This is a genomic window from Variovorax paradoxus (assembly GCF_030815855.1).
GTDB classification, from domain to species: Bacteria; Pseudomonadota; Gammaproteobacteria; order Burkholderiales; family Burkholderiaceae_C; genus Variovorax; species Variovorax paradoxus_M.
In genome coordinates this window covers 4712304-4825083 of sequence record NZ_JAUSXG010000001.1, presented here as the reverse complement: position 1 = coordinate 4825083, position 112780 = coordinate 4712304, and the positions used below count along the sequence as shown (strand labels likewise).

General features: G+C 67.6%; 100 protein-coding genes and 4 tRNA genes (2 of these 104 only partly in view). 74 read left to right on the top strand and 30 right to left on the bottom strand.

Annotated features, from left to right (window positions below; all coding sequences use genetic code 11):
* A protein-coding gene (locus QFZ42_RS23010; protein WP_307704292.1) for an MFS transporter crosses the window boundary here: on the top strand, nucleotides 1-612 show its 3' portion. 576 nt of this gene lie to the left of the window's left edge; 612 of the gene's 1188 nt are visible here — the last part of the coding sequence; the start codon falls outside the window, past its left edge; it ends in the stop codon at nucleotides 610-612.
* Here the strand turns inward: QFZ42_RS23010 and QFZ42_RS23005 are convergent.
* From QFZ42_RS23005 to QFZ42_RS22990, 4 genes are read right to left on the bottom strand one after another with little or no spacing between them, the layout of a single operon-like run.
* Nucleotides 602-910, bottom strand: coding sequence for a GNAT family N-acetyltransferase (locus QFZ42_RS23005; protein WP_307703184.1), 309 nt, complete (start codon nucleotides 908-910; stop codon nucleotides 602-604). The two genes, QFZ42_RS23010 and QFZ42_RS23005, sit on opposite strands and share 11 nt — an antisense overlap.
* Entirely contained in the window at nucleotides 907-1401 is a 495-nt protein-coding gene (locus QFZ42_RS23000; RefSeq protein WP_307703183.1) for a nuclear transport factor 2 family protein, read from the bottom strand. The genes QFZ42_RS23005 and QFZ42_RS23000 overlap by 4 nt, the downstream gene beginning before the upstream one ends.
* 35 nt (nucleotides 1402-1436) lie before the next feature.
* Nucleotides 1437-1967 carry a CinA family protein gene (locus QFZ42_RS22995; protein ID WP_373423364.1) on the bottom strand — a complete coding sequence of 177 codons (531 nt, stop codon included), beginning with the start codon at nucleotides 1965-1967 and terminating at the stop codon, nucleotides 1437-1439.
* Complete coding sequence (locus QFZ42_RS22990) at nucleotides 1961-2545, bottom strand: phosphatidylglycerophosphatase A family protein (RefSeq protein ID WP_307703181.1); 585 nt, start codon at nucleotides 2543-2545, stop codon at nucleotides 1961-1963. The genes QFZ42_RS22995 and QFZ42_RS22990 overlap by 7 nt, the downstream gene beginning before the upstream one ends.
* 133 nt (nucleotides 2546-2678) lie before the next feature.
* On the opposite strand from QFZ42_RS22990, the gene QFZ42_RS22985 reads away from it, so the two are divergent.
* Complete coding sequence (locus QFZ42_RS22985; protein WP_307703180.1) at nucleotides 2679-4145, top strand: MFS transporter; 1467 nt, start codon at nucleotides 2679-2681, stop codon at nucleotides 4143-4145.
* Between the two features lie 72 nt (nucleotides 4146-4217).
* On the opposite strand, the gene QFZ42_RS22980 is transcribed toward QFZ42_RS22985, so the two are convergent.
* Both QFZ42_RS22980 and QFZ42_RS22975 read right to left on the bottom strand, forming a co-directional pair.
* Complete coding sequence (locus QFZ42_RS22980) at nucleotides 4218-5921, bottom strand: FAD-dependent oxidoreductase (protein WP_307703179.1); 1704 nt, start codon at nucleotides 5919-5921, stop codon at nucleotides 4218-4220.
* A 20-nt stretch (nucleotides 5922-5941) separates the two neighbouring features.
* Nucleotides 5942-6961 carry a Bug family tripartite tricarboxylate transporter substrate binding protein gene (locus tag QFZ42_RS22975; protein WP_307703178.1) on the bottom strand — a complete coding sequence of 340 codons (1020 nt, stop codon included), beginning with the start codon at nucleotides 6959-6961 and terminating at the stop codon, nucleotides 5942-5944.
* Nucleotides 6962-7061: 100 nt separating this feature from the next.
* Between QFZ42_RS22975 and QFZ42_RS22970 the strand changes: the two genes are divergently transcribed.
* Nucleotides 7062-7958 (top strand): LysR family transcriptional regulator, encoded by an 897-nt coding sequence (locus QFZ42_RS22970; RefSeq protein ID WP_307703177.1) that lies wholly within the window; start codon nucleotides 7062-7064, stop codon nucleotides 7956-7958.
* 76 nt (nucleotides 7959-8034) lie between these two features.
* Nucleotides 8035-8745, top strand: a complete 711-nt coding sequence (locus QFZ42_RS22965) for a DUF3053 domain-containing protein (RefSeq protein WP_307703176.1) — start codon at nucleotides 8035-8037, stop codon at nucleotides 8743-8745.
* Here the strand turns inward: QFZ42_RS22965 and thiL are convergent, their stop codons facing one another.
* The gene (gene thiL, locus QFZ42_RS22960; RefSeq protein ID WP_307703175.1) at nucleotides 8746-9705 is read right to left on the bottom strand and encodes a thiamine-phosphate kinase; all 960 of its coding nucleotides are present in this window, start codon (nucleotides 9703-9705) and stop codon (nucleotides 8746-8748) included. It abuts the gene before it with no gap.
* Between the two features lie 89 nt (nucleotides 9706-9794).
* On the opposite strand from thiL, the gene QFZ42_RS22955 reads away from it, so the two are divergent.
* On the top strand, nucleotides 9795-10031 hold the full coding sequence (locus QFZ42_RS22955) for a hypothetical protein (RefSeq protein ID WP_307703174.1): 237 nt from the start codon (nucleotides 9795-9797) through the stop codon (nucleotides 10029-10031).
* A 102-nt stretch (nucleotides 10032-10133) separates the two neighbouring features.
* On the opposite strand, the gene QFZ42_RS22950 is transcribed toward QFZ42_RS22955, so the two are convergent.
* Nucleotides 10134-10760 carry an isochorismatase family protein gene (locus QFZ42_RS22950; protein WP_307703173.1) on the bottom strand — a complete coding sequence of 209 codons (627 nt, stop codon included), beginning with the start codon at nucleotides 10758-10760 and terminating at the stop codon, nucleotides 10134-10136.
* 105 nt (nucleotides 10761-10865) lie between these two features.
* Between QFZ42_RS22950 and QFZ42_RS22945 the strand changes: the two genes are divergently transcribed.
* Nucleotides 10866-11843, top strand: a complete 978-nt coding sequence (locus QFZ42_RS22945) for a helix-turn-helix domain-containing protein (RefSeq protein ID WP_307703172.1) — start codon at nucleotides 10866-10868, stop codon at nucleotides 11841-11843.
* A 16-nt stretch (nucleotides 11844-11859) separates the two neighbouring features.
* Here the strand turns inward: QFZ42_RS22945 and QFZ42_RS22940 are convergent, their stop codons facing one another.
* The 4 genes from QFZ42_RS22940 to apaG form a co-directional block, all read right to left on the bottom strand.
* The gene (locus tag QFZ42_RS22940; protein WP_307703171.1) at nucleotides 11860-13095 is read right to left on the bottom strand and encodes a YbdK family carboxylate-amine ligase; all 1236 of its coding nucleotides are present in this window, start codon (nucleotides 13093-13095) and stop codon (nucleotides 11860-11862) included.
* Nucleotides 13092-14363: a cation:proton antiporter gene (locus QFZ42_RS22935; RefSeq protein ID WP_307703170.1), complete on the bottom strand. Its 1272-nt coding sequence runs from the start codon at nucleotides 14361-14363 to the stop codon at nucleotides 13092-13094. Before QFZ42_RS22935 ends, QFZ42_RS22940 begins: the two co-directional genes overlap by 4 nt.
* Nucleotides 14360-16342, bottom strand: a complete 1983-nt coding sequence (locus QFZ42_RS22930) for a site-specific recombinase (RefSeq protein WP_307703169.1) — start codon at nucleotides 16340-16342, stop codon at nucleotides 14360-14362. The genes QFZ42_RS22935 and QFZ42_RS22930 overlap by 4 nt, the downstream gene beginning before the upstream one ends.
* 128 nt (nucleotides 16343-16470) lie before the next feature.
* A complete protein-coding gene (apaG, locus tag QFZ42_RS22925) occupies nucleotides 16471-16866 on the bottom strand; it encodes a Co2+/Mg2+ efflux protein ApaG (protein ID WP_307703168.1) in 396 nt (131 codons plus the stop codon).
* A gap of 71 nt (nucleotides 16867-16937) precedes the next feature.
* On the opposite strand from apaG, the gene rpe reads away from it, so the two are divergent.
* Nucleotides 16938-17636: a ribulose-phosphate 3-epimerase gene (gene rpe / locus QFZ42_RS22920; protein WP_307703167.1), complete on the top strand. Its 699-nt coding sequence runs from the start codon at nucleotides 16938-16940 to the stop codon at nucleotides 17634-17636.
* 6 nt (nucleotides 17637-17642) lie between these two features.
* Here the strand turns inward: rpe and QFZ42_RS22915 are convergent, their stop codons facing one another.
* The gene (locus tag QFZ42_RS22915) at nucleotides 17643-17915 is read right to left on the bottom strand and encodes a hypothetical protein (protein ID WP_307703166.1); all 273 of its coding nucleotides are present in this window, start codon (nucleotides 17913-17915) and stop codon (nucleotides 17643-17645) included.
* Between the two features lie 212 nt (nucleotides 17916-18127).
* Between QFZ42_RS22915 and QFZ42_RS22910 the strand changes: the two genes are divergently transcribed.
* The 3 genes from QFZ42_RS22910 to ligD all read left to right on the top strand — a co-directional run bounded on the left by QFZ42_RS22910 (nucleotide 18128) and on the right by ligD (nucleotide 21286).
* Nucleotides 18128-19153: a succinylglutamate desuccinylase/aspartoacylase domain-containing protein gene (locus QFZ42_RS22910; RefSeq protein WP_307703165.1), complete on the top strand. Its 1026-nt coding sequence runs from the start codon at nucleotides 18128-18130 to the stop codon at nucleotides 19151-19153.
* Nucleotides 19154-19355: 202 nt separating this feature from the next.
* Nucleotides 19356-20384 (top strand): non-homologous end joining protein Ku, encoded by a 1029-nt coding sequence (gene ku / locus QFZ42_RS22905; RefSeq protein WP_307703164.1) that lies wholly within the window; start codon nucleotides 19356-19358, stop codon nucleotides 20382-20384.
* Nucleotides 20381-21286 (top strand): non-homologous end-joining DNA ligase, encoded by a 906-nt coding sequence (gene ligD, locus QFZ42_RS22900; protein WP_373423363.1) that lies wholly within the window; start codon nucleotides 20381-20383, stop codon nucleotides 21284-21286. Before ku ends, ligD begins: the two co-directional genes overlap by 4 nt.
* A 31-nt stretch (nucleotides 21287-21317) precedes the next feature.
* On the opposite strand, the gene QFZ42_RS22895 is transcribed toward ligD, so the two are convergent.
* Nucleotides 21318-22136, bottom strand: a complete 819-nt coding sequence (locus QFZ42_RS22895; protein ID WP_307703163.1) for a transglutaminase-like domain-containing protein — start codon at nucleotides 22134-22136, stop codon at nucleotides 21318-21320.
* A gap of 329 nt (nucleotides 22137-22465) precedes the next feature.
* On the opposite strand from QFZ42_RS22895, the gene QFZ42_RS22890 reads away from it, so the two are divergent.
* Nucleotides 22466-22633 (top strand): hypothetical protein, encoded by a 168-nt coding sequence (locus QFZ42_RS22890; RefSeq protein ID WP_307703162.1) that lies wholly within the window; start codon nucleotides 22466-22468, stop codon nucleotides 22631-22633.
* Entirely contained in the window at nucleotides 22630-24816 is a 2187-nt protein-coding gene (gene katE, locus QFZ42_RS22885) for a catalase HPII (protein WP_307703161.1), read from the top strand. The genes QFZ42_RS22890 and katE overlap by 4 nt, the downstream gene beginning before the upstream one ends.
* Before the next feature lie 54 nt (nucleotides 24817-24870).
* Here the strand turns inward: katE and QFZ42_RS28355 are convergent, their stop codons facing one another.
* Nucleotides 24871-26079: a hypothetical protein gene (locus QFZ42_RS28355; RefSeq protein WP_444875730.1), complete on the bottom strand. Its 1209-nt coding sequence runs from the start codon at nucleotides 26077-26079 to the stop codon at nucleotides 24871-24873.
* On the opposite strand from QFZ42_RS28355, the gene QFZ42_RS22875 reads away from it, so the two are divergent.
* From QFZ42_RS22875 to QFZ42_RS22865, 3 genes are all read left to right on the top strand, one after another.
* A complete protein-coding gene (locus QFZ42_RS22875; protein ID WP_307703160.1) occupies nucleotides 26042-27106 on the top strand; it encodes a CHAT domain-containing protein in 1065 nt (354 codons plus the stop codon). The genes QFZ42_RS28355 and QFZ42_RS22875 overlap by 38 nt on opposite strands.
* Before the next feature lie 94 nt (nucleotides 27107-27200).
* Nucleotides 27201-28862 (top strand): ShlB/FhaC/HecB family hemolysin secretion/activation protein, encoded by a 1662-nt coding sequence (locus tag QFZ42_RS22870; RefSeq protein ID WP_307703159.1) that lies wholly within the window; start codon nucleotides 27201-27203, stop codon nucleotides 28860-28862.
* Between the two features lies 1 nt (nucleotide 28863).
* A complete protein-coding gene (locus QFZ42_RS22865) occupies nucleotides 28864-32652 on the top strand; it encodes a beta strand repeat-containing protein (RefSeq protein ID WP_307703158.1) in 3789 nt (1262 codons plus the stop codon).
* On the opposite strand, the gene QFZ42_RS22860 is transcribed toward QFZ42_RS22865, so the two are convergent.
* The 4 genes from QFZ42_RS22860 to QFZ42_RS22845 form a co-directional block, all read right to left on the bottom strand.
* Complete coding sequence (locus tag QFZ42_RS22860; protein ID WP_307703157.1) at nucleotides 32649-33458, bottom strand: hypothetical protein; 810 nt, start codon at nucleotides 33456-33458, stop codon at nucleotides 32649-32651. The genes QFZ42_RS22865 and QFZ42_RS22860 overlap by 4 nt on opposite strands.
* 30 nt (nucleotides 33459-33488) lie before the next feature.
* Nucleotides 33489-35486: an ATP-binding response regulator gene (locus tag QFZ42_RS22855; RefSeq protein WP_307703156.1), complete on the bottom strand. Its 1998-nt coding sequence runs from the start codon at nucleotides 35484-35486 to the stop codon at nucleotides 33489-33491.
* Nucleotides 35483-36532, bottom strand: coding sequence for an ABC transporter substrate-binding protein (locus tag QFZ42_RS22850; RefSeq protein ID WP_307703155.1), 1050 nt, complete (start codon nucleotides 36530-36532; stop codon nucleotides 35483-35485). Before QFZ42_RS22850 ends, QFZ42_RS22855 begins: the two co-directional genes overlap by 4 nt.
* A gap of 181 nt (nucleotides 36533-36713) precedes the next feature.
* The gene (locus QFZ42_RS22845) at nucleotides 36714-38603 is read right to left on the bottom strand and encodes an ATP-binding response regulator (protein WP_307703154.1); all 1890 of its coding nucleotides are present in this window, start codon (nucleotides 38601-38603) and stop codon (nucleotides 36714-36716) included.
* A gap of 257 nt (nucleotides 38604-38860) precedes the next feature.
* Here QFZ42_RS22845 and phnD (QFZ42_RS22840) point away from each other — a divergent pair, with 257 nt between their 5' ends.
* From phnD (QFZ42_RS22840) to QFZ42_RS22685, 32 genes are all read left to right on the top strand, one after another.
* Nucleotides 38861-39865 (top strand): phosphate/phosphite/phosphonate ABC transporter substrate-binding protein, encoded by a 1005-nt coding sequence (phnD, locus tag QFZ42_RS22840; RefSeq protein WP_373423362.1) that lies wholly within the window; start codon nucleotides 38861-38863, stop codon nucleotides 39863-39865.
* 1 nt (nucleotide 39866) lies between these two features.
* Complete coding sequence (gene phnD / locus QFZ42_RS22835; protein ID WP_307703153.1) at nucleotides 39867-40928, top strand: phosphate/phosphite/phosphonate ABC transporter substrate-binding protein; 1062 nt, start codon at nucleotides 39867-39869, stop codon at nucleotides 40926-40928.
* A gap of 141 nt (nucleotides 40929-41069) precedes the next feature.
* Complete coding sequence (gene tssK, locus QFZ42_RS22830) at nucleotides 41070-42401, top strand: type VI secretion system baseplate subunit TssK (RefSeq protein WP_307703152.1); 1332 nt, start codon at nucleotides 41070-41072, stop codon at nucleotides 42399-42401.
* Nucleotides 42402-42433: 32 nt separating this feature from the next.
* Nucleotides 42434-43762: a DotU family type VI secretion system protein gene (locus QFZ42_RS22825; protein ID WP_307703151.1), complete on the top strand. Its 1329-nt coding sequence runs from the start codon at nucleotides 42434-42436 to the stop codon at nucleotides 43760-43762.
* Nucleotides 43759-47358 carry a type VI secretion system membrane subunit TssM gene (gene tssM, locus QFZ42_RS22820; RefSeq protein WP_307703150.1) on the top strand — a complete coding sequence of 1200 codons (3600 nt, stop codon included), beginning with the start codon at nucleotides 43759-43761 and terminating at the stop codon, nucleotides 47356-47358. Before QFZ42_RS22825 ends, tssM begins: the two co-directional genes overlap by 4 nt.
* Nucleotides 47355-48005 (top strand): type VI secretion system-associated protein TagF, encoded by a 651-nt coding sequence (gene tagF, locus QFZ42_RS22815; RefSeq protein WP_307703149.1) that lies wholly within the window; start codon nucleotides 47355-47357, stop codon nucleotides 48003-48005. Before tssM ends, tagF begins: the two co-directional genes overlap by 4 nt.
* A 644-nt stretch (nucleotides 48006-48649) precedes the next feature.
* On the top strand, nucleotides 48650-50545 hold the full coding sequence (locus QFZ42_RS22810) for a serine/threonine-protein kinase (protein ID WP_307703148.1): 1896 nt from the start codon (nucleotides 48650-48652) through the stop codon (nucleotides 50543-50545).
* A gap of 54 nt (nucleotides 50546-50599) precedes the next feature.
* A complete protein-coding gene (gene mltA, locus QFZ42_RS22805) occupies nucleotides 50600-52192 on the top strand; it encodes a murein transglycosylase A (RefSeq protein ID WP_307703147.1) in 1593 nt (530 codons plus the stop codon).
* A gap of 31 nt (nucleotides 52193-52223) precedes the next feature.
* Entirely contained in the window at nucleotides 52224-52973 is a 750-nt protein-coding gene (locus tag QFZ42_RS22800) for a hypothetical protein (protein ID WP_307703146.1), read from the top strand.
* A 28-nt stretch (nucleotides 52974-53001) separates the two neighbouring features.
* A complete protein-coding gene (locus QFZ42_RS22795) occupies nucleotides 53002-54138 on the top strand; it encodes a hypothetical protein (protein WP_307703145.1) in 1137 nt (378 codons plus the stop codon).
* A 143-nt stretch (nucleotides 54139-54281) separates the two neighbouring features.
* Nucleotides 54282-56288, top strand: a complete 2007-nt coding sequence (locus tag QFZ42_RS22790) for a caspase family protein (protein WP_307703144.1) — start codon at nucleotides 54282-54284, stop codon at nucleotides 56286-56288.
* Between the two features lie 68 nt (nucleotides 56289-56356).
* On the top strand, nucleotides 56357-56923 hold the full coding sequence (locus QFZ42_RS22785) for a type VI secretion system tube protein Hcp (protein ID WP_307703143.1): 567 nt from the start codon (nucleotides 56357-56359) through the stop codon (nucleotides 56921-56923).
* 25 nt (nucleotides 56924-56948) lie between these two features.
* A complete protein-coding gene (locus QFZ42_RS22780) occupies nucleotides 56949-57794 on the top strand; it encodes a type VI secretion system accessory protein TagJ (protein ID WP_307703142.1) in 846 nt (281 codons plus the stop codon).
* Entirely contained in the window at nucleotides 57787-58302 is a 516-nt protein-coding gene (gene tssE, locus QFZ42_RS22775; protein ID WP_307703141.1) for a type VI secretion system baseplate subunit TssE, read from the top strand. Before QFZ42_RS22780 ends, tssE begins: the two co-directional genes overlap by 8 nt.
* Nucleotides 58303-58312: 10 nt before the next feature.
* Nucleotides 58313-60205, top strand: a complete 1893-nt coding sequence (gene tssF / locus QFZ42_RS22770) for a type VI secretion system baseplate subunit TssF (protein ID WP_307703140.1) — start codon at nucleotides 58313-58315, stop codon at nucleotides 60203-60205.
* Nucleotides 60202-61281 carry a type VI secretion system baseplate subunit TssG gene (gene tssG, locus QFZ42_RS22765; protein ID WP_307703139.1) on the top strand — a complete coding sequence of 360 codons (1080 nt, stop codon included), beginning with the start codon at nucleotides 60202-60204 and terminating at the stop codon, nucleotides 61279-61281. The genes tssF and tssG overlap by 4 nt, the downstream gene beginning before the upstream one ends.
* A 39-nt stretch (nucleotides 61282-61320) precedes the next feature.
* Nucleotides 61321-64050 (top strand): type VI secretion system ATPase TssH, encoded by a 2730-nt coding sequence (gene tssH / locus QFZ42_RS22760; RefSeq protein ID WP_307703138.1) that lies wholly within the window; start codon nucleotides 61321-61323, stop codon nucleotides 64048-64050.
* A 43-nt stretch (nucleotides 64051-64093) separates the two neighbouring features.
* Nucleotides 64094-66955 carry a type VI secretion system Vgr family protein gene (locus tag QFZ42_RS22755; RefSeq protein ID WP_307703137.1) on the top strand — a complete coding sequence of 954 codons (2862 nt, stop codon included), beginning with the start codon at nucleotides 64094-64096 and terminating at the stop codon, nucleotides 66953-66955.
* 44 nt (nucleotides 66956-66999) lie between these two features.
* The gene (locus QFZ42_RS22750) at nucleotides 67000-69648 is read left to right on the top strand and encodes a DUF2169 family type VI secretion system accessory protein (protein ID WP_307703136.1); all 2649 of its coding nucleotides are present in this window, start codon (nucleotides 67000-67002) and stop codon (nucleotides 69646-69648) included.
* The gene (locus QFZ42_RS22745; protein WP_307703135.1) at nucleotides 69645-70697 is read left to right on the top strand and encodes a pentapeptide repeat-containing protein; all 1053 of its coding nucleotides are present in this window, start codon (nucleotides 69645-69647) and stop codon (nucleotides 70695-70697) included. The genes QFZ42_RS22750 and QFZ42_RS22745 overlap by 4 nt, the downstream gene beginning before the upstream one ends.
* A 38-nt stretch (nucleotides 70698-70735) precedes the next feature.
* Nucleotides 70736-71395, top strand: a complete 660-nt coding sequence (locus tag QFZ42_RS22740; RefSeq protein ID WP_307703134.1) for a DUF3540 domain-containing protein — start codon at nucleotides 70736-70738, stop codon at nucleotides 71393-71395.
* A gap of 8 nt (nucleotides 71396-71403) precedes the next feature.
* Nucleotides 71404-71799 carry a DUF4150 domain-containing protein gene (locus QFZ42_RS22735; protein ID WP_307703133.1) on the top strand — a complete coding sequence of 132 codons (396 nt, stop codon included), beginning with the start codon at nucleotides 71404-71406 and terminating at the stop codon, nucleotides 71797-71799.
* 66 nt (nucleotides 71800-71865) lie between these two features.
* Nucleotides 71866-74211 carry a type VI secretion system Vgr family protein gene (locus tag QFZ42_RS22730; protein ID WP_307703132.1) on the top strand — a complete coding sequence of 782 codons (2346 nt, stop codon included), beginning with the start codon at nucleotides 71866-71868 and terminating at the stop codon, nucleotides 74209-74211.
* A gap of 3 nt (nucleotides 74212-74214) precedes the next feature.
* Complete coding sequence (locus QFZ42_RS22725; protein WP_307703131.1) at nucleotides 74215-74706, top strand: DUF6484 domain-containing protein; 492 nt, start codon at nucleotides 74215-74217, stop codon at nucleotides 74704-74706.
* Between the two features lie 13 nt (nucleotides 74707-74719).
* The gene (locus tag QFZ42_RS22720; protein ID WP_307703130.1) at nucleotides 74720-75772 is read left to right on the top strand and encodes a DUF2169 family type VI secretion system accessory protein; all 1053 of its coding nucleotides are present in this window, start codon (nucleotides 74720-74722) and stop codon (nucleotides 75770-75772) included.
* A gap of 2 nt (nucleotides 75773-75774) precedes the next feature.
* Entirely contained in the window at nucleotides 75775-76842 is a 1068-nt protein-coding gene (locus QFZ42_RS22715; RefSeq protein WP_307703129.1) for a hypothetical protein, read from the top strand.
* 3 nt (nucleotides 76843-76845) lie between these two features.
* The gene (locus QFZ42_RS22710; protein ID WP_307703128.1) at nucleotides 76846-77748 is read left to right on the top strand and encodes a DUF4150 domain-containing protein; all 903 of its coding nucleotides are present in this window, start codon (nucleotides 76846-76848) and stop codon (nucleotides 77746-77748) included.
* Nucleotides 77749-77759: 11 nt separating this feature from the next.
* Nucleotides 77760-78674 (top strand): type VI immunity family protein, encoded by a 915-nt coding sequence (locus QFZ42_RS22705; RefSeq protein WP_307703127.1) that lies wholly within the window; start codon nucleotides 77760-77762, stop codon nucleotides 78672-78674.
* Entirely contained in the window at nucleotides 78646-79356 is a 711-nt protein-coding gene (locus QFZ42_RS22700; protein ID WP_307703126.1) for a hypothetical protein, read from the top strand. The genes QFZ42_RS22705 and QFZ42_RS22700 overlap by 29 nt, the downstream gene beginning before the upstream one ends.
* A gap of 11 nt (nucleotides 79357-79367) precedes the next feature.
* On the top strand, nucleotides 79368-80621 hold the full coding sequence (locus tag QFZ42_RS22695) for a TIGR02270 family protein (RefSeq protein WP_307703125.1): 1254 nt from the start codon (nucleotides 79368-79370) through the stop codon (nucleotides 80619-80621).
* Nucleotides 80622-80753: 132 nt separating this feature from the next.
* Nucleotides 80754-82442: a type VI secretion system-associated FHA domain protein TagH gene (tagH, locus tag QFZ42_RS22690; protein WP_307703124.1), complete on the top strand. Its 1689-nt coding sequence runs from the start codon at nucleotides 80754-80756 to the stop codon at nucleotides 82440-82442.
* 52 nt (nucleotides 82443-82494) lie between these two features.
* Nucleotides 82495-83289, top strand: coding sequence for a PP2C family protein-serine/threonine phosphatase (locus QFZ42_RS22685; protein ID WP_307703123.1), 795 nt, complete (start codon nucleotides 82495-82497; stop codon nucleotides 83287-83289).
* Nucleotides 83290-83382: 93 nt separating this feature from the next.
* Here the strand turns inward: QFZ42_RS22685 and QFZ42_RS22680 are convergent, their stop codons facing one another.
* The 5 genes from QFZ42_RS22680 to tssA form a co-directional block, all read right to left on the bottom strand.
* Complete coding sequence (locus QFZ42_RS22680) at nucleotides 83383-83922, bottom strand: peptidoglycan-binding domain-containing protein (protein WP_307703122.1); 540 nt, start codon at nucleotides 83920-83922, stop codon at nucleotides 83383-83385.
* 81 nt (nucleotides 83923-84003) lie between these two features.
* The gene (locus QFZ42_RS22675; RefSeq protein WP_307703121.1) at nucleotides 84004-84483 is read right to left on the bottom strand and encodes an Hcp family type VI secretion system effector; all 480 of its coding nucleotides are present in this window, start codon (nucleotides 84481-84483) and stop codon (nucleotides 84004-84006) included.
* 152 nt (nucleotides 84484-84635) lie between these two features.
* Nucleotides 84636-86132, bottom strand: coding sequence for a type VI secretion system contractile sheath large subunit (tssC, locus tag QFZ42_RS22670; RefSeq protein ID WP_307703120.1), 1497 nt, complete (start codon nucleotides 86130-86132; stop codon nucleotides 84636-84638).
* Between the two features lie 40 nt (nucleotides 86133-86172).
* The gene (gene tssB, locus QFZ42_RS22665) at nucleotides 86173-86685 is read right to left on the bottom strand and encodes a type VI secretion system contractile sheath small subunit (protein ID WP_307703119.1); all 513 of its coding nucleotides are present in this window, start codon (nucleotides 86683-86685) and stop codon (nucleotides 86173-86175) included.
* Nucleotides 86686-86745: 60 nt separating this feature from the next.
* Nucleotides 86746-87783: a type VI secretion system protein TssA gene (gene tssA, locus QFZ42_RS22660; RefSeq protein WP_307703118.1), complete on the bottom strand. Its 1038-nt coding sequence runs from the start codon at nucleotides 87781-87783 to the stop codon at nucleotides 86746-86748.
* A gap of 71 nt (nucleotides 87784-87854) precedes the next feature.
* On the opposite strand from tssA, the gene tssJ reads away from it, so the two are divergent.
* Nucleotides 87855-88367, top strand: coding sequence for a type VI secretion system lipoprotein TssJ (tssJ, locus tag QFZ42_RS22655; RefSeq protein WP_307703117.1), 513 nt, complete (start codon nucleotides 87855-87857; stop codon nucleotides 88365-88367).
* Nucleotides 88368-88372: 5 nt separating this feature from the next.
* Here tssJ and QFZ42_RS22650 read toward each other — a convergent pair whose 3' ends face one another.
* Nucleotides 88373-89491, bottom strand: a complete 1119-nt coding sequence (locus QFZ42_RS22650; RefSeq protein WP_307703116.1) for a type VI secretion system protein — start codon at nucleotides 89489-89491, stop codon at nucleotides 88373-88375.
* Nucleotides 89492-89521: 30 nt separating this feature from the next.
* The gene (locus tag QFZ42_RS22645) at nucleotides 89522-90862 is read right to left on the bottom strand and encodes a DotU family type IV/VI secretion system protein (protein WP_307703115.1); all 1341 of its coding nucleotides are present in this window, start codon (nucleotides 90860-90862) and stop codon (nucleotides 89522-89524) included.
* A 247-nt stretch (nucleotides 90863-91109) separates the two neighbouring features.
* Here QFZ42_RS22645 and QFZ42_RS22640 point away from each other — a divergent pair, with 247 nt between their 5' ends.
* A complete protein-coding gene (locus QFZ42_RS22640; RefSeq protein WP_307703114.1) occupies nucleotides 91110-91790 on the top strand; it encodes a response regulator in 681 nt (226 codons plus the stop codon).
* A gap of 48 nt (nucleotides 91791-91838) precedes the next feature.
* Here the strand turns inward: QFZ42_RS22640 and QFZ42_RS22635 are convergent, their stop codons facing one another.
* Complete coding sequence (locus tag QFZ42_RS22635; RefSeq protein WP_307703113.1) at nucleotides 91839-92276, bottom strand: beta/gamma crystallin domain-containing protein; 438 nt, start codon at nucleotides 92274-92276, stop codon at nucleotides 91839-91841.
* A gap of 268 nt (nucleotides 92277-92544) precedes the next feature.
* On the opposite strand from QFZ42_RS22635, the gene QFZ42_RS22630 reads away from it, so the two are divergent.
* Together QFZ42_RS22630 and QFZ42_RS22625 are read left to right on the top strand one after the other, a co-directional pair.
* The gene (locus QFZ42_RS22630; protein WP_307703112.1) at nucleotides 92545-92946 is read left to right on the top strand and encodes a hypothetical protein; all 402 of its coding nucleotides are present in this window, start codon (nucleotides 92545-92547) and stop codon (nucleotides 92944-92946) included.
* 31 nt (nucleotides 92947-92977) lie between these two features.
* Nucleotides 92978-93430, top strand: coding sequence for a hypothetical protein (locus QFZ42_RS22625; protein ID WP_307703111.1), 453 nt, complete (start codon nucleotides 92978-92980; stop codon nucleotides 93428-93430).
* Nucleotides 93431-93440: 10 nt separating this feature from the next.
* Here the strand turns inward: QFZ42_RS22625 and QFZ42_RS22620 are convergent, their stop codons facing one another.
* Together QFZ42_RS22620 and QFZ42_RS22615 are read right to left on the bottom strand one after the other, a co-directional pair.
* Entirely contained in the window at nucleotides 93441-93668 is a 228-nt protein-coding gene (locus tag QFZ42_RS22620) for a hypothetical protein (RefSeq protein WP_307703110.1), read from the bottom strand.
* Nucleotides 93669-93686: 18 nt separating this feature from the next.
* Entirely contained in the window at nucleotides 93687-94046 is a 360-nt protein-coding gene (locus QFZ42_RS22615) for a translation initiation factor IF-2 (protein ID WP_307703109.1), read from the bottom strand.
* 214 nt (nucleotides 94047-94260) lie between these two features.
* Between QFZ42_RS22615 and QFZ42_RS22610 the strand changes: the two genes are divergently transcribed.
* The 3 genes from QFZ42_RS22610 (at nucleotide 94261) to gph (ending at nucleotide 96016) form a co-directional block, all read left to right on the top strand.
* On the top strand, nucleotides 94261-94539 hold the full coding sequence (locus QFZ42_RS22610; protein WP_307703108.1) for a hypothetical protein: 279 nt from the start codon (nucleotides 94261-94263) through the stop codon (nucleotides 94537-94539).
* A gap of 179 nt (nucleotides 94540-94718) precedes the next feature.
* Nucleotides 94719-95201 carry a ferritin-like domain-containing protein gene (locus QFZ42_RS22605; protein WP_307703107.1) on the top strand — a complete coding sequence of 161 codons (483 nt, stop codon included), beginning with the start codon at nucleotides 94719-94721 and terminating at the stop codon, nucleotides 95199-95201.
* An 83-nt stretch (nucleotides 95202-95284) separates the two neighbouring features.
* Nucleotides 95285-96016, top strand: coding sequence for a phosphoglycolate phosphatase (gene gph / locus QFZ42_RS22600; protein ID WP_307703106.1), 732 nt, complete (start codon nucleotides 95285-95287; stop codon nucleotides 96014-96016).
* An 18-nt stretch (nucleotides 96017-96034) separates the two neighbouring features.
* On the opposite strand, the gene QFZ42_RS22595 is transcribed toward gph, so the two are convergent.
* A complete protein-coding gene (locus QFZ42_RS22595; protein WP_307703105.1) occupies nucleotides 96035-96631 on the bottom strand; it encodes a chalcone isomerase family protein in 597 nt (198 codons plus the stop codon).
* Between the two features lie 324 nt (nucleotides 96632-96955).
* On the opposite strand from QFZ42_RS22595, the gene trpE reads away from it, so the two are divergent.
* The 20 genes from trpE to rpoB form a co-directional block, all read left to right on the top strand.
* Nucleotides 96956-98458 carry an anthranilate synthase component I gene (trpE, locus tag QFZ42_RS22590; RefSeq protein ID WP_307703104.1) on the top strand — a complete coding sequence of 501 codons (1503 nt, stop codon included), beginning with the start codon at nucleotides 96956-96958 and terminating at the stop codon, nucleotides 98456-98458.
* A 61-nt stretch (nucleotides 98459-98519) separates the two neighbouring features.
* The gene (locus QFZ42_RS22585; RefSeq protein ID WP_307703103.1) at nucleotides 98520-98909 is read left to right on the top strand and encodes a GxxExxY protein; all 390 of its coding nucleotides are present in this window, start codon (nucleotides 98520-98522) and stop codon (nucleotides 98907-98909) included.
* Nucleotides 98906-99490: an anthranilate synthase component II gene (locus QFZ42_RS22580; protein ID WP_307703102.1), complete on the top strand. Its 585-nt coding sequence runs from the start codon at nucleotides 98906-98908 to the stop codon at nucleotides 99488-99490. Before QFZ42_RS22585 ends, QFZ42_RS22580 begins: the two co-directional genes overlap by 4 nt.
* A 4-nt stretch (nucleotides 99491-99494) precedes the next feature.
* Nucleotides 99495-100553: a low-specificity L-threonine aldolase gene (gene ltaE / locus QFZ42_RS22575; protein ID WP_307703101.1), complete on the top strand. Its 1059-nt coding sequence runs from the start codon at nucleotides 99495-99497 to the stop codon at nucleotides 100551-100553.
* A 15-nt stretch (nucleotides 100554-100568) separates the two neighbouring features.
* On the top strand, nucleotides 100569-101228 hold the full coding sequence (locus QFZ42_RS22570; protein WP_307703100.1) for a LysE family translocator: 660 nt from the start codon (nucleotides 100569-100571) through the stop codon (nucleotides 101226-101228).
* Nucleotides 101229-101248: 20 nt separating this feature from the next.
* Entirely contained in the window at nucleotides 101249-102271 is a 1023-nt protein-coding gene (trpD, locus tag QFZ42_RS22565) for an anthranilate phosphoribosyltransferase (protein WP_307703099.1), read from the top strand.
* A gap of 26 nt (nucleotides 102272-102297) precedes the next feature.
* Complete coding sequence (gene trpC, locus QFZ42_RS22560) at nucleotides 102298-103098, top strand: indole-3-glycerol phosphate synthase TrpC (RefSeq protein WP_307703098.1); 801 nt, start codon at nucleotides 102298-102300, stop codon at nucleotides 103096-103098.
* The gene (locus tag QFZ42_RS22555; RefSeq protein ID WP_307703097.1) at nucleotides 103095-103802 is read left to right on the top strand and encodes a uracil-DNA glycosylase; all 708 of its coding nucleotides are present in this window, start codon (nucleotides 103095-103097) and stop codon (nucleotides 103800-103802) included. The genes trpC and QFZ42_RS22555 overlap by 4 nt, the downstream gene beginning before the upstream one ends.
* Before the next feature lie 104 nt (nucleotides 103803-103906).
* Nucleotides 103907-103992 (top strand) — tRNA-Tyr (locus tag QFZ42_RS22550).
* Between the two features lie 64 nt (nucleotides 103993-104056).
* Nucleotides 104057-104130: transfer RNA gene (locus QFZ42_RS22545), tRNA-Gly, on the top strand.
* Between the two features lie 41 nt (nucleotides 104131-104171).
* Nucleotides 104172-104246, top strand: a tRNA-Thr gene (locus tag QFZ42_RS22540).
* A gap of 74 nt (nucleotides 104247-104320) precedes the next feature.
* On the top strand, nucleotides 104321-105514 hold the full coding sequence (tuf, locus tag QFZ42_RS22535; protein WP_013539103.1) for an elongation factor Tu: 1194 nt from the start codon (nucleotides 104321-104323) through the stop codon (nucleotides 105512-105514).
* 21 nt (nucleotides 105515-105535) lie between these two features.
* Nucleotides 105536-105611: transfer RNA gene (locus tag QFZ42_RS22530), tRNA-Trp, on the top strand.
* A 134-nt stretch (nucleotides 105612-105745) separates the two neighbouring features.
* Complete coding sequence (gene secE / locus QFZ42_RS22525) at nucleotides 105746-106129, top strand: preprotein translocase subunit SecE (RefSeq protein WP_307703096.1); 384 nt, start codon at nucleotides 105746-105748, stop codon at nucleotides 106127-106129.
* Nucleotides 106130-106741, top strand: a complete 612-nt coding sequence (nusG, locus tag QFZ42_RS22520; RefSeq protein ID WP_307703095.1) for a transcription termination/antitermination protein NusG — start codon at nucleotides 106130-106132, stop codon at nucleotides 106739-106741.
* A 134-nt stretch (nucleotides 106742-106875) separates the two neighbouring features.
* Nucleotides 106876-107307, top strand: coding sequence for a 50S ribosomal protein L11 (gene rplK, locus QFZ42_RS22515; RefSeq protein WP_055801191.1), 432 nt, complete (start codon nucleotides 106876-106878; stop codon nucleotides 107305-107307).
* Nucleotides 107308-108006: a 50S ribosomal protein L1 gene (gene rplA, locus QFZ42_RS22510; protein WP_307703094.1), complete on the top strand. Its 699-nt coding sequence runs from the start codon at nucleotides 107308-107310 to the stop codon at nucleotides 108004-108006. It abuts the gene before it with no gap.
* 246 nt (nucleotides 108007-108252) lie between these two features.
* The gene (gene rplJ, locus QFZ42_RS22505; protein ID WP_307703093.1) at nucleotides 108253-108786 is read left to right on the top strand and encodes a 50S ribosomal protein L10; all 534 of its coding nucleotides are present in this window, start codon (nucleotides 108253-108255) and stop codon (nucleotides 108784-108786) included.
* Between the two features lie 43 nt (nucleotides 108787-108829).
* Nucleotides 108830-109207 carry a 50S ribosomal protein L7/L12 gene (rplL, locus tag QFZ42_RS22500; protein ID WP_093126724.1) on the top strand — a complete coding sequence of 126 codons (378 nt, stop codon included), beginning with the start codon at nucleotides 108830-108832 and terminating at the stop codon, nucleotides 109205-109207.
* Between the two features lie 296 nt (nucleotides 109208-109503).
* A protein-coding gene (gene rpoB / locus QFZ42_RS22495; RefSeq protein WP_307703092.1) for a DNA-directed RNA polymerase subunit beta crosses the window boundary here: on the top strand, nucleotides 109504-112780 show its 5' portion. 848 nt of this gene lie beyond the right edge of the window; only the first 3277 of its 4125 coding nucleotides appear in the window; the start codon lies at nucleotides 109504-109506; the stop codon falls past the right edge of the window.

Sequence of the window (112780 nt, the reverse complement as noted above, 5' to 3'; positions counted from 1 at the left end):
ATCCGCCAGTTCGGCGCGCTGCTCGCCATGCCGCACACGCTCGGCATCGTCGTGCTTGGCGCGGTGACGTATGCCGCTTTCATTTCGCTGCGCGGGCTCTGGCTCGGGCCACTCATGATGGAACGCCACGGCTATTCACTGGTGCAGAGCGGCAATGTCGCGCTGGCGGTGTCGGTGATCTCGCTGTTCGGTGCGCCGCTGTTCGGCCGCCTCGACCGCGACGGCGCCGCGCGGCGCCGCTGGATCGTGATCTGCGCGCTGGGCTATGCCGGCCTGTTCGCGCTCATCGCCTTCACGCACTCGGCCTGGCTGGACATCGGCGGCATGGTGCTGATCGGCATGCTCTCGGGCTTCATCGTCTGGCAATACGCCGACGTGCGCGTGGCCTACCCGGTCACGCTCACGGGCCGCGCCATGGCGGTCTTCACCATGGCGATGTTCCTCGGCGTCGCGCTCATGCAGTGGGGCACCGGCGTCGCGGCATCGGTGGCCGCGGCGCATGGCGGCGATCCGCTCACCGCTGTGCTGGGTACCATCGCCGCGCTGCTGGTGCTGGGCGTCGCGGCCTTCGCGTGGTTGCCCGCGCCGAAGGCCGGCACCCTCAGATCTTGAACGCGCGCTGAATATCGGGCCGGACCAGGTCCGCGTATTCGCGGTGCTTGCGGATGTAGCCCGCAATGAACTGGCACACCGGGATCACGTGCAGCCCGCGGGCGCGCGCATCGTCGAGCACGTGCCTGGCGAGCGCCGAGCCGATGCCCTTGCCTTCGTTTTCGGGCAGCACCTCGGTGTGCGTGAACATGATCGCGTCGGTCAGCAGGTTGTATTCGGCAAAGCCGGCCAGCCGTCCGTCCGTCGCCGCTTCATAGCGGTGCTGCGCTTCGTTGTTGGTGAGGTTGATGTCGCTCATGGTTGGCGGGCAAGAAAGTTGGCGAGATTGGTGGCGGCGGTTTTGCGCACCTTGTTGCGCAGTATCGGTGTCCAGCCGAGCAGCAGGCCCGGCGTACCGAGCGCCTGGCGTGCCCAGGTCCAGAAGGAGAAGCTGTCGCGGTGCGTCTTGATCAGGCCCTCGGGCGTGAAGGCGAAGCGCGCCTCGACGCTGTTGTCCACGATGCGGCCGGTGGCGCTGAAGCGGTAGTGCGCATCCCAATGCGCCTGGCCGGCGGTGGCGTCGGCCTGCACGTCGCTGCAGGCGAGCTTCCAGACGTCGGCGCCCTTGCCGCGCGTGGCGGTGCAGAGCATCTTCCACATGCCGCCCACCTCGCGCTGCCCGCGCAGGGAGAAGACCTCGTCGTCGAAGACCGCATCGGGCGCATAGCAGGCCGCCATGGTGTCGGCGTCGAGCCGGGCGAAGGCGTCGTAGAAGCGCTGGATGGTTTCGGTGTTGGTGTTTTTGTTCATTCGTTTTCCTGGCGGGGAGTATGCGGCGGCCGACGTCAGGCTTGCAGCAAATGCGCCAGTGTCTGCAGCGCGTAGTGCACTGTCGCCGCGCGCACCGCGGCGCGGTCGCCGTCGAAGCGCCGACGCTCGGTGCGGATCTGTCCGTCGATTGACCAGCCGAACCAGACAGTGCCGACCGGCTTCTCGGGGCTACCGCCCGTGGGGCCGGCCACGCCGGTCACTGCCACGGCGACGCGGGCCGCCGAGTGCGCGATGGCCCCCGCGGCCATGGCGCGCGCCACGGCCTCGCTGACCGCGCCGTGGGTTTCGATCAGCGCCGCGTCGACACCCAGCAGTTCGGTCTTGGCCGCGTTCGAGTAGGTGACGAAGCCGCGCTCGAACCAGGCACTCGAGCCGGCCAGTTCGGTGCACGCGCCGGCAATGAGCCCGCCGGTGCAGCTTTCGGCCGTGGCGAGCATCCAGCCTTTTTTCAGCAGCAGTCCGGCCGTGGCCGCGACAAGGCCGGACGTGCCCGGGTCCGCAAGAAGGTTCGACGATGGGATCGAAGGTTCCATGAGGTTCACCATGCGCGCCACAGCGCAATGACCAGCAGCGTGCAGAACGCCGCCACGAGGTCGTCGAGGATGATGCCGAAGCCTGCGCGCCACCAACGAACCTCGGCGGCATCGCGTGGCTTGAACAGCGCGTCCGCCCAGCCCACCGGCCCCGGCTTGGCGGCATCGAAGAAGCGGAACAGCCCGAATGCCACCGCCTGTGCGAGCAGGCCGGCCGGCGTGACCAGCCAGAGCACGATCCAGAAGGCGACCACTTCGTCCCACACGATGCTCCCCGGGTCGGCCACGCCCATGTGGCGCGCCGTCACGCTGCAGGCCCACCAGCCGATGGGCAGCGAGGCCAGGATCACCCAGCCGATGGTGGCGGGCGTGAACCACAGCTGCATGACCGCAAAGGCAGCCCAGGCCCAGAGCGTGCCGACCGTGCCGGGCGCCACGCGCGGCAGCCCCGAACCGAAGCCCAGGGCAATGAAATGCGCCGGGTGCGACAGCAGGAAGGCCTTGGTGGGCCGGCGCGGCGCGCCCTGCGGAGCAGGGCCGGCGGACGATGAAGAAGGAGAAGAAGAAGGAGGCGGAGGAACGGCTTGCATCAGGCAGCAGTGTCGCGCATCCGCGGCCATGCCGATGCCCCTATTTATCAAAGTGTTGTCTTGTTTAATTCACGAGTGCGGCCTAGGATCCGGCCTTGCTTCGACATTTCCTGCTTCCTCCGGACACCTACCCATGCCTGCCGCACCTACCTCCACCGCCGATTCCGGTTCGCCAATTTCCAACCCATCCACTGCGGCCTGGAGCGATCTGTTCCGCGGCCGCAACGGCTGGCGCGCGCTGGCGCTGACCGGGGGCGTCGCGCTCCACGCGGTCAATGTGCACATCGTGACCACCGTGCTGCCCTCGGTGGTGAATGAAATCGGCGGGCTCGGCTGGTACGCGTGGAGCACCACGTTGTTCGTGGTGGGGTCGATCGTCGGCGCCACGCTCTCGGTGCGTTCGCTCGCCGGGCTGGGGCCGCGCGGTGCATGCCTGGCGGCGCTGGCGGCATTCACCGCGGGCTCGATCGCGTGCGCCTTGGCACCGGCCATGCCCTGGCTGCTCGCGGGCCGCACGGTGCAGGGGGTGGGCGGCGGCCTGCTCGCGGCGCTGAGCTATGCGCTGATCCAGCGGGTGTTCGCGCCGCGGCTGTGGCCGCGTGGGGTGGCCATGGTGTCGGGCATGTGGGGCGTGGCCACGCTCTGCGGGCCGGCGGTGGGCGGCCTGTTCGCGCAGGCGGGGCATTGGCGCTGGGCCTTCTGGTCGCTGCTGCCGCTGGCGGCGCTGCAGGCGCTGCTGGTGGCCGTGCAGCTGCGGCCCGCCGCCGGCGTGCGGCATGTGCGCCCTGCCAGCATGCCGCGCATTCCCGCGGCGCAGATCGGCCTCTTGGCGGCCTCGGTGCTGATGATCGCGGCGAGCGAATTCGGGCCCACGCTGGCCTGGCAGGCGGTGGGCGTCGCGCTGGGGCTGGGGCTCGGCGTGGCGGCCACCCGGATCGACGGACGCGCCGCGGTGCGGTTGCTGCCGACCGGCGCCTACACGGTGAGCGCGCCGATGGGCGCCATCTATGCCGGCGTGGTGCTGATGATGATCGGCACCACCACCGAAATCTTCGTGCCGTACTTCCTGCAGCTGCTGCACGGCCATTCGCCGTTGTCGGCAGGCTACCTCACGGCGGCCATGGCCGGCGGCTGGAGCGCGGGTTCGCTGCTGTCGTCCGGGCGCAGCGGCGCGGGCGCCGACCGCATGCTGCGCGCCGGGCCGGTGGCCTGCACGCTGGGGCTGGTGGCGCTGGCCGTGCTGTTGCCGGGGCATGGCGGGTTTGCCGCCGGCGTCGAAACGCCGCTGGTCGCCATCGCGCTGGGAGCGGTCGGCCTGGGCGTGGGGATCGGCTGGCCGCACCTCGTCACGCGCGTGATGTCGCTCGCGCCTCCGGGGCAAGAAGGGCTGGCGTCGGCCTCGATCACGACCGTGCAGCTCTACGGCCTGGCCGTGGGCGCGGCAGTGGCGGGGCTGGTCGCCAACGCAGCCGGGCTCGCTGCACCTGGCGGCGCGGCCGGCGCGCGCTCTGCCGCCGCCTGGCTGTTCGCGAGCTTTGCGCTCGCGCCGGCATTGGCGGCATGGCTGATCGCCCGCTTCGCGGCCGCGCGGCATCGGTGAAATCGGTGAAGAAGGCGGGCACGATGCGCCCGAGCCCGGTTCGGGCCATCGCGCCGCTCCCCTGCGCCACCCCTACGCCATCACGCCTTCCCATCTCAGCAGCCGCCTGCGGCCCTGCAGATGCCGCCGCTCGCCGCGCAGCTGCGCCACCAGCTCGTACGCATCGGGCGGCACATAGGCGCCGCGCCAGGCCACGTGCTGGTCGGCGCGGCACAGCACCAGGCGGTGCATGTACGCGGGCGGGACTTCCGCCGCGTCGATGTCGACCACGGCGAGCGGCATGTCGTAGGCGCGCGCCGCGCGCTCGAGCGCCGAGACATCCGCGCTGCGGTCGAAGCGCAGCAGCGTGTAGCCCGGTCCGAAAGCGTCGTAGAGCGAACGGCCGTCGGTCAGCCAGAAATGCGGCGCGCGGCAGCCCGGGACGGTCGAAGGCGTGAAGCCGCCCATCGAATAGGCCGGCGGCGTGTGCTCGCCATCGGCAACGATGATCGGCGAGCCGGTATAGAAGTAGCCGAAGTTCAGGCCCGCGCAGCAGAACTGCTGCACGTTGAGGTCGTAGGCCTCGCGTCCGATCTCCGCGCGCAGCGCATCACCCTCGGGGCCGGGCGCCTCGAGGTCCTGCGGCACGGCGCGTCGCGCGCGGATCATCTTCTGCGCATGGTCCATCGCGAAGTTCGACACCTGCTCGGTGATCGGCAGGCGCTCGGCTTCGTACGCATCGAGAATGCCGTCGTCGCCCCATCCCTGCACGCAGGCCGCGAGCAGCCACGAGAGATTGAGCGCATCGGCAATGCCCGCGTTCATGCCGTATCCCGCATAGGGCACCCACAGGTGCGCCGCGTCGCCCGCGAGGAACACGCGGCCTTCGCGAAAGCGGTTGGCCACGAGGCGGCGCCCCACCCAGTCTTCCTTGCTGATGATCTCGTAAGAAAAATCGGGACCGACGCCGAGGATTTCACGCAATGACCGGTCGCGGTCGACAGAATCGAACTCGGGCTCTTCGGCGTTGAGGTGGTTGTGCACCAGCCAGGTTTCCTGCCCGTCGATGGCAAACATCGTGCCGCAGCGGCGCGGGTTCATCGCGTAGTACGACCACGCGGGCTTGCCCGGGATCAGCGCGCGCAGTTCTGGCGCGCGAATGAAGGTCGACTGCACGCGCTGGATCACGGCCGTGCCCTCGAGCGTTGCGCCGATCTGCTTGCGCACCATGGAGCTGCCGCCGTCGCAGCCGACCATGTAGCGGCAGCGGATGTGGCGCGTCGCGTGGCTGTCGAGATCGGTGGCGGTAGCGGACACGCCGTCGCAGTCCTGCGTGAACGCGGTGACCTGGCTTCGGTTGAGCAACTGCACGCCGGGAAGCGCCGCCGTGTGCCTGAGCAGAATCGGCTCCAGGTAGATCTGGTTGATGCGGTGCGGCGGCTCGGGCGTGGGCCACCACGCGTCGGGCCCCTCGGTTTCGGTGTAGCGGTCGCGCCGGCACGGAATCGGAATGCGCGCGAGCTCCATGCCCGTTGCGCTGGTGCGGAACACCACGTCGTTGGGATGGTCGGCGGGCAGCCCCGCGTCGCGCAGCTTCTCTGCCACGCCGAGACGGCGGAACTGCTCCATGGTGCGCGAGGACACGTGGTTGCACTTCACGCTCGGCGGCTCGGCGAAGCGGCGGGTTTCGCAAAGGATCACCGAGACGCCGTGCGAGGCCAGGTCCATCGCCAGCGTGAGGCCCACCGGGCCGGCACCGACGATCAGCACGTCGGCGGCAAGGGTCTTGTCTGTCATGGCTTCTCGAAACTTTTTTTTCAGTCGAGCTTGATGCGGGCGTCCTGGATCACCTGGGCCCACTTCTTCGTTTCGCTGCGGATGTAGGCATCGAAGCCCTCCGGCGTGCCCGGCGCGGGTTCCACGCCGAGGTTGCGCATCGCCGTCAGGTTCTGCTCGTCCGCCAATGCGGCGTTGATCTCGGCGTTGAGCCGTGCCACCACGGCCGCCGGCGTGCCCGCGGGCGCCACCACGCCGAACCACCCGGTCGAGTCGTAGCCGGGCAGCCCGGCCTCGGCCACCGTGGGCACGTCGGGCAGCGTGGCAAGCCGCTGCGGGCTGGTCACCGCGAAGGCGACCAGCTTGCCGGCCTTGATCTGCTGCAGCGACGAAGGCAGGTCGACCACCGCGAGCGGGACCTGGCCCGCCAATGCGTCGAGCGCCGCCGGCCCCGAGCCGCGGTAGGGCACTTCCACCAGCTTGATGCCGGCCATCTGCGAGAACAGCGCCGCCGAGAGGTGCATGGCCGTGCCGTTGCCGCCATGGCCGATGGAGAGTGAACCCGGCTTTGCCTTGGCAAGTGCAATCAGTTCGCGCTGCGTCTTTGCGGCCACAGAAGGGTGGCCGACGATCACGAACGGAATGGCCGCGAGCATGCCCACCGGCTTGAAGTCTTTCAGCGGATCGAAGGGCATCTGCGGATACAGGCTGGTGTTGGCCGACAGCGCGCCAGCTGCGCCCACGCCCAGCGTGTAGCCGTCGCCGGGCGCCTTCGCCACCAGCGAAAGGCCCACGTTGCCGCCGGCCCCGGGCCGGTTGTCCACCACCACCTGCTGGCCGAGCTTCTCGTTCATTCGCGGCACCAGCATGCGCACCACGCCGTCGGCGCTGCCGCCGGGCGGAAAGGTCACCACCATGCGGATCGGTTTGTTCGGGAAGTCGGCGGCCCGGGCCTGCGTTTGTGCGTGGGCGGTGCCGGCCAGAAGTGCGCAAGCCGCGGTCAGCAGCAGCGCCAGCAGCCGGCGAAATGCGATCGCCCGGTGGGCCATCGTTGCAGTCATCGAATCGCTCCTTGAATATGGTTTTTGTTTGATGCGAATTGGACGATGCCAGCATTTATCCGTAAATCAAGGAATTCCGAATCAAATATCATGTTTTCTAATGAATGCGAACTTCAGTCCTACGCTCCGCCAACTGCGTGCATTTCTCGCGGTGTACCAACTGCGCCAGCTCAGTGCGGCCGCGCAAAGGCTGTTCGTGACGCAGTCGGCGGTGAGCATGCTGATCCGTCAGTTGGAAGAGGGACTGGGCACGCGTTTGTTCGACCGCACCACGCGCTCGCTCAAGCCCACCGCCGCGGCGGAAGAAATGCTCGCCACGGTCGAGCGCGTGCTGCGCGATGTCGATTCGCTCTCGGCCGACTTCCGTGAACTGGCGACGCTCGAGCGCGGCCGCGTGACGCTGGCCATCACGCCGACGCTCGCCTCGCTGCTGCTGCCCGATGCCATGCGCGTGTTCGCCGAGCAGCACCCCAAGGTGCGCGTGCTGGTGAACGACTGCGCGCCGGACCAGTTCATTTCGCGCATCCTCGGCGAACACGTGGACTTCGGCATCGGCACGCCCGAGCGTCCCGGCGCCGAGGTCGAGACGCAGCGCCTGATGCGCGACCATCTCGCGCTGGTATGCCGCGCCGACCATCCGCTGGCCAAGGCCCGCGTGGTCCGCTGGACCGATCTCGGGCGCCACCCCGTCATCACCATTCGGCCGGGCTACGGCGTGCGGCCGCTCATCGACGGCACCGCGGCCGAGGCCGGTGTGGTGCTCGACGTGGTCAACGAGGTGTCGTTCCTTTCAACGGCGCTGTGGATGACCGCCGCCGGCATGGGCCCGTCGATCATGCCCTCGGCCTTCGCGCGAGCCGCGAACGATCCGTCGCTGGTGATCAAGCTGCTCAGCGCGCCGCGCGTGGCGCGCGACATCTCGGTGGTCACCAAGCGCGGGCATTCGCTGTCGGCGGCGGCGCGCAGCTTCATCGACGTGCTGAAGAAATCGCTGTAGGCCTTTTGCATGCCCCGCCAGCTGGTTGGGCCATCGTATGCTTGGCGGCCCATTCAAGCGCGAAAGCCTGTTCATCATGAAGAAAAACCTGGTTCGTTTCAACGCGTTGTGCCTGTGCCTCGCATTCGGTGTCCTGCTCGCGGCCTGCGGCAACAAGGAGGCCGAGCAGCGCACCGCGTTCATCGGCTTCCTGCAGACCCGCGTGCTCGACAAGCCGGGCCTGCGCGTGCCCACGCCCACGGCCGACGAGAAAGCCTCGTTCGGCGACTATGCGCAGCACTATGCGGTGATTGCCGACTTCAACGAGGGTATGAACAAGTCCGTCAGCCAGCCGATGGGCCAGGTGATGGCCAAGGGCGCGCTGCGCTCCATTGCCGACCTCGCATCGCGGCGCGACGACCTCAAGGCCGCGAAAGAGGGCCTTGGCGGTTTGCGCACCGCGCTCGACCAGGAGCTGGCCAAGGCCGACGCGGCGCATGCCAAGCTCAAGCAGCCCGACGACCTGAAGCAGGTCTACGACAAGGCCTATGAAAAGACCGTGTCGGCACCGGCGGCCACCTTCAAGGAGGTGTTCCCCGCGCTCGACACGGTGTTCGTCGGCGCGCTCGCGGTGGGCGACTACATCGAGCAGAACAAGTCGAAGATCCAGGTCTCGGGCTCGACCGTGACCGTGACCGACCCGGCGGTGCAGGCGCAGCTCAACAAGATGCTGCAGGACCTCAACGGCCATTCGCAGGCCATCAATGCCGCCCAGGCAAAGATGCAGACAATGATCCGCGGATCCTGATCAGACGAAGTGGTCGAACGAGCCGAATTGCTGCGCAACCGGTGAGCCGCTCGCGTCCACGATGCGCAGGCCCGCTTCGGCATCGATGCGGCCGATGCGCGTCACGCGCGTGGCACTCACCTTGCCGGCTTGCTCGACCGCGGCGCGCGCTGAGGGCGCCGCGGTAAAAACCAGTTCGTAGTCGTCGCCGCCCGAGAGCGCGCAGGTGCGCAGCGTTTCGGTGCCCAGGCCGGGCGTGCCCGCCGCGGCCACCACGCTTGTCGCCGCGTCCACGTCGAGCGTGGCACCCACCCGGCTCGATGCCAGGATGTGGCCCAGGTCGCCGACGAGGCCGTCGCTCACATCCACGGCCGCCGAGGCGGTGCCGCGCAGCGCCTGGCCCAGCGCCATGCGCGGCGTGGGTTGCTCCATGCGCAGCCGTGCCTGCTCGAACACATCGGCGGGCAATGCGAGCGTGCCGCGAAACACCTCGAGCGCCAGCCGTGCGTCGCCCAGCGTGCCGCTGACCCAGACGTCGTCGCCGGGGCGTGCGCCCGAGCGCAGCAGCGCCGCGCCGGCCGGCACTTCGCCGAACACGGTGATGCAGATGTTGAGCGGGCCGCGCGTGGTGTCGCCGCCCACGAGCTCGCAGCCGTGTTCGTCGGCCAGCGCGAAGAGGCCGCGCGAAAAGCCTTCGAGCCACGGCTCGTCGACGCCGGGCAGCGCGAGCGCGAGCGTGAAGGCCAGCGGCCTGGCGCCGCATGCGGCGAGATCGCTGAGGTTCACCGCCAGCGCCTTGTGGCCGAGCCGCGCCGCATCGACCGTCGAGAGAAAGTGCCGGCCTTCGACCAGCATGTCGGACGACACGGCGAGCTGCATGCCCGGTGCGGGCGCGAGCAAGGCGCAGTCGTCGCCCACGCCGAGCGGAGAGCGCCTGGCGGGGCGTTTGAAGTAGCGTGCGATCAGGTCGAATTCACCCATGGGGCGAGCATAAGCGCTGCGGCATCAAAAGGCGGCTTGCCCGAGCTCGCGTGCTCCGGCTAGAGTCGAGCAAAAGAGGGGGGTCATTCATGTCTCTGACGTTCGGCTCATTCGTGCTGCTTTCCGGTCTCGCACTCGCGTTTGCAGCGCAAGTCGGCATCGCTCTGCACGCTTTCACGGGAAACCCGGTCAAAGGGCTTCTTTGTTTGTTCGTGCCGCTCTATATCTACGTTTATGCAAGACGGCACAAGGTGGGCGTCTGGATGATGCGGTTTTGGTATCTGGGCATTGCGATCTTCCTGGTCGGCGCCACGCTCGTCTCGTGAACGGGTCGAGCCACCAAACCTGTGATCAATGGGAGACAGTCCGCTCATCAGCAGGAGTCGACGTGGTTTGTCTCGGTCACCGTGCGCATCGCACGGCGGTGCTCACCCCCGCGCGCGGCGGTTCGACATCAGCACGTTGTCCTTCTCGATCGCCTGGCCGGCCTGCAGGGCGGCAATCCATGCGTCGGTGCTCGTCACGGCTGCGAAATTGCTGTGGAACACGACGCTGAAGACGCGGTGGATTTCCTCGGCGCTGACATGGCCGGCCGCGTTCGAATACGGCAGCGCCCCGGTCGCGTCCGAAAGAAATTCCACGTTCAGCCCGCGGTGCATGGCCTCGAACACGGTCGACGCATCGCAGTTCTGGGTCATGTAGCCGGCCACGCTCAGCGTATCGATCTCATGGCGCGCGAGCCAGTCGGCGAAGTCGGTGCCGGTGAAGACGCTGGGAAACGCCTTGGTGATCAGGTGGTCGCGCGGACGCTTGGCAATTTCGGGATGCAGCTCGCCGTTGTGCGTGTCGGCCTGGAACACCGGCGCTCCCTTGGGCGCGTGATGGCGAACCACCACCACGGGCGTGCCGGCCGCGCGGGCTGCGTCCATGGCCTTGGCGATGTTCGGCAGCGATTGTTCGACGGGCGGATATTCGATCGGCAGGCCGCCGCCTTCGAAATACTCGTTCTGCACGTCGATCACGACGAGGGCGCGGCGCGGTGCGGGGTTGCTCATGATTTGTTGGCTCCGTGGATGCAAGTGGTTTCGATGGCCTGATTCTTCTCGTTCTCGATCTCGGGAGAAAGTGGCCCGAAAGCCATTCATCGATAAAATCGGGCCATGGCCAGAAAACCCGCGGAAACCATTGCAGTCGTCGCCTTCGACGGCATCAGTCCCTTTCACCTGTCGGTGCCGTGCATGGTCTTCGGCGAAGACCGCACGGAGGCTGGCGATTCGCGTTTTCGCTTGCTGGTGTGCGGCGTCGAACCGGGCCCGCTGCAAACCAATGCCGGCTTCACGCTGACCGTGCCGCATGGCCTCGAAGCCATCCGCCGGGCGCAGATCGTGGTCGTTCCCTCATGGCGCGACGACAGGCGGCCCGCGCCGCCCGTGCTGATCCGCGCGTTGCAGGCGGCCCATCGGCGCGGCGCCATCGTGGTCGGGCTGTGCCTGGGCGCGTTCGTGCTGGCCGAAGCGGGCCTGCTCGACGGCCGGCCCGCCACCACGCACTGGAACCTGGCCGAAGCCTTCGCTCGGCAATATCCGAAAGTGACGCTGAAGCCCGAGGTGCTGTATGTCGACGGCGGCGACGTGCTCACCTCCGCCGGCACGGCCGCGGGCATCGACTGCTGCCTGCATCTGCTGCGGGTGCGCTACGGCGCCGAAGCGGCGAACCGGGCGGCGCGGCGCATGGTCGTTGCGCCGCACCGCGAAGGCGGGCAGGCGCAATACATCGAGCGGCCGGTGCCGGCAGCCGCCGAGAGCGACCGCCTCGCGCCGCTGCTCGAATGGCTGGGCCGCCACCTGCACAGTCCGCACGAGCTGGACAGCCTGGCCCAACGCGCGCTGATGAGCCGGCGCACCTTCACGCGGCGCTTTCGCGAAGCCACGGGCACCACGGTCGGCCAATGGCTGCAGAACCAGCGCCTGGCGCTCGCCCAGCGGCTGCTGGAGACCACGGGCCGGCCGGTCGAGCGGGTGGCCACCGACGCGGGCTTCGGCTCGGCGGTATCGCTGCGCAAGCACTTCGTCGCGGCGTTCAAGACCTCGCCCACGGCCTACCGCAGGCAGTTTTCGCAGAAGGCCGTGGCCGCCTGAGCGGCCGCGGAAGGGCTCAGGCCGCGCCGCGGAAGCGCAACGCCGCCTGCCGCACCACCTCGGCCAGCAGGCGCTCCTTGCCCTGCTTCTCGCGCAGCCAGCGCGCGTCGTTGCGGTTGGCCTCCACGCTGGTGCGCAGCTCGCCGAGCGCCTGCGTGGCGTTGAGCGCCTCGCTGTGCCATTCGAGTTGCGTCATCGTCATGAGGATGTGGTCGCGCAGCGGCATGTGCTGGCCGCTGGCCGGGTCCACGTACACCGCGTCGAGGCCGAAGCGGCAGGCCTGGAAGCGGTTGTAGGTGTAGACGAGGTAGTCGTCTTCGGTAGGCTCGAAGGGCTGCTCCTGCAGGAACCATGCGGCAAGCGACTGCACGTAGCCCGCGAGGGCCGCCGCGCGCTCCACCGTGAGCGGCGTGTCGAACACGCGGATCTCGATGGTGCCGAACTCGGGCTTGGGCCGGATGTCCCAGTAGAAGTCTTTCATGCTGCGCACGACGCCGGTGCGGGTCATGCGCTCGAAATACGCCTCGAACTCCTTCCAGCTCAAGGTGAAAGGCGCGCGGCCCGAGAGCGGAAACGCGAACACCGAGTTGAGCCGTGCCGAGTCGAACTGCGTGTCCTGCCCCTGCACGAACGGCGACGAGGCCGACAGCGCGATGAAGTGCGGGATGTAGCGCGACATGCGGTGCAGCATCAGCAAGGCCGCATCGGCATCGGGGCAGCCGATGTGCACGTGCTGGCCGAAGATGGTGAACTGCTTGCTCAGGTAGCCGTACAGCTCCGACAGTTCGCGAAAGCGCGGCTTGTCGTAGATGCGCCGCTCGTGCCATTGCTGGAACGCATGCGTGCCGCCGCCGACCACCGCGATGTTGAGCTTGTCGGCATTCTTGATCAGCGCCTCGCGAATCGGCGAGAGCTGCGTGATCACGTCCTGCGCTGAGTGGCAGATGTCGGTCGATATCTCGATCATGCTCGAGGTCATCTCGGGCACCACGCTGCCGGGCAGCGGGGTTTGCGCCATCAGCCGCAGCATGTCCTCGGCATAGGGCGCCAGGTCGTAGTCGTGCGTGTTGACGAGCTGCAGCTCCAGCTCCACGCCGAGCGACAGCGCTTCGGAGCGGTTGAAGGGCTCGAGCTTGACCACGCGGCTCGCGGGGTCGGCGGGAAGCGCCGCGGAGCGGAAGTCGTCGCTGTCCGTTGTGTTCGGAACCAGGGGGGTGCTGGCGCTGTCGGGAAAGCCCATGGACGCGGTCATCGCTGCGTGTCCTCCGTGGTGCTGAAAGCCTGGGGCGCCCACGGCACCGAGCTTTCGCCCACCGCGTGAATGGCCACGGTGGCGAGCACGGCACCCATCACCTCCATCAGGAGAATCGAGGGCAGGGCCACCTGCGTGATCATGGTGCCGAGCAGCGGCGACGCGGTGGTGAAATTCGATGCGATCAACAGCGCGATCGCCGACAGCGGCGACATCGCGCAGCCGACCCAGAAGGCCTGCTTCCAGCTGGCGCCGCTGCCCGGATTGGCAATGGCCACGCCGGCAATCTTGGCGAACAGGCGAACCACGATCACGGCCAGCACCACGCTGGCGACCGGCAGGGTCCAGTCGGCCTGCGCCGCCACGATGGACACCAGAACGAACATCAGCATGGTGAGCAGCGACGCCGCCGTGCCGAGCTGCCGCTGCCAGGCCCAGGGTTTCGGGTTGAGGGTCTTGAGCAGCACCCCGCCGATCAGCGCGGCCAGCGGCGCGGAGCCGCCGACGTGGGCCGTGAGCGCGGCGCCGGCCGCGATCAGCGCGAGCAGCAGGATCGAGGTGCTCTCGCTGGTCGGGCTCATGAACCGCAGGGCGGTGCGCAGCGCCAGTGCGAGGATGGCGCCGATCACGAACGAGAGACCGAGCACCACCGCCACCGGATAGAGCTTCTGCAGCAGCGTTTGCGGCGCCCGCTCGATCAGGCCGGCCTGCGCATAGCCGAGCGCCAGCGCATAGAAGGTGTTGAGCGTGGCCAGCGTCATGGCGCGCTCGGTCACCGGGCCCGAGGCGCGCGTGTCCATGATCACGCGGCTCAGCACCGCCGGGGAGGCGACGATGGCCATCAGCGCGATGGGGTTGGCCACCGGGTCGGGCAGCCCCAGCAGCTGCAGCACCCAGAGCACGCCGAAGTAGGTGAGCGTGGCTTCGAGCAGGCTTTGCACCAGCACCATCGGGTTGTGGCGGAACCAGCGCAGCGGCAGCCGGCCGCCGGCTTCGAACAGCACCACGGCAGCGCCCAGCTCCAGCAGGAACAGGCTGATGCCGCGCAGCGGCCAGATCGCGCCTTCGAAGCCGGCAAAGCCGACCACCGCGCCGACGATCGAATAGCCGACCACCTTGGGCAGGCCCAGATAGCGTTGCACCAGGTGGCCGGAGGCCGCCGACGCGGCCAGCAGGAGCGACCACATCACCGTGGGCAGGCCGGCCGAAGGGCGCAGCCACTCGGACCAGAAGCCCAGCAGATCGTTGATGAGACTCGTCAAATTCATGCAGGTAGAAAAAAGCTGATGGGCCGGCTGCGCCAGCGCGCCCAGATGGCGCTGCGGATGCGTGCGCGGTCGTCCAGGCTGACGCTGTGCGCGCGCAGCGCCAGACGGAATGCGAAATAAAAGCTCACGCTCACATTGAGGGCGCCGATCACCGGGATGGCCGCCACCGCCCACCACAGCGCCGGCTGCTGGAGCACCGGCATGCCCGTGGAAGCTGCGGCCGCCGCAATCTGCCCGGCCGACAGTGTCACGTGGCGCACGTCCAGGCCGAGCCCGAAGAAACCCGCAAATGCGGGCAACAGGCCAAGCATGAGTCCGAGCGAAATGTTGGAAGCGAAGCCCGAGATGTGTGTGCGCATGAAGGTGGCCCAGCGGCGGGCGCGGGCGGCGCCCAGAAAAGCGCCGATGCGAGGGTTGTAACGCATGGCGGAGTCCAGCCGATGCAGGACAAAGGCGTTTTCTGTCCAGCCCGCCACGATGCTGGCCGCGAACAGCAGCACGCCGGTCAGCGCGGCGTAGAGCGCGGTGGGGCCCACGAGTGAGAGCGATTGCAGTGTGGCCGCGGCATGCGCTGCGTCGAGCAACGGGCGGCCGAGGGCGAGCTGAACCAGAAGCGCGAGCCCCAGCATCGCGGGCACCACCACCCCCACGTTGCCCAGCACGGCCGCCACCTGCGAACGCACCAGATTGGCCACCTCGTCGACGAAATCGGCCACCGCGGCATCGGTCTTGATGTCGCCGAGGCGCGCCGCCATGGCGGGCGCCGTCATCGCCGGCTGCTTGGTGGCGAGCGTCAGGTGCAGCAGCTGGATCGCCACGAAGCTGGCGGCATACATCAGGCCCGACCAGAAGCCGCTCCAGAAGGCCGAGAGGCCGATGGCGTAGATGCTGAACTTGAGCAGCACCGTGAGCGAGGTGAGCGCGCCGCCGCCCGCGGCCTTGCGCACCATCTGAAGGTAGCTCGCGCGGTCGCGCGTGATGTAGTGCTCGCCGGTTTCGGCGCTGCGCTCGGTCACCCGGGCCGCGAGCATCGACGAGTTCGACGCAATCAGCGCGCGGATGCTGTTGCGCTCGCCGCCCGCCAGAACCAGCCGGCCGACCAGCCGCGCCACGTTCGGCGCGGGCGCGGCCGGCATCAGGCAATCGAGCAGTTCACGGATGCGCAGCACGCGCTCGCGCAGCTGGCGCAACCGGAACACCAGGCCGACCGATATGCCGTTGTCTTCCAGGTGCGTGTAGACCGACGAGGCGCTGGCGCGGCAGGCGTCGAGCCGGTCGCGAAAGGCCACGAAGGCGGCTTGCAGCGCCGCATCGCCTTCTTCGCCCGCAGGCTGTTCGAACATCTGCTCGCGCAGTTCGTCCAGGTCGGCCATGAGGGCGTGAAAAGGCCGGGCCTCGTGGTGCTCCACGCTGGTGCGCAGGCGAAGCTCGGGCGAGAAGCCGGCCGCCACCACTTGGCTGCTGCAGTAGGTGACCGCGTCCATCACGGTGTGGCGCCAGCGCGGGGCCCCGTCGTCGTCCAAGGCCGCGTCGGCCAGCAGGTGGCCGATGCGCGCAAGCTGCGGTTCATCGAGCAGTGCGATCCAGCCCGCGTCGAACACGCCGGGCAGCACCATGCGAAAGAGGTCCGAAGCATCGGTGGTCTCGGGCGTGCCGGGCAGGATTTTCCGGCGCAGGCGCTCGGAGAATTCGCTCAGGAATGCGGTGCGCGGCGCAAAGCCGTAGTCCGCCAGCAGCGTGGTCAGGTCGACCGTCTGCGTGAAAGCGCGCCACCACGCGCGCAGGCGCTCACGCAGCTCAGGCCGCGCCTCGATGGCGTCGAGCAGCAGCGCCACGCGCCCCACCGAAGCCTGCGGCGACGCGCGATCGCCGCGCAGCCAGTCGAAAACGTCGATCAGCCAGATGTGGCGATGCGCCACGTCCGCGGTCGGATCGAGCCGGGCCAGCAGGCCCTGCAGGTCAAGCGATGCAGCAGCCATAAAAAGGATAAGAGGAAGGAAGGAATCAAATGCCGGAGACGCCGCGGATCGGCTTTGCCGGGCCTCTGGTGTTGCCCCCGGTAGGGGGTTGGCGAAGCGACACGAAGTGCGCGAAGACTGGGGGCGAGCTAATGAAGTACGCGCGAAACGGGGGCCCCGCCGATGTCCGCCTCCAGCACGAACATCGGAATCGGCGCTTCGAAGCGCTCGCCGTCCTCGGTCACCATGAAATAGCTGCCGTGCATGGTGCCGCTCGGCGCATGCAGGCGGCAGCCGCTGGTGTAGCGGAACGATTCACCCGGTGCCAGGAGCGGCTGCTGGCCGATCACGCCGAGGCCCTTGACCTCCTGGGCATGGCCCGAGGCGTCGTTGATGAGCCAGTGGCGGGCAATCAGCTGCGCGCTGGTTTCGCCCACGTTGGTCACGGTCACGGTGTAGGCGAAGGTATAGATCTTGTCCTTCGGCGAGGACTGGTCCGCCAGGTAGCGGGGCTCGACGTGGACATTGATGGGGCTGTGTGACATGCGCGCGATGGTAACTGGAGCCCTCTTTTGCACTGCTTTCCGGGTTTTGCGCCGGCTGCGACAATCGGCGCATGAGCACGCCGTTCCGCATCGCCCCCTCCATTCTTTCCGCCGATTTCGCCCATCTGGGCGACGAATTGGCCAAGGTCATCGCCGCCGGCGCCGACTGGATCCATTTCGACGTGATGGACAACCACTACGTGCCGAACCTGACCTTCGGCCCGATGATCTGCAAGGCCCTGAAGCCCTACGCCAAGACGGCGGACGGCGAGCCGGTGCCGGTCGACGTGCACCTGATGATCCAGCCGGTCGACGCGCTGGCCGCCTCTTTCGCGGAAGCGGGCGCCGACTACATCAGCTTTCACCCGGACGCATCGCCGCATGTGAACCGCAGCATCCAGGCCATCAAGGCTGCGGGGTGCAAGGCGGGGCTGGTGTTCAACCCCGGGCTCGGCCTGGAGGCGCTCGACTGGGCCATCGACGACATCGACCTGATCCTGATCATGTCCGTGAACCCCGGCTTCGGCGGGCAGAGCTTCATCGACTCGGCGCTGCGCAAGATCGAACTCGCGCGCAAGCGCATCGAGCAGAGCGGCCGCGACATCCGCCTGGAGGTGGACGGCGGCATCAAGGCCGACAACATCGCGCGCGTGGCCTCCGCGGGCGCCGACACCTTCGTGGCCGGCAGCGCGATTTTCAACGCCAAGGACTACGGGGCGGTGATCTCGTCGATGCGCGAGCAGCTCGCGGGCGTGGGCGCCGCCAAGTAGTCCCGCTCAGCGCTTGACCTGGTCGTTGTAGACGCGGTCGGCCTCCGGCCCGCGGTCGGTGTCGACCACCCCGCGCTCGATGTCGTCATGGCCCTTTCGGCCCACTTCGGAGGGTTGCCCGCGCGGCCTTTGCTGGCTGTCGGAAGACTCGTCGCGCTCGTGCGGCAGGCGCGGCGCCGAGTCGCCGCCCTGCTCGATCTTGGTGTCGCCGCCGCCGGCGTCCCGCACCGGGTCGTCCGGAGCGCCCGAATCCTTCGGGCCGGGCTTGCTGCTGCTCATGGCACTGTTCCTTCGCGGTATCTGCCTGTGGGTGATTCGGCTCCTAGCTTGCGCGGTGCCCGGGGCACGGCCGGTAGGACAGGCGAGGCACGCCCTGTAGGCACGCCGCGCCGGGGCGTATGAGCGGCATGCCTTCGCCCGCGCTCGGTGCGCTGCTATGAAACGAGTAGCGTCTTTGCGGACAGGGGAAGGCCTCCGCAATAATCGCCCGGATGTCTTCCGATCCTTTGTCTTCCGATCCTTTCGCACCCGCCGCCACCGACAGCCTGCGCATCCACACCTTCGCCTCGCTGAATCCGGGGCCCCGGCTGCTCGTGATGGGCGGAATCCATGGCGACGAAACCTGCGGCACCGTGGGCATCGAGCGCGTGCTGGCCGAGCTCGACGGCGGCACGCTCCGGTTGCTGCGCGGGCAGCTCAGCCTGGTGCCCATTGCCAATCCGCTCGCGCGTCGGCGCCTGCAGCGCGAGGGCGAGCGCAACCTCAACCGCCTGTTCAAGCCGAGCGAGGCGCCCGCGGACTACGAAGGCCGGGTCACCAACGTGCTGTGCCCGCTCATCGAGCGGCACGATGTGCTGCTCGACCTGCATTCCTTCCAGAGCGAGGGCGAAGCCTTCGCAATGATCGGCCCGCGCGACAACACCGGCCCGTTGGAGCCCTTCGCCCGCGCCCGCGAGGAAGGGCTGCTGGCCTTGCACCTGGGCACGTCCGTCGTGGTGGAAGGCTGGCTCGACATCTATGCCGCCGGGCTCGCGCAGCGTTCGTCGCCAGGCGCCGCGGTCGACGAGAGCGCGTTGGACTTCGGCCGCGGCACCAACGAATACATCCGCAATTGCGGCGGCTACGGCGTCACGCTCGAATGCGGCCAGCACCAGGATCCGCAGGCGCCCGAGGTGGCGTGGCGCGCCATTCGGCGCGCGCTTGCGCTGCTCGGCATGGCGGCGCTGCCGCAAGGCATGCCGGCCGCGCCGCCCAGCCCGCCCCAGCTGCTGCGCCTGGCGGGCGTGACGGACCGGCTGCATGAAGAAGACAGCTTCGTGCGCGACTGGGCCACCTTCGATGCGGTGCAGCGCGGCGAGCCCATCGGCATGCGCCACGACGGCACGCTGGTCAGCGCGCCCGACGACGGATTCATCGTCTTTCCCAATGCGCTGGCGCTGCCCGGCGCCGAGTGGTTCTACTTCGCGCGTCCGAGCGAGCGCGTGCTCGGGCCCGTGGCGAACGCACCATCGGCCTGAAGCATTGGCTCCTTCCCCCTTTGGGGGAAGGCTGGGATGGGGGCGCGCAGAGCGTTCAGTGGACACGCCGCCTGCCCCCACCCCTGCCCTCCCCCAGAGGGGAGGAAAAAACGCCGGCCCGAGCCTTACGGCAGGCGCCGCAGCACTCCTACATCGGCGGGCGGCATGAGGCGCAAAGTCTCGAGCCTGAAGGAGTGTGTCCATGGCAGTCTCTAAAAAAGCACCCGCGCCGCGCGTCCTGTGGAAGGGCGCGATCAGCTTCGGCCTCGTCCACATCCCGGTGGCGCTCTACTCGGCCACCACCAGCCAGGGCATCGACTTCGACTGGCTCGACAAGCGCTCGATGGACCCGGTGGGCTACAAGCGCATCAACAAGAAGACCGGCAAGGAGATCGCGCGCGAGAACATCGTCAAGGGCATCGAGTACGAAGACGGCGAGTACGTGGTGCTGAGCGACAAGGAAATTGCCGACGCGTACCCCAAGACCACGCAGACCATCGAGATCGAGAGCTTCGTGCCCGCCAACGGCATTCCGTTCGTCTATCTCGAGCGGCCCTATTACGTGGCGCCCATCAATCGCGGCGCCAAGGTGTATGCGCTGCTGCGCGAAACGCTGCAGCGCAGCGGGCGCATTGGCGTGGCGCGCGTGGTGATCCAGACCAAGCAGCACCTGGCCGCGCTGGTGCCGGTCGGGCCCGCGCTGGTGCTGAACCTGCTGCGCTGGGGCGCCGACATCCGGCCCTGGACCGAGCTGCCGCTGCCCTCCGAGGATGCCAAGAAGGCGGGCCTGCACGAACGCGAGATCAAGATGGCTGAACAGCTGGTGGAAGACATGAGCGCCGAGTGGGACCCGGACGCGTTCAAGGACGAATTCAAGGACGAGATCCTGCGGCTCGTCGACCGCAAGGTGGCTGCGGGCCAGACCGAGACCGTGACGCAGCCCGAGCCCGAAGAGGGCCAGGCCGCCGAAAGCCGCGGCGCGAAGATCATCGACCTGACCGAGCTGCTGCAGCGCAGCCTGCGCAAGGGTGGCGGCAAGACGGCTGCACCCGCGAAGTCCAGCGACTCGGCGGAAGAAGACGGCGAAGACGAGGATGAGCCCGCCGGGGCGTCCGCCAAGAGCAAGGCCAAACCGAAGGCCAAGGCGCACGCCAAGACCACCGCAAAAAGCAGCGCCGCGCGCAAGCGCACCGCGGCCAAGAGCGCCCCTGCGCGGCGCCGCGCGGCATGAACGGCCGAACGGGGGTTCCGAAGGCACCGCGCATCACCCATGCGGAGCGCCTGATCGATGCCGCCAGCGGCGTCACCAAGGGCGATCTCGCGGCCTACTACGCCACCGTGGCGCCGCTGATCCTGCCGCACCTCAAGGGCCGGCCCGTGGCGCTGGTGCGCGCGCCGGAAGGCGTGGGCGGCGAGCTGTTCTTCCAGAAGCACGCGCAGCACAGCGACATCGCCGGCATCAAGCTGCTCGACCCGGCCCTGGACCCGGGGCACGATCCGCTGCTGCAGATCGACACCGCCCAGGCGCTGGTTGGCGCAGCGCAGTACAACACCATCGAGCTGCACACCTGGAACGCCACCTCGCGCGCCATCGGCAAGCCCGACCGCATGACCTTCGACCTCGACCCCGGCGAGGGCGTCGATTGGCAGCAGATCCAGGAAGCGGCGCTGCTGGTGCATGTGCTGCTCGACGAACTCGGCCTGCCGTCGTTCCTGAAGACCAGCGGCGGCAAGGGCCTGCACGTGGTGGTGCCGCTTCGGCGCCAGCTCGGCTGGGACGAGGTGCGGGGCTTTTCGCGGGCCATCGTCGACCACCTCGCGCGCATCGTTCCGGATCGTTTCGTGGCCAAGAGCGGGCCGCGCAACCGCGTGGGCAAGATCTTCGCGGACTACCTGCGCAACGGTTTCGGCGCCACCACGGCCAGTGCCTGGTCGGCGCGCGCCCGCCCGGGCATGGGCGTTTCGGTGCCGCTGGCGTGGGGGGAATTGCCGGATCTGGGCAGCGCCGCCCACTGGACGGTGGCCAACATTGCCGACCGCGTCAGCGTAGGCAACACGCCGTGGGACGCCATGGAGGCCAGTCGCACCGGTCTTCGCGGCGCGATGGAGATGCTGGGCTATCTGCCTTCGTGAAGCCTGAGGCCGGCGTGCTTGCCGGACTGCTCTACTGCAGCACCTCGGCGGTCGTCACTTCGAAGCGCTGGAGCGAATTGGCGCCGAACACCATGGTGATCGGCACGTCGGCCGCGTCGCGCCCGCGTGCAATCACGATGCGGCCGATGCGTGGCATGTTGTGGCGCGCATCGAAAGTGTGCCAGCGGTCGCCCAGGTACACCTCGAACCAGGCGCTGAAGTCCATCGGGTAAGGCACGGGCGGAATGCCGATGTCGCCCAGATACCCGGTGGCATACCGCGCCGGAATGTTCATGCAGCGGCACAGCGTGATGGCCAGGTGCGCGAAGTCCCGGCACACGCCCGTGCGCTCGCGAAAGCCCTCGAGCGCCGTGCGCGTGGCGCGGGCGCTCTGGTAGTCGAAGCGCAGGTGCTCGTGCACGAAATCGCAAATGGCCTGCACGCGGTGCCAGCCCGGCGTCACGCGGGAGAAGTTGTTCCAGGCGAACTGCAGCAGTTCGCTGTCGACCTCGCAATAGCGGCTCGGCAGCACGAACGGCAGCGTCGACACCGGAAGGTCGGCGGCCGCGTGCTCCATGGCGCTGTAGTCCACCGGGTCGGACCAGCCGGGGTCGAACACCACGGCATGGTTGCGCAGCCGCACGCTCGTCACGCCCGCGGGTATCCGCACCCGCGCGCAGTGGTTGTCGAAGCTGTCCAAGTAGTAGTCGGTGTGCAGCGGTGGGCTGATGGTGATGTGCTCGCCGTTCTGCAGGTCCGCTGCGCGCGACGGGTGGACTTGCAGCATGTAGATCAGTGCCGTGGGTGCCGTGACGGCGAGTTCAATGTCGAAACCGATCTCTATCTGCATGTGGTTCTTCCCTGTGGGCCAAGTATGTGTTCTGTCCGGATGCGCAAGCAGGCTTCGTGCCTCCTTTGTTGATGCTATCGGGGGCTCCGTGCCGGGGCACGCGGGCAGAGGCGCAAAGCCGCGTAGGTGCCGGCCCGGTTCTGTCGGCGCGCTCCTACCTCGCACACCTCACCTCTCCCACAAGCGAGGGCGAGCCGCCACTACGGGTAACAGTCTGCGGCAAACATAACCTTTGGATTCGCTCGCAACGCCCTCGAATCGGCTCTCATCGCCCTTACCGGCTGCAGCGCAAGCACTGTCTTGTCCAATCTGTTCTGCTGGAGCGAATCATGAATGTCTCTGCGTTGTTCGATTCACTCACCGGTACCTGGGGGGATGAGATCCTGTTCTGGGTGGTGGCCGCCGTGGCGGGCTTCATCTGCCTGATTGCGTTGGTGAACGTGCTGGACCTTTTTCTCGACAACGAAGCTGACCCGCCCATGAAAGATCCTCGATGACGCCACAGAACAAGGCCGCCGCCGGACGCCGGTCGAAGGCCGCGGACGGCGGCAATGCCAAGCAGCAGCAACTCGAAGGCTTCGCGACCGATCATGCGCCCAATCTGACGACCAACCAGGGTCTGCAGATTCCCGACAACCACAACTCGCTCAAGGCGGGCCTGCGCGGGCCTACGCTGCTCGAAGACTTCATCCTGCGCGAGAAGATCACGCACTTCGACCACGAGCGCATTCCCGAGCGTGCGGTGCACGCCCGCGGTTCGGCGGCGCACGGCTTCTTCCAGGTCTACAAGTCGATGTCGCAGTTCACCTCGGCCGACTTCCTGCAGGACCCGGACGCGAAGACGCCCGTTTTCGTGCGTTTCTCCACCGTGGCCGGCTCGCGCGGCTCGGCCGATACGGTGCGCGACGTGCGCGGCTTTGCCGTCAAGTTCTACACGCGCGAGGGCAACTACGACCTCGTGGGCAACAACATTCCGGTGTTCTTCATCCAGGACGCGATGAAGTTCCCCGACCTCATTCATGCCGTGAAGCCCGAGCCGCACCACGAGATGCCGCAGGCCGCGAGCGCGCACGACACCTTCTGGGACTTCGCCTCGCTGATGCCCGAGAGCACCCACATGCTGATGTGGGCGATGTCGGACCGCGCCATTCCGCGCAGCTTCCGGATGATGGAAGGCTTCGGCGTTCACACCTTCCGCTTCGTCAACCACCGCGGCGAGAGCCATTTCGTGAAGTTTCACTGGAAGCCCAAGCTCGGCATTCACGGCCTCGCGTGGGACGAAGCGCAGAAGATCGCGGGCAAGGACCCCGACTTCCACCGGCGCGACCTGTGGGAATCCATCGAGCACGGCGACTTTCCCGAGTGGGAGCTCGGCGTGCAGCTCATCGCGCAGGACAAGGCGAATTCGCTCGGCTTCGACCTGCTCGACCCGACCAAGCTGATTCCCGAAGAAATGGTGCCCGTGCAGCGCATCGGCCGGCTGGTGCTGAACCGCAACCCCGACAACTTCTTTGCCGAAACCGAGCAGGTGGCCTTCCACCCGGGGCACGTGGTGCCCGGCATCGACTTCAGCAACGACCCGCTGCTGCAAGGGCGCCTGTTCTCCTACACCGACACCCAGATCTCGCGGCTCGGGGGCGCCAACTTTCACGAGCTCCCCATCAACAAGAGCGTGTGCCCGTTCCATAACTTCCAGCGCGACGGCATGCACCGCCAGACCATCGCGCGCGGCCAGGTGGCCTACGAGCCCAACTCGCTGGGCGACGGCAAGGAGTTCCGCGTCGACGGCGGCAGCGTCGGCTTCCAGTCGTATCCCGACGAGCTGGAGTCGCCCAAGGTGCGCCGGCGCAGCCCGTCGTTCGACGACCACTTCACGCAGGCGCGCCTGTTCTTCAACAGCCAGAGCGCGGCCGAGAAGGAGCACATCGTCGCGGGCTTCCGCTTCGAACTCTCCAAGGTGGATGTGCCGGCGATTCGCCAGCGCATGGTCGACAACCTCGCGCACGTCGACGAGAAGCTCGCACGCCGCGTGGCGGAGCCGCTCGGCATCGGTGCGCCCGACGCCAAGGCGGCTGCGGGCCGCGCGGGCTATCGCGAACACCGCATGACGCTGCCGATCGAGGAGTCCCCGGCGCTCAGCATGGCCGACACCGGCGACGGCTCGATCCGCACGCGCAAGATCGCGATCCTCGTGGCCGACGGCATCGACTCGGCCTCGCTCAAGCCGATTCGCGATGCGCTCGAGCAGGCCGGCGGGCGCTGCAAGGTGGTCGGCCCGCGCCTGGGCACCATCGCCAGCGCTTCCAAGCGGCAGATCGACATCGACATGACCTTCACCAACGCGCCGTCGGTGATGTTCGACGCCGTGCTCGTGCCCGGCGGCAGCCTGGGCGCGGCGGCGCTCGCAGGCACGGGCGATGCCGTGCACTTCGTGCTCGAGGCCTACAAGCACTGCAAGGCCATTTGCACGGTGGGCGAGGGCGCGCAGCTGCTGTCGAAACTCGGCATCGCCGCGGACGCCCAACCTGGCGACCTGCCGCCCGGCGTGGTGGTGGCGGCCACACCGGTGACCAACCTCGGCGACACCACGGCGGCCACCCAGATCGCGCAGGACTTCATTGCCGCCATTGCCAAGCACCGCCATTGGGAGCGGACCGACATCGATTCGGTCCCCGCTTGACGTAGTCCGTTTGCGCTAGGCCTTCTTGCGAATGGCGGTGGCAGGAGGGCGCTTCTAGACTTTCCCCACGAGGCCTGAACGGCGCGCACTTCCGCGGCGTCGACCCCCGCATCCGCGGGCACACGGGCCGCGCGCGGGGGTCCAATGACGTGGTTTTCGAGAACGGGATGGGAGCGCTCGGCACGTCGTGCAGGGGTCGCGGGTGCTCTCGGGCTGGCTGGCATGCTTTTGCTGGGCCACGCGCCAGTGGCGTCGGCGCAGCAGCAGGCGCCCAACGCCGAAGCCGCGGCCAGCAAGGCCGAGCAGGCCCGGCTGGCCGACACCGACACCTTGCTGGCATTGACCAGCGAGGGCGCGGTGCTTTACGGGCAGGACGCGGTCAAGCTCTCCGGCTACCAGTACTGCAGCCAGGCGGTGGCCTTGGCCGAGGCCGGCGAATTCCGCCAGAGCGTGCGTGCCGCCAGCAAGGCGCTGCACCTGGCCAATGCCACGCGCGATCCGAACCTGATGGCCATGGCCAACCGCGACCTGGCCATCGTCTACAGCTATTCGGGCCAGCTCGAGAAGGCCGAGGAATTCGCACGCGAGGCGCTCAAGCATCCGGCGCGCGACCCGAAGCTCGTGGTCGGCCCGGTGCAGAAGGTGATCGGCGACGTGCGCACCCGCCGCGGCGACTACGCCGGCGCCGTGATCAGCTATGACGAGGCGCTGGCCAACAGCTCGGCGCGTTATGCCCCGCTGGTGCAGGCCTCGCTGGTCAACGCGCTGATCGAGTCGGGTGACGCGGCCAGGGCGCGCGACGTGCTCGGCAGCATGCCGGCGCCCAAGGACGCACCGCTCACGGCGCAGCTCGACCGCACCCGCGCGCGGCTGCTGCTGGCCGAGAACAAGCCGGCGGAGGCGCGCGACCTGTACCGCGCGCTCACGGCGCGGCAAGTGGGCACCGACACCGAGTACTACCGCCTCTGGGCCTGGGACGGCGTGGCACGCAGCGAACTCGCGCTGGGCCAGAAGCAGGCCGCGGCCGAAGCCGTGGCGCGCGCGCTCGGCGGCATCGACCAGGTGCGCGCGAAGTTCCGCAGCGAAGAATTCAAGATGGGCCTGTTCTCGGACCTGCAGTCGGTGTTCGAGCGCGGCGTGTCGATCTACAGCGATGCCGGCGATGCGCGCCAGGCCTTCGAAGTGAGCGAGCGCAGCCGCTCGCGCGCGCTGCTCGACGCGGTGCGTGGCCGCGCGAGGATCAACGAGCGCGCGGGCGAACACCGTCGACCTCGCCACGCTGCAAGGCACGCTGGCGCCCGACGAGCGCGTGGTGCAGTTCCATGCGCTGCCCGACCGGCTGCTGGTGTGGGTCGTGAGCCCGGCCGGCATCGAAGCCAGGACCGTGGCCGTGCGCCGCGAAGAGCTCACCGAGCTGGTCGAGGTGTTCCGCAACTCCATCGTGCGCGGCCGCCGCGCGGCCATTGCCAATGCCGACAAGCTGGGCGCGGCCCTGCTCGGTCCGCTGGCGCTGGCGCCCGGACAGCGGCTGATCGTCGTGCCCCACGGCCCGCTGCACTACCTGCCGTTCCAGGCGCTGCGCCTCAACGGGCGCTACGTGATCGAGTCGCATCCGGTGGCGGTCGCGCCTTCGATCAGCATTGCCGTGCAGCTGGCGCAGCGCACGCCACGCGTGAGCGCATCGCTCACCGCGTTCGGCAATCCGCGCATCGAGGACAAGTACGACCTGCCGGGCGCCGAAGTCGAGGTGAAGCAGCTCGCGCAACTGTTTCCGCGCAACGCCGTCTACATGGGCACGGCGGCCACCAAGACGCAGTTCCGCGACGTGGCCGCGCGCTCGCCGCTGATGCATGTGGCGGCGCATGCCGAGGCCGACGCGGTCGATCCGCTGTACTCGCGCATCCTGCTGGCCAATGAAGGCGGCAAGCAGAACTTTCTGGAGGCGCACGAGATCCTCGGCCTGCCGATGGACGGCACGGCACTCGTCACGCTCTCGGCCTGCGAGTCGGGGCTCGGGCGCATCGCGCAGGGCGACGAAGTGCTGGGTTTCACGCGCTCCTTTCTTTCCGCCGGCAGCTCCAGCCTGATTGCGTCGCTGTGGCCCGTATCAGACGACGCAACCGCCGTGCTCATGGGCACGCTGTACGGCGAGCTCGCCAAGGGCCGCGATATCCAGAAGGCCATGCAGGCCGGACAGCTGGCCGTGCTGAAGGACCCCAAGATGTCCCACCCCTTCTTCTGGGCGCCGTTCAACCTGATCGGCAACTGGCGCCTTACGGTGGGGAGCTGACATGAGCGTTTGGAACACAACCAACCCACGGTGGAGCACTGAGATGCGCGCCAGTCAACGCTCTACGCCAATTGCTCTTGCTGTCTTCGCATTGATGGGTGCCACGTTGCTTGTAGCAGCCCAGCGAATCCACGCAGCAGAGGCAGACACCAACACGCTGCTTCCCACCAAAGACCCCTGCGGCACCTGCGACCGGCCGCTCGCCCAGGCCACTGGCACCGTTGCGCCGCAGAACCTGCCCGCCGCGCCCCAACCACCCGCCGCTTCGTTCAGGCTCAACGACCTGCGCCTGAACGGCGTCAAGGCGCTGAGCAACGAAGAACTGCAGGACATCACCGCACCCTACATCGGGCGCAATGTGACGCTCGGCGACCTCGAAAGCCTGGCGCAGGCCATCACCGCGCGCTACAAGGAGCGCGGCTACTTTCTCGCGCAGGCCGTGGTGCCCGTGCAGACCGTGCGCGACGGCGTCGTGGAAATCAGCGTCATCGAAGGCCGGCTCGGCAAGGTCGATGTGACGGTCGCGCCCGATGCGCCCATCAGCGAAGCGCGCGTGCGCGGCTTTCTTGCGCCCCTGCAGCCCGGAGAAGCCGTGAACGCGCCGGCCTACGAGCGCGCGATGCTGCTGCTGTCGGACCAGCCGGGCATCCGCGTCTCGTCGGGGCTGCAGGAAGGCACGCAGAGCGGCACCACCGACCTGTCGGTCGAAGTCGCCGCGGGGCCGCGCTGGGCCTTCACGGCCGAGGCCGACAACCATGGCACCAAGGAATCGGGGCGCTTTCGCATCGGCGGCACGACGCGCTATCTCAGCCCGTTCGGCATCGGCGACAACCTCGACATGCGGCTGATGGTTTCCAACAACAACGCGCTGCAGTTCGGCCGCGTGGCCTACGAGGCGCCGATCGGAACCAGCGGCCTGCGCGCCGGCGTGGGACTCGCGCGCGTCAACTACGAGCTTGGCGGCGAGTTCGCCGAACTCGGGGCGCAAGGCCGGGCCGACGTGCTCGATTTCTCGCTCAACTACCCGTTGATCCGCCAGCGCCAGCAGAACCTCTTCCTGCGCCTGGGTGCCGAGGTGAAGAACCTGACCGACGAGATGAATGCGGTCGATTTCACCTCGAAGAAGCGCGTGCATGGCCTTGGCCTCGGCTGGGCCTGGGAGCGGCGCGACGAGGTGTTCGGCGGCGGCTACTGGGCCAGCTCGGGCACGCTCTACCACGGCGACCTTTCGATCAACGACGCGCAGAGCCGGGCGTTCGACCAGAGCATCGCGGGCCACCGCACCGAGGGCGGCTACACCAAGCTGAGCTTCCAGCTCTCGCGGCTGCAGGCCATCGCGGCGAACCATTCGCTCTATGTGGCGCTCGGCGGCCAATGGGCCAGCAAGAACCTCGATGCGTCCGAGAAGCTCTCGCTCGGCGGTGCGCGCGCGGTGCGCGCCTACCCGTCCGGCGAACTGCTGGTGGACGAGGGCGCGATCGGCACCGTCGAATGGCGCTGGTCCGTCAACTCGGAGCTCACGCCCTTCGCGTTCTATGACGCCGCGCGCGGAAAGATCGTGCGCGACCCCTCGCCGTTCGACACCGGTGCCAACCGCCACAGCCTGCGCGGCTTCGGCATCGGCATTTCGTGGGCGCGGCCCGGCAACTTTGCGATCAACGCGACGCTCGCCTGGCGCGACGGCACCCGGCCGGCGCAGACCGATGGCGGCGGCCGCAACCCGCGCTTGTACGTGCAGGTGCAAAAGGTGTTCTGACATGGCAATGCACAACCGTTCCTCACGATTCCAGCCGCGCCTGCAACTGCGTCCGGTCGCGCTCGCACTGGTGTGCCTGGGCCTGGCGCCCGCGCTGGCCCAGACCCTGCCTACCGGGTTGTTGCCCATTGCCGGAGGCGTGACCGCCGCGACGCCGAACGCCGCGACGATGAACATCACGCAGACCACGGCGCGGGCGATTGCCCAGTGGAATACCTTCTCGATCGGAGCGGACGCGACGCTCAATATCGCGCAGCCGAGCACGAGCAGCGTGCTGCTGAACCGCCTCGTGGGCGGCGCTCCGGCCTCGGTCATCGCGGGCAAGATGAATGCAAACGGCCACGTCTACCTGATCAACCCGGCCGGGGTGACGTTCTCCAAGGGCTCGTCGGTCAGCGTCGGCGGGTTGATCGCTTCGACGCTGAGTATGTCCACCAGCGACGAGGCCTTCATGGGCGGTGCGACCCGGCTCGAGTTCGCGCGGCCCAGCGGCGCCTTCGGCTCAGTGGAGAACGAGGGCAGCATTGTGGTCGGCAACGGCGGCACCGCCGCATTGATCGGTTCGCTGGTGGCCAATCGCGGCAGCATCGTTGCGAACGGCGGCACCGCCGCCATGGCTTCCGGCGAGACTGTCACGATCGACTTCGCGGGCGACGGACTGACCACGCTGCGCGTGACGCCGGGGCTCTACAGCGGCGTCGCGAACAGCGGCACCATGCAGGCCAACGGCGGGCGCGTGGCGCTGATCGCGACGACCGGGTTCGAGGTGTCGAACGGCGTGGTCAATTCACGCGGCGTGCTGCGGGCCGACTCGATGGCGTCGCGCAACGGCGAAATCATCCTCGACAGCGGCCTTGCACCCGAGGGCGTGCGCATGACCGGCGGGCTGGTCTCGGCGGCCGGCAACGGCGCCGGCCTCACGGGCGGCACGATCGACATCACGGGCCGCGTGATCGGGCTCGAGCCCTTCGTCCCCCCGCTTTCGTCCGTTCCACCACCGCCGCCGCCCGGGTCCGACGACCGCGGCGTTCTCGATGCGAGCGGCAGCGCGGGCGGCGGGCGCATCCGCCTTTATGCGAACGCGGTGACCGAAATCGGCGACACCGGCGCCATCGCTTTCGGTGCCGGTTCGATCATGCGCGCGGACGCCACCGTGTCCGGCAACGGCGGCGACGTTCGCCTGCTGGCCGAACGCAGCCTGCGTGCCTTCGGCAGCATCTCGGCGCGCGGCGGCGCGAGCGGCGGCAACGGCGGCTTCATCGAAACCTCCGGAGGCTTCGCCGCGCCCGACGACGGGCTCGGCGGCGGCTTCAGCCTCAACGGGCTGCGCGTGGACGCCGCCGCGCCCGCGGGCACCGCGGGCACCTGGCTCGTCGATCCGTTCAATGTCGACATCGTCCCCGGTGCCGCGGCCGGCACGCTGCCGGCCAACCCCTTCGAACCGATCGCTGCCAGCACGATCCAGGACAGCGACATCAACGATGCCCTCAACGGCGGCACCAGCGTGCGCATCACGACCGGCGCCCCGGGCGCGGGTTCGCCCACGGACGGCGACATCCGGATGTTCAACGGCGTGCGCATCAACTACAGCGCCGCCAACGGTCCGCTGACCTTCCAGCTCGATGCCCACCGCAGCGTGCGCGGCGACGCCAACGTGGTGATCGAGTCCTCGGGTGCCGGCGGGCCGCTCAACGTGGTGTTCAACACCGACGTCAACGGCGGCGGCGCCGCGACCGGCGGCGGACAGGTGAGCTACAGCGGCGACATCTACACCAACGGCGGCAATGTCGTGATGAACGGCGCCTGGTCGGCCGCAGGAGCGGGCCCGAGCGTGAGCCTCGACGGCAACGTCATCGACACGCGCGTCGGCCGCACCGATGCCGGTGCGGGCGGCTCCGTGACGATCTTCGGCAACACCAGCGGCCCTTCAGGCGGCGGCTTCACGGAAGCGGCGGTCAGCATCGACGGCGTGCAGATCGCGACCTCGACCGGCAATGTCGACATCACGGGCATCGGCGCGAACACCAGCGGCGTGCGGCTCGGCTCGCGCTTCACGGTCACGGGCTCGCCGAACCGGCAGACCGACATCTCGACCACCAGCGGCAACATCACGGTGCGCGGGGTCGGCAACTTCACCGGCAACAGCAACGAGATTCCGGGCCATGGCGTGGTGCTCAACGATGCGGTGCTGCGCTCGGTCGACGGCAACATCGCGGTGCGCGGCCTGCGCCAGGCCGACACAGGCGAAGCGGGCGACGGGGTGCTGCTGCGCAACGGCTCGCGGATTGTCACCACCGGCACCGGCAGCATCGAACTCACGGGCCAGACCGGGGGCAACGGCGCCGGCGTGCGCCTCGGGCCCGCGGCGCCCGTGCCGGGCGTGTTCCCTGTGGTGCTCGCGGGCGTTTCCGTGTCCTCGGCCGGCGGCAACGTCGTGCTGCGCGCCAGCAACGACGGCAGCACCGACGCGCTGGTCATCGACGGCACCGTGAGCGCGGGCAACGTCGTCAACCTGCGTCCCGGCGGCGTGGCTGCGGACGGCACGGCCTTCGACCAGGTCGCGATACCGATCACGCTCGGCGGCACCGCGAACACGGGCTTCGCGGTGTCGGCCGACGAGTTCTCGCGCATCTCGGCGGGCAACGCGATCGTGGCCGGCAGCAATGCGCATGCGGCCGACATTGCCGTCGTCGGGCCGCTCGCGCTGGCTTCGGGGCTCACGCTGCAGAACGGAGGCGGCGGCAACATCAACCTGGGCGGCGCGATCTCGACCCCGCGGCTCGGCCTGCTCAGCGCGGGCAACATCACGCAGACCGCGGCCGCGCCGATCACGGCCGGCACGCTGCTGGCCCGTTCCACCGGCGGCAATGTGCTGCTCGACCAGGCGGCCAACAACGTGAGCGCGAACACGCTCGGCGGCGGCGCTGCCGGCGCGTTCCGCTACCAGGACGTGGACGAGCTGCGCATCGGCCCCGTGTCGGTCGTCGGCTACGACGCGGCCGGCAACGCGCCGCAGGTGGTGTCCGCCGGCTCGATGGCCGCGGACACGGTGTTCGTGCGCACGCTGAGCGGCGACCTGCAACTGGGCACCGCGGTGAGCAGCACTTCCGGCACCGACCTGGTGGCCGCGGGGCGGTTCCAGAACGTCGGTGGTGCCAGCCTGAGCGGCGCGCCGTGGCGCGTGTGGGCCGACACCTGGGTCGGCGAAACGCGCGGCGGCGTGGCCGGCTCGGGCCTGTTGCCGAACCTCTACAACTGCGCCTACCTGGGCCTGTGCGGCGTGAGCGCGTCGCCGGGCGACAACCACTTCATCTATGCACAGCGGCCGACCGCGACGGTCGTGATCGGCAATGCCGCGCGGCCCGCGGGCTTCGACAACCCGTTCTTCACCTGGAGCATCACGGGCCTGATCCTCGGCGACCGCGGCGCCGGCTTCAGTGGTGCGGTGGGTAGCGCGGCCAACCGGTCGAGCCCGCCCGGCGCCTACGCGATCAACGGCAGCTTCACCTCGGCCGAGGGCTATCTGGTCAACGTGGTGCCGGGAACGCTCACGGTGGGCGGCTTTCCGCAGATTCCGAAGGCCGATGTGATCCGCGAACTGCCGACCACCTGGCTCTACGACCGCAACATGGGGCCGCCGCCGATCTGCTTTGCGACCGGGCCGCTCGAAGGCGACCGCGCCTCGCAGGGCAACGACGTGCTGGCACGCGAATGGTCGCGCGTGCGCTCGCGGCCGAATCTCACGAGTTGCGTCGACAGCGAGAAGCGCAACGGCTGCGCCGACTTCTAGCGGCTGGCGGTTCGCGGCGGCGCCGCGGCGTCCTGCGCCGCGAGCGCGGCGCCGAAGTGGCCGGTGTAGGTGCGCAGGCCCTGGTGCGCCAGATCGGACTGCGCATCGATGTGGACCTTGCCGCCCAGCGCCTGCCAGCGCCGGCAGAACGCGTAGTCTTCGCTCAGGTAGCGGCCGTTGCCGGTCTCGGCCAGCAGGTCGAAAAAACGGTAGTGCGGCCACGCCTGCGCCGCGGCATCGCGCGACGGGTCGGGCGTGTAGCGCAGGTCGGGCCGGGCCTCGGCGAGGCGCTCGAACACCGGGCGCGCAATCAGCATGAAGCCGGTGGGCGCGTCGAGCACTTCGACGAAGCCATCGGCATCGACCGTGCGTTCTCCGGCCCATGCGTTGGCCGGAAAGCGCGCATGCCGCGCCTCGAAGTCGGCGCGTGTGCTGCCCGCGGGCAAGGCCTCGCGCAGCCCGTCGGCGGGCCAGCCGTCTTCCTTCAGCGGATAGACGCCGGCCACCACGTCGCGGCCGGCCAGCAGCAACCGCAGGGCCGCCGCGGGATCGAAGCCGATGTCGGCATCGATCCAGAACAGATGCGTCCAGCGCGTGTCGGCCATGAACTCGGCCACCAGCCGGTTGCGTGCGCGCGGAATCAGGCTGTCGCCGTCGAGGAAGCGCGTCTGCATCGAAAAGCCATGGGTCCAGGCGAGGTTCACGAGGCCGAGCAGGCTGCGCACGTAGATCGAGGCCAGCGCGCCGCCGTAGCTCGGCGTCGCGACGAAGGGACGGATGTCTTTCAGGGCGGCAATGTCGAGCATCGGAGTGGGTCCTGTCTGTCTGTTTGTCCGTCACGCCGCGGCCGCTGCATGCCGCCGCGTGGAAAGCAGCGCGCGCAGCTTGGCCGGCGCGACCGGCTTCGTCAACAGCATCACGCCGCCATGGCGCAGGCGCTGCAGCACTTCGGGGCCGGTGGCGCCGGACACGAGCACGGCGAGCGCGTCGGGTTGCAGCCGCTTGGCGGCGGCGATCACGTCCATGCCGTCGTCGGCGCCGGCCAGCTGCAGGTCGCACAGCACCGCGTCGAAGCGCAGGTCGCCGGTGCCCAGCCGCGCGATGGCCTCGGCGCCGGTGGCGATGCATTCCACCCGGCAGCCCCATTGCTCCAGCAGGGCGCGGCTGCCGTCGAGGATGGCGGGATCGTCGTCGACCACCATGCAATGCAGGCCCGCCAGCGGTGCCAGTGCCATGGGTGCGGGGCGGGGCGTCGTGGCTTCTGCGGCATGGGCTGCGGGCAAGGTGAGCGCAAAGGTGCTGCCCGCCTGCAGTGCCGAGCGCACGGTGATGCGCGTGCCGAGCAGCGTGGCAATGCGCGCGCAGATGGCAAGGCCGAGCCCGAAGCCGCGCCGGCGGTCGCGCTCGGTATTGGCCACCTGGTAGAACTCTTCGAAGATCCGGCCCTGGTGAATGGGTGCAATGCCCACGCCGTTGTCGCGCACTTCGATGCGCACGTGGTCCCCGTCCGCGCGGCTGCGGCGTGCCGCCACCAGCACGGTGCCGCCGGCGGGCGCATGGCGCAGCGCGTTGGCCACCAGGTTGCCGACGATGCGCTGCAGCAGCGCCGCGTCGCTGCGCACCGCCAGTCCGCGGTCGCTCCAGCGCAGCCGCACATGGGTTTCGGCCGCGGTGGGCGCGTGTTGCGCGTCGAGGTGGTCGAACAGCGCGGCCAGTGGCACCTTGGTGATCGCCGGTGTCAGCACCTGGGCGTCGAGCCGGGAGATTTCCAGCAGGTCGTCGAGCAGCACGCCCATGAACTCGGTGCTCTCCTGCAAGCGCAGCACGGCCGGGCGCTGCGCTTCGGTGGCGCTCGGCAGCAGGCCGTCGATGAACAGCCCCATGGCATGCAGCGGCTGGCGCAGGTCATGGCTGGCCGCGGCCAGGAAGCGTGCGCGAGACAGGGCCGCCTGCTCGGCCTCGGCCATGCGCTGCAGCGCCACGGCGGTCGCCTCGCGCACGCGCTCCTCGCTGATCTGGCGGTTGCGCTGCAGCCGCTCGGCGAGGCGGTCGATGTCGTGCGCGAGCACGGCCAGTTCGTGCGTGTGGCCTGTGCCGGACGATGCCGCCGGCGCGCTGCGCGATCCGCCTTCGATCACGTCGCAGCGCGCTTCGAAGTGTCCGGCCTCCAATGCCGCCACTGTGCGAGACACGCGCCGCAGCGGCCGCGCCACCGTGCGCGCCATGTGGCGCACCGAGGCCCAGGCCGCGAGCAGGGCGACCAGCGCAATGCCGATGCCCGCCATCAGCGAGCGGCTGCGCTCGCGCGCGTAGGCCGTGGTGTCGCGAAAGGTCTGTACCAGGCCGATGGGCGTTTCTCCCGCGGCGGTGGAGCCCGCGGGTGCAAAGGCGCTGGCGCGCGAGGCTTCGCGCAGCGTGACCGGCGAGGTGAACATGCGCAGCTGCGCCAGCGACGATGCCTTGGGGCCGGCCGTCACGAACACGCCGGCGCTGTTGCTGATCTCGACGCGCATCACCTGCCCGCCGCGCAGCGCGGCATTGGCCACGTTCTGCAGCGCCGGCAGGTCGCCGGCATACAGGCTCAGGTCGGACATGGCCGCCACCTGCCGCGCCACGGCCTGGCCTTCGGCGTCGAAAGCCGCTTCGAGCGTCTGCAGCCGGTTGTGCGTGAACCAGCCGGTGAGCGCCAGCGCCACCGCGGCGCACGGGACCACGCCGAGCCGGAACAGGTCGCGCTGCAGGTTGCCGCGAACCATCAGCGTGGGGGTGGACTGTGGCGGCGGCGATGTGGTGTCGGCGCGCGTGCCTTCGGACGACGGCCGCTTGTCGCTCATCGCGTGACGGTGAGCCGCTCGGCCAGTTCCCGCTCCTCAGGCAAGCGCAGGCCCAGTCCGCGCGCCACGGTGGCGTTGACGCGCACGGCGGCGGGCGTGGCCGATTCCACCAGCGGGCCGCCGCCGGTGTTGCCGGCACTCGCGAGTTTCTGTCCGAGCAGCCGCGCCTGCTGCGCCAGCTGTGCCGGCGTCGACACCGCCGCGGCAAGCCCGCCCGAACGCACCAGGCCTTCGCTGGCGCCGAAAACCGGCAAGCCCGCTCCGGCGCCGGCGCGCAGCACCGAAAGCGTGGCGGCCTGGCTGTCGCCGATCAGGTCGGGCAGCACCATCAGCGCATCGCTGCGCGGCACCACCGAACGCAGGGCGGCGGCCAGCGATGTGGCGTCGGGCGCGTACTCCACCTGCACGTCCCACGGCGGGTTGCCGCCCTGCGCCGCGCGCTGCAGCTCGCGCACCAGCGGTTCCGACTCGGGCGTGGCGACCACGCCGATGCGGTATTTCTGCGGCAGCACCGCGGCCACGAGCGCAAGCTGGTCGGCCATGGCCGGATCGCGCAGCAGCACGCCCACGCGGCGGTCGCCGCGCCGCAGTGCGGGGCTGCTGGCGCGCAGGTTCTCGTAGTCGAGCCGGCTCAGCATCGCGAGCACCAGCGGCTGCTGGCCCGGCCGTTCGAGCGCGGCGCGCGCGGCCGGCACGCCGACCGCCATGGTCAGGCTGGCATCCACCGGCGCTGCACGCAGGCTGCGCGTACGCACGCCGGCGTTGGCGCCGCGGTCGGGTTCTGCGGCGGCCGTCTCCGTGATCTGCGAGGTCTCCGCGCCGCCGCCCGGCGAAAGCCGGACCAGTTCGAAGCGGCCGCCCGGCTCCTGGCCCGTGCGCAGGTGCTGCACGAACTCGGAGTGCGCGGCGAGGTCGTCGCCCATGAGCACCGTGAGGCCGCTCGCCGATGCATTGGCGCCGAGTTGCGCCAGGCCGAAGAGCAGCGCCAACGCGGCGCGCGTGCCGCGGTGCAGCCGTTGGAGGAGGAGCGGAATGAGAGGTTTCACGGCAACGAACTTGGGACTGCTTCCGCAGCAAAAAGCAGTACCCAATGTAAGGAAGCCCTCCGCTTCGCGCGATAAGGCAGAGGGCTTATGTCGGCGCCCGCCAGCGCGTGCCCGCGTGACGAAGTGCACAGCCCGGCGGCTGCTTGGCCTATGCCCGATGGACTAGGGCCTGTGAACGGGCCTAAACGCCCGCGTTGAGCAATGCCGCCGCGCGCTGCGTCTGGATGGCCTGGCGCAGCACGCGCGGCGAAACCGGCTTGTAGAGCACCGCGATGCCCGCACTGGCCACTTCGCGCAGGCGGTCGGGCTTGGTCTCGCCGGTCACCAGCAGGCGTGCCGTGCCGGGGCCGATGCCGCGTGGATGGCGCTCGAGCGCGGCGATCACGTCGAGCCCGTTGTCGCCGCCTTGCAGAAGCAGGTCGCTCACCACCACGTCGGGCGGCTGCTCCCAGGCGTCGGCCAGGGCCAGCGCTTCGGCGCGGGTCTGCGCCGCCTGCACCTCGGCGCCCCAGTTGGTGAGCACCACGGACAGGCCTTCGAGAATGGTGCGCTCGTCGTCGATCACCAGGATGCGCAGGCGCTCGAGGTTGGGTTCCTCCTCGACGGCGCCGAGGGCCGGGGTCACGTCCAGCGCCGGCAGCGCGGCCGGCGCCGAACGCACCAGCACACGCACGCAGGTGCCCTTGTGCGGCCTGGACGTGAGCTCGACGCGCGTGTTGAGCAACTCGGCCAAGCGCTGCACCGTGGCAAGCCCCAGGCCCATGCCGCGTTGGCCGCGGGGCGCCTGGCGGCCGGTGGCTTCGACCTGGTAGAACTCTTCGAACACACGCGCCTGATGCTGCACGTCGATGCCCACGCCGGTGTCGACCACGTCGATGCGAACGCCCTTGCCGCGCCGCCGCGCGCCGATCAGCACTCCGCCTTCGAGGGTGTGGCGCAGCGAGTTCGACACCAGGTTGTTGAGAATGCGCGAGAGCATCACGTAGTCGCAGCGCACCCAGAGGTCGGTCTTGCGCGCCACCAGCCGCAGGCCCTGCTGCTCGGCCACGGGACGGAAGTTGCGGCTGATCTCGTCGAACAGCTGGTCGAGCGGAAAGTCCGCCCACTGCGGCTGCAGCACGCCGGCATCGAGCTGCGACAGGTTGAGCAGTTCCGAGAACAGCCGGTCGAGCGAGTCGACGCACTCGCGGATATGGCCGATGCGTTGCAGCCGCACCGGGTCGGTCTCGCCGTTGGCCAGGCCATCGGAGAACAGCGTGAGCGCGTGCAGCGGCTGGCGCAGGTCGTGGCTGGCCGCGGCCAGCAGGCGGGTCTTGGCCTGGCTTGCGACTTCGAGCTGCTGGTTCTTGCGCGCCAGCTCGGCCGTGGCCTCGCTGATGCGGCTTTGCAGCAGCCGGTGGCTTTCGGCCAGCGCGCGCGCCGCCTGGTTGAAGCCGTGCTGCAGATGCCGTACTTCGGAGGTGCCTTCGATCGTCACGCTCGCGGCCTCGCCCGCGCCTAGGCGGTCGACGGCCTTGCCCAGCGCGCGGATCGGCTCGCTGATGCGCCGCGCCGCCCACCAGCCCGCCAGCCCCACGCCGACCAGGCTGATCGCCAGCACCAGCACCACGTTGAGCCACACCGAACGCCGCGCCTCCTGCACGGCGTCGAGGCTCATCTCGACCATGACCTTGCCGCTGTGCCTGCCCTCGTCGCTCACGATCGGCACCACCACCTGCAGGCCCTGTCCGCGCGCGCGGTCGACGGTTTCGGAATTCGCCACGATCTCGCCGTCTTCCGACCAGATCTGAACCTGCTGCACATGCGGCTGGTAAGTGCCCGATTGGGCCGTGCGCTGCAGGATGCGGCGGTCCATGCGCACCAGCGGAGCTTGTGCCGCGGTGGCCACTTGCATCGCCACCGTCTGTGCATTGGCGCGCATCAGCTCGGTCAGGTTGTCCAGGTGCTGGCGCGTCAGCACGGCGATGGCCGCCAGCGTGGCCGCGGTCGCAGGCACCAGCGCAAGCAGGATCAGCTGCTGCGCGAACGTGAGGCGCGCAAGCCCCCGGAGGACGCGAAAGTTCCAGTTCATGGGGGCATGTGGCGCATGAAGGTCGAGCTTATGGGGCCGGGCTACGAAGCGAAAGATGGGAAAACATCACGAAAATAACTTGTATTTGATATCTAATTGCGTCCGCGTTGTCCATGTTAGACCCGCTGGTCCGCAGCGGCCCCATGTCTCCGTGCTCAAAAATGCAGGCTTCCCTACGCCGCGTCCGGAAGGCTTCCGGCGCTCCTGATGCCTTTCGCGCCCCCCGCCGTTGCCCGCGGCTCAGGCGTGCGGCCGCCGTGGTGCGCCGGGGTGCCCTGATATTGACGCTGCTCGCCGGCCTGCCGCTCATGGCCGCTGCCCAGCCCGCGCTGCAGCCGAATGCGCCGGTGCGCTTCGGCATCCTGCCGCTCGGAGGCGCCTTCGAATCGCGCAGCGACTGGGACCCCCTGCTGGCCGAATTGAGCCGCGCCATCGACCGGCCCGTGAGCGTGCTCTCGGTCAACTCGTACGAAGCGCTCGACCAGGCCATTCAGCGCGGCGAGGTCGACATGGCGTTCTTGTCCGGAAAGATGGCGCTCGATGCCGTCACGCAGCGCCGCATGAAGGTCGTGGCCCAGGTGGTGCGGCACGACGGGCTGCCCGGCTACCGCGCGCTGCTGCTGACCCGCAAGGCACCGCCGTTCAACACGAAGAAGAGCCTGCTGGGCGAACCGGAGCGCTGGCGCCTCGCGCGCGGCGAGCGGCAGTCGCTGTCGGGCTTCATCGTGCCGCAGCTGCAGTTCTTTTTGCCGAACCACATCGTGATGGAGACGCGCTTCCTGAGCGAGATCGTGGGCACCCACCAGGCGACCGCGCTGGCCGTGGCCAACAACGAAGCCGACGTGGCCACCAACAACACGGCCGATTTCGAGCGCTTCAAGCTGCGTTTCCCCGCCGAGGCACAGCGGTTGCAGGTGCTGTGGGAATCCGAGCTCATTCCGCATGCGCAGATCGTGGTGCGGCGTGAGTATTCGCCCGAGCTGCGCAGCCGCGTGCAGGCCTTCCTGGTCGGCTACGGGCGCGCCAAGGGCCCGCGCGGCGATGCCGAACGCGCCGTGCTCAAGTCCCTGCACGACCTGGCCGGCTTCGTGGCGACGGACAACAGCTCGCTGCTGCCGGCGGCCAAGCTCGCCTACCAGTTGGCCAAGCAAAACGCCATGACCGCGCAATGGGTCAACGATGCGGCGCGGCAGACCCGCCTGGAGCGCATCGAAAGCGGATACGCCGAGCAGACCGCCGCATTGCGTGACCTGTCGCCCTGAGATGCCGGCTCGCGGGCTTCATCGCGGTGTCAGTTGGCTTGCCGCGGCGCTGTCGTTCTTCGCCGTTGCCGCGTGCTTGCTGCTGCTGGCGCAGGGCAGCGCAGGTGCGGCCGAAAAAGCTGGCGCCCCCGTCAAGGCGGTGCGCTTCGGCGTGCTCCCGTTGGGAGGCGCCGTCGAATCGCGCGCCTTGTGGATGCCGCTGCTGGCCGACATGAGCCAGGCCATCGGCGTGCCCGTGAGCGCCTATTCGGTGGCGTCGTACGAAGAGCTCGACCGCGCCATCAAGCGCGACGAAGTCGACATGGCGTTTCTCTCGGCCAAGATCGCGCTCGACGCCGTGACGCAGCGGCGCATGAAAGTGGTCGCCCAGATCGCGCGGCGGCCCGGCATGCCGGCGCACCGAGCGGTGCTGCTGACGCGCAAGACCGGTGCACCCAATACGCTGGAAGCGGTGCTCGCCGAACCCGAACGCTGGCGGCTCGCGCGCGGCGACAGCCGCTCGGTGACCGGGTTCCTCATGCCGCAGAGCCAGCTTTTCCTGCCGCGCAACATCGAGATGGAAACGCGGTTTCGCAGCGAGGTCGTGGGCAACCACCAAGCCACCGCGCTCGCCGTGGCCAACGGCGATGCCGACGTGGCCACCAACAACACCACCGACTTCGAGCGCTTCGGAGAGCAGTTTCCCGTCGAGGCCGCGCGGCTCCACATCGTCTGGCAGTCCGAGCCGCCCCCCGGCGCACAGATGGTGGTGCGGCGCGACTATCCACCCGAATTCCAGGCCCGGCTGCAAGCGTTTCTGGTCGGCTATGGCCAGGGCAAGGGCCCGCGCGCGGATGCCGAGCGCGAGGTGCTGAAGACGCTGCGCGCGGCCTACGGCTACGCAACCGCCGACGACAGCGCACTGCTGCCCGAGGCCATGCTCGAATACCAGCTCGGCAAACAACGCGCCATGGCCGCCGCATGGGTCAACGACGCGGCGCGCGAACAGCGGCTGCGGCGCATCGAGCAGGCGTACAAGGAACAGGTCGAGATGTTGCGCGGGGCGTCCGGCGCGGCACGCTGAGCGGGCGCCGCCCCCGCATCTAGTCCCTTCGCCGTAGCTCCAAATCCCTCCGCCTAGGCCGTTAGGCGGATTTGCCGCCGGCCTTGCGCGCCGGAAACTCCGTGCTTCTTTCGGGCAGCCCTTGCCTTTGACGGAGTGCGGATGAGTTGGCGAACAAAAGTGGTCTGGAGCGAGGGGATGCTGCTGCAGCCCCAGCACCTGCAGCAGAGCGAGCGTCATGGCGACCATGCGCGGCATGTGCTTTTGCGTTCCACCACGCCCTATGCCTGGGGTTTCGCGGAGATCGAGATCGACCAGGCGGCGCTCACGCTGGGCAAGCTTGCGCTGGTGCGCGCGGTGGGCATCTTCGGCGACGGCACGGTGTTCGACATGCCGGCGGTCGATCCGCTGCCCGAACCCATCGACATTCCCCCCACGATGCGCGACGAGGCCGTGATGCTCGCACTGCCGGTGCGCCGTGCCGGTGCGCGCGAGGCCGATGCCGAAGAGTACGAAGAGCTGGTGCGCCACCGCGTGCTCGAGTCCGAAGTGCCCGACTCCAACACCGCCGGCGAGCGCACCGCCATGCTGCAACTGGGCCAGCTTCATACGCGCCTGATGCGCGCCAGCGAAGCGACCGATGCCTGGACCACCATGGGCGTGGCCCGCGTGGTCGAGCGCCGCGTCGACAACCAGGTGCAGCTCGACCGCGCGATGCTGCCGCCGCTGCTCGACGTGGCGGGCCATGCGGTGATCCGCTCCTGGCTCGACGAACTGCTGGGCCTCATGCGCCAGCGCGGCGAGGCGCTGGCCGGCCGCATGACGCAGGGCGGCACCGGTGGCGTTGCAGAGATTGCGGACTTCATGCTGCTGCAGACCGTCAATCGCAACGAGGCCGTCTTCGCGCACCTGGCCAAGAGCGCCATGCTGCACCCGCAGCATTTCTTCGAGCATGCGCTCGGGTTGGCGGGCGACCTCGCGAGCTTTCGCGATTCGCGCCGCGTGACGCGCTTCAGCCCCTACATCCACGACGACCTGGCGCTGAGCTTCCGCCCGGTGATGGACGACCTGCGGCGCAGCCTTTCGATGGTGCTGGAGCAGTCCGCCATCCGCATCGAACTGCACGACCGCAAGCACGGCGTGCGCGTGGCGGTGGTCACCGACGTGGAACTGCAGCGCAAGGCGACCTTCGTGCTTGCGGTGAACGCCAGCATGCCGAGCGAAGCGCTGCGCGCGCGCTTCCCCACGCAGGTCAAGATCGGCCCGGTCGAACGCATCCGCGACCTGGTCAACCTGGCGCTGCCGGGCGTCACGCTCACGCCGATGCCGGTGGCGCCGCGCCAGATTCCCTTTCATACCGGCGCCAACTACTTCGAGCTCGAAACGCGCAACAGCGACCTGTGGCGCCAGCTGGAGCAATCGGGCGGCATCGCAATGCACATCGCAGGCGACTTTCCCGGCCTCGACCTCGCGTTCTGGGCCATTCGTTCCTAGCCGCATCCGGCTGACGGAAACGGACCACCATCATGACCACACCAGACCCCTTCGCCGCTTTCGAGTCGGAGCGCACGGTCATCAAGCCCAAGCCGCGCACGCCGGCCGGTACGCCGCCGCCTGCTGCAGCGCCCGCGCCGTTCTTCGGCGGTGCCGACCCGACGCCCGTGGCCGATGTCGGCGACATCGGCCTGCTCAATCCGCTGGTCTCTGCCGCGGGCAAGCTGCTGGTGCTCATCGGCAAGCTGCGCAACCTCGTGCAGCCGCCCAATGTGCCGGCCCTGCGCGCTTCCACCGCCGACGCGGTGAACCAGTTCGATGCCGCCGCGCGCCGCGCCGGCATCCCCAATGAGACGGTGCTTGCAGCGCGCTACGTTCTCTGCACTTCTCTCGACGAAGCCGTGGCCAACACGCCCTGGGGCGTGCAGGCCGGCTGGAACAAGCAGAGCCTCTTGGTGCAGTTCCACAACGAGACCTGGGGCGGCGAAAAAGTGTTCCAGCTGCTCGCCAAGCTCGCACAGGACGTGCCCACGCACCGCCAGCTGCTGGAGCTCATCTACAGCGTGCTCGCGCTCGGCTTCGAAGGCCGCTACCGCGTGGTCGACAACGGCCGCGCGCAGCTCGACTCGGTGCGCCAGCGCCTCGCCGACCTCATTGCCAAGGACCGCCCGCCGCTCGAGGCCGAGCTGTCGCCGCATTGGCGCGGCCAGGGCGCGGGCACGGTGCGGCTGCGCGAATCGCTGCCGCTGTGGGTGTTCGCGGCAGGCTTTGCGCTGCTGCTCGCGCTGGCCTGGTTCGGCCTGCGGCTCACGCTCAACTATCGCTCCGACACCACCTATGCCGCCGTATCGGGCCTGCGCGTGCCCAACCTCCAGATCGCGCCGCCCGCCGCACCGGCCAAGACGCCGCGGCTCGCGCGCTTTCTGGAGCCCGAGATCAAGCAGGGCCTGGTCACGGTGACCGACGAGGCCGACCGCAGTGTGGTGCGGCTGCGCGGCGATTCCTTCTTCGGCTCGGGCAGCGCCGAGCCGATGGCCGCCTCGCTGCCGGTGCTGCACCGCATCGGCCAGGCGCTCGCCGAGGTGAAGGGCGAGGTGCTGATCACCGGCCACTCCGACAACCAGCCGATCCGCTCGCTGCGCTATCCCTCCAACTGGCACCTCTCGGCCGCGCGCGCCGATGCGGTGAAGGGCTCGCTCACCACGCTGGTCGAGCCGGCCCGCATGCGCTCCGACGGCAAGGCCGACGCCGAGCCCGTGGCCGCCAACGACACGCCGGCCAACCGCGCGCGCAACCGGCGCGTCGACATCGTGCTGCTGTCCGAGCCGGACAGGGTCGCTTCGGCAGGAGTGACGAAATGATCAAGAAAATCTTCGGCTTCCTGTTCAGCCCGCTGCTGCTGACCATCCTCGCGCTGGTCATCGTCGCGTTGCTGATCTGGTGGATCGGCCCGCTGGTGAAGATCGGTGCCTGGGTGCCGCTCGAAAGCGAGCTGGCACGCGCGCTGCTGATCGGCGCCATCGTGCTCATCGTGGTGCTGCGTGCGCTCTACCGCCGGTGGCGCGCGCGCCGTGCGAGCCAGCACCTGACCGACGGCTTGATGAAGGCGCCGGCCGCGAAGACCGACGCGCCGGTCAACGGCGAACAGAAGATCCTCGACACGCGCTTCAGCGAAGCGGTCGCCACGCTCAAGCAGATGCGGCTGCACGCCGCGGGCAAGAAGCCCGGCTGGCGCGACTGGCTCTCCATCTCCGGCGGCAGCTATCTGTACGACCTGCCGTGGTACGTGTTCATCGGCGCGCCCGGTGCGGGCAAGACCACGGCGCTGGTCAACTCGGGCCTTTCGTTTCCGCTGGCCGAGAAGTTCGGCCCCGGCGCCATCCGCGGCGTGGGCGGAACGCGCAACTGCGACTGGTGGTTCACCGACGAGGCCGTGCTCATCGACACCGCCGGCCGATACACCACGCAGGACAGCCACCAGTCGGAAGACAAGAGTGCCTGGGAAGGCTTTTTGGGCCTGCTCAAGAAGGCGCGCCCGCGCCGTCCGCTCAACGGCGTGTTCCTGACCGTGAGCGTGGCCGATCTGCTGAGCCAGGGCCCCGAGCAGCGCACGCAGCTGGCCGCATCCATTCGCGCGCGGCTGCTCGAACTCGATGCGAAGCTCACCACGCGGCTGCCGGTGTACGTGCTCGTCACCAAGAGCGATTTGCTCTACGGCTTTACCGACTACTTCGACGATCTTGGAAAGGAGCAGCGCGCACAGGTGTTCGGCTTCACGCTGGCGGCCGACGAGAACGTGCAGGCGGACGAGAAGGGCCTTTCCACCGCCTTCAACCGCGAATTCGCGCTGCTGCACAACCGCGTCAACGACGGCCTGATCGCGCGCATGCAGCGCGAGACCGACGGCACGCGCCGCGCGGCGATCTTCGGCTTTCCGGCGCAGTTCGGCTCCATCGGCTCGATGCTGTCCGACCTGCTCGACCAGGTGTTCACCGGCTCGCGCTTCGCGCAGCCGCCGTGGGTGCGCGGCGTGTATTTCACCAGCGGCACGCAGGAAGGCAGCCCCATCGACCGCGTGATGGGCAGCCTGGCGCGCAGCTTCGGCATCGAGCGCGCCATGCTCGCGCCGCAGAAGTCGAGCGGCCGCAGCTACTTTCTCACCGCGCTGCTGCGCGAGGTGGTGTTCCCCGAGCAGCGCCTGGCCGGTGCCAACGTGAAGCTGGAGCGCCGGCGCCACGCGCTGCGCGTGGCGGGTGTGGCGGCGATGACGCTGGTCACGCTCGCGCTGCTCGCGGGCTGGGGCTACAGCACGCTGCAGAACGTCAACTACCTGAAGTCGGTCGAAGCACGTGTCGAGCCCGCGCGCCAGACGCTCGCGGCCCTGCCTTCGCGGGTGCAGAACCTGGTCGAGGTGGCGCCGGTGCTGCAAGGCCTGCGCGACATCTGGAAGACGCCCGACAACCGCCGGGGCGACGAGCCGCTGTCGATGACGCTCGGCCTCTACCAGGGCGACAAGCTCGACGCAGCCGCCATGCTCACGCACCAGCGCGCGCTCAACGACGCCTTCCTGCCGCAGATCGCCAAGCGCATCGAAGACCAGCTGCGCACCGCGCAGAAGGACAACCTCGAATACACGTACGAGGCGCTCAAGAGCTATTTGATGCTCTACCAGCCCGAGCATTTCGATGCCGAGGCGCTCAAGGCCTGGATCACGCTCGACTGGGCGCGCAGCCTGGACCGCGGCATTCCCGAAGACCAGCGCCAGGCCCTCGAAGACCAGCTCGACGTGCTCATTGCCCAAGGCCCGCCGCGCTCGCCGCTCAAGATGGACGAGAACCTGGTGCGCAGCGTGCGCGCCGTGCTCGCGAGCTATCCGCTGGAGCAGCGCGTGTTCAGCCGCCTGAAGCGCCAGCGCGCCACCAAGGACATTCCGGCCTTCAGCATTGCCACGGCCGCGGGCCCTTCGGCGCCGCTGGTGTTCGAGCGCATCAGCGGCAAGCCGCTGACCGAAGGCGTGCCGGGCATGTTCACCTACGACGGCTATCACAAGCGCTTCCAGAACGAAGTGACGGTGCTCACCGGCCTGCTCGCGCAGGAAGACCCGTGGGTGCTGGGGCAAGACCGCAGCGCCGCCGACCGCATGCGCGACGTGGCCGCCCTCGGCGCGCTGACCGATCGCGTGCGCCGGCTCTACCTGGCCGAATATGTCAAGGTGTGGGAGACGCTGCTGGCCGACGTGCGGCTGATCCGCGCCAGCGGGCTCGAGAAGAACATCGAGGCCGCGCGCATTCTCTCGGGCGTGGGTTCGCCGCTGGCAAACTTCCTGCGCGCGGTGGTCAAGGAAACCACGTTGATTCCCGCCGACCAGCCCAAGGACGTGGTGAGTAAGGCGACCGCCACGGTCGCCAACACGCGCAAGGGACTCGAAGATTTGTTCGGCGGCGACCCGAACAAGCCGGTGGCCAGCGGAAAGCGCATCGAGAGCATCGTCGACGACCGCTTCGAGCCGCTGCGCCGCCTCGTCACTGCCGCCGGTCCGAACCAGCCCGCGCCCATCGACGATGCGCTCAAGCTTTTCAACGAGGTGTATGTGTACCTCAACGCCGTCGACACCGCCGTGAAGGGCCGCACTTCGCCGCCGCCCGGCGACGTGGCCGGCAAGCTCAAGTCCGACGCGGGCCGCCTGCCAGAGCCGGTGCGCACGATGGTCGAGAACCTGAGCCAGTCGGGCGCGGCCCAGGCCCAGGTGGCCGAGCGCGGCAACCTGAGCCAGGACCTGCGTCCCGTGACCGAGTTCTGCAACCGCGCCATTGCGGGCCGCTATCCCTTCGTGGGCAGCAGCAAGCGCGATGTGCTGCCCGAAGACTTCGGCCAGATGTTCGGCGCCGGCGGGATGATGGACGAGTTCTTCCAGAAGCGGCTGGCCGCGCTGGTCGACACCAGCACCAAGCCCTGGCGCTACAAGCCCGTGGCCGAGCGCGGCGCCGTCACCACGCAGGCGCTGGCGCAGTTCGAGCGCGCCGCGCGCATCAAGGACATCTTCTTCCGCGGCGGCGGCCGCGGCCCTTCGATGCGGCTCGACTTCAAGCCGGTGGAGATGGACGCCGGCATCACCCAATTCATTCTGGATGTCGATGGCCAGCTCGTGAAATACGCGCACGGCCCCGTGGTGCCGATGGCCGTGCAATGGCCCGGCCCGAAGGGCAGCAACCAGGTGCGCATCCAGGTGAGCCCGCCTTCGACCACCGGCAGCTCCGGCTCCGCGGTCGACGGGCCGTGGGCGCTGTTCCGCGCACTCGACGACGGCCAGCTCGAAGCCGGCGATGCGCCCGAAAAGTTTTTTATCACCTTCCAGGTCGGCCCGCGCAAGACGCGCTTCGAGGTAACGACGAACAGCGTGCAGCATCCGATCCGCTTGAAGGAACTGCGCGAGTTTTCTTGTCCGGAGGGGTTGTGAGCGACGCGCTTGCTTTTCCTCCTTCTGCTGCTGCTTCCTCTTTCTCTGCATTGCCCGGGTGGTTCGGCAAGTTGCCGGGCATGGGGGACTTTGCGCATCGGCGTTTGCCCGAGTCGTTCCGTTCTGTGTGGGACCAATGGCTGCAGCGCGGACTGGCGCGGTTGAAGGACCGGCATGCGGACTGGATGTCGCACTACCTGCAGGCGCCGGTCTGGTGCTTTGCGCTGGGGCCGGGCGTGGCGGGCGAAGGCGCGTGGATCGGCGTGATGATGCCTTCGGTCGATGGGGTCGGGCGGTACTTTCCGATCACGCTCGCGGTCGAGTTCGATGCTTCTGTGGGCGAGACGTTGCGGGACGATGCGCTGCGGGGGGTGCTGCTGTGGTGGGAGCGGGGGACGCAGGCTGCGCTGGAGGGGCTCGAGGGGGATATGGATGCGCTGGGGTTCGATGCGATGCTGCAGCGGGTCTTTGTTGCGGCGGATGACCGCGAGGTGAGGGAGGGGGGGGTGGCGTTGCTGGCCCTGCCGGGCCCAGGAGGGTCTTTGTGGCTTGCTGATCCTGGCGCCGATGAGGGGGTTCGGATGGTCGTTGCGGGACTGCCTTTGGATGCGCAGTTCGAGGCTTTGTTTCTTGGGGGTGGGGAATGATCGGCGTTGGTCGTTTTCTTTCCCGAGGCCGGGATATCCGCCCGGCGGCGGACTCACTTTCTTTTGCTTCGCCAAAAGAAAGTAAGCAAAGAAAAGGCGACCCTACTGTCTGCGTCCCTCCGCTGCGCTGCGGGCAACCTGCGGTGCTCGACTCCGGCGGGGGTCCGCAGAACTCGCTTCGCTCAAACAGCTGCGGCCCTGATCCCGCCTCCATCTGCGCTCCTCGGCGCATACAGAAGGGGTGGGGGCCGGCAGGCCATCGCTTCGCTCGGCCCAGACACGACACCAGCAGCCAACGCCGACAGCCCGATACCAACCACCGCGGGCGCGCAGCGCCTGCGGTGGCTTGGTGGCCGAGCGAAGCAAAGGCCCGTTCGGTTTCCAAGCCCCTCTGTGTGCGCCGAGGAGCGCAGCGTTTCGCGGATCAGGGCCGCAGCTGTTTGAGCGAAGCGAGTTCTGCGGACCCCGCGAAACGCGAGCACCGCAGGTTGCCCCGTAGCGAAGCGCAGGGGTCGCAGACAGTGGGGTCGCCTTTCTTTTGCCTACGTTTCTTTGGCGAAGCAAAGATAAAGTAGGTCGCCCGCCGGGGCGAGACCCGGCCTCGGAAGACAAGCCCCCGTCCACGTTCAAACGGGAGCCAGCCAATGACCGATACACCAACCGGCAACACACCTCCAGAAGACGACCGAACCCAAGTCATGTCGAGGCCAGCCCAACAACAAGACACCTCAGTCACGGTCATCACAGCCAGCCCCACAAGCCTCTCCAACGTCCCGGTCACCAGCCCCGCCACGGAAGCCAACGAAGCCGGCCTCCTCCCCGTAGGCGCCCGCCTCGCAGAATTCGAAATCACCCGAGTCGTAGGCCAGGGCGGCTTCGGCGTCGTCTACGAAGCCTGGGACCACGCCCTCGAACGCGTCGTCGCCATCAAGGAATACCTTCCGACCTCGCTGTCGACAAGACAGCACGACGGAGCCGTGGTCCCCCTGTCGGAGCGGCACCGCGAAACCTTCGACCTCGGCATGCGCAGCTTCATCAACGAAGCCCGCCTGCTCGCGCAGTTCGACCATCCCTCGCTGCTGAAGGTCTACCGCTTCTGGCAGGAGCGCGGCACCACCTACATGGTGATGCCGTTCTACCGCGGCGACACGCTGCGCCAGGCGCTGGTGTCCATTCCCGCCGGCGTGGACGAGGCGTGGCTGATCCGCATCATGGACGGCGTCACGCAGGCGCTGGGGGTGATGCACGGCGCCAACTGCTACCACCGCGACATCGCGCCCGACAACATCATCCTGCTCGAAGGCTCGGGCCGGCCCGTGGTGCTCGACTTCGGCGCCGCGCGCCGCGTGATCACCGACAAGACGCAGGCGATCACCGTCATCCTCAAGCCCGGCTACGCACCCATCGAGCAGTACGCCGAGATGCCCGACATGTCGCAGGGCGCGTGGACCGATGTCTATGCACTCGCGGCCGTGATGCACGTGGCGGTGTGCGGGCGCGCGCCGCCGCCTTCGGTAGCGCGGCTGCTGTCCGACAGCTATGTGCCGCTGGCGGGCAACGAGATCCTGCGCCAGCGCTACAGCCTGCGGCTGCTGCAGGCGATTGACGCCGGGCTGGGCGTGCGGCCCGAGTCACGACCGCAGTCGATGGCCGAGTTCCGCGCCGCGCTCGATCTGGAAGTGGGCCACAGCATCGCGCCGGTGTCGCGCACCTCGCCGCCAGCTTCCCCTGGCGCACGCAAGACCGGCAGCAACGCCGACGCGCCGACGGTCATCGGCCGCGGCAAGACCTCCGCGCCGGGGCCCGATGGCGGCGGCTTTGGAAAAAAAAGCAAGGCCGTGCCTGCCATCGCATCTCTGGCGGTGGCCGCCGTGGTGGCGGGCGGCGGTTGGTGGTGGTACCAGGGCCGCACTCCGGGCGCGGAGGGCGACGGCGGTGCAAAGCAGGCGATCGTGACGCCTCCGCCGCCGCCCGAAAACCGCGGGACCGAGACGCCTCCGCCACCACCACCGCCTCCTCCATCGCTGCCCCGCACGCCGCTCGACTCGCTGCAGTCGCTTGCCGCGGGCGCCGCGCCGGGCTTCGATGTGACGGCCACGCCGAAGAAGCCCGAGGTGTCGATCGGCAAGGACAAGCTGGCCTTCGAGGTCCGCAGCAAGCGCGAAGGTTTTGTCTACGTGTTCTTGCTGTCGAGCGGCGGCGAGATGTTCTTGCTGTTCCCGAACCTGCTCGACAAGTACAACAAGATCACCGCCGGCAGCCCGCTCTCGCTGCCGCGCGCCTCCTGGCCGATGGATGCGGGCGGCCCGGCCGGCACCAACCAGTTCGCGGTGCTCGTGAGCGAGCACGAGCGCGACTTCAGCGCCTCGGGCGTCAAGAACGACGGCGTGTTTCCGCAGTTTCCGCTGCCCGTGCTGGCGGCGCTCGAAGCCACGCGCGGCACGGGGCCGTCGCCTTTGCTGGGCCAGCCGGTGTGCGCGCCCAACACCCCATGCAACGACGTCTACGGCGTCGCGAATTTCAAAATCGTCGAGAAGTAATCGTCTGTAGAGCGGTGGCCCGATGGGCCGTCTTTTTCGGACAAGGAGGCTTTCATGTACACGCAGTCGCCGATCTTCATTTTTTCCGCCCTTCGCTGGGCGGCGGTCACCGCGGCGGTGCTCGCAGCGGGTTGCGCCAACACGCCGCCCGCAGCGAGCTCCGGCGCCGGTTCCACCACCGCCTCCGACACCGGGACAGCGACCGCGGCGGGTACGTCGCGCCCGGCCTCCACCGGCGCGAGCGTGGCCGGCCAGGCGCGCACCTTCTCGACCCAGCTGGCCACCTACACCTCGGTCAGCTTCGATGCCGTGCCGGGCTGGGCGCGCGACGATTTCTCCGACAGTTGGCCGGCGTTTCTCGGCAGCTGCAAGGTGCTCACTGGCCGCGGCGCCGAGTGGAAGGACGTGTGTGCGCGCGCCCTCAGGGTCGACAGCAAGAACAGCACCGCCATCCGCGGCTTCTTCGAGCAGGAGTTCTCGGCCTACCAGATCCGCGACGACGACCGCAAGCCCGACGGCGTGGTCACCGGCTACTTCGAGCCCGAGATCGCCGGCAGCCGCCAATACGCGGCGCCTTTCATCTACCCGGTGTACGGCCAGCCCGAAGACATGCTGTTCGCCGATGCGCGCAAGCTGCCGGCCGGCAGCGGCACCGTGGCGGCGCGGGTCGAAGGCCGCAACGTGGTGGTGCAGACCGGGCTCAGCACGCGCGACATGGGCGCGCCGGGCCTCTATGCGCTCGACCTCTCAGGCATCACGCGCGACACGCTCGACCGCAAGGTGCGCCTGCGCATCGAGGGCAAGCAGCTGCTGCCGTACTACACGCGCGAAGAAATCGAGACCAAGGGCGCGCCCAACGCCAAGGTGCTGGCCTTCGTGAGCAGCGCCACCGCGCTCTACGAAATGCAGATCCAGGGCTCGGGCCGCATCAAGCTGGCCAACGGCGACACCATCCGCGTGGCCTACGCCGAGCAGAACGGCCAGCCCTTCCGCCCCACGCTGGCACAGGCGGCCAACGGCAAGCCGCGCACCCCGGTGAAGGTGCGCGGCTCGTCCATCGAACTGGAGCTCGACGACGGCGACGAGGACGACGACGTGGGCGGCACCAACACCATCCGCACGCGTGGCTTCACGCTCGCGCGGCCTACCGCCAGCGGCGCCGTCGTGGTGCCGGGGCGGCGCGCGGCCGGTCCGGTCATCGGTTCGGGCATCAAGGACCCGAGCTACGTGTTCTTCAAGGAATCGACATCGCCGGCGGGTGGGCCGGTGGGTGCGTTCGGCGTGCCGCTGTCGGCGGGGCGCTCGATTGCGGTGGATCCGCGCAGCACGCCGCTCGGCTATCCGGTGTTCGTGTCGACGCGCGCGCCCGGCACCGGTGCACCGATGCAGCGCCTGACCATTGCGCAGGACACCGGCGGTGCCATCCGCGGCGCGGTGCGCGCCGACTATTTCTTCGGCAACGGCCAGCAGGCCGCGACCAACGCGCGCCGCATGAAGGAGCGCGGCCAGCTCTGGATCCTGCTGCCGCGCGGCCTGGCCGTGGCCTCGGCGGCGGTGTCTTCGGCGATTCGCACGCGCGGCGGCCCGGTGGGCGCCGGCTTGCCGCAGTGTTTGGTGCCGACCGAAGGCGTTTGCGTGGACGACTAAGTCCGGCTGTCCTCCGAATCCTTGTCGCTCCATGCATGAAACGCTGTCGTCCGCGGAAAGCACCGAGCTCGTCCGCCTCTGGCGGCGCCGGCAGACGCTGTCCTCGAACGACATGGGCACCATGTACCGCATCGTCGGCGACGCGCTCGTGGCCTGCAATCCGCCCGAGCTCCAGGTGCTCGGCGAAGGCCGTCAGGAGCTGGTGGCGCAGTTCATCTATGTGAAGGTGCTGCGGCTCGACGCCGACCCCGACGAGGCCGACGAGCGCGCGAGCCACAGCGCGCCGTCCAGCGCCTTTGCACTGTGCGCTTATTTCAGGCGCTACCTGATCGACTGCACGCGCGCGAGCGCGTTCCGGCGCAAGCTCTCGATCGGCGACCAGGTCACCGAGGCGCAGCTCGAAGACGTGATCGGCGCGGACGAAGACCTCGACGGCTGCCTGGCGGAGCACGGCCTGAGCGCGGGGGCGGTGCAGCTGGCCGCGCGCGCCTTCATCGCCGAGCTGCCCGAGCCCGAGCGCATCCTGCTGTGCGAAGGTTTCGGCAAGGAGGCCGAAGGCGGCTTGTCGGGCATTGCCTCGCGTCACGCCATTGCCTCCTACCACTACCGGGCGGGCCGGCTGGGCCTGGTGCACAAGCGCGAGGGGCTCACCGCCGACTACACCAAGACCCGCCTGGGCGGCTGGATCCAGCAGACGCTGGGCATTGCCATCGAGCCCGACAACATGGCGGCGATCCTGCAGGTTTTCAAAATCCTCGGTGCTGAAGCGTCTTATGCCTGAAGACATAGCCATTCAGGAACAGACCGCCATGAACACCGAACTCTGGCCCCCCCTCAGCGTGATCCGAAGTGCGTTCCAGGCCGGGGGCGCCACGCCCGCGATGCCCGATGCGCCGGCGCACGAAGCCGGCACGGCCACCGTGGCCATGCCCGGCGCAGCACCCCGCGCCGCGCCAGGTGCCTCGGCCGCGCCGCCGCGTGCCGTGCTCGACCTTCTGCTTCCGCTGAACGAATTGGCCCGGCGCCGCGAGGCTGTTGCCCAGCGTGCCTTCACGGCGCGCTGGGCGCCGGGCCGCCTTCTGAGCGTGGTGCACGAAGGTCGCCTGCTCGGCGTGCTGCTCGACCGCTGCATCGACGGCAATCTCTGGCAGGGCTGGATGGCCGCGGGCGAGGCGGACTGGGCTGGCGCGTACGACGTGCTGCTGGAGCCCGATGACGAGCCCTTCGAGCCCGCCTTCGGGTTGGTGCAAGCGTGGAACGTGCTCACCCTCGAACCCAGCCCGCAGCTGTGCGCGCGCGTGCTCGGCGAAGTCTCCGCCACGCGGCTGGCCGCGATTCGCGCGGTGCACGACGAGTGGGCCGCGCAAGCGCCGCTGGCCATCGCGCCCGAGCCGGGGCACATCGCATTGCGCACCGTGGGTGGCGTGTTCTCGGTGCTCTCTGGAACGCCGCTGGGTGCACAAGATCCGCGTGCCGACTACCAGGCGCTTTATCGCGATGCCGCATCGCAGCTGAGCAGCGCATCGGTTGCAGCACGCACGGCCCGCGCCACGCCGCAGCTGAAGCCCGGGGGCGGCTGGTGGGGCAGCATCAGCCGCTGGTTCAGTGCCGAAGGCTGGATGCGCCCTGCGTTCGCGGTGCTCGCGCTGGTGGTCGTGGTGCAGAACGTGGGTCTCTTGAGCCAACGCGCCGAAGACGATGAGGTGCGGTTCCGTTCCGTACCGCCCGCTGCCGCCGCGCGCGCTGATCTGGTGGTGCGTTGGAAGCCCGAAGCGCGCGTCGAAGACACGGCCCGCCTGCTGCAATCGATGTCGGCCGAAGTGGTGGGCGGCCCGGGTGCGGACGGCAGCTGGCGCCTGCGCGTGGCCGACCCCGTGCAGGGGCTGGCCGCATTGGCGGCGTCGCCTCTGGTGGCCTCGGCCGGTCCGGCACCGGAGCGGCCATGAGGTGGGCCGCGCATCGGTCTTCTTTCTCCCTCCCCTTCCGGGGGAGGGCAGGGGTGGGGGCACGCGGCGTATCCATCGAGCGCTCTGCCTTCCCCCATCCCAGCCTTCCCCCGGAGGGGGAAGGAGCAATGCGGGCGCTCTGTTTGCGAATCGCATTGGCTCTGGCGCTGCTGGCATGCGGCAACGCCGCCTTCGCCACCCAACGCGCCTTGCTCGTCGGCGTTTCCGAACTCGTGAACCAACCGCAGGCCCTGTGGCTCCAGGCACCGCGCAACGACGTGGTGCTGATGCGCCAGACCCTGATGAAACAGGGCTTCGCGCCCGCCGATGTCACGGTGTTGGCCGATGGCGTTGCGGGCGCTTCGCTGCCAGAGGCGGAGCGCATCAACGAGGCATTGGCGCGGCTGCTCGAGCAGTCCCGCTCGGGCGACTTCGTGATGCTCTATTTTTCGGGCCACGGCACGCGGGTGCGCGACAGCACCAAGCGCTACCAGGAGCCCGATGGCCTGGCGGAAAACTTTCTGGCGCGCGACGCCCGCGGCATGGATGCCTCGGGCGGCAGCTTGCCTGGCGGGCTGCGCGATGTCGACTTCGACCGCTGGATCCGCGCCTTTCTGGGCAAGAACGTGTTCGTGTGGTCGGTGTTCGACACCTGCTCCGCGGCCTCGATGACGCGCAGCGCGGCAGCACAGCCGCCGGAAGATGTGGGCCCCGCGGACGATGAAGTGCGCTTTCGCGGCGTGCGTGCCGGCCAGCTTGCCGCGAGCGGGCCCGCTGCGGCACAGCCGCTGGTGCAGGCGCCACCCGAGACCGCAGCCGGCGTGCCCCGCGCGCGCTATGTGGCGTTCTTCGCATCGGAGAGCCACCAGGTCACGCCCGAGCTGCGCCTGCCGCGCAAGGCCCGCAACGCGCGCCCGCAGGGCCTGCTGACCTGGGCCGTGGCCGAGGCCCTGCAACAGAAGCCCGCGACCTGGCGCGACCTGTTCAACGGCGTGCTGGACCTCTATCCCCCCGTGATCGAAGAACTCGAATCGCGCTTTCCCGCGCGCGAGTTGCCGTCGCCGGTGGCGGAGGGCAACCTCGACCTGCCGATCTTCGCCAATGCCTCGGCGCCTCTTTCGACGCGCCCCGTGTGGCGTGCCGAACGTGCGGGCGGCAGCCTCACGCTCAAGGCCGGCCTGCTCGACGGCCTGGAGCCAGGGCAGGACCTCCGCATCGTCGCCACGCTGGCCGACGGCATCCAGCGCACGGCGCAGGGCAGGCTGGTGCAGGCCGAACTCGGCAGTGCGCGGCTGGCGGTTCCGCCGGCGCTGGCCGAACTGGCGCAGGCCACGTCATGGAGCGTGACGCCCGTGGCCGAGCCGGCCTCGGCGGCGCTGCGGGTCCGCAGCGATTCCGCGCTGCCCGGCGGACTCAGCCTCGACTACCCCGCATCCATCCGCGCGGCCGGCGAGGCGCAGGCCGATGTGCGCTGGATCGACCTGGGCGCGGCGGGCGGGCGGCTGGAGCTGCTGTCTCGCGCGCTCGCTGCGGCTGCGGAGGCGGAGGCGGGCGTTGCACCGGCCGGCATCGTGGTGCGCGACGTCGCCGAAGCCCGCGTGCGGCTCCAGGCGCTGGCGCAACTCAAGTGGATGTCGCGCCTCGCCGACCTGGCAAAAGACGGACGGCTCGACGGTTTCGACGCCGTGCTCGAAGTGCGCGACGACAGCCGCGTGCTGCGCAGCGCCAACGTGCGCGAGGCAGCCGGTGGAGCCTTGCAGCTGCGGCCGGGGGAGCGCGCCGAGCTCATGGTTCGCAACGGCAGCGGCCAGTCGATCGATCTGGTGGTGGTCGGTGTCGATGCAGAGGGCGTCGTGCGATCCGTCTATCCCGAAGACCTGGGCGAAACCAATCGCTTCGAACGCGGCACGCGCGAGTCGCCGGCCTCCAAGCGCTTTGCGCTGCCGTGGCTCACGCCCGGCCGCACGGCGCGGTTGCTGGTGCTGGCGACGCCGGCGCAAGCCCGCAGCGCGCCACGGCTCTTCGGCGCCGGTGCCGCCGAAGCGGCAACCCACACCGCGGAGCTGCGCGTGCGCGGTCAGCTCACACCCGAGCGCGAGCGCCAGGTGTACGGCGCCATGCTGCGCTGGACGAGCCCTGCCGCGCCTTGACCCGACCCATCCGCACGCATCCACCGAATCACACCCACCGAATCACATCTACCGAGAAGGAGAAGCACATGTCCATGACTTCCAACGGAGTTCCCGATCCCGACGACGCGCTGCGCATGCTCGATCTCGCACTGGGCGGAGCGAGCGGCTGCGATCTCGTGATGCTGATCGAGCACTCGGGCACCCCCATCGAGGGCGAACTGGCGCGCCAGTTCGACGACGGCAAGCCGCGCATGGAAATCGCCGGCTATTTCTGGGGCGGGCATCAGAACTCGCAGTCCGGCCGCGCCGCGGCGGCGCGCGCCTTGTCGAACTTCATCGTCGTGCGCCGGACGGATGCAGCCACGGCCTCCATCGCGAGCCTGCTGCGGGTCAATGCCGAAGCCGGCAAGGTGATCGTGAGCGTCTACAAGTCGGGCGGCGACATCAAGTCGACCGAGGCCCAGGCCATGCTGGAGTTCACCATGGAGAAGGTGAGGGTGACCAGCCACATGTTGCTCACCAACAGCGTGTTGAGCGCACCGACGGAAATCATCAGCTTCGCATTCAGGCGCTTCAGCATCCGCTCGGCGCCGCAAAAAGAGGCAGGCGCGCGCGGCGCGGTGCGCGAGTGCGTCTTCGAGTCCGCCGAGTGATCGAAACCAACCTGGGCACCCCACCATGACCGCATCCGAACTGCTGAAGGCCGCCGATCCGGTGGCCGCGCTCCAGGCACTGAGCGACGAAGTGCGTGCGAAGCCGTCCGACAGCAAGCACCGCGTCTTCCTGGCGCAGCTGCTGTGCGTGCTCGGCCAGTGGGAGCGAGCGCTCAACCAGCTCACCGTGGCGGCCGAGCTCGACGCACTGGCCGTGCCGATGAAGCAGGTGTATGGCGACGCCGTGCGCTGCGAGGGCCTGCGCGCCGAAGTGTTCGCGGGCAAGCGCACGCCCATGGTGTTCGGGCAGCCCGATGAATGGCTCGCGCTCCTGATCGAGTCGCTGCTGCGCCAGGGCCGCGGTGAAGACGGCATGGCCGAAGACCTGCGCCGGCGCGCCTTCGAGGCCGCACCGGCCATCGGCGGCACCATCGACGGCGCACCCTTCGAGTGGCTGGCCGATGCCGACATGCGCCTCGGCCCGGTGCTCGAAGCCTTCGTCAACGGCAAGTACTACTGGATTCCCTACGCGCGGCTTGCGCACATCAAGATCGAGCCGCCCGAAGACCTGCGCGATTGCGTCTGGATGCCCGCGCACCTGCAGTTCGAGAACGGCGGCGAGACGCTCGCGCTGATTCCCACGCGCTACGAGGGCAGCGAGAACAGCGCGGACGGCGAACTGCAGCTCGCGCGCAAGACCGAGTGGCGCGAACTGCGGCCCGAGGTCTGGATCGGCAGCGGCCAGCGCGTGCTGGGCAGCGACGCCGGCGAGTACGCATTGATGGACGTGCGCGAGATCCTGTTCACGCCGGGCACCAGCGCCGCCACTGCGGAAGCCGGCACGCCATCGGAGGACGGTGCCGATGGCTGAACTCACCGCGCAGGAGCGGCTGCAGCCGTCGCTGCTCGACCGGCTCGTCGACTATGCGCCGGACGAGAAGCGCGAGAGCGACGACAAGCGCACGCTCACCAAGCAGGCGCTGCGCCAGGCCGTGCTGCGCGACCTCGGCTGGCTTTTCAACGCCACCAGCTACGGCCTCGCGATGGACGACAAGCGCTTTCCGAATGCGGCGCGTTCCGTCATCAATTACGGATTGCCTATGCTGTCTGGCCAGTACACCTCGTCGGTGCAGCGTGTCAGCATGGAGCAGGCTTTGAAGAACGCAATCCTGCAGTTCGAGCCACGCATCCTGTCCCGCACTCTCGAAGTTGAACTCGTCATGGAAGGCTCGGCATTGGACTCCCACAACAGCATCGGTCTGCAGATTCGCGGCATGCTGTGGGCGCAGCCCGTGCCGCTCGAGTTCCTGATGCGCAGCCGCGTCGATCTGGAAGAAGGCCGCATAGAGATCGTGGACATGGCGCAAGCCCAGAGATAAGTCCGCCGCCATGGACCCCCGGTTGCTGAGCCTGTATGAACAGGAACTGCGCTACTTCCGCGAAAGCTCTTCGGAGTTCGCGCGCGCCTTTCCGAAAATTGCGCATCGCCTGGGCATCGAAGGCCAGGAGGTCGCCGACCCCTACGTCGAGCGGCTGATCGAGGCCACCGCATTCCTCTCGGCCCGCGTGGGGCTGAAGCTCGATGCCGAATACCCGCGCTTCACGGGACACCTGCTCGACATCGTCTATCCGCATTTCCTGGCGCCCACGCCGGCCATGGCGATCGTGTCGGTGGTGCCGGATGCCGACGACGCCAAGCTCGCCACCGGCCCGACGCTGCCGCGCGGCAGCGGGCTGCGCGCGCGGCAGGCGGTGGGGCAGAACACGCATTGCGAATTCCGCACCGCCAGCGCGCTGCGCGTCTGGCCGGTCGAAGTTCTGCGCGCCCAGTATTTCACCTACGCGCCGGACCTGCCGTTGAATGCGCACCCGCAGTCGCGTGCGATTCGCGGTGGCCTCCGCATTGCGCTGCGCGCGACGGCGGGGCTCAATTTCAGCCAGATCGCCATGGACGAACTCGTGCTGCACTTCGGCGGCGCCGAAGACGTGGCGTGGCAACTGCACGAATGCGCGCTCGGGCAGCCCGTGGGCGTGCTGGTGCGGCCGATGGCGCCCGGCGGCGCGATGCAGGGCGCGATGAAGACGCTGCCCGGCAGCGCCATCCAGCCGGTGGGCTTCGAGGAAGACGAGGCGCTGCTGCCGGTCACGGCCACCGGCTTCTCGGGCTTCAGGCTGCTGCAGGAGTACTTCGCGTTTCCGCAGCGCTTTCAGTTCGCCCGCATCGGCGGCCTGCAGCCGCTGCTGGCGGACATGGCCGTGACGGAGGTCGAGGTCGTGCTGCTGTTCTCGCGCGGCGATGCGGCGCTCGAAAAGCTGGTGAGCGCCGACAACGTGCAGCTGCATTGCGTGCCCGTGGCCAACCTCTTCAGCAAGCGGCTCGACCGCGTGCCCGTGTCGGAGGGCGTGAGCCAGTTCCACCTGGTGCCCGACCGCACGCGCCCGCAGGACTTCGAGGTGCACACCGTGACCGAGGTGACCGGACACGGCGCACCCGGCGCCGCGGACACGGCCGCCGAGCAGTCGTTTCGTCCGTTCTATTCGGCCTTTCATGGCAGCCGCCACGCGCACCCGGCCTACTACACGACCACGCGCGAGCCGCGCATGCTCTCGGTACGCCAGCGCACCGAAGGACACCGCAGCAGCCATATCGGCTCCGAGGTCTACATGCAGATCGTCGATCCGCAGCAGGCCCCGTACTCGACCGCGCTGCGCCAGCTCGCGGTGACGGCGCTGTGCACCAACCGCGACTTGCCGCTCCTGATGCCGCTGGGCCGCGACAACGACTTCGATTGCATCGACTCTTTTCCGGCGCAGCGCGTGCGCATGGTGCGCGGGCCTTCGCGGCCGGTGTCGCCGGTGGTCAGCCAAGGCCTGGGTTGGCGCGTGGTCGACCACCTGGCGCTCAACTACCTGTCGCTTTCGGACAGCACGCCCGAGCAGGGCGCCGCCGCATTGCGCGAGACCTTGATGCTCTACGCCGTGCATGCGGACGAAATGCGCCAGGGGCAGGTGCGCGGCCTGCTTTCCGTCAAGAGCAAGCCCGTGGCGCGCCGGTTGCCGCTGCCCGGCCCGATCGCGTTCGGCCGCGGGCTCGAAGTGACGCTCGAAGTCGACAAGGATGCGTTCCACGGCCACAGCGTTTTTCTTTTTGGCGCCGTGATGGCGCGCTACCTGGCGCGCCACGTGGAGGTCAACCACTTTGTCGAGGCCGTGCTGCGCATTGCGGGCAAGGGCGAAATCATGCGCTGGAGGCCGCTGTGCGGGACACGCCAGATCCTGTGAGCACCGCCGCAGGCGGGCCAGTCAGCACGCGCGTGGACAACGCGCTGCGCGAGTGGTCGGCCGAGCCCTGGACGTTCGACTACTTTGCGGTGCTGCGCCGGCTGGAGTCGATTGCCGGAACCACGCCGCGCTGGGGCCGCGCGCTGTTGCCGAATGCGGAGCCGGTGCGCGTGGGGCAGGAGCCTTCGCTTTCGTTCGCGCCGGCCAGCTTCAGCCGCTTCGAACCCGCGACCGCCTATTCGCCGCCGCGCCTGCGCCAGCATTTCTTCAGCTACATCGGCCCCAACGGTCCGCTGCCGGTGCACCTGAGCGACTTCATTCGCGAGCGCAGCATCAACCAGGGCGATCCGACGTGGCTGGCTTTCCTGGACAGCTTTTCGCACCGCTTCTCGTTGCACTTCTACCGGGCCTGGGCGCAGTCGCGGCCGGCGGTGGCCCTCGACCGGCCCGATGAGGACAGGTTCAGGCTGCAGATCGGCGCGCTGGTCGGCATCGGCGCACCAGGGCGCATCGGGCGCGACGAGGTGCACGACGACGCGCGCCTGCATTTCTCCGGCTGGCTGGCACGCCGCGTGCACAACGTCGAAGGCGTTCAGGCGGTGCTGTGCAGCTACTTCGGCGTGCCGTTCAAGCTGGAGCGCTGGGTCGGCCACTGGATGAGCCTGCCCGCCGGCGAACTCACCCGGCTGGGGCAGGGCGAGACCTCGCGTTCGATGGGCATGGGCGCCATGCTCGGCACGCGCGCGTGGGACCGGCAGCATCGCGTGCGGCTGCATGTGGGTCCGCTCACGCTCGACCAGTACCGCATGTTCCTTCCCATCGGCGATGCGCAGCCCGTGCTGCAGCGCTGGATGCAGCAGCTGCTCGGTGACGAGCTCGAGTGGGATGCGCAGCTTGCACTGCAAGGCGCGCAGGTGCCGCCCACGCGTCTCGGCCAGGCGAAAGGCAACGCGCCGCGCCTCGGATGGATCGCCTGGCTCGGGCAACGGCCGCGCGCGCGAGACGCGGCCGACGTGCGCATCGCAAGCCAGCCGGCCGGCGCGAAGCCGCGGCCGCACGCGCCTCCAATTCAATAAACCCATCTTCATTCGTCTTGAAGAGATACGGAGTCCTCCATGAGTGAAATCAGCCGCACCGCCCTTTTCGGCAAGCTCAATTCGCTGGCCTACAAAGCCATCGAAGGCGCCACGGTGTTCTGCAAGATGCGGGGCAATCCGTATGTGGAACTTGAGCACTGGTTCGCTCAGCTGCTGCAGGCACAAGACTCCGACCTGCACCGCGTGATCCAGCACTACGGGCTCGACGTGTCGGTGATTGCCAAGGACATGACCGCCGCGCTCGACCGGCTGCCGCGCGGCGCCACCGCCATCAGCGACTTTTCTCCGCACATCGAGAACGCCATCGAACGCGCCTGGACCTACGCCACGCTGCAGTTCGGCGAGGCGCAGGTGCGCACCGGCTACATCCTGGTGGGCATGCTCAAGACGCAGAGCCTGCGCAATCCGCTGTTCGGCTTGTCGAAGCAGTTCGAGAAGATCAAGGTCGAGGATCTGGCCGACAACTTCGTGAAGGTCTGCGATGCCTCGCCGGAAGCGCAGATGCGCGCGCAAGACGGCACCGGCATGGGCAGCGGCGCGCCGGGCGAAGACTCGGGTGCGATGGCGCCGGCGGCCATGGGCAAGGGCGATGCACTGAAGAAGTTCGCGGTCGACCTGACCGAGAAGGCCAAGAAGGGCGAGATGGACCCGATCACCGGGCGCGACGAAGAAATCCGCCAGATCGTCGACATCCTGATGCGCCGCCGCCAGAACAATCCGCTGCTGACCGGCGAGGCGGGCGTCGGCAAGACGGCGGTGGTCGAAGGCTTCGCGCAGCGCCTTGCGCGCGGCGACGTGCCGCCGCAGCTGAAAGACGTGAAGCTGCTCACGCTCGACATCGGCCTGTTGCAGGCCGGCGCAAGCATGAAGGGCGAGTTCGAGCAGCGCCTGCGACAGGTGATCGACGAGGTGCAGAGCTCACCGACACCCATCATTCTTTTCATCGACGAGATCCACACGCTCGTGGGTGCGGGCGGCGCGGCCGGCACCGGCGATGCGGCCAACCTGTTGAAGCCGGCGCTGGCGCGCGGCAACCTGCGCACCATCGGCGCGACGACCTGGGCCGAGTACAAGAAATACATCGAGAAGGACCCGGCGCTCACGCGGCGCTTCCAGGTGGTGCAGGTGCCCGAGCCCGACGAGGTGAAGGCGATTCTGATGCTGCGCGGCGTGGCCAGCGTGCTCGAAAAGCACCACCGCGTGCAGCTGCTCGACGAGGCCATCGAGGCGGCTGTGAAGCTGTCGCATCGCTACATTCCCGCGCGCCAGTTGCCCGACAAGGCTGTGAGCCTGCTCGACACGGCCTGCGCCCGCGTGGCCGTGTCGCAGCACGCGACGCCACCCGAGGTGGAAGACTGCATGCGCCGTATCGAGGGGCTCACGGTCGAGCAGGAGATCATCGGTCGCGAGGAAGCCATCGGCATCGACGTGACCAAGCGCTCGGCGCAGGTGGAGGCGCTGCTGGCCGAATCGAAGCTGCAGCTCGAAGGACTGAATGCGCGCTGGCAGGAAGAGAAGGGGCTGGTCGATCGGCTGCTGGAGTTGCGCGCGAAGCTGCGGGCGGGGAACAAGCCGGTGGATGCAGCGTTCGCGGAGGGCAATGCCAAGGCCGACGTGCCCCCACCCCAGCCCTCCCCCAGCGGGGGCGGGAGCGAAGACCGGGCTGTGCTGCTTGAAGAGCTGCACGCGCTGCAAGCCAAGATCCATGCGGTACAGGGCGAGTCGCCGCTCATCCTGCCCTCTGTCGACGAGCAGGCCGTGGCCTCGGTGGTGGCCGACTGGACCGGCATTCCCGTCGGCCGCATGGTCAAGAACGAAGTCGAGGCGGTGCTCAAGCTGGCCGACACACTGAACATGCGCGTCATCGGCCAGAAGCACGGCTTGGAAATGATCGCGCGCCGCATTCAAACGTCGCGCGCGCGGCTCGACAACCCGCAGAAACCGATCGGCGTGTTCATGCTCTGCGGCACCTCCGGCGTCGGCAAGACCGAGACCGCATTGGCACTGGCCGAGGCGCTCTACGGCGGCGAGCAAAACATCATCACCATCAACATGAGCGAGTTCCAGGAGGCGCACACCGTCTCCACGCTCAAGGGCGCGCCGCCCGGGTACGTGGGCTACGGCGAGGGCGGCATCCTGACCGAGGCCGTGCGCCGCCGGCCCTACAGCGTGGTGCTGCTCGACGAGGTGGAAAAGGCTCACCCCGACGTGCACGAGATCTTCTTTCAGGTCTTCGACAAGGGCTGGATGGAAGACGGCGAAGGCCGCATGATCGACTTCAAGAACACGATCATCCTCCTCACCACCAACGCCGGCAGCGAGCTCGTGATGAGCATGTGCCGCGACCCCGAGCTGCTGCCCGATTCCAACGCGCTGGCCGATGCGCTCAAGGCGCCGCTCATGAAGGTGTTCCCGCCCGCGCTGCTGGGCCGCATCGTCACCATTCCCTACTACCCACTGTCGCCCGACATGATGAAGAAGATCGTGCGGCTGCAGCTGGGCCGCATCAAGAAGCGCGTGGAGACCAACCACGGCGTGCCCTTCGAATACAGCGACGCGGTGGTCGACCAGGTGGTGGCGCGCTGCCAGGACCCGGAGTCCGGCGGCCGCGTGATCGACGCGATCTTGACCAACACCGTGCTGCCGACGATTTCGGTCGAGTACCTGCAACGCCTGGCATCGGGCGGCGAGATCCGCCGCGTGGCGCTGGATGTGAAGGACGCTGATTTCACCTACGCCTTCGACTAGCGCCCAGCGCTGCCCGACGCCACGCCTGAAGAGAACACAACACATGTCGCATGACTTCCGCATCGAGAGCGAGTCGCCCGCCAAGGACGACCTCATGTTCTGGTCCATTGCAGGCCACGAGGCCCTGGCAAGGGCCTCGACCTACGAGCTCACGGTGCTGTCGGAGAACGCCTTCATCGACGCCAAGGACATCCTTGGCCACGCCTTCGATGTAGTGATCGACTTCTCCGATGCCGACGGGGCGACGCACGAGCGCCACTGCCAGGGGCATGCGGTGCGTTTTACCCGTGGGCAGCAGCTGGGGCGCTACTTTCGCTACCAGATACGGCTGCGTTCGTGGTTCTGGCTGCTGACCAAGCGCGCCAACTCGCGCATCCTGCAGGACAAGCCGGTGCTCGGCATCCTGGATGCGGTGTTCGAGGACAGCCCAATCAAGCGCTTCAAGAAGACGCGCACCGACAACGTGGTGGGCACGCATCCGGCCCGGCGCTATTGCGTGCAGTTCCAGGAGAGCGACTACAACTACCTCTCGCGCCTCCTGGAGGCCGAAGGCATCTACTACTGGTTCGATGCCCACGACGCGCCCGGCACCATGCACCTGTCCGACGCCAGCGGCATCGCCCACGAGAAGCTTGCGGTAGAGGCCAAGCTGCGCTTTGCATCCCCGGACGTCAGCGAGGCGCGCTTCAACGAGATCAGCGAATGGATCGATGTCCGCCGCTTCGACAGCGGCAAGTACGCCACGCGGGACGTCGACTACAAGGCGATCAAGAAGCCGCTGAGCGTGGACGTGGACGTGCAGGAAAAGCACGAGCTCTCGGATATCGAGGTGTTCGAATACCCGGGCAACTATTTCACCGGGGAAGAGGTGGACGCCGCCGTCAAGGTGCACCTCGAGGAGTTCGACGGACGCCGCGAGCGGCACTGGGGCCTGACCTCCTGGCCCGACGTTGCGGCAGGGCGCAGCTTCGACTTCGAGGGCGACCGGGGCGGCCTGCGCGACGGCGAGTACGTCATCGGCGGCTGCGTGTTCGTGGTCAGCCATCGGGGCTACGAAGGCGCCAGCGACGACGGAGACTCGCAATCAGCCGCGGCGCTGCTGTCCGAGGCGATCCTCGACGACGCCGTCAATGCGGACGTGATGACCGCCTTCACGGAGCTCCTGGAGCGGCAACCGTCGCTGCGCACCGGGGCGCGGGGCGCCAGCGCCTTCCTGATTACCGCGTTGCCGATCGAGCGCACGTTCCGTCCGCCCCGGCTGACGCCGCGCGTGGCGATGCCCGGCCCGCAGAGCGCCATCGTCTGCGGCCCCGAAGGCGAAGAGCTCCATGTGGACGAAGGCCGCGTGATGGTCCACTTCCATTGGGACCGCTACAACGATGGAGACGGCAAGGCCACCTGCTGGATACGCTGTTCGCAGCCCTGGGCCGGCAAAGGCTGGGGCGGCTACTTCACACCGCGCATCGGACAGGAGGTGATCGTCGAGTTCATGAACGGCGACCCGGACCGGCCTGTCATTACCGGCCGCGTCTACAACGACGACCAGCCCATTCCGTACAAGTCGCCCACGCAGAGCGGCTTCAAGACGCGCTCCACGCCGGGCGGCGGTCCCGCGAACTACAACGAGATCATGTTCGAGGACAAGAAGGGGCACGAGCTCCTCAACATCCACGCCGAAAAGAACATGGCCACCACGGTGGAGAACGATGACTCCGGCCACGTGATGCGCGACCAGAGCCTGACCGTCGACCGCCACCGCACGATCATGGTGAAAGGCAAGGAAGAGCACACGGTCATGAAGACGCAGATGAACCACGTGGTTCAGGCGCAGACCAACAAGTTCGATGCCGACACCTTCACCACCACGCTGGGCAACCAGACCGTCGGCACCAAGGGCAAGCAGGACATGGTGGTGAACGGCGCCGTTACCTCGCACACCAACAGCACCTACACCCTGACCACCGTGGGCGCGTTCTCGCAGACCTCGGCGTCGATGACGGTCAATTCGGTGGGAGCGGTTGCGTTGACCTCGGGCGCGAACATCGCAATAAGTTCAGTCGGCGAGCTGAAGCTGGCCACCAACGCAGACCGCGTGGACGCGAGTGTCGGCGCGCACAGCATCTTTGCCAACTCGATCAAGGCGGTGTCGAACTCGAACCTCGAGATGTTCGCCGTGGGCAACATCAACGCCACGTCGAACGGCTCCAACACCACCGTGCTGGGCCCCAACTCCAGCGGCTACATCGGCGTCAACAGCGAAGCCAACATGGGCATGGCGCGCTCGACCTTCATGGGGCTGTCGATCGACACGATGATGGGCCTGAGCATGGCTTCGTGCCTGGCGCTGCAAATGGAGACGGCGGCGGCGCTGAAGCTCGGCTTTGCGGGTGTGGACCTGAGCATCTCGCCTGTCGACGTGGAGCAGCGGGCGGCCAAAGTCATCATGCCCGGCGGCGGTGCGGGCGCGGGGGCCGGCGGGGCGCTTGCCCTGGGCGCGTCCATTGGCGCTGCAATCGGTGCGGTCGCCTATTCGATCGCGGCCGCCTACACCGACATCCGGGCCACCAACCAGCAGTACACGGACGCAGCGGCTGCGCTGCAAGAAGCCGCGACGCAGGCGAAGAACCTCGGGCTGCACGGCATGGCATCGCGCCTGGCCGCCGCCCAGGGGATTGCCGAAGCCCGCAGGGACAACGGCTGGGCCAACCCCGACAACATTCGCCTGCATTCGGCGCCCGCCGACAAGGCCGCGCAATACACGAACGACAAGCAGCTGGGAGCACCGCCCGATGCCGTTGCGGACAACGGCTCGAAGGTGGCCGCGGGCGCATCGAAGATGCCAACCTCCGCTCCCCAGCCGGCCGCCTCGAAGGGGCTGCCCGTACCGCCGACGGCGACCGACTGAGCTGGCGCTCCGCACAACCGCGCGCAGGACAACACTGGTTCTTCATGCAGATACTCAAGCCCCATGTCGCCGCACTGAGCTTTCGGCCGATCGAATACCGGTCCAAGGCCGGCCTGTGCGTCAGCACGATCCTCTTCGCGCCGATGTCGTCTGACGAGGGCGGCCTGCTGCGCGAGCAATCGATGTGGAACTGCATCTCCAAGCTCATGGCGATGCCGCTGGTCGATGAAGGCATTGCCAAGCTCACGCCCGAATACCTGGTGGTCGGCCGCGTGCATGCGGGCGAGACTGGTTCGCGCGGCGCCGTGGCGCGCGTGCGGCTGGGCAATGCCGGCAAGGCCGTGATGGCCTTCTCGCCGCGCCACTGGGACGGCGCGCGCGTGGTGCAGTCGGAGGTCTATCAGCCGGTGCCGCTGGATTGGGCCAATGCGTACGGCGGCCCGACCGTGGCCAACAACCCGCTGGGCATGGGCGCCGCGGCGGGGGGCGGCGTGCATTGGTTGCCGCCGCTGGAGTTGCCCGGCTCGCGCATCACGGCGCCGGGCGACGTGGTGCAGCCCGCCGGATTCGGCGCGCTCGATGTGATGCACCCGCAGCGCGCCGCATTGCGCGGCACCTACGACGAAAACTACCTCAAGCAGCATGCGCCGGGTTTTCCGCCCGACGTGGATTGGCGCCACTTCAACATGGCGCCGAAAGACCAATGGCTGGATGCTCCCCTGCGCGGCGACGAGGCTTTTGCACTCGAGCACCTGCACCCCACCAAGCCGCTGCTGCAAGGCAACCTGCCGGGGCTGCGTGCGCGCGTGTTCGCCAACTACCGGCTGCCGCCCGAGCAGGTGGCGCCGGGTGGCGATTCGCACAAGTTCAAGGAAGTGCCGATGCGGCTCACCACCGTGTGGTTCTTTCCTGAAGTGGAGCGCATGCTGCTGATCTGGCATGGCCTGGCCGAAGTGGCGGAGTACGACGGCAGCGACATCGACCACCTGATGACGGCCGTCGAGCGCCTGGACCAGCCACGCGGCGACGCCCACTATGCCGACGTGCTGGCCCGGCGCACAGACCCGGTGCAAGGCGGTATCGAAAGCCTGAACGACGCCGACCTGGTGTCCGATGACATCGACACCGCCGACCCCGACTTCGAAAAGACGTCCGAGATCTACAAGATGGACGGCCTCCAGGCCGATGCGCAGTTCAGGCGCGCAGAGATCGATGTGGCCCTTGCGCGCGAGAAGGCCGTGGCCTTGGGCAAGGACCCCGATGCGCTCGGCCTGAAGCCACCGGTGCGCGAGAAGCCGCCGACCTTGGCCGAACTGCCGGCCTACGTCAAGGCCAGCCAGAAGGAGGCGGAGGCGCAGCAGCTCGCGGTTGCGCAAGACATGCTGGACCAGCTCGAGAAGCTGCTCGCACTGAGCGGTGAAGACAGAAAACGCATGACCGAGCTGGCGCACCGCGGCCCGCCGCTCTACACCGCCGAGAAGCACTTGGCCGAGCTCAAGGCCCAATTCGGCAAGCTGCCGATGCCCGAGGAGCAACTGCTGCAGAAGCTGCGCGACCGCCAAGGCGCGGAACGGCTGGGCTATTTGCAGTCGGCCCACATACAGCCGCCGGCCTTCGCGCTGAAAGGAGAAGAGGGAGCCAGGCGCCGGCAAGAGGTGCAATGGCTGGCCGAGCAAGGCCACCGCACGCTGCCATGGATCGACCTTACCGGCGCCGACCTGTCGGGCCTCGACCTGCATGGCTTCGATTTTTCGGGCGCGTGGCTCGAGAGCGCGGACCTTCGCAAGGCCAACATATCGGGCTGCAAGTTTGCCGGCGCGGTGCTCGCGCATGCGGACATGCAGGGCTGCATGGCCATAGAGGCCGACTTCACAGGCGCCAACCTGGGCCGCGCGCGCCTCGCCGGTGCGGTGTTCGACCGCTCCGACCTTGGCGGCGCCATGCTGATGCACACGCCGCTTGCCGGCACGCAGATGCGGCGCACCAACCTGGTCGGCGCGAACCTGCTCGAAACAGAGTGGGGCGTTGCCGACTGGAGCGGCGCGCAGCTTGCGGGCAATGTGTTTTACAAGCTCGCGCTGCAGGGCCTCGACCTGCGCGAGGCCGACCTTAGCGGCGCAAACTTCATCGAGTGCGACCTGCGCGGTGTCGATCTTTCAGGCGCATTGCTGCAGTCGACCACCTTCGTCACCTGCCAGCTGCAGGGCGCACGCATGGTTGCCGCTCGTGCCAAGGGTGTGGTGTTCGTGAAGAACACCGTGCTCGACGGCGTGGATGCGAGCGGCGCCGACCTGTCGAACGCGAACCTCGGCGAATGCAGCGCCATCGGCCTGCGCGCGACCAAGGCGCTGTTCGACGGCGCGAACCTCGGCATGGCCGATTTGCAAGGTGCCGACCTGCGGCTGGCTTCGGCCAAGGGCGCGCTCTTTCGCAAGACCCGCTTCAGCCGCGCACGGTTGGCCGGCGCCAATTTTCACGACGCGATCTTCAGCTACGCCAACCTGATCGGCGCCGACTTCAGGCGCGCCAACCTCTTCGGCACCGATCTCACGCGCGTGGCGCTGAGCGCCGACACGCAGTTCGACGGCGCATTGCTCACACGCAGCCGCACCTGGCCGCGGCTGAACGCCGAGCAGCAGGCCGTTGCCGCGGCGCGCGATGCCCCAAGCAATTCCGAAGGAGGTGCGGCATGAAGGTAAGCGCGGAACTCCTTTCGCTGGGCGCCGGCCTGGGCGAGGCCTTCGAGGGGCAGGACTTCGGCGGCGGCTACTACGCCAAGACCTTCCTGGGCGGCGGCATCTTCACGCAGTGCCGTTGGGCCGGCGCCGACCTGCGCGAGGCCGACGTTCGCGAGGCGGTGTTCGACCAGTGCGACATGGGCGGCGTGCTGTTCGCGGCCGCCAACCTGCGCCATGCGGTGTTCAACCGATGCAAGCTCGACCACGCGGATTTCCGCGGCGCCAACCTGCACACCACCACGTTCAACGAGTGCGACCTCACGCATGCGCAGTTCGGCGAGGCATCGATGGCCATGGCCAGGTTTCATGCCTGCGCGCTCGACCACGCCGGCATGCAGGGCGCGAACCTCGAGTCCGCGGTTTTCTCGCAGTCGAAGCTGATCGACGTCAACGCCGACCATTCCCGGTGGATGCATACGGTGGTGACCGGCTGCGACCTCAGCCTCATGACGTGGGTGGGCGCGCCGATGACCCGCGTGGTGTTCTCGAAATTGAGCCTGCAGAACATGCGCTTCGATGGCGGCAACTACGAATCGTGCCAATTTGCCGATGCAGACCTGAGCGGCAGCAGTTTTACAGGCGCAAAGCTGCGGCAATGCAACTTCCAGGGCAGCACCTTGAACGGCTGCGACTTCAGCAGCTCACAGGCGCCGCAAGCCATTTTCTGCGCCACCAAGGGCGAGGGGGCGCGCTTCACCAAGGCGCAATTGCGCCAGGCGCTTTTCACCGAGGCCGCGTTGCCGGGTGCCCACTTCGGCGCCGCGCAACTGCACCAGTGTCATTTCGCGCAGGCCAAGCTGGCACGCGCAGTGTTCGCGGGCGCCGATTGCACCTATGCCGATTTCCGGCATGCCGACCTGCAGGGCGCCGACCTGCGCGAGGCCGAACTCTTCCGCGCCATCTTCCATCGCGCGCAGCTGCAGGACGTGCAAGCCACCGACAGAAGCCGCGCCCTAGGCACGGACCCCGATCTGGCACGCGCGGAGCAGTGGGCAGTCGCCTGAAGCACCGCGCGAAAACGCCATTCATCCATGAGGCCATCATGACCGCCACTGTTACCGAGCGCCGCACCAAGGCACTTCACAAGCCGAACAAGCAAGCCGACGCGCCGGCACCGGCGCAAGCCGGCTGGCATCGTGCCACTGCGCTTTCAGACCCCGGGTCCGCGCAAGGGCTGCGCCTGCGCCTCGACGGCGAGGGCGTGCACGAGATCAGCGCGTGCCAGGCCTTCAGCTGCCTGGTGGCGGTCCAGGCGGGCGACATCGTCGCGGCCCTGCTGGACGACCGACGCCAATGCTGGGTGATGGCGGTGCTCGAGCGCAGCGGCGCGCAGGACGTGGTGCTGCAAAGCCAGGGCCGGCTCGAACTGAACGCGCCCACCATCAGCGCCAACGCGCAGGAGCTGCTGCACATGGCCGCGCCCCAGGTGCGCCTGAGTTGCGAGCAGGCCGACGTCATGGGCGAGCGCCTGAACCTGGTGGGCGGCACGATCAAGGCAATCGGGGCCGCGCTGTCGACGCTGTTCGACCGGGTTCATCACCACAGCAAGCAATACATGCGCAGCACCGACGGACTGGACCGCACCCTGGCCGGGCACATGGAGCTGCAGGCGCGCCAGCTGTTGCAGATCCATGGCGAGCACACGCTCGTCGAGGGCGAGCAGCTGGTCAAGGCGCGGGGCGCGCAGATTCACTTCGGCTAGGGGCCCCCATGTTCGCCAACTGCCAGATGATGGGCACCGACATGGGCTTTCCCGACGTGTGCCTGACGCCCACGCCTGCGGGGCCGGTGCCCATTCCATACCCCAACATCGCCATGGGGCCGATGGCCATTCCGAACTGCCCGACGATCCTTTTCATGTGCATGCCCGCGCACAACCTGGGAACCACCATTCCCATGACCAACGGCGACAACTCGGGCGTGAACATGGGCGTGGCGTCGGGCACCGTCATGGGGCCGTCGCGGCATGTGACCGGCGCGTTCACCGTGCTGCTCAACGGCATGCCGGCCACGCGCATGACCAGCGTGTCGCTGCAAAACAGCACCAACTGCCCCGGAGTGCGGCTCGTGCCGAGCCAGGCGCTGGTGCTGCTGCTGTCGCCGTAGGCGGCGGCCCGCCGGAACCACGGCGCGGAGTTTCGGGAGGGGGAACGTAGAAAGAGGATGGGAAGCATGACCGAGCACACGTTCAGCATCCAGGGCGACTCGCCCGTCGTCGACAAGCTCATGTTCTGGCGCATCGTGGGCCATGAGGTCCTGGCGCGCCCCTCGACCTATGAACTCACCGTGCTGACCGACAACGAAAGCATCGAGCCCGCGGACGTGCTGGGCCGTTCTTTCGATGTGGCGATCGAGTTCGAAGATGCCGATGGCGGCACGCACAAGCGGCATTGCCACGGCCATGCCGTGCGCTTCACGCGCGCCGGGCGCAGCGGGCGTTTCATCGAATACCGCATCAGCCTGCGCTCGTGGTTCTGGCTGCTGAGCAAGCGCGTCAATGCGCGAATCCTGCAGAACAAGCCGGTGCTGGATGTGATCGACGCCGTGCTGGACGACAGCCCCGTCGGGAGCCTGAAGAAGATCAAGTCGGCCGGCGTGGTCGGCCCCCATGCACCGCACGGCTACTGCGTGCAATACCGGGAGAGCGACTACCAGTTCCTGTCGCGCCTTCTGGAAGAAGAGGGCATCTATTACTGGTTCGACGCGCACGACGCGCCCGGCACGCTGCACCTGTCGGACACCAGCACGCTGGCTCACGAGAAGCTGCCCGCCGCCGATACGCTGCACCATGTGGAGCGCGACGCATCGGAAGGGCGCGCCAACGAGATCACGCGGTGGATCAGCTCGCGGCAGTTCGAATCGGGCAAGTTCGCATCGCGCGACCGGGACTTCAAGGTCATCAGCAAGCAGCTGTTTGCGGACAAGGGCGACCCCGACACGCACGAGCTTTCGGACCTGGAGGTGTTCGAGTTTCCGGGCGGCTATGCCTCGGGCGACGACACCGACAACCTGGCGCAGTTGCGGCTCGACGAGCTGATCGGCCGGCGGCAACGCCACTGGGCGTTGACCGGCTGGCCCGACGTGACCGCCGGGCGCAGCTTTGCATTCAAGGGCGACCCCGAAGGCAAGCACGACGGCGACTACCTGATTGCGGCCTGCACCTTCGTTGCAAGCCACCCGGGCTACGAAGGCGCGGACATTGCCGAGAATCCGCGCCCGATCGACGCCGTGCTGCATGAGGCACTGGCTGACGACCCTGTGAACACCGGGCTGGGCGAACTGGTGGGCGACCTGATTGCCGAGACACCGGCATTGCGCAGCGGCCAGCGCGCGAGCAGCAGCTTTCTGCTCACGGTGGTTCCGCTGAACACCCCGTGGCGTCCGCCACGCCTGACGCCGCGCGTCACCATGCCCGGTCCCCAGAGTGCCATCGTCACGGGCCGCAGCGGCGAGCAGATCTGGACCGAGGAGCACGGCCGCGTGAAGGTGCAGTTCCACTGGGACCGCTACGGCAAGAACGACGAGAACAGTTCGTGCTGGGTGCGCGTGTCGCACCCGTGGGCGGGCAAGGGCTGGGGCGCCGTCAGCATTCCGCGCATCGGCCAGGAAGTGGTCGTCGACTTTCTGGACGGCGACCCCGACCAGCCCATCATCGTCGGCCGCTTCTACAACGGCGAATCGATGGCGCCCTTCGGCCTGCCGGCCGGCGCCGTGGTGAGCGGCATCAAGTCGAACACGCACAAGGGCAAGGGCTACAACGAGCTGTCGATGGACGACACCGCGGGCAAGGAGAAGGTGACCATCCACGGCCAGTACGACATGAACACCACGGTGGAGCACGATCAGACCACCACCGTGCACAACAACCGCACCGATGCGGTCGACGTTGACGACACGGAAACGGTGGGCAGCAACCAGAAGCAGAGCATCGGCGCCAACCAGAGCATTTCAATCGGATCGAACCGCGAAGAAAAGGTGGGCGGCACCGAAACCATCACCATCGGCGGCCACCGGACCGAAACCGTGAACGGCGGCGAAACCGTCACCATCAACGGCGGACGCAGCCATACCGTGAACGGGATGCAGACCACCACCATCTCGGTGGCCGAGGCGCACACGGTAGGGGCGGGGCGCATGCACAGCGTAGGCGCAGGCGAGGCCATCAACGTGGGCGGCGTGCAGGCCATCACGGTGGGCGGCGCGCAGATCGTGAGCGTGGGCGGCCTGCAGAAGGTGAGCGTGGGGGCGCTGCAGTCCATCACCGTGGGCGGGCCGCACAAGCTGTCGGCCGCGGTGATCTCCGAGACATCGAAGGGGCCGATCAAGATCAAGGCGGGCGCCATCTGCATGGTCGAGGCGCCCACCATCATGCTCAAGGCGGGCGGCAGCAAGATCGTCATGAACGCCAGCGGCATCACCATCAAGGGCGCCAAGATCACCATCAAAGCCGACGGCACCGCATCGTTCAAGGCCGGCGGCTCGATCAAGATCAAGGGCTCCAACCTGGGGGAGGACTGAGCCGTGGAAGACCACACCGATCTCCAGAGCGCGCGCAGCGTGCTGCGCAGCGTGGCCGCCTGGTCGAAGCTGTCGGGCCAGGGCGTGGCGGTGGCCGCCTTTGCCGGCTTCGATGCGGAGGGGCGCTTTCTCGTCACGCTGGGCGAAGGCATGGCGCCGGTGCAGGCGCTATCGACTGTCGGGCTCGCGCCCGGCGATGCCGGCGCGGCCGTGGTCGTGGCCTTCGAGAAGGGCGAGGCGCGGCACCCCGTCATCGTCGGGCGCCTGCAGCCGCCACATGCCAAGGTACTGCCGGCGGCCGAAGCTGTGCGTATGGAAGCCAGCGTCGACGGCGAGCGCGTGCTGCTGCAGGCCCGCGAGCGCATCGAGCTGCGCTGCGGCGACGCCAGCATCGTGCTCACGCGCGCGGGCAAGGTGCTGATCAACGGCAACTACGTGCTCTCGCGCTCGCGCGGCGCCAACCGGGTGAAGGGTGCCTACGTGGGCATCAACTGACCAGGCACACGCCATGTGGCAGCTCGACAACCGCACGCCCTATGCCGCCGAACGCACCTGGGTGCGCGACCGCGACGGTGCGGAGATCTGGCTGGTCGCGGTGAAGTGCAGCTTCGACATTTCGCCCGATGGCGAGACCAGCGTCGCGGCCGAACAGCCGCCTGTCGCGCAGGCGCCCGTCTTCGTCGACGAGGCCGCGCCCCGGCCGAGCCTGCGCTACGAGATGGACCTGGTGCGCACCAAGCTGACCACCGACGTGCTTCTGATCGGCCACGCGCATGCGCCCGGCGGCGTACCCGTGACGCAGCTCGACCTGGGCCTGCGCGTCGGCCCCATCGCCAAGCGGCTGCGGGTGACCGGCGACCGCGTGTGGCTCGGCGGCGCGCCGTCGGAGCCAGAGCCCTTCACCGCCATGCCGCTGGTGTGGGAGCGCGCATACGGCGGTGTCGATCCGTGGACGCGCGATGCGCCACTGCCGCAGTTCGATGTGCGCAATCCCGTGGGCACCGGCTTTGTGACGGAGGCTGCGCATGCAGAGGGCCTGCGGCTGCCGAACATCGAGTATCCGGAACAGTGCGTGCGGACGCCGAGCGACCGGCCTGAGCCTGCAGGCTTCGGGCCGCTGTGCAACCACTGGCAGCCGCGCGTGGGGTTTGCTGGGACGTACGACGAGGCGTGGCAGCGGGATCGGTTGCCGTTGCTGCCGGTGGACTTTGATGAACGGCACTACCAGTGCGCGCCTGTGGATCAGCAGACGCCGCAGTTTCTCGTGGGCGACGAGCCGGTGTTGATGGTGCATCTGGCGCCGCAGCCCGAGATCCGATTCACGCTGCCGCGCGTGCTGCTGGGCCTCGAAACCTTTTTCTCCGACGGCACGCAGGTGCTGCATGAGCGACCGCAGTTGCACACGGTGATCCTCGAGCCGGCAGCGATGCGTGTTTCGCTGGTCTGGCACAGCGCGCTGCCCTGCCATCCCAAGGTTCACAAGCTGCTGAAGACGCGCATTGTCGAGAAACGGCTGCTGCGCTTGGGCGAGACCGCGTCCGAGCAGGCGGTGGAGGCCTGAGCATGGCCGGCAACGCATTGCAGATCCTCGGGCTCGGCGCCAGCACGCCAATAGGACGCAACGTGTGGGCCAGCGCCGCGGCGGCGCGGGCTGGCGTGTGCGGCTTCTCCGAGCATCCGTACATGGTCGACACGGCCGGCGAGCCGATGCGTATTGCACGGGCACCCTGGCTCGACGTGGGTCTCGACGGTGCCGAGCGCCTGAGCGCGCTGCTGCTGCCGGCCATCGAGGAGGCGTTGGCACCGTTGGCGGAGCTTGGCGGAAACGTGTCGCCGCGCATTGGCCTTGCACTGGCGCTGCCGCCGCCGCGCCCCGGGCAGCCTGATGCCTTGGCCGATGACCTGCTGCTGGCCATCCGGGAGCGCATGGGGGACCGATTCGTCCGCATCGCGCGCTTCGAAGCGGGCCACGCAGCGGGCCACATGGCCGTGGCCGCCGCCGAGGTTGGTTGCGCGCGTGATGCCTTCGATGCGTGCGTGGTGGCGGGCACCGATTCGTACCTCGCACCCGAGACGCTCGAATGGGTCGAAGCCTGCGATCAACTCCACGGCGGCGGCCCGCTCAACAATGCCTGGGGCTTCATCCCCGGCGAGGCCGCCGGCGCGGTGCTATTCGGCACGCCCCGTTTGGCGCAGCTGTGCGGCATGGCGCCGCTGGGTGAACTGGTGTCGGTCGGCATCGGCATGGAGTCCAGGCTCATCAAGACCGACGAGGTGTGCGTGGGCGAGGGCCTGACCCAGGCTTTCCGCGCGGCCTTGAAGGTCCTTGCGCCTGGCGAGCAGGTGCACAACGTGTTCTGCGATCTCAACGGCGAGCCCTACCGCGCCGACGAGTTCGGCTTTGCCACGCTGCGCACTGGGGAGCACTTTCGTGCAGCGTCGGACTTTGTCGCGCCCGCCGACTGCTGGGGCGACGTGGGTGCGGCAGGCTCGCTGCTGCATGTCGCGCTGGCGGTCATCGCAAGTCGCAAGCGCTACGCCAAGGGGCCGCTGTCGATGGCGTGGGGCAGTTCCGAGTCGGGCGAACGCGGGGCGGTGCTGGTGCGCTGCGCTGAATCGATGGGAGGCTGAGCCGTGCCAGTCACCATCAGGGTCAACGGCACCAGTCTCACGTTGGTCCACAAGTTCAGCATCGGCATCAGCACGGCGACCATTCCCGACGTGTGCAAGACGCCGAGCCCCGGTGGGCCCGTGCCGGTCCCCTATCCGAACATCGCCAACTCGATCACGCTGTCGAGCGGCACCAGCACCGTCAAGGGCGACAAGGCGATGGCCGCGAACAAGGGTTCGAAGTTCGCCATCTCCAACGGCGACAACGCAGGTGTGGCGGGAGGTGTGAAGTCCAGCACCTTCATGAAGGAGGCCACCTGGATCCTTTACTCCTTCGACGTGAAGATGGACGGGAAGAGCGCGGCCCGGCTCACGGACAAGATGTTCCATAACTCGGAGAACGCGGCCAATCTGGGCGGGGAGGCGCAGCAGCCGCTGATCGACGCCTTGGGGGACGCCATGGCGAAAGAGCTGTGCGAAGCCGCGTGCCAGGCCCTGAAAGACAAGGAGGCGGCTGACGCCAAACTACCGCCAGGGAAGGCGTCGACCGACCAATACCAGCGCCGCATGCGCAACATCGTCGATCCCAAGCCGCGTGGCAGCAAACCAGGCCTGCTCACGGAGGTTTCGCAGGATTTGAAGAGTGGGAAACTCATTGGCAAACATGGCATGGATGTCAACAGTGGCTTGGGATATGCCAGGTGGGACATCCTGCTGGTCGATGCGGCGAAAGCCGTTGGAAAAAAAGCGCTGACGCTTGCCGACGTAGACCGTATCGTCGAGGTGAAGTTTCCCAATGACTCGCCTACGGACAATCAGGACATGCTGCGAAAAACCAACCCGGCCACGGACAAGAAGCTGACGGAGATGAAGGTCAGGAAAAAAGGGGCAAAGGACGCCAAAGGGGCCGACTGCCTGTGTACCTGAAGGAAAAATATATGGATGAGTCCCTGTTCACCCTGACGGACGATGGCGAGAGCGTGGCGACGCCCTGCATCGAGATCGTCGCATTTGCCTACGGGCTGCCCGAGAACACTGGAGCGGGCCTGGCGCGATTTCTGCGCGCGTACATGGACGCCTTTGGCAATCAGCAGCGTTTCTATCGCACTGGCGACATGAAGCGCTTTCGCGTCAGCGATGCCAAGGCGATCGAGGGACCGAATCATTGGTTCTCGGACCCGGACATACTCGCAACCAAACTACTGAGCTACCGGGCGCATTCGGGCAAGAAAGCCGGCCTGATCCGGTCGCCCGCGATACGGATGTCGTTGGCGGGGCCTTTGGATCCGCCGCGCTTTGTGCTGCGGATGGCACTGCCCGTCGAGTGGGGCGACCAACCCGATGAGGTGATCGCACTGGCCCGGGATGCGCTCGCAGAATTCCCGCTCAGCAGTGGATATGCCGGCTACTCTTTGCTCTGGGAGGACGCGGATTCGTTGGTGGATCGGGACGTTCTCCAATGGTCGGTCCCGCTGATGCTGCGGTATCCGGGCCTCAGCTACGGCGACGCTTTGCGCATGTCGAACGGGGCAGTGCATGGTGTCGCGGCCGTCAATTGGTTGACCTTCCTCGGGGCCGAAGCGGCGGCGGTGCTGGGCGGTCTGGCAGCCCTTGAGCGAAGTGCGCCCGTGGGGGTGTCCGCGCTTGCGCTCGGCAAGGCCGGCGTGATCTTGCGCGCCGGCGATGGGCCGCAGATCGGTGACGTGAATCGGCAAGAGACCGTGCCGATCTATGGCGCCGTGGGCAAGCTGATCGCGCAGGTGCTGGCGTCCGACGAGGCGCTGGACCAGATATTCATCAAAGGCATGTCCGAGGAGGCGGCGCATGACTGGCTTCGACGCTTCTTCGTCTGAGCGCTACAGCGGCCCGGTTCTGCTTCAGGCCACGCTGGAGCACGGCCCCGAGGGAGTGGTCGCGCTCGTGGAGCGGCGCATTCGCGTCTTTCTTGACGCGGTCGACGCGGGGTTCTTCTTTCCAGGGAACCGGCTTCCCTCGGCGCCGGTCGAGCTTCGCGCCGCCGGCACGTCGGTGCAGGCGCGGCTGCAAGTCGAGGATCTTCCTGTCGCGGCCCTGGATGTGCTGGGCGGCATGCTGGCGGATTGCCGTCAACACGACGTTCTTTTCCACGCGGCGCGTGCCGTGCTGGGCCAACGCGAGTTCGACTTGCTGAGCGAGAGGGGCGTGCGTCCGGCCGCGCCGAAAGAGCCGCCTTTCGAAGTCGAGTTTCCCGAGGACATGGGGGGCAATGACGCTTTGTTGGTCGAGATCGAATTCGCACAGCCGGTGCAGTCCGAACTCCAGCAGGGCCTGCTCGAAACCCTTGCGCTGTGGGACGCGTTGACGCTTGCGTATCCGAACGATCCCGACGAGGCGGTGGAAGTCAGCGGCGCGCAGGCCATGTTCAACGATCCGCGCACGATCCACTATCACGAATGGATCTGGGACAACGCGGACGCCGAGGCGTGGGACCTTATCGTCAACCTCTGCTGCGCCTGGCACGAGAAGCTGCCCATCGTGCGGTTGCATTTCGAGTAGGGGCCTGTCCCATGGAATCCGACACGCTGCTTCCCGTTGTCGCCGAACACGCCGACGAAGCCTCCTTCCTCTGGCTCCAGCGCGCCAGCGCGGTCCACGCGCCCAACTACTCGCCCCAGCAATTCGCCGACCTCGACGAACGGCTAGCCGCCCACATCGACGGCCTGCGCGTCGCCGGCGATGAAGGCTGGCGGCATGCACTCGCACTAACGGACAACGAAGGCCCCGAAGACTTCTTCGTCGCCGCAGTGCTCGCCATCGAAGCAGTCGATGGCCGCTTCGACGACCTGGTCGAGCGCGCCAAGGACCTGCCCGAGGTTGTGTCCGGCTTGATCTCCGCCATCGGCTGGACGGAGCCGGATCGTCTCGGCGGGCGCGTGAAGACTCTGCTCGAGGACGCCTCGCCGCTGCGGCGAAAGCTTGGCGTCGCGGCCTGTGCGCTGCATCGGCGCGATCCGGGGACATTGCTCGGGCAACTGCTCGCGGATGCGCCCGACAGCGTGCGCATCCGCGCGCTGCGCGCGGCCGGCGAGCTGGGCCGTACCGACCTGTTGCCGCAGGTGCAGTCGCTGCTCGGCGAGGCCAAGCCCGAGTTGCGTTTCTGGGCCGCATGGGCGGCAGTGCTGCTCGGCGACCGGGCACAGGCGCTCGATGCGCTCGCGGCTTTCGCGATGAAGAGCGGGCCGCGCCAGCCGCGCGCCTTCCAGCTGGCGCTGCAGGCGGTCGAGGTCGTGCCAGGCCACGCGCTCCTGCTCGATAGCGGCGGACTGCCCGAGGTGCAGCGCCTGCGCATCATCGGTTCGGGGTTCATCGGCGACGCTCGCTACGTGCCCTGGCTCATCGAGCAAATGGCGCAGCCGGCCACGGCGCGCATTGCGGCCGAGGCGTTCGTCACCATCACCGGCGTGGATTTCAACCTGGAGCAGATGGAAACGATGCCGCCCGACGGTTTCGAAGACGGCCCGACCGACGACCCCGACGACGAGAACGTCGAGCTCCCCGAAGACATTGCCCTGCCCTGGCCGGACATCGACAAGATTCGCGCATGGTGGGCGAAGAATGGCGCGCGCTTCGCACCCGGGGTGCGGCTCTTCATGGGGCAGCCGGTCTCCCTCGAGGGCTGCACGAACGTGCTGCGCGAGGGTTTCCAGCGGCAGCGCGTGGCGGCCGCGCTGCACCTGTGCCTGCTGGATCCGCGCGCGCCGTTGTTCGCCACCAGCGCGCCCGCTTGGCGGCAGCGGCGCTGGCTCGACAGCGTGGCGTGAAACGCCGCTGCAACGAAGGCATACCTCTTAAGGCGAGATTGCCAAGCAGCCCCCCGGAATGAATACTCCTTCTGAGTTTTTGGGCTCGTGTATGCGCGGGCCATGTTCGGGCGCAGCCCCGGGGGCCGATTCATGATTCATATCGCTGTCATCACCCGGCAAGACGCCCCGGCGGGGCAGGCCATTGCCGCCGATTTCGGCCCCAACGGGGGCACCATCGGACGTGCGGACACCAATACGCTGGTGCTCGACGACCCGGACCGCACGGTGTCGCGCGTGCATGCGCAGGTGCTGTGCCGCGACGGCCGGTATTTCGTGATCGACCGGGGCAGCAATCCGATGCAGTGCAACGGCGTGCCGCTCGGATCGGGCAAGGAAGCCCCGCTCACCGACGGCACACAACTCGTGGTGGGCAGCTTCGAGCTTCGTGTGCGCGCGGTGGCCGGCGCGGCTGCTCCTTCGCTGGCCGTGCCCAACACGGTCATGAAAGCGCCCATGGCCGCATCGGCGGCGGCGGCATCATCGAGCGACGATCCGTTTGCCGACTTGCTGGCGGGCCTTGCGCCGCCGCCGCCGCCGGCACCGGTCGCCGCCGCCAGGGGATCGCCGCCCGCTGCTGCGGAGCCCGCCGATTCGTTGTTGTTTGCCGATCCGATGCAGAACGGATCGCGCAATGCCCAGGCTGCGCAGATCGATCCGTTCGCCAATCTGCTGGGAGCTGCGCCTTCGTCGGCGCCTGCCGCCGGCCTCGGCGCACTCGACGATTTTTCCGACCTGGGCGCGCCGCCCGCGCACGGCAAGGCGGCGGGCATCGACGAGCTGTTCGGCGGCATGGGCGGTGGGGGTGGCATTGGCGGCGATCCGCTCGCGCTTTCTCCGCTGGCGGACCCGCTGCTGCAGCCCAACACGGCGTCCGATGCCGATCCGATGGCGGCGCTGCAGCGCGCCGCGCCGGCCACGCCGGTACCGCGCGCCGACCATTTGCCCATCGATCAGTTCGGCTTCAACCCGCCGCGGGCGATCGACGTGCCACGGCCGCAGCTGCTGCCGCAGTTCGACGACATCACAGGCCAGCCGATCCGCATCAGCGGGCCGGAGGTGTCTCTCGGCGGATCGAGTGAACCGCCCGGGCTGCTGGCGCCGCCTCCGCCGCCCTTGGCGCGGCCCCAGCCGCAGATTGCGCAAGCGCCGGTCGCCAGGGCGGCGCCCGCATTGCAGCGCACCGCCTCCGACGACGAACTGCTTGCCGCCTTTCTGCGGGGCCTCGGCAGCACGCACCAGGCGCCCGAGATGCTCACGCCGGGCCTCATGGAGCGCATTGGCACCATCCTTCGCAGCGCCACCGAGGGCACGCTGCAGCTGCTGCTCACGCGCCAGGAGTTCAAGCGCGAGGTGCGCGCCGAGGTCACGATGATCGCGTCGCAGGCCAACAACCCGCTCAAGTTCTCGCCCACCGCCGATGTCGCGCTGGCCCACCTGCTGGGCCCCGGTGTCCGCGGTTTCATGCCGCCCGAAGCCGCCATGCGCGATGCCTTCAACGACCTGCGTGCGCACCAGTTCGGCGTGATGGTGGGCATGCGTGCGGCGCTGGCGCATGTCATTGGGCGCTTCGAGCCCGACGAGCTCGAGAAGAAGATCAGTGCGAAGTCGGCGCTCGATGCGCTCTTCAGTGCCAATCGCAAGGCCAAGCTATGGGACCAGTTCGTGGCGCTCTATGGCGGCATCGCGAGCGAGGCGGAAGACGATTTCCACAACCTCTTCGGCAAGGCCTTTCTCGAGGCCTACGAAGAACAGATGGCGCGCCTGAAGTCCGACGCCTGAACGTCGTTCTCAAGCACAACGACAACAGCATCAGCAAACGCGAGGCATCCGCTTGGAAATCGAAATCGTCACGCTGTCCAGACAGGGCGGCCGCAGCTACAACGAGGACGTGCACGGCCACTGGCATGACGAGCGCTATGTTGCCTGCCTGGTGGCCGATGGCGCCGGCGGGCACGGCGGCGGCGACGTGGCGGCGGCCATCGTGCGCAGCAGCGCGCTGGGCGGCTTCTCGGCTGCGCCTAGCCTGGACGAAGCGAGCCTGCGCGCGCTGGTCGAGCAGGCCAACCGCGACGTGGTGGCGCGCCAGGCGGAGGGGGGCAAGCTCGCGGGCATGCGCTCGACCATCGTGTTCGCGGCCATCGACCTCGAGAGCGAGGCGCTGGCCTGGGTGCACAGCGGCGACAGCCGGGCCTACCTGTTTCGCGGCGGAGCCATCGTGGCGCGAACCACCGACCACAGCCTCGTGCAGCAGATGGTGGCCGGCGGCATGCTCGACGAAGAGGGCGCGCGCCTGCATCCGCAGCGCAACATGCTGCTGTCCGCGCTCGGTTCGATCGAAGAGGCGCCGGACATCGCGGTGTCCGACCGCATGCGCCTGTTGCCCGGCGACGTGCTGCTGCTGTGCAGCGACGGCGTCTGGGAGCCGCTGGGCGACGAGTGCCTGATCGATACGCTGCATGCCTCGCGCACCCCCAGCCAGTGGACAGAGCTGATCGACGCGAAGGTGAGGGCCAACGCCAAGCAGGGCCACGACAACTACACGGCACTCACGCTGTGGGTGATCGGGGACGAGGACGACGACGTGACGCGGCTGCTGCCAGAAACCGTTGCGCCGACGGACTCGTGATCGGGTTCAAACAAAAGACCGGGGCCTGAAGCGCCGTCCAGGCGACGGACGCTTCAGGCCCCGGTCGCCGCCAGAACGGCAGCAGAAGGAAGCTCAGATGCCGCCCGTGACGGGAACCCTCGCAGCGCCCCCGGAGGCGTACTTGCTGGCCGTCTTCTTGACTCGCTTCAACGCGTTGCGCAGCAGCGCCGGCATGTCCTCGCGGTTGGGCAGGTTGGTGTAGTTGTCGACGCCCTGCTCCTTGCAGAAGTTGGCGCAGCCGTTGTTGAGCAGGTCGAGCGCATAGCGGCTCTTGCTGATCGTGCTCGAATCGCCGGGCTCCCGGAACGGATCGAAGATGCCGTCCGGCAGGACCTTGTATCCGAGTGCGATCGACTGCGTCTGGAAGTGCGTGATGTGCTTCTGCGTGACCGGCCCGTAGTAGCCGTCCACGGTGATCGCCTCGGTCTGGCCCGGGGGCGGGTCCAGGTCGTGGTTGAAGCCGAGCATCTCGTAGTAGAAGATCTTGAACAGCGCCTGCACCAGCATCACGTCTTCACGTGTGTTGGAACCGATCCGGCCGGCCGACCAGTCGATGTTGTAGGCGGTGAGCAGCGCGCCGCTGCGGCCGATGAGTGGGGTGCTGAATGCCATTGGATTGCTCCGGTGAGGACGCGTGGAAACCGCATCGGGCACTGGCGCGCCCGATGCCGTGCCCTGCGGGTCCGTCGTCCGTCAGCGGGTTTCGGTGGTTGCGACGTTCCAGCCGAACTTGACTTCGCCGCCGCCCGCGCCCTTGTCGTCCTGGGCCTTGTAGGCGAACTCGATGTCCTTGAACGAGCAGGACACCTGTTCCTGCACGTCGCCGCCCTGGGCGCCGCCGGGGCCCACCAGCGAGACGAAGACTTCCTTGAGCGTGACCTTGAGGTACTCCTGCTGGCCTTCGCCCGCCTTGCGGCAGGTCAGGATCATGTCCTTGAAGTGCTTGCCGCTCACGCAATTCTTGGCCAGCACCGGGGAGGCCTTGTCGTAGGTGTGCGTGAAGTGGAACTCGCCCGGCGTGGCCTTGCCCTTGCCCGAACCGCCGCCGGAGCCCGCGCCCGACGCGTTGCTCACGTTCCAGGTCCACGACGAGATCTCGATCTCGTCCTTGTGGTCCTTGTGGGACGACTCGCCCTTGACGCCGTCGAGCTTGATGTGAAAGTCAGAAGACATGTTCCTACTCCTTGGAGCCCGATTTGCGCTCGGGCGGTTGATGATCGAGATGAAGACAAGGGCTGCCGGCAAGTTGCCTTTGGGAGCGATGCGCGGCAGCTACTGAGAGAACGAAACGGAACCGGGAATTTCAAGAAAAACCGAAGGACTTTTCAGCCGGCGCCCTTGGCCGTCGGCAGCTTGGAGACCAGCCGCAGCGAGACCGTGAGACCTTCGAGCTGGTAGTGCGGGCGCAGGAAGAACTTGGAGGTGTAGTAGCCCGGGTTGCCTTCGACCTCTTCCACCACCACCTCGGCAGCCGCCAGCGGCTTCTGCGACTTCGTGATCTCCGACGAATTGGCCGGATCGCCGTCGACGTAGTTCATGATCCATTTGTTGAGCCAGCGCTGCATGTCCTCGCGCTCCTTGAAGCTGCCGACCTTGTCGCGCACGATGCACTTGAGGTAGTGCGCAAAGCGGTTGCAGGCAAAGAGATAGGGCAGGCGTGCCGCCAGGTTGGCATTGGCCGTGGCGTCGGGGTCGTCGTATTCCGCCGGCTTGTTCAGCGACTGCGCGCCGATGAAGGCCGCGAAGTCGGAGTTCTTGCGGTGGATCATCGACAGCAGCCCGGCCTTGGAGAGCTCGGCCTCGCGCCGGTCGCTGATGGCGATTTCGGTGGGGCACTTCTGGTCCACGCCGCCGTCGTCGCTCGGGAAGGTGTGCAGCGGCAGGTTCTCCACCGCGCCGCCCGACTCGATGCCGCGGATGCGCGAACCCCAGCCGTAGAGCTTGTACGAGCGGTTGATGTTGGTCGCCATCGCATAGGCCGCATTCGCCCAGGCGTACTTGCTGTGGTCGGCTCCGGCGGTGTCTTCCTCGAAGTCGAACTCCTCCACCGGATTGGTGTTGGCGCCATAGGGCGTGCGCGCGAGGAAGCGCGGCATGCACAGCCCCAGGTACTTGGAGTCGTCCGACTCGCGCAGGCTGCGCCAGCCGGCGTATTCGGGCGTGAGAAAGATCTTGGTCAGGTCGCGCGGGTTGGCGAGTTCCTGCCACGATTCCATCTGCATCAGGTTCGGGCTGGCGCCGGTGATAAAGGGCGCATGCGCGGAGGCGGCGAGCTTGGCCATCTCGCCGAGCAGTTCCACATCCGGCGGGCTCTGGTCGAAGTGGTAGTCGCCGACGATGGCGCCGAAGGGCTCGCCGCCGAACTGACCGTACTCCTGTTCGTAGATCTTCTTGAACATCGGGCTCTGGTCCCATGCCGCGCCCTTGAACTTCTTCAGGTTCTTGGCCAACTCCTGCTTGGAGATGTCCATCACGCGGATCTTGAGGTTCTCGTCGGTCTCGGTGTTGTTCACCATGTAGTGCAGGCCGCGCCATGCGCTCTCGAGCTTCTGGTACTCGGGGTGGTGAATGACCTTGTTGACCTGCTCGGTGAGCTTGGCGTCGATCGCGGCAATCATGGCCTGGATCGACTTGGTCACGTCCTTGCCGATCACGGTGCTGTTGCTCAGCGCCTGCTGCGCGAGCGTGAGCACCGCGGCTTCGACGGCGCTCTTGGCTTCGTCGCTGCGCGGCTTGAATTCCTTTTGCAGCAGCGACGAGAAGTCGCTCCCCGCATAGGCAACGTCTTTCAGTGCGCTCTGTTGTTCGAGTGCGTCGGCCATGGTGTTTCTCCTCGGAATCCGGTGGGTCTGTCGAAAGGGATCAGGCGGCGGGCGCGCTGTCGTCGGGCTTCTTGCTGGCGGCCAGCGTCTGCAGCAGCGCGGGGTCCTCGAGCACCTTGGCGAGCAGCTCTTCCGCGCCGCCCTTGCCGTCCATGTAGGTCACGAGGTTCGACAGCTGCGTGCGCGCTTCGAGGAGCTTGTTGAGTGCACCGACTTTGCGGGCCACGGCGGCCGGGGAGAAGTCCTCCATGTTCTCGAAAGTGAGCTCGACTTTCAGATCGCCTTCGCCGGTCAGCGAGTTCTCCACCGCGAAGGCGGCGCGCGGCTTCATGGCCTTCATGCGCGAATCGAAGTTGTCGACGTCGAACTCCAGGAACTTGCGATCGGCCACCGAGGCGAGCGGATCGGCCGGCTTGCCCGACAGGTCGGCCAGCACGCCCATCACGAACGGCAGCTGGATCTTCTTCTCGGCACCGTAGAGTTCCACGTCGTATTCGATCTGCACGCGTGGCGCCCGGTTGCGGGCGATGAATTTCTGACTGCTCTTGGACATGGCGATGCTCCTTGCGGGGATGAATGGGAGGTTCTGTGAACTGAAAGGGACGGAAAGGCCTTATTCGGACGGGCGCTTGCCCGTCACGTTTTCGATCGTGTCCATCGCGTTGGGCGCGAGGTTGGCCATGATCTCGAGGAAGCTCACGCCGATGAGCTTCTTGGCGCGGTCGATCAGGAGCGGCGCAGGATTGCCGGGCTCCGCTTGCTCCAGGTAGCGGATCACGCGGTCGAGCATCTGCAGCGCTTCCTGGCGGCTCTGAATCTCACCGCGCAGGGCCGCCGGGCGGGCCGCACCGGCGCCGCCAGCCTGCAATGCCGTGCCTTCGTCCGCCGCCGCCGTTTCTCCCGCCCCGGCCACGCCGGAGGCGGCGCCGCAGGCCTTGGCGAGCACGCGGCCGATGGTGCGCAATACGCCGAGGTTGATGGCGTCGGAGCGACCGGTGCGATCGAGCAGCAGCGCCTGCAGCTTGTCGACCAGCGCAGCCACTTCCATGGCGGCCTGCAATCGCTCGGGTTGGTGCGCCTGCATCGCCTCGAGGCCGCCCTGGACCTGCGACATCGAATAGGCGGCTTCGCCGCCCACGGCGTTGAGCGCACCGTGCGCAATGGCGATGTCGCGCACGCGGATCTGTCCCACGCCGGGCGCCACGCCCACCTGCGCGTCGTACAGGTCGCGCAGCACCATGTTCTCGTCCCACAGCGGTGCCAGTGCATTGAGCCGCATGGTCGGGTCGTTGTCGTCGTCGGCATCGAGCGTTGGATGTATGCCGTCCCAGAAGCGGTCGAAGAGGCCTGTCAGCAATTGAAGGCCCGCAACGAAGCCGGGCACGCCCTGCAGCCGCGTGGCAGCGCGCAGCAGCAGAACGGCGGCGCGCACGTCCTTGCTGCGGCGCAGGATGGCATCGGCCTGTTCGGCCACGTCGCGCCACTCCGGTTCCACCGCGGGAATGACGGTGTCGCCGAACTGCTGCTCGGCCTTGCGCTGCGAAGCCGCCGCCAGTGCGGTGAAGGCGGCGTCGTACTCCAGATCGTCGCCGCACGGCGATGCCTCGCCGATGGGCGTGAGCAGGGCTTCGACAAGTTCGTTGGTCAGCATGTTGCCTGTTCGAGTTGGCTGGTGATAATCAAAGATGCAGCCGAACCGGTCAATGCAACGAAGGGAATAGCATGCGCACGCTGGGTACACGCCATTCGTCCTATGGACGCTCTCTTGCTGCGGTCTCGCGGCGCCTTGCACTGGCCTCGGGCCTGGTGTTGACCGGTGTGCTGCTGGCAGGCTGTGCACCCAAGCCCGTGGTCACGACGGTGTCGGTCACGCTGGTTGCGGGTGCCGATGCCAATCCCGATGCGCGCGGCCGCGCTTCGCCGCTCACGGTGCGCGTGTATGCATTGAAGTCGCCAGGCCCGTTCGAAGGCGCGGACTTCTTCTCGCTGTTCGAGAAAGACCAGGCCACGCTGGGCGCAGAGCTCGTGCAGCGCGAAGAAATGCTGCTGCGCCCCGGCGAGACCCGCAAGCTCGACCTCACGCTGCCACCCGATGCCAAGGCCATCGGCGTGATGGCGGCGTTCCGCGATCTGGACCGTGCGCGCTGGCGCGAAGTGCGCCCGGTGCAAACCGGCAAGGCCCAGGCGATGACGGTGACCTTCGGCGCCCGCCAGATCCGCGTCGAGAGCAACTAGCCTGTTCATGGCGGCGGCGCGCTCGCGTTCGGTGGACGGCCCGGCCGCGCGAGCGGCTGGTCGGCAGGCAGGAAGCGCCCGAACAGGTCGGCCGTGAATGCGCCGCCGGCTGCGTCCGAGGCTGCGGCCGCGAAATAGAGGCCACGCCACCGCGGGCCACGCGAACCGCGTCCATGGCTCTCGAACAAGGCATCGGCCACCTGGTGGAGCGCGGGTTGCAGCGCACGCATTGCCTCGACGAACTCATGGATGGCGAGCCGGCCCGATGCGCTCGGCTGCTCTCGCAGCAGCGCCATGCGCAGCGCATGCAGCTGCTGCGCCATGGGGTCGAACAAGGCATCCAGCCGTGCGGCGGCCGTGTCGTTGGCGGCGAGCGGCTCGGCCAGGCGGTGGCCGACGGCTTGCGCCAGCACCTCGGGCGGCAATGCGCCGCGCAGGGTGGCATAGCCCGCCAATCGTTCGAGCCCGGTGACGACGAGGTAGACGGGCAACTGCAGGCGCAAGGTGTCGCCGGCTTCTTCGAGCAGCCGGCGCATCCTGGCTGCCAGCGGCTTGATATGTGCGGTGTCCGTGCGCAGCAGATCGCCCGCTGCAACGCACACCACCATGCCGTTGAGCGGCAAGCGCTCGCGCCGTTCGGCCAGCGCCAGCAGCGACTGGAGCCAGAGGCCGCGCGTGTGCGGCTCGTTGGCCTTGTCGCTCACGGCGGCCGGATGGAGCTCGATGGCGGTCAGCGAACCCGTCAGCCACCAGCGCCAGTAGGGTTCGCCGAAGGGCTCGCTGTCTTGCGGCGCAAGGCGTTCGGCGCCAGCGGCCGCCAGCAGCCCCGGCAGGTTGGCCGCCGCGTCACCCACGAAGAGAAACCACGGCACCGGCGCGTCGCGTTGCTGGGGCGACTGGCGACGGGCCTGCTGGGCCTGGGACATGGCTTCCTTGATGGCCGGAACGGCGGCTTCGTCGGCTTCGGCGGCCCAGGGACCGAGCGCGTCGATGCGCCGCTGCAGCGTGCGCCGGCGCGCACCGCGGCCCGCATCGCGAACCATGCCGTACAGCAGCGCGAAGCCCGCCAGGCACAGCACAAGCAGGAGCCAGAAGAGATGCACGGGCGAAAGAACGGCGGTCATGGGGATGGCGTCTCGGTTCTTCTTCGCGGTTCAGCGCGAGACGGTTTCCAGGAACACGAAGTCGGCCACCAGCCGTTCGCTTCCCTTGCCGGCCGCGAGCGCTTCGCGCAGCCGCAGCAGATAGGCCGACGCGAGCTCGAAGGGCGGCCGGTCGGCGAGTGCGGCGAGCGGCATGGGCGACGAGACCGCCGTGACCAGGACGCGCCCGAACGGCGGCCCCACGAGCCAGCTGGAGGGAATGTCGCGGCCCAGCTCGAGCCGTTCGCCGGCGCGCAGCCGCGTGGCCGCCTGGCCGGCGTTGAGGTGCATGACGGAGCCGTCGGCGGTGTAGTAGTCGATCCACAGGTGGCTGTCGTGGCCCGGTGCCCACACCTGCACGCGCACGTTCTCGCCTTCGCGCAGCCTGCCGTTGATGGCGGTGGGGACATCGACGGCCAGCCCCTGGGCCTTCTCGTGGTTGCGCAGCTGGTAGGGCTTGAGGATGGCGAAGACTTCGCAATGCGGCCATACGCGCAGTTCGACATCGAACGTGGGCGACCCTGCGCCGGGTATCGCAGCCACCTCGCGCTCGACCCGGTCCAGGTCCGCGGGCAGCGAGACGAAGCCGCTCACGCGCAGGCTCCCGTCCTTGCCGGCGGTGGCGGCGAGGTCGGCGCATGCATAGCTTTGCAGATGCTGCTCGATGCGCCCTGCCAGGGGCGGCTCGTCGGTGGGCGGACCGGCGAGCCATTGCCACCACAGCAGATAGAGCAGCGGCAGCAGCAGCGTGAGCGAAGCCGCGGCGCGCAGCAGCGCCCGGTCGCGGCGCCGCGCATCGTAGGGTCCCGGCGGGTCGGCCACGCGGTAGGGCTGCGGCGTGATGTGGTCCTGCACCAGGCTGCCGAGCGTCAGCGGCTGGAGCCGCAATTGCCGGCTGTGCAGCTCCTTCAGCTTGCCGAGCTCGCCCTGGTCGCCGGTCTCGAAGTAGTACTGGCCCTTGAAGCCGTGCACCAGCGCGTGCCAGTAGACCTCGCGCACCTCGTCGTCCTGCGCGGTCAGCGCCGACAGGTGATGGAAGAACTCGCTGGCGGCGTTGTTCGAGTTGAAGAGCTGCACCTGGAGCGGCGCGGCGCCGGTCCCGGCGCCGGGATGGCGCGCCAGGATTTCGTCGATCCAGGCCACCATGGCAAAGGCCGCGGATTCGACTTGCCCCGCGGACGTGCCCGACGCGCCGGCGGCGGCTCGCGCGGCGTCGAGCAGGCGGCGGGCCTGTTGCTGCGCAGCATCGTGCGAAAGCGTGGCGCGGCCGCCGGCTGCCGATGCAGCAATCGATGCATCCAGGGCAAGGCCGAACGAGACGAAGGCCGAAAAACTGTCGAGCAGGCGGGCCATGAACCGGGCCCGCTCACTGCGCTTGCGTGGTGAAGGATGCCTTGCACCGGCGTCTGCAGCAATGGCGCATGCCTATGTCCCCGGTTCCTTCGAGTGGGCGTTCATTCTTCCAAACGCAGCGCGGCGGGCGCCATATCGCTTGGGGTCTATGCCGTTCGTGGGTAGATGCGGTATTGCTGCGTGGGGCAATCGCCGGTATCGTCGGCTTCCGCTGAATTCAACGCCCGCTGGGACACTGGGACACGCCATGAAAATTCTGATCGCCGACGACCACCGGCTCGTCATCGAGGCGGTCAAGGCCAAGTTGTCGGAGCTCGAGCCCGGCATTGAATTCGTCCTGGCCATGAGCGTCGACGAATTGCTTGCCGCCGCCAACGACGAGCTCGACCTGGCCCTGATCGATCTCAACATGCCCGGTGCCGACGGCCAGGCGCACATCGACGAAATCCGCCGCCGCCATCCGGCCGTGCCGGTCATCGTGCTCTCGGGCTACGAAGACCCGGCCATCATGCGCAGCGCGCTCGAACGCGGCGTGCTCGGCTTCATTCCCAAGGCCTATTCGCCCGAGGTGATGCTGTCGGCCGTGCGGCTGGTGCTGGCCGGCGGCGTGTATGTACCGCCGATGATGCTGACGGCGCTGCCGCCCGGCATCGTGGCCGGCGTGGCGCCCACGCAGAACGGCGACGCACGCGCCGCGGGCGCATCGTCGGCCACGCTGGAGCATCTGCGCAGCGTGCTCACCGAGCGCCAGGTCGAGGTGCTGCAGCTGCTGTCGCAAGGCAAGCCCAACAAGCTCATCGGCCGCAGCCTGGGCATCAGCGAAGGCACCGTCAAGATCCACCTGGCGGCAATCTTCCGCGCGCTCAATGTGCGCAACCGCACCGAAGCGGTGGTGGCCGCGCAGGCGCTGACCGAGGCGCAAGCCTGAGGCTTGTTAAACCGGGCGTGACGACCTCAATGCCCGCAACGGCCGCGCTCAGGAGCAGCTGAGCTTCATCGCCTCGATTCTTCCGCCAAAGCCCAGCTTGCGCATGAGGCCGCCTTCGCGGCTATTGGCGGGGAAGTTGACGGTGCGGTCCCTGAACATCGCGTGCTCATACACCTGCAGCGTCGCGCGCGGACCGACGCTCACGCTGTCGATGTCGCGCTTGAGCTGCTTGGCGGTGCCCCGGTCCATGCTCTGGACTTCGGCGGGGCCCACCAGCGTGAGCATGTCGCCCTGGAAGTTGCGCCCGGTATAGAACTGGGCCCAGCAGCCTGAAGCCAGCGCGGGGTCTTCGATGCGCACCGGCACCAGCAGGATGGTCGGGTCGGGCCGGTTCTCGGCGGAAGCGGTCGAAGGAGGCGTCGAGGTGTTGGCGCAGGCACCGAGCGCAACGACGCCGGCGATCATCAGGTAGCGAAGGTTCTTCATGGGATGGGATGGACTTTCAGGTGAAAAGCGAGAAAGGCAGGCTACCTGCCCCGCCCGGCCCTCGCGTAGGAGCAGGCGCCAATCTCCCGTCGCCCGGCCTCCGAGCCTCGATGGACCCGGGTACCCACGCTGGATGAGCAATCTCCGTGAATGACTGCGCCCCGGACGCGCGCATTTCCTACGCGCAGGCGCGCCGCGGCTGTCCAGTCTGAAATGTGCGGGGGGCGGCCCCTCATTCATCAACGTTTTTCATGAAGTGAAGAAAGCCATGGCCACGAGCAGCATCCTGGGAGGCGACTATCCGCCGGCGGAACCGAAGGGAACGGACGTCGACAGCCTTGGCCCCAGCGACACGAGCGACAGCGGAAGCGACGTGCGCACCTCGCGCGAGCGCTCCGCCATTCCCGAAGATGATGCCGCCGAAGGCGCCGTTCCGGTGGCGCATGAAAGCAGCAGCGACGCCGAAGGCACCGGCGAGCGTGCATCGGCCGATGCGCCGCCGGTAGAGCCCGACGCGGACATCTTGCCGGACCGCGTGGGCATTGTTCCCGGCAGCGCGGCCGACGTGGCCGCGTCCAGGGACCCGGAGGATGCCGGCATGCCGGACGAACTGGCCGATGAGGCGGGCGAGCCGGAGGACGACGAAGACGGCGAAGACAGAGCCGCCTGACGCCGGTTGGGTTGGACATGCGGAGAGGGTCATGACCATGCACCGCCAACTCGATGGCGCGCTCCAGGGCCTCCAGCAGCTCGCCTACGCCCGCATTGCGCGCGAGTTCGCCCGCGCCTGGCACGCACGGGCGAATGCTTCCGAGGAGTCAGAAGCGATCTTGGGCGAGGCCCACCGCCGCGTGCTGCACTGCGAGCAGGCCCTGGCGCAGCTGCGCGTCGTACTGGACGACCCGCGTCAGATCGCCGAGCTCAAGGTTTCGCGGGCGCTGTACCTGCGCATGCTGCTGGAAAGCGCTCCCACGCGGCTGCAATCGTGGAGCGATTGCGAGACCCTCGACGACATGCCGAAGTCCCACCTGTTCGAATGGATTTCCTACGATTTCGAGCAGCTCGAACTGGCGGAACTGGAAGGCTCCATGACCGACGAAGAAGCCGTTTCGTACGCACGCGCGATCAACACGGCGGCCAGGGTGCGCGATTGAGCGGGGGTGCTCATCCCCGGCCCAGCACGATCGCACCGTCCTCGATGTAGCGGTCGAACTCGATCTTCGGTATGGCCGCCGTCAACGATTGGCCGTTCTCGCTCCAGGTGAGGACGACGCTGTCGTCCGCCATCAGGATCTGGCAGTTGCCCTCCGGAATCTTCAGTTGCGGACCGTCACCTGCGCGGAATTCGACAGGGCCGGCGATGCGTGCGTCGATCTGGGTGGTGGAAGTCATGGGAGGCTCGCTGTTCATCTATTGGGGCGCGGGCCGCGCATGCCGCTTGTCGCTGCCGCGCTGCTCCTTGGAAGGATCGCCGTCGCGAGAAGGCGCAATGCCCCCGGGCGTGGCGGTCGAAGGTGGACGCGAAGTTTGCGTGCGCGCGCTGGCGGGCCCCTTGTCCGAGCCCAGCGGGCCCTGGTCGATGGCGCCGCGGGGCTGCTCTGCCGGGCGGGCGCCCTGCGGCTCGGCTGAATCGCTGATCGGGGGCGCACGCGTTCCCTTGGGGTTGCCGGTGGGCTGCGCGCCCGCAGCCGCCACCGAGAGCAGCAATGCGGCAGCGAGACCGTACGTGCGCAAAGGGCGAGGCGCGGAGCGCGATACGTCATTGGCCATGAATTGAATCCTCGAAGACTGAAGCCTCTTTTCTCTCGCGCAACACCACGCCGTGCGTGTAGGCAGGGACACCGTCCTTGCGCCGGTTGCGTGCCTGCCCGCCCGATCCCCGATGGCCCGCCCCGTTGCCGTGCGCTTGCGCCGAAGACGCGACGCTTTCCTACGCACGGCTGCGCCGCTGCGGCGCACGGTGAAATTTTCGAAAGGACACAGCGTGACCAGATCCACGACCACGGCCCGGCCCACCGCGCCGGACGGAGCGGCGAATTCGGCGGCGTACCGCAAGCCGACACCCGCCGAGAAAAGCATGAAGCGCGAAGCGAGAACGCCCGCGGAGAACGGCGATCCCGTGGGGCCCAACAACGGCCCCGCAATCACCGAGGAACGCAAGCCGCCAACGCCGGGTGATGCCGGCGTGGGCGAAACCGGGAACCACGGCAGCTCGCCCTACAGCCAGCCCGGGCGGGCTGAAAAGCCGTTCCGGGAGGAGTGAGCCGGAGCGGCAAGACGCGCCCGAAGAACGCTGACAGCGGACGTCGGGCGAAGCCGACACGGATCCAGATCCGCGCGAACACCATTGGTCTTGGGACCTGCGCAATGCGGCCGCTGTCGGGCACGCATGCGCGGCAATTTTCAACCCGCCTCTTCACGAGGCACACGAAGGAGTCATTCATGGCCAACTACACGAACACCGCCGACACCGCGACCAGCGAAGACGTGGTCGAGGTGCTGAACGATCTGCTCGAGAACACGCGCGACGGTGAATACGGTTTCCGCGCCTGCGCCGAGGAAGTCGAATCGCCGCAACTCAAGCAAGTCTTCCAGAACCGCTCGGCGGAATGCGCCAGGGCGGCCGGGGAACTGGTCCAACTCGTGAGGCGCTTCGGCGGATCGCCGGACGACGGCGGCACGGTCACCGGTGCCATGCATCGCGGCTGGGTGCACGTGAAGGGTTCCGTCGGCGCCGACAGCGCACTCTCCATGCTGGAGGAGTGCGAGCGCGGTGAAGACGCTGCCGTGGCGCGTTATCGCAAGGCGCTGAAGGCGAACTTGCCTGCCGACGTGCGCGCGATCATCCAGCAGCAAGCCGACGGTGCGCAACGCAACCACGACCAGATCAAGCAGTTGCGCGACCAGATGCGCGCCAGCAAGTAAAAGAAGCCGCCTGCGCCTAGCGGCGTGCGGGTCGACCGGGCGGGGCAAAATGAACCTCGTTGTTTCACTCCGGCCGTCCGTTCTTGACCTCTCTCGATTTCGACCTCACCCGCTTCGACGCCGCCATCGTCGATCTCGATGGCACCATGGTCGATACGCTCGGCGACTTCGCGGTGTCGCTGAACCACATGCTCGCCGACCTTTCGCTGCCGCCGGTACCGCCGGCCGCCGTCGAAAAAATGGTGGGCAAGGGTTCGGAGCATCTGATTCTTTCGGCACTCGCGCATGTGATGGCGTCAGGCGGCGGCGGCGCCGCCTCGCCCGGCGGTGCGGAAGCGCTGCACGCTCGGGCGCAAGCGCTTTTCGACCGGGCCTGGGAGCGCTATCAGCATCACTACCTCGCCATCAACGGACAGCACTCGCAGGTGTATCCCGGCGTGGTCGACGGCCTGAAGGCGCTGCGCGCGCGCGGCCTCCGCTTGGCGTGCCTCACCAACAAACCCACCTCGTTCGCCAAGCCGTTGCTCGCGGCGAAGGGGCTCGATGGCTTCTTCGAATTCGCGTTCGGCGGCGATGCCTTCACGCGCAAGAAGCCGGACCCTCTGCCGCTTTTGAAGACCTGCGAGGCGCTGGGCACCGATCCCGCGCGCACACTGATGATCGGAGACTCGAGCAACGACGCCAAGGCCGCACGTTCCGCCGGCTGCCCGGTGCTGCTCGTGACCTACGGCTACAACCACGGCGAGCCGGTGCGCGGCGTCGATGCCGACGGTTTCCTGGATTCGCTGGCCGAACTCGATCGCGCGGCGGCCTGAGCGGGACGAGCCGGGGCGCTACTTTCCGAGCAGCGCGTCCTTGAGTTTCCAGTCGGCGGGCGTGGGGCCGAGCCAGATGCGCAGCAGCGCGTTGAAGAACGCCTGCTCCTTGATGGGATCGGGCTGCGGCACGCCGCGCACCGTGACGAGCGTGCCGGTACCGGGCAGCCAGTCGATGGTGAAGGTGTCGCCGGTCTTGAGCTGCTTCTGGTCGGCGAACATCTGGCCCATGCGCAGCAGCCCGGGAATGAGGTTGACCATTTCGCTCTTGGGCGAGTTTTCTTCCACGCCCTTGGTGAAGAGCTTGCCGAGTTCGTTGGCCTCGATGTCGCGCAGCATCGTGATGGACACGCGCTTGGGACCGGGTGCCGCCAGCGCCTCCTCCGGCGTGGAGACTTTCTTTTCCACGTAGAAGCCGGCCGTGTACACCTTGAAGACGGCCTTGTAGCGCACCCCCGCGCCGTTGAGCTGCAGGGTGCTGCCGCGCAGTTCGAGGGTGTCGTTCAGCTTGACGCCGGCAACGTCGACCTGTGCGGCCGATGCGCCGAGCGCAGCGGCGGCGCAGGCCAGCACGGCAATGCGGGAGAGCAGGGGTGGGAGCGAAAGAGCGGGCAAGCGGATCTCCTCGGATTTGCGAACGATCGTTCGAATGTATCTTTTCGTTTTACTCCCGGCCCTCGGGGGAACCCTGAAGCCGTACGTTGCACGCGGCGGCGTTTTCGTGGGCTAAACTCCGTGCTCCATGTTCGTTCATCACATCATTCAAACAGGTCAAGGCAGCCGGGGAGCCTGGCCCTGGCGTAGCCATACATCGCTGACTGTTTGATTGCACGGCGCACGCCGTGCGCCCGCGGTACCGGATCGCTGCAGACTCCGGGCCACCCGTGAATGACCTTGCCACCGGCCGAGAAGCGCCGCGAGGCAACTGGAGAACGATCCGTGATCACCGAACTTGAATTCAAGAGCCTCAGCGCACAGGGCTACAACCGCATTCCGCTGATGGCCGAGGCCTTTGCCGACCTCGAGACGCCTCTTTCGCTTTATCTCAAGCTGGCCCATTCGCAAGGCGGCGGCAAGCACAGCTTCCTGCTCGAATCGGTGGTCGGCGGCGAGCGCTTCGGGCGCTACAGCTTCATCGGGCTGCCAGCCCGCACGCTGCTTCGCGCCACCGGCTTCGGCGCCGATGCGAAGACCGAGGTGGTGACGGACGGCCAGGTGGTCGAGACGGCCGCCGGCAACCCGTTGGACTTCGTCGCCGAGTACCAGAAGCGTTTCAAGGTGGCGCTGCGGCCCGGCCTGCCGCGCTTTTGCGGCGGCCTTGCGGGCTACTTCGGCTACGACACGGTGCGCCACATCGAGCGCAAGCTCGAAAAAAGCTGCCCGCCCGATGCGCTGGGCTGTCCCGACATCCTGCTGCTGCAGTGCGAGGAACTGGCAGTCATCGACAACCTCTCGGGCAAGCTGTATTTGATCGTCTACGCCGATCCCAAGCAGCCCGAGGCCTACGCGGCGGGCAAGCGCCGCCTGCGCGAGCTGAAGGAAAAGCTCAAGTACTCGGTGAGCGCGCCCGTCGTGAAGCCCACGCAGCCGCATCCGCCGGAGCGCAGCTTCGCCAAGGCCGACTATCTCGCGGCGGTGGAGCGTGCCAAGGACATGATCGCCGCGGGCGACTTCATGCAGGTACAGGTGGGCCAGCGCATCAGCAAGCGCTACACCGAGTCGCCGCTGTCGCTCTACCGTGCGCTGCGTTCGCTCAATCCGTCGCCCTACATGTACTACTACCACCTGGGCGATTTCCACGTGGTGGGTGCGTCGCCCGAGATCCTGGTGCGCCAGGAGAACACGGGCGAGGGCGAGCAGAAGATCACGATCCGCCCGCTGGCCGGCACGCGCCCGCGCGGCGCTTCGCTGGAGCTCGACAAGGCGGCCGAGGAAGAACTCATCAACGACCCGAAGGAGCGCGCCGAGCATGTGATGCTGATCGACCTCGCGCGCAACGACATCGGCCGCATCGCGAAGACGGGCACCGTGAAGGTGACCGAGGCCTTTGCCGTCGAGCGGTACAGCCACGTGATGCACATCGTGAGCAACGTCGAAGGCACGCTGAAAGACGGCATGACCGCCATCGACGTGCTCAAGGCCACCTTCCCGGCCGGCACGCTGACGGGCGCGCCCAAGGTGCATGCGATGGAACTCATCGACCAGCTGGAGCCCACCAAGCGCGGCATCTACGGCGGCGCCTGCGGCTACATCAGCTATGCGGGCGACATGGACGTGGCCATCGCCATCCGCACCGGCATCGTGAAAGACCAGATGCTGCACGTGCAGGCCGCAGCCGGGGTGGTGGCCGATTCGGTGCCCGAGCTGGAGTGGAAAGAAACGGAAGCCAAGGCGCGCGCACTGCTGCGTGCGGCGGAACTGGTCGAGGAGGGGCTGGAATGAGCGCCGCGCCGGGCCGCCCCAAGCAAGCTCGCACCGCAGTGCGCAGCACGGAGGTTACACAGTGAGCAACGCAGACATTCAAAACGACTTCTCGCACGAGATCATCGGCGCCGCCGTCGAAGTGCAGCGCGTGCTCGGCACCGGCCTCAGCGAAGACGCCTACGCCGCCGCACTGGCCATCGAACTCGCCGAGCGCGAGATCGGCTTCACGCAGGGCGTGGCGCTGTCGGCCACCTACAAGGGCCGCTCGCTCGGCGAGGTGTACCGCGCGGGTTTCGTGATCGAGCAATCGGTCATCGTGGAGCTCAAGGCTGTCGACGTGCTGACCGATCTGCACCGCGCGCAAGTGCTTGCCGCGCTGCGCCTGTCGGGTCTCAAGCTGGGCCTTCTGATCAACTTCAATGTGTTCCCCGTCGTCAAGGGCGTGCACCGGATTGTGAGCAAGCCATGAAACTGCTGATGATCGACAACTACGATTCGTTCACCTACAACATCGTCCAGTACCTCGGCGAGCTGGGTGTGGACGTGCAGGTGCACCGCAACGACGAGATCACCGTGGCGCAGATCGGGGAGCTGATTGCTTCCGGCGTGACCCGGCTCGTGGTGTCGCCAGGGCCTTGCTCGCCGGCGGAAGCGGGCGTGTCGGTGGCGGCCATCGAGGCCTTTGCCGGCAAGCTGCCGATTCTCGGCGTGTGCCTGGGCCATCAGGCCATCGGCGCGGCCTTCGGCGGCAAGATCATTCGCGCGCAGCAGCTGATGCACGGCAAGACCAGCGAGATCACGACAACTCAGGAAGGTGTCTTCGCAGGGCTGCCCGAGAAGTTCATCGTCAACCGGTACCACTCGCTTTCCATCGAGCGCGAGAGCTGCCCGAAGGCGCTGGCGATTACCGCATGGACGGACGACGGCGAGATCATGGGCGTGCGGCACACCGGGTTTGCGCATGACGTGCGCATCGAGGGCGTGCAGTTCCACCCCGAATCGATCCTCACCGAGCACGGCCACGCCATGCTCAAGAACTTCCTGGACTGATGCCATGACCGACCGCTCCTTGCTCGTCGACCTGCGCAGCGACACCGTCACGCAACCCACCCCGGCGATGCGCGAGGCCATGATGGCGGCGCCGCTCGGCGACGACGTCTTCGGCACCGACCCGAGCGTGAACGCGCTGCAGGAAAAGATCGCCGCGCTGCTGGGCTTCGAGGCGGCGCTCTTCGTGCCGACCGGCACGCAGAGCAACCTGTGCGCAATTCTTTCGCACTGCGGCCGTGGCGATGAATACGTCGTCGGCCAGCAGGCGCACTGCTACCGTTGGGAGGGCGGCGGCGCCGCGGTGTTCGGCAGCGTGCAGCCGCAGCCGCTCGACCATGCACCCGACGGCACGCTGCCGCTCGCGCAGATCGAAGCCGCCATCAAGCCCGATGATGCGCACTTCGCGCGCACGCGGCTGCTGGCGCTGGAGAACACGTTGGGCGGCAAGCTGCTGCCCTTCGAATACGTTCAGGCCGCGACGGACTTGGCCAAGGGCAGGGGCCTGCAACGGCATCTGGACGGAGCGCGCCTCTTCAACGCCGCAACCACCCAGGCTGCGTCGAACAAGCGCAGCGACACCCGCGCCGAGGCGCGCCGCATCGCGCAGTGCTTCGACAGCGTGTCGGTCTGCTTCAGCAAGGGCCTGGGCGCACCGGTCGGCTCGGCGCTGGTCGGTTCGCGCGAACTCATCGCGCGGGCGCACCGCATCCGCAAGATGGCGGGTGGCGGCATGCGGCAGGCGGGGCTGCTCGCGGCGGCGGCTTCGCATGCGCTCGATCACCACATCGACCGGCTGGCTGAAGACCACGCGCTGGCGCAGCGCCTCGCGCAGGGGCTCGAGGGCATCGAAGGCCTGAAGGTCGAGGCGCCGCACACGAACATCGTGTTCGTCGACCTGACCGGCGCGGCGCAGGCGCGTTCTTCGGAACTGCTGGCGCACCTGAACCAGCAGGGCATTCTTGCGACGGGGCTCTATCGGCTGCGCTTCGTGACCCATCTCGATGTGGATGCGGCGGGCGTGGACCGCGCCGTCGCCGCCATCCGCGCTTTCTTCAACGCCTGACGCACAGGACACGCGATGCCCGATCTTCCGCATCTGCTTGCTTTCATCGCCGCCGGCTGGCTGCTGAACCTGACACCCGGGCCCGACGTGCTCTACATCGTGACGAATTCGCTGCGTTCGGGCGTGCGCGCCGGCATCGTGGGCGGGTTCGGCGTTCTCACTGGCTGCTTCGTCCACATCTTTGCGGCGGCCGTCGGCGTCGGCACGCTGCTGGCCACCTCGGCGGCGGCCTTCACAGTGCTCAAGTACGTGGGAGCGGCTTATCTGCTGTACCTTGGCGTTCGCATGGTGCTGTCGCGCGCCAAGCCGCCGTCCGATTTGCCGCAAGCTGCGGCGGCGACCGGCCAGCGCGGGCTCAAGGAGATCTTTCTCGGCGGCTTCTGGACCAATGTGCTGAACCCCAAGGTGGCGTTGTTCTTCCTGGCCTTCGTGCCCCAGTTCATCGCGCCGGACACCGACAACAAGAGCCTGTACTTCGTTCTGCTGGGCGTGCTGTTCAACCTCAACTCCATTCCCATCGTCGTGGGATGGGCCGCGTTCGCGGGCTGGATGGCGCGCAGAAGCGCCGTGCAGAAGGGCATGCACTGGCTCGATCGCGCGGCCGGCGTGCTGTTCATCGGCTTCGGCCTCAAGCTTGCATTCACGGACGCGCCAGTCGGCCGCGCCGGCCCCTGAAAACACCGAGGAGACTTCCCATGATCACCCCCCAGGAAGCGCTGCAGCGCACCATCGAGCACCGCGAGGTGTTCCACGACGAGATGCTGCACATCGTGCGGCTCATCATGAGCGGCGAGTGCTCGCCGGTGATGATGGCGGCGCTGATTACCGGGCTGCGCGTCAAGAAGGAAACCATCGGCGAGATCACCGCGGCCGCGCAGGTGATGCGCGAGGTGTCGACCAAGGTGCCGGTGAAGGACACCACGCACCTCGTCGACATCGTCGGCACCGGCGGCGACGGCTCGCACACCTTCAACATCTCGACCTGTTCGATGTTCGTCGCGGCCGCGGCCGGCGCCAAGGTGAGCAAGCATGGCGGGCGCAGCGTGTCGAGCAAGTCGGGCAGCGCCGACGTGCTGGAGTCGCTGGGCGTCAACATCAACCTGCAGCCGGAGCAGATCGCGCGCTCCATCGAGCAGGTGGGCATCGGCTTCATGTTCGCGCCCAACCACCATCCGGCCATGAAGAACGTGGCGCCGGTGCGCAAGGAGCTCGGCATCAAGACGATCTTCAACATCCTCGGTCCGTTGACCAACCCGGCGGGCGCGCCGAACATCCTGATGGGCGTGTTCCACCCCGACCTGGTCGGCATTCAGGTGCGCGCCCTGCAGCGGCTGGGCACCGAACACGCCCTCGTGGTGTATGGCCGCGACGGCATGGACGAAATCTCGCTCGGCGCCGCCACCATGGTGGGCGAGCTCAAGGACGGCGAAATCCGCGAATACGAGCTGCATCCTGAAGACTTCGGCTTTGCCATGTCGAGCAACCGCGCGCTGCGCGTGGAAACGCCCGAGCAGTCGAAGGCCATGCTGTTGGGGGTGCTGGACAATCAGGCCGGCCCGGCGCTCGACATCGTGCTGCTCAACGCGGGTGCGGCGCTGTATGCCGCGAATGTGGTCGATTCGGTGGCTGCAGGCATCGAGCGCTCGCGCGAAGCCATTGCATCGGGTGCCGCGCGAGCCAAGCTGGCCGAGCTGGTCAAGGCCTCCACGGCGATTTGAATCGGTAGAAAAAGGGAGCCCAGAACATGTCCGACATCCTCGACAAGATCGTTGCCGTCAAGCGCGAAGAAATTGCCGCGGCGCAGAAAAGAAGCCCGCTCGCAAGCGTGCGCTTCGATGCCGAAAGCCGCGTGCTGACGCGCGATTTCGAAGGCGCCCTGCGCGCCAAGATCGCTGCCGGCCATGCCGCGGTGATCGCCGAAGTCAAGAAGGCCAGCCCGAGCAAAGGGGTGCTGCGCGAAGACTTCATTCCGGCCGACATCGCGCAAAGCTATGCCGAAGGCGACGGCGAAATCAGCGCCGCCTGTCTTTCGGTGCTCACCGACAGGCAGTTCTTCCAGGGCGGTATCGATTACCTCAAGCAGGCGCGCGCCTCGTGCGACCTGCCTGTGCTGCGCAAGGATTTCATCGTCGACGCCTACCAGGTGTACGAATCGCGTGCGATGGGCGCCGATGCAATCCTGTTGATCGCCGCCGTGCTCGACGATGCGCAGATGAAGGACTACGAAGCCATTGCGCGCGGGCTGGGCATGGCGGTGCTGGTCGAAGTGCACGACGCGGCCGAGCTCGACCGCGCGCTCAGGCTCAAGACACCGCTCGTGGGGGTGAACAACCGCAATCTGCGCAATTTCGAGGTGTCGATCCAGGCCACCATCGATCTGCTGCCCAGGCTTCCGGCCGACCGGCTGGCGGTGACCGAGTCGGGCATTGCCACGCGCGAAGACGTGGCCACCCTCCGCGCCGCGGGCGTCCATGCCTTCCTGGTCGGCGAGGCCTTCATGCGCGCCAAGGAGCCCGGCGAGGCGCTCGCTGCATTGTTCAAATGAATCGGCCCGATCAGCTGTCCGGCAGCGATCCCGCCGACTGGCCGGTGGCGCCGGGCTGGCAACCGCTGGTCGACGGGTTCTTCGGCAGCATCGTGGGGCAGAAGCTATTGAGTTTCTTGCGCGAGCGCCTTGACGCCGGCGCCGTGATCTTTCCGCCGCAACCGCTGCGGGCGCTGGAGCTGACGCCGCCCGAAGACGTGCGGGTGGTGATCCTGGGCCAGGACCCGTACCACGGGCGCGGCCAGGCGGAAGGACTCGCTTTTTCCGTCGCCCCGGGCGTGGCGCTTCCGCCGTCGCTGCGCAACATCTTCAAGGAGCTTCAGCGCGACCTTGGAACGCCTCCGCCCCCGTTTCCGAGCCCGGGCGGCAGCCTGGTGAAATGGGCGACCCACGGGGTGCTGCTGCTCAACACCTGCCTCACGGTGGAGGAGGGTCAGCCAGCCAGCCACGCGGGCCGCGGTTGGGAGGTGCTGACCGACGCGGTCATCCGTCATGTATCCGGCAGTGCAAAACCTGTTGTTTTTATGCTGTGGGGCTCGCATGCGCAAAGCAAGCGCGCGTTGATCGACGTCGGGCGCCACAAGGTGCTGACGTCGAATCACCCGTCGCCGCTTTCCGCCTTGCGCCCGCCCGCGCCTTTTATCGGCTGCGGGCACTTCGGCGAGGCGCGTGCCTGGCGGGAGGCGCACCAGGCCGGCGACTGAATTCGCGGATAATGCCGGGGTTCCCGCCTCGTGCAGTTCCCGCGTCTTCTTGGTGCTGGAGGTTCTGTGAAGTCACAAAACCGTGCTATATTTCGAGGTTCGCCGGAGAGGTGGCCGAGTGGTTAATGGCAGCAGACTGTAAATCTGCCCTCTTACGAGTACGCTGGTTCGAATCCAGCCCTCTCCACCAGCGATGAATTTGGTTTCTAAGAGCGATTGGATCTAGCGCTTTGGGTGCCTTGAGTGCCCCCGATGCGGGAGTAGTTCAATGGTAGAACCCCAGCCTTCCAAGCTGATGACGCGGGTTCGATTCCCGTCTCCCGCTCCAGAGACCCGGTTCGACGCCGGAAGCGATTGGTTAGACAAAAAGCCCTTTTGGCTCAGTGGTAGAGCACTCCCTTGGTAAGGGAGAGGTCGCGGGTCCGATTCCCGCAAAGGGCACCAGTTTCTAGGGGGTTGCAACAGCAGGTTTGCAACCCATCTGCATACGTTGAAATCGTTTTTTTCGGAGTCGAAAAATGGCAAAAGGTAAATTCACCCGCACCAAGCCGCACGTGAACGTGGGCACGATCGGTCACGTCGACCACGGCAAGACCACGCTGACGGCTGCGATCGCCACGGTGCTGTCGGCCAAGTTCGGCGGCGAAGCCAAGGCCTACGACCAGATCGACGCGGCGCCCGAAGAAAAGGCCCGCGGCATCACCATCAACACCGCCCACGTCGAGTACGAAACGGCCAACCGCCACTACGCACACGTCGACTGCCCCGGCCACGCCGACTACGTCAAGAACATGATCACCGGTGCCGCCCAGATGGACGGCGCCATTCTCGTGTGCTCGGCCGCCGACGGCCCGATGCCCCAGACCCGTGAACACATCCTGCTGGCTCGCCAGGTCGGTGTGGGCTACATCATCGTCTTCCTGAACAAGTGCGACATGGTCGACGACGCCGAACTGCTCGAGCTCGTCGAAATGGAAGTGCGCGAGCTCCTCGACAAGTACGAGTTCCCTGGCGACGACACCCCCATCATCCACGGCTCGGCCAAGCTCGCCCTCGAAGGCGACAAGGGCAAGCTCGGTGAAGAAGCCATCATGAAGCTGGCCGAAGCCCTCGACACCTACATCCCGACGCCCGAGCGCGCCGTGGACGGCACCTTCCTGATGCCCGTCGAAGACGTGTTCTCGATCTCCGGCCGCGGCACCGTCGTGACCGGCGCCGTCGAGCGCGGCGTCATCAAGGTCGGCGAGGAAATCGAGATCGTGGGTATCCGCCCGACCGTCAAGACCACCTGCACCGGCGTGGAAATGTTCCGCAAGCTGCTGGACCAGGGTCAGGCTGGCGACAACGTCGGCGTGCTGCTGCGCGGCACCAAGCGCGAAGAAGTCGAGCGCGGCCAAGTGCTGTGCAAGCCCGGCTCCATCAAGCCGCACGTGCACTTCACCGCCGAGGTGTACGTGCTGTCCAAGGACGAAGGTGGCCGTCACACGCCGTTCTTCAACAACTACCGTCCGCAGTTCTACTTCCGCACGACGGACGTGACCGGCGCGATCGAGCTGCCCAAGGACAAGGAAATGGTCATGCCTGGCGACAACGTCAGCATCACCGTGAAGCTGATCAACCCGATCGCGATGGAAGAAGGCCTGCGCTTCGCCATCCGCGAAGGCGGCCGCACCGTGGGTTCGGGCGTCGTGGCAAAGATCCTCGACATCTAAGCCGAGCGCAAAGAGTACCGGAGGGGTATAGCTCAATTGGCAGAGCGTCGGTCTCCAAAACCGAAGGTTGTAGGTTCGATTCCTACTGCCCCTGCCACCTAGGTGGCACCCCGAAAAGCCCGTCGTTGATCCGGCGGGAGGCTAAAAAAGCCCATCGTGACCCGATGGGCTTCGGCGTCTCAAGAGGCGCATTGAATTGAAGGTCGAAAGACCACAGGAAATCAGCCGAACATGGCCACTTCTCAAATCGAAACCGTGAGCACGGGTGCCGACAAGGCCAAATTGGCCATGTCGGTGGTGCTGGCAGTGGGCGCCATCGTGGCGTTCTATCTGCTCGCGCGCCAAGGCTCGCTGGTGCAATGGGCTGCGCTGCTGGTCGGCCTGGCTGCGGCCGTGGGCGCCTTCGGCAGTTCGGAGAATGGCCGTCAGTTGTGGGCCTTCGGCCGCGACTCGTGGCGCGAGGTCAAGAAGGTCGTCTGGCCTGCCCGCAAGGAAGCAATGCAGATGACGGCCTACGTGTTTGCCTTCGTGGCGATCATGTCCGTCTTCCTCTGGCTCACCGACAAGACGCTCGAATGGGTGTTTTTCGACCTCATTCTGGGCTGGAGAAAATAAATGACCGACGACGCTGTTGAAACCACGCCGAGCACGCCGGAGGAAGAAAACACCTCCGTGCTGGCTCCCGCCGCCAACCCTGATCTGCGTTGGTACGTGGTGCATGCCTATTCGGGCATGGAAAAGGCCGTCGAACGCAACATCACCGAGCGCATCACCCGCGCCGGCATGCAAGACAAGTTCGGCCGCATCCTGGTCCCGACCGAAGAAGTGGTCGAGATCAAGAACGGCCAGAAGCGCACCACCGAGCGTCGTTTCTTCCCCGGTTACGTGCTGGTCGAAATGATCATGGACGACGAGAGCTGGCACCTGGTGAAGCACACCAACAAGGTGACGGGTTTCGTCGGCGGCGCCAAGAACCGTCCGGCCCCGATCTCGCAGAAAGAGGTCGAGGACATCGTCAGCCAGATGCAGCAGGGCACCGAGAAGCCGCGCCACAAGGTCGAGTTCACCGTCGGCGAATTCGTGCGTGTCAAGGAAGGCCCGTTCACCGACTTCAATGGCACGGTGGAAGACGTCAACTACGAGAAGAGCAAGGTCAGCGTGTCGGTCATGATTTTCGGCCGCGCAACGCCTGTGGAGCTCGAATTCAGCCAGGTCGAAAAGACCTGAGCCTCGGGCCGAAAGGCCCGAACCCATTCCGGCTGCGCGTTGTCCGACTCGGCGCGCGGCCTTGATCGAAGAGTCGTTCAACCCCGGGGAGCTGCGGCGAGAGCCAAGGCGATATCACCCGCAAGGAGCAAAGCATGGCGAAAAAAATCGTCGGCTTCATCAAGCTGCAAGTACCAGCTGGTAAGGCCAACCCGTCACCACCCATCGGTCCCGCACTGGGCCAGCGTGGTTTGAACATCATGGAGTTCTGCAAGGCGTTCAACGCGCAGACCCAGAGCGTCGAGCCTGGTCTGCCGCTGCCGGTGGTCATCACCGCGTTCGCTGACAAGAGCTTCACCTTCATCATCAAGACGCCCCCGGCGATCACCTTGATCAAGAAGGCCATCAAGCTGGACAAGGGCTCGGCCCGTCCGCACACCGACAAGGTCGGCAAGATCACGCGCGCACAGCTCGAAGAGATCGCCAAGGCCAAGATGAAGGACCTGACTGCCGCCGACCTGGACGCAGCAGTTCGCACCATCGCCGGCTCTGCCCGTTCGATGGGCGTGAATGTGGAGGGCGTGTAAATGGCCAAGATCACCAAGAAGCAAAAAGCGTCCGCAGGCAAGGTCGACAGCAACAAGCTGTACGCCCTCGTTGAAGCCATCGGCCTCGTGAAAGACGCCGCCACCGCCAAGTTCGACGAATCGATCGACGTGGCCGTGCAGCTCGGCATCGACGCGAAGAAGTCTGACCAGGTCGTGCGTGGCGCCGTCGTGTTGCCCAACGGCACCGGCAAGACCAAGCGCGTGGCTGTGTTCGCCCAAGGCGCCAAGGCGGAAGAAGCCAAGGCCGCCGGCGCCGACATCGTCGGCATGGACGACCTCGCCGCGATGGTCAAGGCTGGCGACATGCCTTTCGACGTCGTGATTGCCGCTCCTGATGCGATGCGCGTGGTCGGTACGCTCGGCCAGATCCTCGGCCCGCGCGGCCTGATGCCCAACCCCAAGGTTGGCACGGTGACCCCGGACGTCGCCACGGCCGTGAAGAACGCCAAGGCTGGCCAGGTCCAGTTCCGCGTCGACAAGGCCGGCATCGTGCACGGCACGATCGGCCGTCGCTCGTTCGACACCGACAAGCTGCAAGGCAACCTCGCTGCGCTGATCGACGCTCTGGTCAAGGCCAAGCCGGCGACCAGCAAGGGCGTGTACCTGCGCAAAGTGGCTGTGTCGTCGACCATGGGTCTGGGTGTCCGCGTGGACACGCAAACCATCTCGGCGAGCTAAAGAGATTGGCCCGGCTCTGAAAAGAGCGGGGCGAATGTGGTGGGTCGCGGCAGCTTCGGTTGCCGTGGGCCATCCAAGACCGCTGGTGTGCAGGGCGCTGCACTTAATCGCCGGATCGATCCTTCCGGTATCCAGCGCAGATGGCGATCCCGCTGCAAGGAATTTATTTTTGTTCCGAAACAGTTGGTCGCTGCATGAAGCGCGATCCGAGGCCCCGGCCGAAGGTCGCATTAAAAGGAGTAGACCTTGAGTCTGAATCGCAGTGAGAAAGAAGCGGTCATCAGTGATGTGACCAGCCTCGCCGCTAAAGCTCAAACGCTCGTGATGGCGGAATACCGTGGCATCACGGTGGCCGATATGACCAAACTGCGCAGCGAAGCTCGCAGCAAGGGTGTGACCCTCAGCGTGTTGAAGAACACGCTGGCACGCCGTGCTGTGGCTGGTAGCGCATTTGAAGTCGTCGGCGACCAGATGACCGGTCCGCTGATCTACGGCTTTTCCGAGGACGCAGTGGCCGCCGCCAAGGTGGTGGCCGACTTCGCGAAGACCAACGACAAGTTGGTGATTCGCGGCGGCGCGTTTGGCGGCAAGGCCCTGGACGTCAACGGCGTGAAGCAACTGGCCAACATCCCTTCGAAGGAAGTGCTGTTGTCGCAATTGCTGGGCTTGATGCAATCCCCGATCTCTCGTACCGCCCGCGTGCTCGCGGCGCTGGCCGAGAAGCGCGGTGGTGGCGAAGCTGCACCCGCCGATGCACCGGCAGAAGCGCAGGCCGCTTGAGCCTTGCGTTTGAAATATTCAACCCAATTGTTAGGAAACAAAAATGGCATTCGATAAAGACGCATTTCTGACCGCGCTCGACAGCATGACGGTCCTGGAACTCAACGACCTGGTGAAAGCCATCGAAGAGAAGTTCGGCGTGAGCGCCGCTGCAATGGCCGCTCCGGCCGGCGCTGGTGGCGGTGCCGCTGCTGCTGCAGTGGAAGAGCAGACCGAATTCAACGTCGTGCTGACGGACGTCGGCGCGAACAAGGTTTCGGTCATCAAGGCCGTGCGCGAAATCACCGGCCTGGGCCTCAAGGAAGCCAAGGACCTGGTGGAAGCCGCTCCCAAGGCTGTCAAGGAAGCCCTGTCCAAGGCTGACGCTGAAGCCGCCAAGAAGAAGCTGGAAGAAGCCGGCGCCAAGGTGGAACTGAAGTAATTCAGTCCCCCTCGAGGGCTGGAGGTGCCTGAAAAGGCCCTCCAGCCTTTGCCGCTTTCAGAGCGCACCCAAAAGCCGGCTCGTTGCCGGTTTTCCCGGAGACCCGAAGGGTTCCGGAAAAGCCAAAACGAGTCGGGATTTTTGAGTGTCTTCTGACCCCGACTGCAGAAGATCCCTTGGTTCGGGCGATGTGCAACGCATCGCTGTCCGCCAACGGCTGGTAGTGGCCAGCCGCCAAGCAGCAGTGCCTCGGCATTGCTGACAAGTCGCTGAAGATCTCAAGCTCCGGAGCTCTCATGGCCCAATCGTCCGCGTACAGTTACACCGAACGCAAGCGCATCCGAAAAAGTTTCGGCAATCGCGACAGCGTCGTAGAAATCCCTTACCTGCTGCAGATGCAGAAAGACGCGTACACCGCGTTCCTGCAAGCCGGCATTCCGCCCAAACAACGCACCGTCGAAGGCCTGCAGGCCGCATTCGACGCAGCCTTCCCGATCGTCTCGCACAACGGTTTTGTCGAGATGAAGTTCCTCGAGTACAACCTCGCGAAGCCCGCCTTCGACGTGCGCGAATGCCAGACCCGCGGTCTGACCTTCGCCTCGGCCGTGCGCGCCAAGGTCCAGCTCATCATCTATGACCGCGAGTCGTCGACGTCGCAGTCGAAGGTGGTCAAGGAAGTGAAGGAACAAGAGGTCTACATGGGCGAAGTGCCGCTCATGACCGAAAAGGGTTCGTTCATCATCAACGGCACCGAGCGCGTGATCGTCTCGCAGCTGCACCGTTCGCCGGGCGTGTTCTTCGAGCACGACAAGGGCAAGACGCACAGCTCGGGCAAGCTCCTGTTCTCGGCCCGCGTGATTCCCTACCGCGGTTCGTGGCTCGACTTCGAGTTCGACCCGAAGGACATGCTGTACTTCCGCGTGGACCGTCGCCGCAAGATGCCGGTCACGATCCTGCTGAAGGCCATCGGCCTGAACCCGGAATCGATCCTCGCGAACTTCTTCGTGAACGACAACTTCCGCCTGATGGACAGCGGCGCGCAGATGGAATTCGTTCCCGAGCGCCTGCGCGGCGAAGTCGCGCGCTTCGACATCACCGACAAGTCGGGCAAGGTCGTGGTCGCCAAGGACAAGCGCGTGACCGCGCGCCACACGCGTGAACTCGAGCAGTCGGGCACCACGCACATCAGCGTGCCGGAAGACTTCCTGGTCGGCCGCGTCATTGCGCGCAACATCGTCGACGCCGACTCCGGCGAAATCCTGGCCAAGGCCAACGACGAGCTGACCGAAGCGCTGCTGAAGAAGCTGCGCACGGCCGGCGTGCAGGACATCCAGGTCATCTACACGAACGAACTGGACCAGGGCGCCTACATTTCGCAGACGCTGCGCATCGACGAAACCGTCGACGAGTTCGCCGCACGCGTGGCCATCTACCGCATGATGCGTCCCGGCGAGCCGCCGACGGAAGACGCGGTGCAGGCCCTGTTCCAGCGCCTGTTCTACAACCCGGACACGTACGACCTGTCGCGCGTCGGCCGCATGAAGTTCAACGCCAAGGTCGGCCGCGACGAATCGACCGGCCCGATGGTGCTGACCAACGAAGACATCCTGGCCGTGGTCAAGATTCTCGTGGACTTGCGCAACGGCAACGGCGAAGTCGACGACATCGACCACCTGGGCAACCGCCGCGTGCGTTGCGTCGGCGAACTGGCCGAGAACCAGTACCGCACCGGCCTGGCCCGTATCGAGAAGGCCGTGAAGGAACGCCTGGGCCAAGCGGAGCAAGAGCCGCTGATGCCGCACGACCTGATCAACAGCAAGCCGATCTCGGCCGCGCTGAAGGAATTCTTCGGTGCCTCGCAGCTGTCGCAGTTCATGGACCAGACGAACCCGCTGTCCGAAATCACCCACAAGCGCCGCGTGTCGGCCCTTGGCCCGGGTGGTCTGACGCGTGAACGTGCAGGCTTCGAAGTGCGCGACGTGCACGTGACCCATTACGGCCGCGTCTGCCCGATCGAAACGCCTGAAGGCCCGAACATCGGCCTGATCAACTCGCTGGCCCTGTACGCCCGCCTGAACGAATACGGCTTCATCGAGACGCCGTACCGCCGCGTGGTCGACAGCAAGGTCACGATGGACATCGACTACCTGTCGGCCATCGAAGAAGGCAAGTACGTCATTGCCCAGGCCAATGCGGTCCTGGACAAGGAAGGCAAGCTGACCGGCGACCTGGTCTCCGCGCGTGAAGCCGGCGAATCGATCCTGGTGGGCGCAGAGCGCGTCCAGTACATGGACGTGTCGCCTGCGCAGATCGTGTCGGTGGCCGCTTCGCTCGTGCCGTTCCTCGAGCACGACGATGCGAACCGCGCGCTGATGGGCGCCAACATGCAGCGCCAGGCCGTGCCTGTGCTGCGCCCCGAAAAGCCGATCGTCGGTACCGGCATCGAGCGCGTTTCCGCGGTCGACTCGGGCACCGTGGTCACGGCCACCCGTGGCGGTATCGTCGACTACGTCGATGCGACCCGCATCGTGGTGCGCGTGAACGACGCCGAAGCGGCTGCCGGTGAAGTCGGTGTGGACATCTACAACCTGATCAAGTATCAGCGTTCGAACCAGAACACCAACATCCACCAGCGCCCGATCGTCAAGCGCGGCGACAAGATCGCCAAGGGCGACGTGGTGGCCGACGGCGCATCGACCGACCTCGGCGAACTGGCCCTCGGCCAGAACATGCTGATCGCGTTCATGCCGTGGAACGGCTACAACTTCGAAGACTCGATCCTGATCTCGGAACGCGTCGTCGCGGAAGACCGCTACACCTCGATCCACATCGAGGAACTGGTGGTGATGGCTCGCGACACCAAGCTCGGTGCCGAAGAAATCACGCGCGACATTCCGAACCTGGCCGAGCAGCAGCTCAACCGCCTCGACGAATCCGGCATCATCTATGTCGGCGCCGAAGTGCAGCCGGGCGACACGCTGGTGGGCAAGGTCACGCCGAAGGGCGAGACCACGCTCACGCCTGAAGAGAAGCTGCTTCGCGCCATCTTCGGCGAGAAGGCTTCCGACGTGAAGGACACCTCGCTGCGTGTGGACCAAGGCTCGCAAGGCACCGTGATCGACGTGCAGGTGTTCACCCGCGAAGGCATCACGCGCGACAAGCGCGCCCAGCAGATCATCGACGACGAGCTCAAGCGCTTCCGCCTCGACCTGAATGACCAGCTTCGCATCGTCGAAGCCGACGCGTTCGACCGTATCGAGAAGCTCCTGACCGGCAAGGTCGCCAACGGCGGCCCGAACAAGCTGGCCAAGGGCACCAAGCTCGACAAGGCCTACCTGGCGTCGGTCGAGAAGTTCCATTGGTTCGACATCCGCCCGGCGGACGACGAAGTGGCCACCCAGCTCGAATCGATCAAGAACTCGCTCGAGCAGACGCGCCACAGCTTCGACCTCGCGTTCGAAGAAAAGCGCAAGAAGCTCACGCAGGGCGACGAGCTGCCCGCGGGCGTGCTCAAGATGGTCAAGGTCTACCTGGCCGTCAAGCGCCGCCTGCAACCCGGCGACAAGATGGCCG

What these genes read in the sequence shown, in the direction of transcription:
- QFZ42_RS23005 (WP_307703184.1), bottom strand. Translation starts at nt 910, where the DNA reads ATGAGCGACATCAACCTCACCAACAACGAAGCGCAGCACCGCTATGAA.
- QFZ42_RS23000 (WP_307703183.1), bottom strand. Translation starts at nt 1,401, where the DNA reads ATGAACAAAAACACCAACACCGAAACCATCCAGCGCTTCTACGACGCC.
- QFZ42_RS22995 (WP_373423364.1), bottom strand. Translation starts at nt 1,967, where the DNA reads ATGGTGAACCTCATGGAACCTTCGATCCCATCGTCGAACCTTCTTGCG.
- QFZ42_RS22990 (WP_307703181.1), bottom strand. Translation starts at nt 2,545, where the DNA reads ATGCAAGCCGTTCCTCCGCCTCCTTCTTCTTCTCCTTCTTCATCGTCC.
- QFZ42_RS22985 (WP_307703180.1), top strand. Translation starts at nt 2,679, where the DNA reads ATGCCTGCCGCACCTACCTCCACCGCCGATTCCGGTTCGCCAATTTCC.
- QFZ42_RS22980 (WP_307703179.1), bottom strand. Translation starts at nt 5,921, where the DNA reads ATGACAGACAAGACCCTTGCCGCCGACGTGCTGATCGTCGGTGCCGGC.
- QFZ42_RS22975 (WP_307703178.1), bottom strand. Translation starts at nt 6,961, where the DNA reads ATGACTGCAACGATGGCCCACCGGGCGATCGCATTTCGCCGGCTGCTG.
- QFZ42_RS22970 (WP_307703177.1), top strand. Translation starts at nt 7,062, where the DNA reads ATGAATGCGAACTTCAGTCCTACGCTCCGCCAACTGCGTGCATTTCTC.
- QFZ42_RS22965 (WP_307703176.1), top strand. Translation starts at nt 8,035, where the DNA reads ATGAAGAAAAACCTGGTTCGTTTCAACGCGTTGTGCCTGTGCCTCGCA.
- thiL (WP_307703175.1), bottom strand. Translation starts at nt 9,705, where the DNA reads ATGGGTGAATTCGACCTGATCGCACGCTACTTCAAACGCCCCGCCAGG.
- QFZ42_RS22955 (WP_307703174.1), top strand. Translation starts at nt 9,795, where the DNA reads ATGTCTCTGACGTTCGGCTCATTCGTGCTGCTTTCCGGTCTCGCACTC.
- QFZ42_RS22950 (WP_307703173.1), bottom strand. Translation starts at nt 10,760, where the DNA reads ATGAGCAACCCCGCACCGCGCCGCGCCCTCGTCGTGATCGACGTGCAG.
- QFZ42_RS22945 (WP_307703172.1), top strand. Translation starts at nt 10,866, where the DNA reads ATGGCCAGAAAACCCGCGGAAACCATTGCAGTCGTCGCCTTCGACGGC.
- QFZ42_RS22940 (WP_307703171.1), bottom strand. Translation starts at nt 13,095, where the DNA reads ATGACCGCGTCCATGGGCTTTCCCGACAGCGCCAGCACCCCCCTGGTT.
- QFZ42_RS22935 (WP_307703170.1), bottom strand. Translation starts at nt 14,363, where the DNA reads ATGAATTTGACGAGTCTCATCAACGATCTGCTGGGCTTCTGGTCCGAG.
- QFZ42_RS22930 (WP_307703169.1), bottom strand. Translation starts at nt 16,342, where the DNA reads ATGGCTGCTGCATCGCTTGACCTGCAGGGCCTGCTGGCCCGGCTCGAT.
- apaG (WP_307703168.1), bottom strand. Translation starts at nt 16,866, where the DNA reads ATGTCACACAGCCCCATCAATGTCCACGTCGAGCCCCGCTACCTGGCG.
- rpe (WP_307703167.1), top strand. Translation starts at nt 16,938, where the DNA reads ATGAGCACGCCGTTCCGCATCGCCCCCTCCATTCTTTCCGCCGATTTC.
- QFZ42_RS22915 (WP_307703166.1), bottom strand. Translation starts at nt 17,915, where the DNA reads ATGAGCAGCAGCAAGCCCGGCCCGAAGGATTCGGGCGCTCCGGACGAC.
- QFZ42_RS22910 (WP_307703165.1), top strand. Translation starts at nt 18,128, where the DNA reads ATGTCTTCCGATCCTTTGTCTTCCGATCCTTTCGCACCCGCCGCCACC.
- ku (WP_307703164.1), top strand. Translation starts at nt 19,356, where the DNA reads ATGGCAGTCTCTAAAAAAGCACCCGCGCCGCGCGTCCTGTGGAAGGGC.
- ligD (WP_373423363.1), top strand. Translation starts at nt 20,381, where the DNA reads ATGAACGGCCGAACGGGGGTTCCGAAGGCACCGCGCATCACCCATGCG.
- QFZ42_RS22895 (WP_307703163.1), bottom strand. Translation starts at nt 22,136, where the DNA reads ATGCAGATAGAGATCGGTTTCGACATTGAACTCGCCGTCACGGCACCC.
- QFZ42_RS22890 (WP_307703162.1), top strand. Translation starts at nt 22,466, where the DNA reads ATGAATGTCTCTGCGTTGTTCGATTCACTCACCGGTACCTGGGGGGAT.
- katE (WP_307703161.1), top strand. Translation starts at nt 22,630, where the DNA reads ATGACGCCACAGAACAAGGCCGCCGCCGGACGCCGGTCGAAGGCCGCG.
- QFZ42_RS22870 (WP_307703159.1), top strand. Translation starts at nt 27,201, where the DNA reads ATGGGTGCCACGTTGCTTGTAGCAGCCCAGCGAATCCACGCAGCAGAG.
- QFZ42_RS22865 (WP_307703158.1), top strand. Translation starts at nt 28,864, where the DNA reads ATGGCAATGCACAACCGTTCCTCACGATTCCAGCCGCGCCTGCAACTG.
- QFZ42_RS22860 (WP_307703157.1), bottom strand. Translation starts at nt 33,458, where the DNA reads ATGCTCGACATTGCCGCCCTGAAAGACATCCGTCCCTTCGTCGCGACG.
- QFZ42_RS22855 (WP_307703156.1), bottom strand. Translation starts at nt 35,486, where the DNA reads ATGAGCGACAAGCGGCCGTCGTCCGAAGGCACGCGCGCCGACACCACA.
- QFZ42_RS22845 (WP_307703154.1), bottom strand. Translation starts at nt 38,603, where the DNA reads ATGAACTGGAACTTTCGCGTCCTCCGGGGGCTTGCGCGCCTCACGTTC.
- phnD (WP_307703153.1), top strand. Translation starts at nt 39,867, where the DNA reads ATGCCGGCTCGCGGGCTTCATCGCGGTGTCAGTTGGCTTGCCGCGGCG.
- tssK (WP_307703152.1), top strand. Translation starts at nt 41,070, where the DNA reads ATGAGTTGGCGAACAAAAGTGGTCTGGAGCGAGGGGATGCTGCTGCAG.
- QFZ42_RS22825 (WP_307703151.1), top strand. Translation starts at nt 42,434, where the DNA reads ATGACCACACCAGACCCCTTCGCCGCTTTCGAGTCGGAGCGCACGGTC.
- tssM (WP_307703150.1), top strand. Translation starts at nt 43,759, where the DNA reads ATGATCAAGAAAATCTTCGGCTTCCTGTTCAGCCCGCTGCTGCTGACC.
- QFZ42_RS22810 (WP_307703148.1), top strand. Translation starts at nt 48,650, where the DNA reads ATGACCGATACACCAACCGGCAACACACCTCCAGAAGACGACCGAACC.
- mltA (WP_307703147.1), top strand. Translation starts at nt 50,600, where the DNA reads ATGTACACGCAGTCGCCGATCTTCATTTTTTCCGCCCTTCGCTGGGCG.
- QFZ42_RS22800 (WP_307703146.1), top strand. Translation starts at nt 52,224, where the DNA reads ATGCATGAAACGCTGTCGTCCGCGGAAAGCACCGAGCTCGTCCGCCTC.
- QFZ42_RS22795 (WP_307703145.1), top strand. Translation starts at nt 53,002, where the DNA reads ATGAACACCGAACTCTGGCCCCCCCTCAGCGTGATCCGAAGTGCGTTC.
- QFZ42_RS22785 (WP_307703143.1), top strand. Translation starts at nt 56,357, where the DNA reads ATGTCCATGACTTCCAACGGAGTTCCCGATCCCGACGACGCGCTGCGC.
- QFZ42_RS22780 (WP_307703142.1), top strand. Translation starts at nt 56,949, where the DNA reads ATGACCGCATCCGAACTGCTGAAGGCCGCCGATCCGGTGGCCGCGCTC.
- tssE (WP_307703141.1), top strand. Translation starts at nt 57,787, where the DNA reads ATGGCTGAACTCACCGCGCAGGAGCGGCTGCAGCCGTCGCTGCTCGAC.
- tssF (WP_307703140.1), top strand. Translation starts at nt 58,313, where the DNA reads ATGGACCCCCGGTTGCTGAGCCTGTATGAACAGGAACTGCGCTACTTC.
- tssH (WP_307703138.1), top strand. Translation starts at nt 61,321, where the DNA reads ATGAGTGAAATCAGCCGCACCGCCCTTTTCGGCAAGCTCAATTCGCTG.
- QFZ42_RS22755 (WP_307703137.1), top strand. Translation starts at nt 64,094, where the DNA reads ATGTCGCATGACTTCCGCATCGAGAGCGAGTCGCCCGCCAAGGACGAC.
- QFZ42_RS22750 (WP_307703136.1), top strand. Translation starts at nt 67,000, where the DNA reads ATGCAGATACTCAAGCCCCATGTCGCCGCACTGAGCTTTCGGCCGATC.
- QFZ42_RS22745 (WP_307703135.1), top strand. Translation starts at nt 69,645, where the DNA reads ATGAAGGTAAGCGCGGAACTCCTTTCGCTGGGCGCCGGCCTGGGCGAG.
- QFZ42_RS22740 (WP_307703134.1), top strand. Translation starts at nt 70,736, where the DNA reads ATGACCGCCACTGTTACCGAGCGCCGCACCAAGGCACTTCACAAGCCG.
- QFZ42_RS22735 (WP_307703133.1), top strand. Translation starts at nt 71,404, where the DNA reads ATGTTCGCCAACTGCCAGATGATGGGCACCGACATGGGCTTTCCCGAC.
- QFZ42_RS22730 (WP_307703132.1), top strand. Translation starts at nt 71,866, where the DNA reads ATGACCGAGCACACGTTCAGCATCCAGGGCGACTCGCCCGTCGTCGAC.
- QFZ42_RS22720 (WP_307703130.1), top strand. Translation starts at nt 74,720, where the DNA reads ATGTGGCAGCTCGACAACCGCACGCCCTATGCCGCCGAACGCACCTGG.
- QFZ42_RS22715 (WP_307703129.1), top strand. Translation starts at nt 75,775, where the DNA reads ATGGCCGGCAACGCATTGCAGATCCTCGGGCTCGGCGCCAGCACGCCA.
- QFZ42_RS22705 (WP_307703127.1), top strand. Translation starts at nt 77,760, where the DNA reads ATGGATGAGTCCCTGTTCACCCTGACGGACGATGGCGAGAGCGTGGCG.
- QFZ42_RS22700 (WP_307703126.1), top strand. Translation starts at nt 78,646, where the DNA reads ATGACTGGCTTCGACGCTTCTTCGTCTGAGCGCTACAGCGGCCCGGTT.
- QFZ42_RS22695 (WP_307703125.1), top strand. Translation starts at nt 79,368, where the DNA reads ATGGAATCCGACACGCTGCTTCCCGTTGTCGCCGAACACGCCGACGAA.
- tagH (WP_307703124.1), top strand. Translation starts at nt 80,754, where the DNA reads ATGATTCATATCGCTGTCATCACCCGGCAAGACGCCCCGGCGGGGCAG.
- QFZ42_RS22680 (WP_307703122.1), bottom strand. Translation starts at nt 83,922, where the DNA reads ATGGCATTCAGCACCCCACTCATCGGCCGCAGCGGCGCGCTGCTCACC.
- QFZ42_RS22675 (WP_307703121.1), bottom strand. Translation starts at nt 84,483, where the DNA reads ATGTCTTCTGACTTTCACATCAAGCTCGACGGCGTCAAGGGCGAGTCG.
- tssC (WP_307703120.1), bottom strand. Translation starts at nt 86,132, where the DNA reads ATGGCCGACGCACTCGAACAACAGAGCGCACTGAAAGACGTTGCCTAT.
- tssB (WP_307703119.1), bottom strand. Translation starts at nt 86,685, where the DNA reads ATGTCCAAGAGCAGTCAGAAATTCATCGCCCGCAACCGGGCGCCACGC.
- tssA (WP_307703118.1), bottom strand. Translation starts at nt 87,783, where the DNA reads ATGCTGACCAACGAACTTGTCGAAGCCCTGCTCACGCCCATCGGCGAG.
- tssJ (WP_307703117.1), top strand. Translation starts at nt 87,855, where the DNA reads ATGCGCACGCTGGGTACACGCCATTCGTCCTATGGACGCTCTCTTGCT.
- QFZ42_RS22650 (WP_307703116.1), bottom strand. Translation starts at nt 89,491, where the DNA reads ATGACCGCCGTTCTTTCGCCCGTGCATCTCTTCTGGCTCCTGCTTGTG.
- QFZ42_RS22645 (WP_307703115.1), bottom strand. Translation starts at nt 90,862, where the DNA reads ATGGCCCGCCTGCTCGACAGTTTTTCGGCCTTCGTCTCGTTCGGCCTT.
- QFZ42_RS22640 (WP_307703114.1), top strand. Translation starts at nt 91,110, where the DNA reads ATGAAAATTCTGATCGCCGACGACCACCGGCTCGTCATCGAGGCGGTC.
- QFZ42_RS22635 (WP_307703113.1), bottom strand. Translation starts at nt 92,276, where the DNA reads ATGAAGAACCTTCGCTACCTGATGATCGCCGGCGTCGTTGCGCTCGGT.
- QFZ42_RS22630 (WP_307703112.1), top strand. Translation starts at nt 92,545, where the DNA reads ATGGCCACGAGCAGCATCCTGGGAGGCGACTATCCGCCGGCGGAACCG.
- QFZ42_RS22625 (WP_307703111.1), top strand. Translation starts at nt 92,978, where the DNA reads ATGACCATGCACCGCCAACTCGATGGCGCGCTCCAGGGCCTCCAGCAG.
- QFZ42_RS22620 (WP_307703110.1), bottom strand. Translation starts at nt 93,668, where the DNA reads ATGACTTCCACCACCCAGATCGACGCACGCATCGCCGGCCCTGTCGAA.
- QFZ42_RS22615 (WP_307703109.1), bottom strand. Translation starts at nt 94,046, where the DNA reads ATGGCCAATGACGTATCGCGCTCCGCGCCTCGCCCTTTGCGCACGTAC.
- QFZ42_RS22605 (WP_307703107.1), top strand. Translation starts at nt 94,719, where the DNA reads ATGGCCAACTACACGAACACCGCCGACACCGCGACCAGCGAAGACGTG.
- QFZ42_RS22580 (WP_307703102.1), top strand. Translation starts at nt 98,906, where the DNA reads ATGAAACTGCTGATGATCGACAACTACGATTCGTTCACCTACAACATC.
- ltaE (WP_307703101.1), top strand. Translation starts at nt 99,495, where the DNA reads ATGACCGACCGCTCCTTGCTCGTCGACCTGCGCAGCGACACCGTCACG.
- QFZ42_RS22570 (WP_307703100.1), top strand. Translation starts at nt 100,569, where the DNA reads ATGCCCGATCTTCCGCATCTGCTTGCTTTCATCGCCGCCGGCTGGCTG.
- trpD (WP_307703099.1), top strand. Translation starts at nt 101,249, where the DNA reads ATGATCACCCCCCAGGAAGCGCTGCAGCGCACCATCGAGCACCGCGAG.
- trpC (WP_307703098.1), top strand. Translation starts at nt 102,298, where the DNA reads ATGTCCGACATCCTCGACAAGATCGTTGCCGTCAAGCGCGAAGAAATT.
- QFZ42_RS22555 (WP_307703097.1), top strand. Translation starts at nt 103,095, where the DNA reads ATGAATCGGCCCGATCAGCTGTCCGGCAGCGATCCCGCCGACTGGCCG.
- tuf (WP_013539103.1), top strand. Translation starts at nt 104,321, where the DNA reads ATGGCAAAAGGTAAATTCACCCGCACCAAGCCGCACGTGAACGTGGGC.
- secE (WP_307703096.1), top strand. Translation starts at nt 105,746, where the DNA reads ATGGCCACTTCTCAAATCGAAACCGTGAGCACGGGTGCCGACAAGGCC.
- nusG (WP_307703095.1), top strand. Translation starts at nt 106,130, where the DNA reads ATGACCGACGACGCTGTTGAAACCACGCCGAGCACGCCGGAGGAAGAA.
- rplK (WP_055801191.1), top strand. Translation starts at nt 106,876, where the DNA reads ATGGCGAAAAAAATCGTCGGCTTCATCAAGCTGCAAGTACCAGCTGGT.
- rplA (WP_307703094.1), top strand. Translation starts at nt 107,308, where the DNA reads ATGGCCAAGATCACCAAGAAGCAAAAAGCGTCCGCAGGCAAGGTCGAC.
- rplL (WP_093126724.1), top strand. Translation starts at nt 108,830, where the DNA reads ATGGCATTCGATAAAGACGCATTTCTGACCGCGCTCGACAGCATGACG.